General features: G+C 56.2%; 102 protein-coding genes (2 of these 102 running past the window's edge). 51 read left to right on the top strand and 51 right to left on the bottom strand.

Going from position 1 to position 115,343, the window contains the following annotated elements:
* Positions 1–791, top strand: the 3' portion of a protein-coding gene (locus HG15A2_RS18085; protein ID WP_145064141.1) for a DUF1559 domain-containing protein. The gene continues 124 nt to the left of window position 1, outside the view; only the last 791 of its 915 coding nucleotides appear in the window; its start codon lies beyond the left edge, outside the window; it ends in the stop codon at positions 789–791.
* 166 nt (positions 792–957) lie between these two features.
* Here the strand turns inward: HG15A2_RS18085 and ruvB are convergent, their stop codons facing one another.
* The gene (gene ruvB, locus HG15A2_RS18090; RefSeq protein ID WP_145062003.1) at positions 958–2,034 is read right to left on the bottom strand and encodes a Holliday junction branch migration DNA helicase RuvB; all 1,077 of its coding nucleotides are present in this window, start codon (positions 2,032–2,034) and stop codon (positions 958–960) included.
* A gap of 365 nt (positions 2,035–2,399) precedes the next feature.
* On the opposite strand from ruvB, the gene HG15A2_RS18095 reads away from it, so the two are divergent.
* Positions 2,400–3,587, top strand: coding sequence for a PrsW family glutamic-type intramembrane protease (locus HG15A2_RS18095; protein WP_145062005.1), 1,188 nt, complete (start codon positions 2,400–2,402; stop codon positions 3,585–3,587).
* Positions 3,588–3,606: 19 nt separating this feature from the next.
* On the opposite strand, the gene HG15A2_RS18100 is transcribed toward HG15A2_RS18095, so the two are convergent.
* The 9 genes from HG15A2_RS18100 to HG15A2_RS18140 form a co-directional block, all read right to left on the bottom strand.
* Positions 3,607–4,440, bottom strand: coding sequence for a PEP-CTERM sorting domain-containing protein (locus HG15A2_RS18100; protein WP_145062007.1), 834 nt, complete (start codon positions 4,438–4,440; stop codon positions 3,607–3,609).
* Between the two features lie 358 nt (positions 4,441–4,798).
* The gene (locus HG15A2_RS18105) at positions 4,799–5,278 is read right to left on the bottom strand and encodes a glycine cleavage system protein H (RefSeq protein WP_145062009.1); all 480 of its coding nucleotides are present in this window, start codon (positions 5,276–5,278) and stop codon (positions 4,799–4,801) included.
* A gap of 15 nt (positions 5,279–5,293) precedes the next feature.
* A complete protein-coding gene (locus HG15A2_RS18110; protein ID WP_145062011.1) occupies positions 5,294–5,650 on the bottom strand; it encodes a four helix bundle protein in 357 nt (118 codons plus the stop codon).
* Positions 5,651–5,695: 45 nt separating this feature from the next.
* Positions 5,696–6,997: a coproporphyrinogen-III oxidase family protein gene (locus HG15A2_RS18115; protein ID WP_145062013.1), complete on the bottom strand. Its 1,302-nt coding sequence runs from the start codon at positions 6,995–6,997 to the stop codon at positions 5,696–5,698.
* Positions 6,998–7,115: 118 nt separating this feature from the next.
* Positions 7,116–8,246, bottom strand: coding sequence for an outer membrane protein assembly factor BamB family protein (locus HG15A2_RS18120; protein WP_218932072.1), 1,131 nt, complete (start codon positions 8,244–8,246; stop codon positions 7,116–7,118).
* Between the two features lie 76 nt (positions 8,247–8,322).
* Positions 8,323–9,465, bottom strand: coding sequence for an iron-containing alcohol dehydrogenase (locus HG15A2_RS18125; protein WP_145062017.1), 1,143 nt, complete (start codon positions 9,463–9,465; stop codon positions 8,323–8,325).
* A 98-nt stretch (positions 9,466–9,563) separates the two neighbouring features.
* On the bottom strand, positions 9,564–10,985 hold the full coding sequence (locus HG15A2_RS18130; RefSeq protein ID WP_145062019.1) for an aldehyde dehydrogenase family protein: 1,422 nt from the start codon (positions 10,983–10,985) through the stop codon (positions 9,564–9,566).
* A gap of 100 nt (positions 10,986–11,085) precedes the next feature.
* Positions 11,086–12,201 (bottom strand): phenylacetate--CoA ligase family protein, encoded by a 1,116-nt coding sequence (locus HG15A2_RS18135; RefSeq protein ID WP_145062021.1) that lies wholly within the window; start codon positions 12,199–12,201, stop codon positions 11,086–11,088.
* 266 nt (positions 12,202–12,467) lie between these two features.
* On the bottom strand, positions 12,468–12,932 hold the full coding sequence (locus tag HG15A2_RS18140; protein ID WP_145062023.1) for a tyrosine-protein phosphatase: 465 nt from the start codon (positions 12,930–12,932) through the stop codon (positions 12,468–12,470).
* Positions 12,933–13,244: 312 nt separating this feature from the next.
* Between HG15A2_RS18140 and HG15A2_RS18145 the strand changes: the two genes are divergently transcribed.
* The gene (locus tag HG15A2_RS18145; RefSeq protein WP_145062025.1) at positions 13,245–14,042 is read left to right on the top strand and encodes a hypothetical protein; all 798 of its coding nucleotides are present in this window, start codon (positions 13,245–13,247) and stop codon (positions 14,040–14,042) included.
* Between the two features lie 46 nt (positions 14,043–14,088).
* Positions 14,089–15,822 carry a DEAD/DEAH box helicase gene (locus HG15A2_RS18150; protein WP_246117781.1) on the top strand — a complete coding sequence of 578 codons (1,734 nt, stop codon included), beginning with the start codon at positions 14,089–14,091 and terminating at the stop codon, positions 15,820–15,822.
* 71 nt (positions 15,823–15,893) lie between these two features.
* Here the strand turns inward: HG15A2_RS18150 and HG15A2_RS18155 are convergent, their stop codons facing one another.
* The gene (locus HG15A2_RS18155) at positions 15,894–16,853 is read right to left on the bottom strand and encodes a hypothetical protein (protein ID WP_145062027.1); all 960 of its coding nucleotides are present in this window, start codon (positions 16,851–16,853) and stop codon (positions 15,894–15,896) included.
* A gap of 256 nt (positions 16,854–17,109) precedes the next feature.
* Between HG15A2_RS18155 and HG15A2_RS18160 the strand changes: the two genes are divergently transcribed.
* Positions 17,110–17,958 (top strand): hypothetical protein, encoded by an 849-nt coding sequence (locus HG15A2_RS18160; RefSeq protein WP_145062029.1) that lies wholly within the window; start codon positions 17,110–17,112, stop codon positions 17,956–17,958.
* Between the two features lie 439 nt (positions 17,959–18,397).
* Here the strand turns inward: HG15A2_RS18160 and HG15A2_RS18165 are convergent, their stop codons facing one another.
* The gene (locus HG15A2_RS18165) at positions 18,398–19,873 is read right to left on the bottom strand and encodes a tetratricopeptide repeat protein (protein ID WP_145062031.1); all 1,476 of its coding nucleotides are present in this window, start codon (positions 19,871–19,873) and stop codon (positions 18,398–18,400) included.
* A gap of 213 nt (positions 19,874–20,086) precedes the next feature.
* On the opposite strand from HG15A2_RS18165, the gene HG15A2_RS18170 reads away from it, so the two are divergent.
* The 4 genes from HG15A2_RS18170 (at position 20,087) to HG15A2_RS18185 (ending at position 24,631) form a co-directional block, all read left to right on the top strand.
* The gene (locus HG15A2_RS18170; protein ID WP_145062033.1) at positions 20,087–21,877 is read left to right on the top strand and encodes an ABC transporter permease subunit; all 1,791 of its coding nucleotides are present in this window, start codon (positions 20,087–20,089) and stop codon (positions 21,875–21,877) included.
* Between the two features lie 134 nt (positions 21,878–22,011).
* Positions 22,012–23,271, top strand: coding sequence for a CNNM domain-containing protein (locus HG15A2_RS18175; protein WP_246117979.1), 1,260 nt, complete (start codon positions 22,012–22,014; stop codon positions 23,269–23,271).
* Complete coding sequence (locus HG15A2_RS18180; RefSeq protein WP_145062036.1) at positions 23,268–24,230, top strand: CNNM domain-containing protein; 963 nt, start codon at positions 23,268–23,270, stop codon at positions 24,228–24,230. The genes HG15A2_RS18175 and HG15A2_RS18180 overlap by 4 nt, the downstream gene beginning before the upstream one ends.
* A 98-nt stretch (positions 24,231–24,328) precedes the next feature.
* Positions 24,329–24,631 carry a hypothetical protein gene (locus HG15A2_RS18185; protein WP_145062038.1) on the top strand — a complete coding sequence of 101 codons (303 nt, stop codon included), beginning with the start codon at positions 24,329–24,331 and terminating at the stop codon, positions 24,629–24,631.
* A 270-nt stretch (positions 24,632–24,901) separates the two neighbouring features.
* Here the strand turns inward: HG15A2_RS18185 and HG15A2_RS18190 are convergent, their stop codons facing one another.
* Both HG15A2_RS18190 and HG15A2_RS18195 read right to left on the bottom strand, forming a co-directional pair.
* Complete coding sequence (locus HG15A2_RS18190) at positions 24,902–25,126, bottom strand: hypothetical protein (protein ID WP_145062040.1); 225 nt, start codon at positions 25,124–25,126, stop codon at positions 24,902–24,904.
* 203 nt (positions 25,127–25,329) lie between these two features.
* On the bottom strand, positions 25,330–26,193 hold the full coding sequence (locus HG15A2_RS18195) for a tetratricopeptide repeat protein (protein WP_145062042.1): 864 nt from the start codon (positions 26,191–26,193) through the stop codon (positions 25,330–25,332).
* A gap of 315 nt (positions 26,194–26,508) precedes the next feature.
* Between HG15A2_RS18195 and HG15A2_RS18200 the strand changes: the two genes are divergently transcribed.
* Positions 26,509–26,973: a hypothetical protein gene (locus tag HG15A2_RS18200; RefSeq protein WP_145062044.1), complete on the top strand. Its 465-nt coding sequence runs from the start codon at positions 26,509–26,511 to the stop codon at positions 26,971–26,973.
* 553 nt (positions 26,974–27,526) lie between these two features.
* Complete coding sequence (locus HG15A2_RS18205; protein WP_145062046.1) at positions 27,527–28,645, top strand: sodium:calcium antiporter; 1,119 nt, start codon at positions 27,527–27,529, stop codon at positions 28,643–28,645.
* 101 nt (positions 28,646–28,746) lie between these two features.
* Here HG15A2_RS18205 and HG15A2_RS18210 read toward each other — a convergent pair whose 3' ends face one another.
* Complete coding sequence (locus HG15A2_RS18210; protein ID WP_145062048.1) at positions 28,747–29,562, bottom strand: SDR family NAD(P)-dependent oxidoreductase; 816 nt, start codon at positions 29,560–29,562, stop codon at positions 28,747–28,749.
* 248 nt (positions 29,563–29,810) lie between these two features.
* Between HG15A2_RS18210 and pyk the strand changes: the two genes are divergently transcribed.
* On the top strand, positions 29,811–31,451 hold the full coding sequence (pyk, locus tag HG15A2_RS18215) for a pyruvate kinase (RefSeq protein WP_246117782.1): 1,641 nt from the start codon (positions 29,811–29,813) through the stop codon (positions 31,449–31,451).
* Between the two features lie 453 nt (positions 31,452–31,904).
* Here pyk and HG15A2_RS18220 read toward each other — a convergent pair whose 3' ends face one another.
* From HG15A2_RS18220 to tilS, 12 genes are all read right to left on the bottom strand, one after another.
* A complete protein-coding gene (locus HG15A2_RS18220; protein WP_145062050.1) occupies positions 31,905–32,774 on the bottom strand; it encodes an alpha/beta hydrolase in 870 nt (289 codons plus the stop codon).
* 176 nt (positions 32,775–32,950) lie between these two features.
* A complete protein-coding gene (locus HG15A2_RS18225; RefSeq protein ID WP_145062052.1) occupies positions 32,951–33,871 on the bottom strand; it encodes a hypothetical protein in 921 nt (306 codons plus the stop codon).
* Between the two features lie 78 nt (positions 33,872–33,949).
* Positions 33,950–34,825: an NAD(+)/NADH kinase gene (locus tag HG15A2_RS18230; protein WP_246117783.1), complete on the bottom strand. Its 876-nt coding sequence runs from the start codon at positions 34,823–34,825 to the stop codon at positions 33,950–33,952.
* Between the two features lie 66 nt (positions 34,826–34,891).
* A complete protein-coding gene (gene dxs / locus HG15A2_RS18235) occupies positions 34,892–36,808 on the bottom strand; it encodes a 1-deoxy-D-xylulose-5-phosphate synthase (RefSeq protein WP_145062056.1) in 1,917 nt (638 codons plus the stop codon).
* Between the two features lie 47 nt (positions 36,809–36,855).
* Positions 36,856–37,758, bottom strand: a complete 903-nt coding sequence (locus tag HG15A2_RS18240) for a polyprenyl synthetase family protein (RefSeq protein ID WP_145062058.1) — start codon at positions 37,756–37,758, stop codon at positions 36,856–36,858.
* Between the two features lie 84 nt (positions 37,759–37,842).
* Positions 37,843–38,199: an exodeoxyribonuclease VII small subunit gene (gene xseB / locus HG15A2_RS18245; RefSeq protein WP_145062060.1), complete on the bottom strand. Its 357-nt coding sequence runs from the start codon at positions 38,197–38,199 to the stop codon at positions 37,843–37,845.
* Between the two features lie 112 nt (positions 38,200–38,311).
* A complete protein-coding gene (gene xseA / locus HG15A2_RS18250) occupies positions 38,312–39,550 on the bottom strand; it encodes an exodeoxyribonuclease VII large subunit (protein WP_145062061.1) in 1,239 nt (412 codons plus the stop codon).
* Between the two features lie 399 nt (positions 39,551–39,949).
* Positions 39,950–41,134: an MJ0042-type zinc finger domain-containing protein gene (locus tag HG15A2_RS18255; RefSeq protein ID WP_145062063.1), complete on the bottom strand. Its 1,185-nt coding sequence runs from the start codon at positions 41,132–41,134 to the stop codon at positions 39,950–39,952.
* Between the two features lie 394 nt (positions 41,135–41,528).
* A complete protein-coding gene (locus tag HG15A2_RS18260) occupies positions 41,529–42,338 on the bottom strand; it encodes a lysophospholipid acyltransferase family protein (protein WP_145062064.1) in 810 nt (269 codons plus the stop codon).
* A gap of 16 nt (positions 42,339–42,354) precedes the next feature.
* Positions 42,355–42,684 carry a hypothetical protein gene (locus tag HG15A2_RS18265; RefSeq protein ID WP_145062066.1) on the bottom strand — a complete coding sequence of 110 codons (330 nt, stop codon included), beginning with the start codon at positions 42,682–42,684 and terminating at the stop codon, positions 42,355–42,357.
* A gap of 88 nt (positions 42,685–42,772) precedes the next feature.
* Positions 42,773–45,952, bottom strand: coding sequence for an AsmA-like C-terminal region-containing protein (locus tag HG15A2_RS18270; protein ID WP_145062068.1), 3,180 nt, complete (start codon positions 45,950–45,952; stop codon positions 42,773–42,775).
* A 218-nt stretch (positions 45,953–46,170) separates the two neighbouring features.
* Positions 46,171–47,241 carry a tRNA lysidine(34) synthetase TilS gene (tilS, locus tag HG15A2_RS18275; protein ID WP_145062070.1) on the bottom strand — a complete coding sequence of 357 codons (1,071 nt, stop codon included), beginning with the start codon at positions 47,239–47,241 and terminating at the stop codon, positions 46,171–46,173.
* A gap of 925 nt (positions 47,242–48,166) precedes the next feature.
* Here tilS and rny point away from each other — a divergent pair.
* The 4 genes from rny (at position 48,167) to HG15A2_RS18295 (ending at position 52,064) form a co-directional block, all read left to right on the top strand.
* On the top strand, positions 48,167–49,798 hold the full coding sequence (rny, locus tag HG15A2_RS18280; RefSeq protein WP_145062072.1) for a ribonuclease Y: 1,632 nt from the start codon (positions 48,167–48,169) through the stop codon (positions 49,796–49,798).
* 199 nt (positions 49,799–49,997) lie between these two features.
* Entirely contained in the window at positions 49,998–50,786 is a 789-nt protein-coding gene (locus tag HG15A2_RS18285) for a TIGR00282 family metallophosphoesterase (protein ID WP_145062074.1), read from the top strand.
* Between the two features lie 123 nt (positions 50,787–50,909).
* The gene (locus tag HG15A2_RS18290) at positions 50,910–51,338 is read left to right on the top strand and encodes a DUF2752 domain-containing protein (protein WP_218932074.1); all 429 of its coding nucleotides are present in this window, start codon (positions 50,910–50,912) and stop codon (positions 51,336–51,338) included.
* A gap of 66 nt (positions 51,339–51,404) precedes the next feature.
* The gene (locus tag HG15A2_RS18295; protein ID WP_145062078.1) at positions 51,405–52,064 is read left to right on the top strand and encodes a hypothetical protein; all 660 of its coding nucleotides are present in this window, start codon (positions 51,405–51,407) and stop codon (positions 52,062–52,064) included.
* A 150-nt stretch (positions 52,065–52,214) separates the two neighbouring features.
* Here the strand turns inward: HG15A2_RS18295 and HG15A2_RS18300 are convergent, their stop codons facing one another.
* Positions 52,215–54,203, bottom strand: a complete 1,989-nt coding sequence (locus tag HG15A2_RS18300; RefSeq protein ID WP_145062083.1) for a vWA domain-containing protein — start codon at positions 54,201–54,203, stop codon at positions 52,215–52,217.
* A gap of 338 nt (positions 54,204–54,541) precedes the next feature.
* Here HG15A2_RS18300 and HG15A2_RS18305 point away from each other — a divergent pair, with 338 nt between their 5' ends.
* Positions 54,542–55,498, top strand: a complete 957-nt coding sequence (locus tag HG15A2_RS18305; RefSeq protein ID WP_145062085.1) for an alpha/beta hydrolase — start codon at positions 54,542–54,544, stop codon at positions 55,496–55,498.
* A gap of 33 nt (positions 55,499–55,531) precedes the next feature.
* On the opposite strand, the gene HG15A2_RS18310 is transcribed toward HG15A2_RS18305, so the two are convergent.
* From HG15A2_RS18310 to HG15A2_RS18320, 3 genes are all read right to left on the bottom strand, one after another.
* A complete protein-coding gene (locus HG15A2_RS18310; protein WP_145062087.1) occupies positions 55,532–56,095 on the bottom strand; it encodes a hypothetical protein in 564 nt (187 codons plus the stop codon).
* Between the two features lie 37 nt (positions 56,096–56,132).
* Positions 56,133–57,968 carry a sulfurtransferase gene (locus HG15A2_RS18315; protein WP_145062089.1) on the bottom strand — a complete coding sequence of 612 codons (1,836 nt, stop codon included), beginning with the start codon at positions 57,966–57,968 and terminating at the stop codon, positions 56,133–56,135.
* A 167-nt stretch (positions 57,969–58,135) separates the two neighbouring features.
* The gene (locus HG15A2_RS18320) at positions 58,136–59,713 is read right to left on the bottom strand and encodes a Ppx/GppA phosphatase family protein (protein WP_218932075.1); all 1,578 of its coding nucleotides are present in this window, start codon (positions 59,711–59,713) and stop codon (positions 58,136–58,138) included.
* 244 nt (positions 59,714–59,957) lie between these two features.
* On the opposite strand from HG15A2_RS18320, the gene HG15A2_RS18325 reads away from it, so the two are divergent.
* From HG15A2_RS18325 to HG15A2_RS18360, 8 genes are all read left to right on the top strand, one after another.
* Positions 59,958–60,923, top strand: a complete 966-nt coding sequence (locus tag HG15A2_RS18325) for a bifunctional riboflavin kinase/FAD synthetase (protein ID WP_145062093.1) — start codon at positions 59,958–59,960, stop codon at positions 60,921–60,923.
* Positions 60,924–61,118: 195 nt separating this feature from the next.
* Entirely contained in the window at positions 61,119–62,096 is a 978-nt protein-coding gene (locus tag HG15A2_RS18330; RefSeq protein WP_145062095.1) for a DHH family phosphoesterase, read from the top strand.
* Positions 62,097–62,341: 245 nt separating this feature from the next.
* On the top strand, positions 62,342–62,905 hold the full coding sequence (locus HG15A2_RS18335) for a QcrA and Rieske domain-containing protein (protein ID WP_145062097.1): 564 nt from the start codon (positions 62,342–62,344) through the stop codon (positions 62,903–62,905).
* Positions 62,906–63,189: 284 nt separating this feature from the next.
* The gene (locus tag HG15A2_RS18340) at positions 63,190–65,181 is read left to right on the top strand and encodes a cytochrome b (protein WP_246117784.1); all 1,992 of its coding nucleotides are present in this window, start codon (positions 63,190–63,192) and stop codon (positions 65,179–65,181) included.
* A gap of 191 nt (positions 65,182–65,372) precedes the next feature.
* Positions 65,373–65,945 carry an orotate phosphoribosyltransferase gene (gene pyrE / locus HG15A2_RS18345; RefSeq protein WP_145062099.1) on the top strand — a complete coding sequence of 191 codons (573 nt, stop codon included), beginning with the start codon at positions 65,373–65,375 and terminating at the stop codon, positions 65,943–65,945.
* Positions 65,946–66,159: 214 nt separating this feature from the next.
* Positions 66,160–66,831: a hypothetical protein gene (locus HG15A2_RS18350; protein WP_145062101.1), complete on the top strand. Its 672-nt coding sequence runs from the start codon at positions 66,160–66,162 to the stop codon at positions 66,829–66,831.
* An 82-nt stretch (positions 66,832–66,913) separates the two neighbouring features.
* Positions 66,914–68,329 carry a YiiX/YebB-like N1pC/P60 family cysteine hydrolase gene (locus HG15A2_RS18355; RefSeq protein WP_145062102.1) on the top strand — a complete coding sequence of 472 codons (1,416 nt, stop codon included), beginning with the start codon at positions 66,914–66,916 and terminating at the stop codon, positions 68,327–68,329.
* A gap of 455 nt (positions 68,330–68,784) precedes the next feature.
* The gene (locus HG15A2_RS18360) at positions 68,785–70,074 is read left to right on the top strand and encodes an outer membrane beta-barrel protein (RefSeq protein ID WP_145062104.1); all 1,290 of its coding nucleotides are present in this window, start codon (positions 68,785–68,787) and stop codon (positions 70,072–70,074) included.
* 256 nt (positions 70,075–70,330) lie between these two features.
* Here HG15A2_RS18360 and HG15A2_RS18365 read toward each other — a convergent pair whose 3' ends face one another.
* Positions 70,331–70,822, bottom strand: coding sequence for a DinB family protein (locus HG15A2_RS18365; RefSeq protein WP_145062106.1), 492 nt, complete (start codon positions 70,820–70,822; stop codon positions 70,331–70,333).
* A gap of 364 nt (positions 70,823–71,186) precedes the next feature.
* Between HG15A2_RS18365 and guaB the strand changes: the two genes are divergently transcribed.
* The 5 genes from guaB to HG15A2_RS18390 all read left to right on the top strand — a co-directional run bounded on the left by guaB (position 71,187) and on the right by HG15A2_RS18390 (position 76,551).
* Positions 71,187–72,671 (top strand): IMP dehydrogenase, encoded by a 1,485-nt coding sequence (gene guaB / locus HG15A2_RS18370; RefSeq protein WP_145062109.1) that lies wholly within the window; start codon positions 71,187–71,189, stop codon positions 72,669–72,671.
* A 193-nt stretch (positions 72,672–72,864) separates the two neighbouring features.
* On the top strand, positions 72,865–74,091 hold the full coding sequence (locus tag HG15A2_RS18375; protein ID WP_145062111.1) for a hypothetical protein: 1,227 nt from the start codon (positions 72,865–72,867) through the stop codon (positions 74,089–74,091).
* 271 nt (positions 74,092–74,362) lie between these two features.
* Positions 74,363–75,076, top strand: a complete 714-nt coding sequence (locus tag HG15A2_RS18380) for a DUF480 domain-containing protein (RefSeq protein WP_145062112.1) — start codon at positions 74,363–74,365, stop codon at positions 75,074–75,076.
* A gap of 146 nt (positions 75,077–75,222) precedes the next feature.
* Positions 75,223–75,612 (top strand): VOC family protein, encoded by a 390-nt coding sequence (locus HG15A2_RS18385; RefSeq protein WP_145062114.1) that lies wholly within the window; start codon positions 75,223–75,225, stop codon positions 75,610–75,612.
* Between the two features lie 159 nt (positions 75,613–75,771).
* On the top strand, positions 75,772–76,551 hold the full coding sequence (locus tag HG15A2_RS18390) for an NIPSNAP family protein (RefSeq protein ID WP_145062116.1): 780 nt from the start codon (positions 75,772–75,774) through the stop codon (positions 76,549–76,551).
* A gap of 2 nt (positions 76,552–76,553) precedes the next feature.
* On the opposite strand, the gene lexA is transcribed toward HG15A2_RS18390, so the two are convergent.
* Positions 76,554–77,156, bottom strand: a complete 603-nt coding sequence (lexA, locus tag HG15A2_RS18395) for a transcriptional repressor LexA (protein ID WP_145062118.1) — start codon at positions 77,154–77,156, stop codon at positions 76,554–76,556.
* Between the two features lie 576 nt (positions 77,157–77,732).
* On the opposite strand from lexA, the gene HG15A2_RS18400 reads away from it, so the two are divergent.
* The 5 genes from HG15A2_RS18400 to HG15A2_RS18420 all read left to right on the top strand — a co-directional run bounded on the left by HG15A2_RS18400 (position 77,733) and on the right by HG15A2_RS18420 (position 82,377).
* Positions 77,733–78,674, top strand: coding sequence for a S1C family serine protease (locus HG15A2_RS18400; RefSeq protein ID WP_145062119.1), 942 nt, complete (start codon positions 77,733–77,735; stop codon positions 78,672–78,674).
* 91 nt (positions 78,675–78,765) lie between these two features.
* The gene (locus tag HG15A2_RS18405) at positions 78,766–79,875 is read left to right on the top strand and encodes a S1C family serine protease (protein WP_145062121.1); all 1,110 of its coding nucleotides are present in this window, start codon (positions 78,766–78,768) and stop codon (positions 79,873–79,875) included.
* 200 nt (positions 79,876–80,075) lie between these two features.
* On the top strand, positions 80,076–80,360 hold the full coding sequence (locus HG15A2_RS18410) for a hypothetical protein (protein WP_145062123.1): 285 nt from the start codon (positions 80,076–80,078) through the stop codon (positions 80,358–80,360).
* Positions 80,361–80,508: 148 nt separating this feature from the next.
* Positions 80,509–81,732, top strand: a complete 1,224-nt coding sequence (proB, locus tag HG15A2_RS18415) for a glutamate 5-kinase (RefSeq protein ID WP_145062125.1) — start codon at positions 80,509–80,511, stop codon at positions 81,730–81,732.
* A 174-nt stretch (positions 81,733–81,906) separates the two neighbouring features.
* Complete coding sequence (locus HG15A2_RS18420; protein WP_145062126.1) at positions 81,907–82,377, top strand: hypothetical protein; 471 nt, start codon at positions 81,907–81,909, stop codon at positions 82,375–82,377.
* 126 nt (positions 82,378–82,503) lie between these two features.
* Here the strand turns inward: HG15A2_RS18420 and HG15A2_RS18425 are convergent, their stop codons facing one another.
* Together HG15A2_RS18425 and HG15A2_RS18430 are read right to left on the bottom strand one after the other, a co-directional pair.
* Positions 82,504–83,286, bottom strand: coding sequence for a 3-ketoacyl-ACP reductase (locus HG15A2_RS18425; RefSeq protein ID WP_145062127.1), 783 nt, complete (start codon positions 83,284–83,286; stop codon positions 82,504–82,506).
* 35 nt (positions 83,287–83,321) lie between these two features.
* Positions 83,322–84,215 carry a metal-dependent hydrolase gene (locus HG15A2_RS18430; protein WP_145062128.1) on the bottom strand — a complete coding sequence of 298 codons (894 nt, stop codon included), beginning with the start codon at positions 84,213–84,215 and terminating at the stop codon, positions 83,322–83,324.
* Positions 84,216–84,530: 315 nt separating this feature from the next.
* On the opposite strand from HG15A2_RS18430, the gene HG15A2_RS18435 reads away from it, so the two are divergent.
* Positions 84,531–85,292, top strand: coding sequence for a CvpA family protein (locus tag HG15A2_RS18435; RefSeq protein WP_145062129.1), 762 nt, complete (start codon positions 84,531–84,533; stop codon positions 85,290–85,292).
* A 205-nt stretch (positions 85,293–85,497) separates the two neighbouring features.
* Here the strand turns inward: HG15A2_RS18435 and HG15A2_RS18440 are convergent, their stop codons facing one another.
* The 3 genes from HG15A2_RS18440 to HG15A2_RS18450 form a co-directional block, all read right to left on the bottom strand.
* Positions 85,498–86,493, bottom strand: a complete 996-nt coding sequence (locus HG15A2_RS18440) for an acetyl-CoA carboxylase carboxyltransferase subunit alpha (RefSeq protein ID WP_145062130.1) — start codon at positions 86,491–86,493, stop codon at positions 85,498–85,500.
* A gap of 187 nt (positions 86,494–86,680) precedes the next feature.
* Positions 86,681–87,574, bottom strand: a complete 894-nt coding sequence (locus HG15A2_RS18445) for a serine/threonine protein kinase (RefSeq protein WP_145062131.1) — start codon at positions 87,572–87,574, stop codon at positions 86,681–86,683.
* A gap of 231 nt (positions 87,575–87,805) precedes the next feature.
* Entirely contained in the window at positions 87,806–89,269 is a 1,464-nt protein-coding gene (locus tag HG15A2_RS18450; RefSeq protein WP_218932076.1) for a mechanosensitive ion channel domain-containing protein, read from the bottom strand.
* 424 nt (positions 89,270–89,693) lie between these two features.
* On the opposite strand from HG15A2_RS18450, the gene HG15A2_RS18455 reads away from it, so the two are divergent.
* Positions 89,694–90,137: a hypothetical protein gene (locus HG15A2_RS18455; protein ID WP_145062133.1), complete on the top strand. Its 444-nt coding sequence runs from the start codon at positions 89,694–89,696 to the stop codon at positions 90,135–90,137.
* 120 nt (positions 90,138–90,257) lie between these two features.
* On the opposite strand, the gene truA is transcribed toward HG15A2_RS18455, so the two are convergent.
* Both truA and HG15A2_RS18465 read right to left on the bottom strand, forming a co-directional pair.
* The gene (gene truA, locus HG15A2_RS18460; RefSeq protein ID WP_218932077.1) at positions 90,258–91,094 is read right to left on the bottom strand and encodes a tRNA pseudouridine(38-40) synthase TruA; all 837 of its coding nucleotides are present in this window, start codon (positions 91,092–91,094) and stop codon (positions 90,258–90,260) included.
* Between the two features lie 187 nt (positions 91,095–91,281).
* On the bottom strand, positions 91,282–92,295 hold the full coding sequence (locus HG15A2_RS18465; protein ID WP_145062134.1) for an aspartate-semialdehyde dehydrogenase: 1,014 nt from the start codon (positions 92,293–92,295) through the stop codon (positions 91,282–91,284).
* A 247-nt stretch (positions 92,296–92,542) separates the two neighbouring features.
* Between HG15A2_RS18465 and HG15A2_RS18470 the strand changes: the two genes are divergently transcribed.
* Positions 92,543–92,776, top strand: coding sequence for a hypothetical protein (locus tag HG15A2_RS18470; RefSeq protein WP_145062135.1), 234 nt, complete (start codon positions 92,543–92,545; stop codon positions 92,774–92,776).
* A gap of 273 nt (positions 92,777–93,049) precedes the next feature.
* Here the strand turns inward: HG15A2_RS18470 and dtd are convergent, their stop codons facing one another.
* Entirely contained in the window at positions 93,050–93,487 is a 438-nt protein-coding gene (gene dtd, locus HG15A2_RS18475; protein ID WP_145062136.1) for a D-aminoacyl-tRNA deacylase, read from the bottom strand.
* A gap of 237 nt (positions 93,488–93,724) precedes the next feature.
* Between dtd and HG15A2_RS18480 the strand changes: the two genes are divergently transcribed.
* Positions 93,725–94,681: a ZIP family metal transporter gene (locus HG15A2_RS18480; RefSeq protein ID WP_218932078.1), complete on the top strand. Its 957-nt coding sequence runs from the start codon at positions 93,725–93,727 to the stop codon at positions 94,679–94,681.
* Here the strand turns inward: HG15A2_RS18480 and HG15A2_RS18485 are convergent.
* The 3 genes from HG15A2_RS18485 to HG15A2_RS18495 form a co-directional block, all read right to left on the bottom strand.
* A complete protein-coding gene (locus HG15A2_RS18485) occupies positions 94,678–95,409 on the bottom strand; it encodes an ion transporter (protein WP_145062138.1) in 732 nt (243 codons plus the stop codon). The two genes, HG15A2_RS18480 and HG15A2_RS18485, sit on opposite strands and share 4 nt — an antisense overlap.
* A 113-nt stretch (positions 95,410–95,522) precedes the next feature.
* Positions 95,523–95,732, bottom strand: a complete 210-nt coding sequence (locus HG15A2_RS18490) for a lmo0937 family membrane protein (RefSeq protein ID WP_218932079.1) — start codon at positions 95,730–95,732, stop codon at positions 95,523–95,525.
* Positions 95,733–95,772: 40 nt separating this feature from the next.
* Positions 95,773–96,870 (bottom strand): YheT family hydrolase, encoded by a 1,098-nt coding sequence (locus HG15A2_RS18495; protein ID WP_145062139.1) that lies wholly within the window; start codon positions 96,868–96,870, stop codon positions 95,773–95,775.
* 390 nt (positions 96,871–97,260) lie between these two features.
* On the opposite strand from HG15A2_RS18495, the gene HG15A2_RS18500 reads away from it, so the two are divergent.
* Positions 97,261–97,977 (top strand): hypothetical protein, encoded by a 717-nt coding sequence (locus HG15A2_RS18500; protein ID WP_145062140.1) that lies wholly within the window; start codon positions 97,261–97,263, stop codon positions 97,975–97,977.
* A 101-nt stretch (positions 97,978–98,078) separates the two neighbouring features.
* Here the strand turns inward: HG15A2_RS18500 and HG15A2_RS18505 are convergent, their stop codons facing one another.
* Positions 98,079–98,261 (bottom strand): hypothetical protein, encoded by a 183-nt coding sequence (locus tag HG15A2_RS18505; protein ID WP_145062141.1) that lies wholly within the window; start codon positions 98,259–98,261, stop codon positions 98,079–98,081.
* Positions 98,262–98,491: 230 nt separating this feature from the next.
* Positions 98,492–99,055 carry a hypothetical protein gene (locus HG15A2_RS18510; RefSeq protein WP_145062142.1) on the bottom strand — a complete coding sequence of 188 codons (564 nt, stop codon included), beginning with the start codon at positions 99,053–99,055 and terminating at the stop codon, positions 98,492–98,494.
* 198 nt (positions 99,056–99,253) lie between these two features.
* On the opposite strand from HG15A2_RS18510, the gene pdxA reads away from it, so the two are divergent.
* The 3 genes from pdxA to HG15A2_RS18525 are packed head-to-tail and all read left to right on the top strand — an operon-like array spanning position 99,254 to position 102,628.
* Positions 99,254–100,369 carry a 4-hydroxythreonine-4-phosphate dehydrogenase PdxA gene (pdxA, locus tag HG15A2_RS18515; protein ID WP_218932080.1) on the top strand — a complete coding sequence of 372 codons (1,116 nt, stop codon included), beginning with the start codon at positions 99,254–99,256 and terminating at the stop codon, positions 100,367–100,369.
* Positions 100,366–101,955: a hypothetical protein gene (locus tag HG15A2_RS18520; RefSeq protein ID WP_145062143.1), complete on the top strand. Its 1,590-nt coding sequence runs from the start codon at positions 100,366–100,368 to the stop codon at positions 101,953–101,955. The genes pdxA and HG15A2_RS18520 overlap by 4 nt, the downstream gene beginning before the upstream one ends.
* A 49-nt stretch (positions 101,956–102,004) precedes the next feature.
* On the top strand, positions 102,005–102,628 hold the full coding sequence (locus tag HG15A2_RS18525) for a histidine phosphatase family protein (protein WP_145062144.1): 624 nt from the start codon (positions 102,005–102,007) through the stop codon (positions 102,626–102,628).
* A 131-nt stretch (positions 102,629–102,759) separates the two neighbouring features.
* Here the strand turns inward: HG15A2_RS18525 and HG15A2_RS18530 are convergent, their stop codons facing one another.
* Entirely contained in the window at positions 102,760–103,818 is a 1,059-nt protein-coding gene (locus HG15A2_RS18530) for a hypothetical protein (RefSeq protein ID WP_145062145.1), read from the bottom strand.
* A 343-nt stretch (positions 103,819–104,161) separates the two neighbouring features.
* On the opposite strand from HG15A2_RS18530, the gene HG15A2_RS18535 reads away from it, so the two are divergent.
* The 6 genes from HG15A2_RS18535 to HG15A2_RS18560 all read left to right on the top strand — a co-directional run bounded on the left by HG15A2_RS18535 (position 104,162) and on the right by HG15A2_RS18560 (position 110,550).
* Entirely contained in the window at positions 104,162–105,568 is a 1,407-nt protein-coding gene (locus tag HG15A2_RS18535) for a hypothetical protein (protein ID WP_145062146.1), read from the top strand.
* Positions 105,569–105,658: 90 nt separating this feature from the next.
* Positions 105,659–106,450 carry a hypothetical protein gene (locus HG15A2_RS18540; RefSeq protein WP_145062147.1) on the top strand — a complete coding sequence of 264 codons (792 nt, stop codon included), beginning with the start codon at positions 105,659–105,661 and terminating at the stop codon, positions 106,448–106,450.
* A gap of 132 nt (positions 106,451–106,582) precedes the next feature.
* Complete coding sequence (locus HG15A2_RS18545) at positions 106,583–107,818, top strand: DUF11 domain-containing protein (RefSeq protein WP_145062148.1); 1,236 nt, start codon at positions 106,583–106,585, stop codon at positions 107,816–107,818.
* A 34-nt stretch (positions 107,819–107,852) separates the two neighbouring features.
* Entirely contained in the window at positions 107,853–108,293 is a 441-nt protein-coding gene (locus HG15A2_RS18550; protein ID WP_145062149.1) for a hypothetical protein, read from the top strand.
* Between the two features lie 166 nt (positions 108,294–108,459).
* Positions 108,460–109,365, top strand: a complete 906-nt coding sequence (locus HG15A2_RS18555; RefSeq protein WP_218932081.1) for a DMT family transporter — start codon at positions 108,460–108,462, stop codon at positions 109,363–109,365.
* Positions 109,366–109,434: 69 nt separating this feature from the next.
* Positions 109,435–110,550 carry a pyridoxal phosphate-dependent aminotransferase gene (locus HG15A2_RS18560; protein WP_145062152.1) on the top strand — a complete coding sequence of 372 codons (1,116 nt, stop codon included), beginning with the start codon at positions 109,435–109,437 and terminating at the stop codon, positions 110,548–110,550.
* A gap of 8 nt (positions 110,551–110,558) precedes the next feature.
* On the opposite strand, the gene HG15A2_RS18565 is transcribed toward HG15A2_RS18560, so the two are convergent.
* The gene (locus HG15A2_RS18565; protein WP_145062154.1) at positions 110,559–111,065 is read right to left on the bottom strand and encodes a GNAT family N-acetyltransferase; all 507 of its coding nucleotides are present in this window, start codon (positions 111,063–111,065) and stop codon (positions 110,559–110,561) included.
* 101 nt (positions 111,066–111,166) lie between these two features.
* Here HG15A2_RS18565 and HG15A2_RS18570 point away from each other — a divergent pair, with 101 nt between their 5' ends.
* On the top strand, positions 111,167–111,346 hold the full coding sequence (locus tag HG15A2_RS18570) for a hypothetical protein (RefSeq protein ID WP_145062156.1): 180 nt from the start codon (positions 111,167–111,169) through the stop codon (positions 111,344–111,346).
* A gap of 172 nt (positions 111,347–111,518) precedes the next feature.
* Here the strand turns inward: HG15A2_RS18570 and HG15A2_RS18575 are convergent, their stop codons facing one another.
* From HG15A2_RS18575 to HG15A2_RS18585, 3 genes are all read right to left on the bottom strand, one after another.
* Positions 111,519–112,229, bottom strand: a complete 711-nt coding sequence (locus HG15A2_RS18575; RefSeq protein WP_145062157.1) for a hypothetical protein — start codon at positions 112,227–112,229, stop codon at positions 111,519–111,521.
* Positions 112,230–112,513: 284 nt separating this feature from the next.
* A complete protein-coding gene (gene clpX, locus HG15A2_RS18580; RefSeq protein WP_218932082.1) occupies positions 112,514–113,794 on the bottom strand; it encodes an ATP-dependent Clp protease ATP-binding subunit ClpX in 1,281 nt (426 codons plus the stop codon).
* Positions 113,795–114,309: 515 nt separating this feature from the next.
* Complete coding sequence (locus HG15A2_RS18585) at positions 114,310–114,609, bottom strand: hypothetical protein (RefSeq protein WP_145062159.1); 300 nt, start codon at positions 114,607–114,609, stop codon at positions 114,310–114,312.
* Positions 114,610–114,960: 351 nt separating this feature from the next.
* On the opposite strand from HG15A2_RS18585, the gene HG15A2_RS18590 reads away from it, so the two are divergent.
* Positions 114,961–115,343, top strand: the beginning of a protein-coding gene (locus HG15A2_RS18590) for a hypothetical protein (RefSeq protein WP_145062161.1). It continues 1,552 nt past the right edge of the window; 383 of the gene's 1,935 nt are visible here — the first part of the coding sequence; its start codon is at positions 114,961–114,963; its stop codon lies beyond the right edge, outside the window.

Consider the following 115,343-nt stretch of genomic DNA (forward strand, 5'->3'; position numbering starts at 1 on the left):
GTGAGGCAGCCCGGCGTAACTCGTGCCAGAACAACTTGAAGCAGCAAGGGCTCGCCCTGCAGATGCACCACGATACGAAGCAGCATTATCCCAAAGGTCGCAATAGCACGACACAGTACGGTACCTCCTGGGCATTTTTCCTGCTTCCATTTATCGAACAACAGGGACTTTTCGACGCGTTCCAACCCAACGAGCGTGTTGATTCAGACGAGAATGCCGTCTCGATGCGCACTCCCATCGACATGTTCTACTGCCCAAGTCGACGCACTCCGGCGGCTGATCGCGACTTCGACAACAACGACAGTCCATCGGTCGTGCGCGGTGTTGCCGCCGGTGGTGACTTCGCAGCCAACGCAGGGTGGGATGTGAGATTTGGAATGAACGGCGTACTCACGAACGTTGAGCCAAGCGTTGTCGCCGGGCCGATCTACACCGGGTCACACATCAAAAACCGCTACATCACCGACGGACTCTCCCATACCTTCGCCTTGGGAGATCGGCATGTCCCTAGGAATCTCGATTCTCAAGAGGGCCTGGAACACCACGACGCAGGCGACACCGCCTTCTTTGCGGCAGATAATCCTCATGCCGTGTTGGCAGGCGTCAAAGACGGCCTTGCAGCCAGTGCAAATGAAAACTCCAACGAGAAATTCGGCAGCGAACACCCCGGCATCGTGCAGTTCGTCTACCTCGATGGCCACGTCAACGCGATTCCTGTCGATGCCGATATCGAAACCCTCAAACGCCTAGCCGCCTTCGGCGACGGACAAGTGGTTGGAGATGCAACTTAGCTCACGTAGCGTCCGCTGTGCGAACCGCCAATACAGAATGAATCCCCAACCAGGATCCACAAGAGCTCTCCACGACCGCTGCAACCGAATTGATAGGTCTTAGCCATCAGAGCTATTTCGCGCTTGCCGCTCACTAACATCCAACTAATGGTCCGCACAGCGGTCCCTACGCAGAGGCCCCGAGCTCTTCCGGAGGGGTCTCACCCAAATGCGCGTAACCGGCCGTGGTGAGCTTCCTTCCTCGTGGACTTCGCACCACGAGCTCTGCCCTCAGGAGAAACGGCTCGACCTCGTCGGTCAGCGTATCGGGTGCCATGTTCAGCGTATGGGCGATCGCTTCCACGCCGACAGGGCCACCGTTGAATACGCGCAGAATGGTTTCCAGGTACTTGCGATCTTGTCCGTCGAGCCCCAACGGATCGACGCCCAACATGTCGAGCGCCGCTTTGGCCACGGCAAAAGTGGCTTCGCCATCGGCCTTTGTCGTGGCGTAATCGCGAACCCAACGTAGGCGGTTATTGGCAATCCGCGGCGTGCCACGACTACACACAGCGATTTTTTGTGCCGCGTCGTCATCAATCTCCACTTTCAGCTTTTGGGCATTCCGTGTGACGATCTCGCACAACTCTTCCTGGTTGTAAAATTCCAAATGCTCTCGCACCTGAAAACGATCTCTCAGCGGTGCCGACAGCAACCCGGTACGCGTCGTAGCGCCGATGATCGTAAACGGTGGCAAGGGCATGTTTAGTGTGCGAGCATTCACCCCCTCGCCAAGCGTAATATCGATCCGAAAATCTTCCATTGCCGGATACATGAACTCTTCGACCGCCTTGGGCAGTCGATGAATCTCGTCGATGAACAGCACGGAGCCTTCCGAGGCGTTTGTCAAATACGGCAGTAGGTCCTTAGGCGCGGCCAGTGCCGCACCGCTGGCGATTTGCAACGGTACGTCCAACGCCCTGGGAATGCACATGGCGAAAGTCGTTTTCCCAAGGCCGGGCGGCCCGTCGAGTAAAATGTGCCCCAGTGGTTCCTTGCGAATTTGAGCCGCCTTGACGGCAATCATAATCCGCTCGTAGACCTCCCGCTGCCCAATCATGTCCTCCAGCCGCTTTGGCCGCAGGGCGGTATCCTCTTCTTTAGTGGTTAAGTCTTCATCCCCATCGCCACCAAACCCGCTCACGCCCGGCCGGTCAGGCGGAAGCTGGTCGTCGTCCCCAGATAGTATCGTTTCGCGAGTCATGAGTTGAATTGAGCTAAGGACTAATTAAGCAAGCCGGGGCATCCCGCCTCCAATGGAATCGCGAATAGCGTCCCCGAATGTCGATCCACCGGCACTCGTGAACACCTGTACGCTACTCCCCCACTATATCAAATCGGTCGCAGGTCATGAAAGCGTGATTCGTATCCGGCGAAAAGGGTGGCATGGACAACTTGTTGCCCTGGAATCTTGAGGGAGTGAGTGCTTCTCGCTGCCAGACCCCAGATTCTTCAGAAAACTTCGTCGTTGCGGGCATGCAGCACAAGCCTGGCAGCCACTGATTCCAGGGTAGCAAGCTACCCATGCCACCCTGACTAAATTCTTATTGTTTGAGTTAGAATGCCATCATGCTCTCTCAATCGCAACGCCACTGGATCGATCTCCGCACGCACGATGCCCGGTTTCTATTGTGGACAGCGGCGTCCATCCTGGGCCTAGGCATACTTGTCAGCTTTGCCGTCAGTGGGATTGATCCCGTGAACAACTTTGTCGCCGAATCCCTAGAGCCCGATCTGAGTCAGCCCGACGCGCCCGATCCTGAGACACCATCCCCCGGCGACCCTATACCCGAGGGGCCATCCCCTTGGGAGGAGATTGAAGGGCAGGCTCGACAGGGTGAGTGGCTCGACGTTTTTCTGGCGATTCCTAAGGCCATGGTCGAAGGCTGGCGAAGCCGCGCCTCAATAGGTCTCGCATTCCTGGTGTGCGGTTGCTGGCTTGCTTTCTCCCTGCAAGCAATCCAAACACCCAACCTGCACAGTCTCAGGTCTTGGGCTTGCTTCGTCGGGATACCCCTGGGAGTGCTAAGCATCTGGGGCACACTTTTTTTGTTGGTTTGGCAGGAGCAGTTTTGGGGACTGACAGAAAGCGAAGAGCTTGTGCCCGGCCTTCGATTCTTCATACTTGGCGTCGGCTTCCGCGAAGAGTTCAGCAAGTTCGTATGCTTCTTGCCGTTGCTTCCGTTTGTCCTATTTTCGCGAGATGAGCTCGCCGCATTCATCACGGCTGGCTGCGTTGGACTAGGCTTTGCCCTAGAAGAAAACATCGGCTATTTCACACGAGAATGGGCCACCTCGACCCTGGGACGCATGATGACAGCCGCCCCGTTGCACATGTCGCTCACCGCATTGGTCGGATTGGCTGCTTACCGCGCGTGTCGCTGGCCGAAGCAGTGGGGTGCGCACTTCTTTGGCGTCCTCGGGGCGGCCATCCTCGCCCACGGCCTGTACGACGCCTTCATCGTGCTGCCCGACTTGGTTGAATACAACATCCTCGCCTCGATCATCTTCATCCTGATCGTCTGGCAATTCTTCCGCGAGCTGAAAGAACTTCGAAAAATGCGGCGCGAGAGTTTCTCGCTATCGGCCAACTTCGTCATCTGCACGAGCACGGTGGTCGCTGCCACGCTGGTTGTGCTGAGCAGTTGGTTGGGCATTCACCTTGCCGCCAAGGTCTTGATCCCCTCGTTGATCTCGCAAGCGCTGATGGCCTACTTGTTCTTGCGTGAAATGCCTGAGTCGCTGGTCACAGTGTGAGCGACGCGTTGCAAGCGGACTATCGACGCCAACGCCGACACGAACTGAGCGACGCTCCCAGCATCAAGAGCAGTGTCGTCGTCGGCTCCGGCACATCGTGCCCTGGTGAGTCGCCACTCACGACACCGATGTCGATGCTCTTCTTCTTGATGAATGCGGTTGCTGCGTCGTCCGCGGATGTCTGCAGCGTGTTGTCGAACGTTAAACGCAGCGCCGTTACGCTTCCGTTAATTTGCAAACTACTGAGGTACGCCGCCAGATCGATGTTTGCCGCACCGCTCCAAATGACAGCAGTCCCGTCGTCACCAGGGCGGGAATACTGTCCACCGTTGGGTCCCGAACCTGTCCCCAAGATGAGATTGGTGGCCTGCGTGGCCAGATTGACAGCTGCTCCATCGACTTCGAGAACCGTCCAAATGAAGGCAGCGCCAACTGAAGCGTTTGCCTCGCGACCGGTGAGCCCACCCAAAGAGTAATCTCCCAACTCGCTGATATTGATGCTCTCGAGTCCCTTTCCGACGTTGGACCTGATAACAGTCGAAAGCTGGCTGTCGAGCGAGTCGGCAGTATTGTTCGATGATTCCGAAGAGAAACCTTGCGGATCGAGGTGCAGCGAATTCCCAATACTGATCGGCCCGCCTGTGCCCGGCATCGGTGCGAACAGCGAGGTCGCCTCGTCGTTGTTTTCTTTAACGTCCAGGAACATCACATCCGTACCTGCGATGTCACCCCAGGAAAACGTCCCCGCGCTGGCGATCGAAGGCAGGGCGCAGATCGCCATGACAGCAACCATCGTCACTCTAATCGGGAATCGACTGCTTCGCTTGTTGATACTCATTGTGTTGATACTCATAGGATGACTACTTTCGTGAGATACATTGGCGTGGCCAACAAAAAAGCCGGCATAGATGGGCGCATACTTTCCCCAAGAGGGGGGAGTATTGCGTCTATCTACACCGGCTCTGCGTTAGTTCTGACTCTTGGAAGAAGGAATCGGGGATATTCGGGAGATACCCGAGAACAATTCCAGCCTAATCAGCCCCAGTAAACAAGGCAAGTTTTTTCGCCCAATTTGGCAAAATAGCAGTGACAGATCGTTGAAAGAGCAAAGCAAATACTCTGCTTCTTTCCGACGTATTATCTAGGCTTGCGTGATCGGCTCGGAAAAAACTAACCGCTCGTCCGAATCCCTAACGTCCTATTACTTTTTCTCACTCATTCATCTGCCCCTTGATCGTGCGCTGGGTGACTTCCCACACTGCTTCCAAGTGAACAATGTAATCGGCAGGGGAGAGAAGGGCACTTCCATCGCCAATCATTTCAAAGAGCCAACCGTCACCGTACTTGTCCACGTTGATGGTTGATGGGTCAGAGAGTAGCACATCGTTGATGAGCGACAACTCACCCGCGAGCGGCGCGTAGAGCGATGCCTCCGCCTTTTGGCTTTCGATTTGGCCAATCTCCTGCCGCTCAGCCAAAGTAGCCCCTGCTTCGACTTCCCAATCAAGAAAGTAAACATCCTGCAGCAAACGCACGGCATAAGCTCCGAAGCCGAAGCGATAATTCCCACTCGCAAGCTCTTGAGCCCACAAGTGGTTCTTCGCGTAGAGCCGATCGGTGGGGAAATCCGCCTGGAACTCACCCATCATGAATGACAGGCTATTGGCTTTCGGCTGTTGGCTGTTGGCCATAATTTCTCAAGCAGCTTAACTTTTACGTAGTCTTGACAACAAAGCATTGAGCATACGCCGGGTGCTGCCGAGTTTCTCAGTGATCGTTTGATATTCCTCGTCTGGCAGAAATCCGAGATCTCTCGACAACAGCAATTGGTAGTCGACTTCGCTAGCTGAACCTTGTGACATTTGCACAAAGCGAGCAAAGTCAGCGTCGCTGCCTCGACCACACCCTTCTGCAAGATTTGACCCAATTGAACAAGAGGCGCGGCGCAATTGAGAAACCAACCCGAACCGTTCGTCGCCAGGAAATACTTTGGTGACCTCGTAAACGATCAGAGTAAACTGGTGAGCAAGTTTCCACACCTCAAGATTCCGAAAGTCTTGCATTATCCGATCCCTTACTTGCCAATAGCTAACAGCCAAGAGCTGTTTCTAGGTATATCTTACGCCCTGGTGTTCCGCCTCAAAGAACGCCGGCAGCAAACCGTCGACCCTCAGCAACCCAGCGCGAGTCAATTCGATCCGTCCGTCGGCGATTGTCACATAGCCGTTTGCCACATGCTCGTCCCAGGCCGATTGCCAGTGATCGATGATGTCCACGCCAAATTTTTCTTGGTAGTACTTAGGGTCGAGATAACCCTTTTTCATTTGCAGAATCATCTCGCGGACGAGTGCCTGATGCGGAGTGATTCTGAGGGCCCGCGACAACGGCAACTTGCCCGCCTCGAGGCTACCGCAATAGTCTTCCCACTCTGGAAGATTTTGATAATGCACCCCCGAGATATGCCCGAAGCTCGCAATGCCGGTGGCCAACAAGTCGCTTCCTTGCCAGAGGTTATCGCGATAGCTGAAGTTCACTGCTTCAGGGTCGCGCACCATCGTGTACGCACTCGACACAGCATAGCCGGCCGCTGCGAATTGATCGAACGCATAATCGACCCACTCACGCTTCTGCGGCCAATCGGCCACAGGCGTTTCGATCTCGTTGCCAAGAATATCCTTGGAGTAAACTGTATTGAACGGTAACTCCATTTGGTAAATCGTGACGCTATCCGGCTGCATGTCGAGCGCCCTAGCGACCGTGTCTTTCCACTTGTCGGTCGTATCACCAGCCATGCCGGCTATCAGATCGATATTCACATTCGGAAAGTTCGCGGCTTGGATCCACGGCCAGGCTTTGTAGATTTCTGGCGACTCGTGAGCCCGCCCGTTCGCGCTGAGGATTTCATCGTCGAAATGCTCTACACCCAGGCTCAGTCGTGTAATGCCCAGTTCGCGCAACGCATGAACCTTAGGCTCGCTCAGGGTACCCGGCTCGCACTCGAAAGTCACTTCCTCAGCCTTATCCCAACTGATGTTCGCTTCTAGGCGGTCCACCAAGCGGCGAAGCTGTTTCACGCTCAAGTATGAGGGCGTGCCACCACCGAAGTACACAAATCGAAACGGTCGGTCGCCCATCGCGGGCACTTGGCTCACTAACTCGATTTCTTTCGAGAGCGTCGCCATATAGCGTTCGATATTGTCCGCGTTCTTGTCGGTAAACACTTTGAAGTAACAGAACTTGCAGCGTTTTCTGCAAAACGGAATATGCAAATACAGCCCCAAAGGTACGTCCGCAGGCGGTGCATCGAGCGCAGCCTGCACCTCGCCCACATCCTCAGCCGACCATTGGGAGAACGGCGGATAGTTGCTAATAAAGTAACTGCCAACCTCTGTCTTCGTTGATTCTGCCATAGTTTTGTAACTCGTAATGAACGCGAAGCAAATTAGGACCACTAACTATCGCTATTTAACACTAGTATCACTGGCATCAGTGTCAATTCGCGAAAATTAGTGTTCCCAAAATAGCACTTTAATTTATTTCTATGCCAGTTTCCGCTCTACCGAAACAGTAAAGCGTTCCATCCGTGTTACCGATAACAATTCGCTCGTCTGAAACTGCCGGCGAAGCGATAAAACTACCGCCCGTGTTGAGTTGCCAGACTTCTTCACTAGATTTCAGATCGACTAAGTATAATCGCCCACGCACCGTCCCAAAGAAGGCAAACTTGCCGACGATCAAGGGAGAACTCTCCACTCGACTGCGAGTGGGAAACTCCCAAAGCGGCTCGCCTTTCTCGGGATTGATCGCATAGACTTTCTTACCTTGACTGCCGAACACGACGATGTCTTTAGTGAGAGCTGCTGCAGTGCGTACGCCGGAGCTGCGTTTCGTGTCGCGATACTTCCAGGCGATTTCCAGTGGGTCAAGTTGAACCGCAAAGAAGTTGCCATCCTCGGTACCAAAGTATGCACGACCCTTCATCACAGCAGGCGTGCAGCCCGTCGGTCCTTCGATGCTAACCGTGTCGAGCTGCTTGCCTTTCTCGACATCCACGGCATGTAGCACCCCGTCGCAACCAGCCAATAGCACGCGATTCTTCACGACCGTGGGCCAGCAACGCAGGGGCGAATCGATGGTGTACTCCCAGCGATTGTCGCCAGTCGCCTTGTCCAAAGAAAGAAGCGAGCCCCCTTCGGTAGTCACCAGCACAGCTTCGCCATGCACGTTCACCGCGGCATTGACTTCGCTCTTCGTGTCGTACTGCCAGACCTCACTACCATCTTCAGTAGAAAGACAGCGCACGATGCCGTTGTAATCACCAAGGTACAAGTGCTTGCCGGCAATTGTAGTGGCGGCAAGAAAGCCGGTATCTTCGAATCTTTTGGTCCACTTCTTCTCGCCAGTTTTCAGATCGACGGCGTGGAAAGTTCCATCGAAGTCACCAACATAGACGATACCGTTAGCGATAGCCGCCGTCCCCTCGAAGCCACCTTCCGAGTCACCGTCCTTTGCGGAATAGGTCCAGAGCTCTTCTAGCTCCGCTGGCAATTTCACCGTCACTGCGCCAGAAGCATTCGCATCGCCACGAAACACGGGCCAATCCGCGTTGGAAGTACTCTGGGTGAACAAGAGCACGCCAAGCAAGCACGCGTTAGCCATCGTCGTCCCGACGACGCTCCTGGAGAACGGCATCGGGACGTTGCGGGCTAACGCTCGTGCTAGGTGACACATCGAATTAGAACGCTTGTTCATAAAGGTTTAAGTAGTCGTTTGTAGACATTTCTACTGGATTGAAAGTGCCGGTCCACTGTTTGGCGGCTTCGACGGCAAGCTGCGGCAGCGATTCTCGCTCGACGCCACAGGAGGAAAGTGTCGTCGCGAGATTTGCATATTCCACAAGCTGCGACAAATAGTCCGCCAATTGGTCGGTGGACTCGTCCGAAGTATCGCCCGTCTCGCTCAGCAACTTATTGTAGGCAATGGCGACTCGCTCGTCGCTCGAATTGTGCCGAACCACCCAGGGCAACACGATTCCAATCGCCTCGCCATGGGTCACATCGTACTTCGCAGTGACCGGGTTCGCCAAAGCGTGAGCCGCACCCAACATTGAATTCTCAATCGCCATGCCTGCAGAACACGCGCCATGCTGCATCGCAGTCCGGGCTGTCAAATCATCCGCGTCATAGAGCACCTGCTGGAAGCCGCTCGTTAGCAAACGCCACGCCTGGAGGCTGTATCGCAAGGAGCGCTCGTTCTGTTTCTTCGTAACGAAAGTCTCTACGGCATGCGAAATGGCATCGATGCCAGTGAGCGCCGTCACCCTATCTGGCTGGGTGACCGTCAGCTCAGGATCAAGAATCGCAATGCGAAACGCCGCCCGCTTGTCGCCGCAAGCCATTTTCACGTGCGTCTCGGCATCGGAAATCAGTGCGAACGACTGGGCTTCGCTCCCTGTGCCGGCGGTCGTAGGCACCGCAATCATGGGCAGTAGGTCGCCCGTCGCCTTACCGACGCCCCAGTAGTCCTGCATGCTTCCGCCGCACGAATAGAGAAAGTTAACCCCCTTAGCACAGTCCATGCTGCTGCCGCCGCCAATTGCGATGATTGCCTGCGGCTCAAATTCTTTTGCGACCAAGACGCCAGCATCGACATGCTTGGTTGTGGGATTCTCCGCAAGACCGTCAAAGATGTGCGGCTCCAGGCCTGCCTCCTTGAGTGAAGCAACGCCCCGCTGTGTGTGCCCCACCTCCTCGATGCCCGGGTCAGAAACCACCATCACACGCGTTACCCCTAGACCGGCCGCCAGTTCGCCCAAGTCATCGAGGCAACCTGGGCCGAAGACAATCTTTGTCGGGCAGTTATAGTCAAATCCACTCATGAATAATTAGCCATGGGTGACACGGACAGCACGGATTGAACTAGTGAATCACGTAAAATACTATCCGCGACATCAGCATCTTCCGTGACTGATTCCAATTAGGTAGCAACTTGGACGGCACGGTTCTTGTACAGAAACTCGATCAAGTTTCCCTCATGCGGCTGGAGCCAATCGAGTTTTGGGGTGGGAATGGGACCAAGATTTAAGCGGTCGATCTCGGTGCTTGCTATTAGTTCTCTGCGAAAATCGTCGTCCTCGGTGATCGCCGTACAAACGAGTGAGTACTCCATCGCTTGCAACATCCTTGCCTGGGGGCATTCTACTACATTTACCAGCGGGAACATGTACTCCTTATTGCGCGACACCGATTCGTGCGAACTGTGATGCAGCACCACTGGTCGCAAGTACGCGACGGGTGGCTTCTCGACCAGCCGCTCGCCGTAGTTGGCAGTCATGTCTGTTACTTGGGAATCCTTGATGTCGCTTTCCAGTGCACCCCAAATTGCCTTGGCAGAGCCTTCAATTGTGAATGCCGCTAAGCCTGACTGGGGATCGTCCGGCGGTAGGACTTCAATCGGGCCCAACTTCTCAGCTAGGGCACTGGCGATTTCTTTTGTGTGACGCGAAGCGTAGATGCTCGACGCATTGATGCAGCTCCGCCCGCCGTTCTTGTAAACGCTGTCTACCATCAAATCGACATGCTGCTCCCAATCGTCCACGCAATCGTCGCCGAAGACGATCTTGCTGAACCCAGGTCCATGAACCTGCACCTTCGGATTGCCCGAGTACTGCTGGATCGTCTGCGGCCCGCCAAAGATCATGCTGCGACGGCAACTGGCAAGAATCGCCCCGCCGATTTCCCCACCTGCCCCCGGATACAAACTAAACGCCTCCTTGGGAATGCCCGCTTCAACCATCGCGGCGAACACGCGGTAGGGCGTCCACGGTTCGCTGCTACCCGGCTTAAGCACCAGCCCCATTTGCAAAGCAATCACTGGCAACCACAGCGTGTGAACGCCGGGCGAGTTTGATGGCAGCACCGCACCGAGCGCATCGCATTGGGCTTGGTAGCTCACCGTCACCCCGCGGTCCTCCTCCCCATACCCGCGAGCAAGGATATTGAGATCGAGCCCTCGCGTCAGACAATCGAGAATCTGCTCCAAGTTCTTCAGCACAAACGCATTCTTGGTGATGTTTGCCTCGCACATGGAGATCGGCATGCCGGTGGTTGCCGATTGCTGCTGAATGAAATCTTCGGGGGATTGTGTCGAGTCTCCGACTGTTAGCGTGCCGCTCTCGAACAACTCACCGGCAGCTTTGCACTTAGCGATCAACTCCGCCGGCGACAACGCTTGCAACGCGCGGCGAGCATTCTTGGCCTTTTTGGCGTCACGCTGAATGATGCCGCTGCCCACGGTATGCACCCGCGCAACTGGCTCGCCGGTATAAAAGTGGTTCACCTCGTCCACTTCGAGAGACTCGTAGGGAACGCCCCATCGGATTGCTGGTAGTTCGATCATAGTTTTTTGTTGGTCACAAATGGCACGGATGATCACAGATCAAAGTAGACGATGACCGCGACTATCCGTGCATATCCGCGTTTATCCGTGTCATCCGTGGCTAATAAACCCCGACCGTTGTTGCCGAGGCCAACCTGTGAAATGGTCGCACGCCACTAATTCCGTCCCAGGGATATTCTTCGTAAGGTTTTTCGCGTTCGCCCTCGTCACGTTCGAGGAAACCGGGCACGAAGAACTCTTGGGTGAGCGTCGTCAGCTTCGAGCGGCCCGTTTCGCCGTAGGGCACGAGTTCATCCGTGTTATCAAAGTCCACCACTTCCAACACGGCACGCGGTTGCGGCGCGTGGTAGGTAATTTTGTATTTATTTTCTGCGGTCACCGGTTCGCTACATGCCAGGCCCATCAGCGTGTTGCCATAAGTAGGCGTCATGTAGATGCCGCTCTCCTCAGGGGGGCCACCGAAGAGTTCTTCCACACAAAATTTGGTCCATTGCGGTGTGAATTCTGTGCCACCGCTGAAGATGCCGGTGATGCCGCACTCAGCGAGACTCGTGCCGCGTTCTTCCAGTTCTAGGCAAAGCGACTCAATGAGCTTGGGCGTGCCGAACATGCACTTCACATCGTGACCGGCGGTGAGCACGGTAATCGCCTGGTCGATGCAGTGCTTCTTATATTCCTCCAGGTGATCCATCCACCCCTTCTTGATGAGCTTCACCACCCAGCGTGGATCGAGATCGATGCAGAAGCAAATCCCTTCACGCTGCTGGGCCAAATGCTCAACAGCGAGTCGGAGCCGTCTCGGCCCTGAAGGCCCCAGCATTAACCAGTTGGCACCTTTGGGGAAATACTCGTCCGGCAGCGTGTCGCTGAAATTGGAGTAATCCGTGCGGAAGTCATCCACAGCGATACGACTCTTGGGGATGCCCGTCGTGCCACCGGTCTCGAATACGTAGACCGGTTTATCCGCTAACCCCTTTGGCACCCAACGCCGCACAGGTCCGCCGCGCAGCCACTCGTCTTCAAACTCAGGAAACTTTTTCAGATCGTCGTAGCACTTCACTTCCGTGAGTGGATCGAAATTCAGCTCGTTCTTCTTCTCAAGCCAGAAAGGGCAGCCCGTCGATTCGTGAAAATGCCACGCGACCGTTTCAACGGTATGAGCGTCTAACAATTCACGCGCCGCAACAACGGTTGCATCGGATGCAGGGGAGGACATGGGTAGCACGGCAAGGTGGGAGGTAGGAAAACGCGTGACCGCAAGGCTAGCCACTTAGTTTCCTAGAATACCGCAAGAAGCGGCGAGAAACAACGCGCTGGGCAGAGCGAGTGTCGCGATACGACCATGGCATTCCGACAGGAGCCAAGCGAGTGAGGAATCCGGCCTGGAGAAGTGTATGACAGTTATCGCGTAGGAAGGTGCAACCCGGACTCCTCGGTATGCGAGCCTTCCCTTCGGAATGACACTTTGGCAATCAGCTTCGTCTAAGATTCCCCATGCAACGTCGTCGCATTATTGCCCAGATGAGACAACACTTGGATCATGCCGTTAAGGTGAGCAAGCCGCGGACCGAAGCGATCGACGAATTCATTGAGAAAGTATTCCCCGTCGACCATATGGTCGGCTGAGTCGTTGATCTCGTCAGTAAGCGTTTCTAAATACTCCTGCTGGACGCGGCCTAGCGACTCAGCCGCATCGTGGCAGGACTTCGATAACTGAGGGTTTGCGTTCTTCCATCTGTGCAATTCCTGCTTCCGCTGGCGTTGCTGGCTGGACATCACCGAGACCAACTCTTCGAGGATCTCGTTCGTGCGATCCTGAGCGGCAAGCATCTCCCGCAACAAATCGGTTTGTACGTAGTCGGAGTCGATCGACTCGGAAGGAACGCCGGCGGCGGAAACATCCACCTGAGAGAAAACTGCTGTGCGGCTCGGATGAGTCTGTGACATCGAGGCTGGTGGTCCTTCCTTAACGCGTCGCTAAGGACACGTTGCATTTAAGTGCTGGCTGCTGCGATGAATAGAAATCTGCAAATGAGAATCAGACTGAACGAATCTTCTTCGATAAAGTACTTGCGGGTTTTCAAATGTTTCGCCGCGGCGCTTGCGTCGTGATCGAGCACCCTGAGCAAAATTGATGCACGACAACTCAAGCTGCTAGCAAAGCTAGTAGCTACAACGACCTGTGAGGGGCCTGTTTTATCAACGTGTCATTCCGGCCTGATGCACTCAGTTTAGTCGAAACTGAGCATATTCCTAGAGATGAGCGACTCTTTCGACAAAAACCGACCAGTTAAAGTCGGTCGGTACCCCAGCCCGATGAACCGATTGGGCCCACCTAGCCAAATGGCAACTCCTGTGACGATTGTGCAGGCACTCGCCGGGCCCCACCTCATCGATTCGCAACTTCTGACTATGCAAACCAGTAACCCTAAACCCTTACCAGCCATTGGCTTCCTGACGGTCGTCGAAAGTCCCCAGCACGGACTATTCGGAGGCTATTTGGTGCTATCACTCCAGGGTCGCCCCTTGGAATTTCGTTGCACGACTCCTGTGCAACCGACTCGTGCCCAGGAGATTCTCTACGGGGCAACCCTTCGAGAATATTTATTGGGCGAAGTCATTGGACACCCGTTGATCCAGCAAGCCGAACTACGACCCGAAGTAGTGCTGACCAATCAACAGGAAATGCTGGGGCTAGGGTTGTTGTGCGAACTGCCCATTGGGATGGTGGAACAATCAAACGGTGAAGAAGCAAGCCCAGCGGACGACGGCAAAGAGAGCATCGACTTGTCGTTTGATGGACCTGCGATTTGCTTAGGAAACTGTCGAGTGGAGTTTGCTACAGAGAACTTCCTCGACGCAACAGCACGCGAGCACTTGAGTCGCCTGGCGAGCTACGTGGAACTCAGCGAGCCCTTCCTGCGCATCGAAGCAGCCCTAGCCGAAGCGCAAGAGGCTGCTATTGAAGAGGAGATCGACGAAGAAACCGTAGCAGAGTCGACCGAGGAGCAAGCGCCCAACCTGGAAACGGATAATCCGTACCGTTCAGCGGCCTAACAGCCCTTGCTCGCGAATTTTAATACCTATCCTCTTTGGGATCGCCGTGCTCACCATTCAACCCTTCGACGAGTCGCTGAGCATTACTCGCCCAAGCTCCTTTCAGATTGATTGCCGACTGGCTAATCCAGAAGTCATCGGGATGCGCATCGAACCGCTCGCCGCGCGACTGAAGGGGCAACTATTTGCCGAAGGTGCGGACATCGCTCGCCAGCTGGCCATGCGCGATGCAGAGGCAGCTAGGCTCGGTCCGAAGCAACCTCGCTCACTCACTCAATCGATGGGCGACGGCAGGCGTACTCCGAGCCGGCCTGGAACACAAAGCGCACGCATTCAACCACCGCGCGATGTCGTCAAGTGGTCAGACCGACTTGGCTACTTGCTCCAACCGCCGTTAGAAAACCTCCTGGCGGCCCGCTCGCTGGATTTTCCGTTTACACCATTTCCCTACCAACTGGATGGCATTGCCTATCTCTACCCGCGACACGAAGCGGTGCTCGCCGACGAGATGGGACTCGGCAAAACGATGCAAGCAGTCGTGACATTGCGTTTGCTCGCTCATCAGGGGCTCATGCGCCGCACCTTGCTCGTTTGCCCGAAGCCCTTGGTGAGTAATTGGCGACGCGAGTTCGCACAGTGGGCACCGGAGATGCCGGTCACGGTGATCGAAGGCAATTCCGAGGAACGCCGCTGGCTATGGAAGAACGCTAAATCCGGCGTGCTCATCGCCAACTACGAGCTAGTCGTTCGCGACCGCCAACTGGCTGCTGCGGTGAACCCCTCCTACGATGTAATGGTGATCGACGAGTCACAGCGCATCAAGAACCGCAATGGCGCGACCAACCACGCCATCTGCTCGATCCCGCGAGCGCGTAGTTGGGCGCTCACTGGCACGCCCATTGAAAACAGTGTTGAAGATCTTGTCGGCATTTTTGAGTTTGTCTCCCCAGGCCGCCTGCGCCCGCAGATGAAGGTCCCTTCGGTACGCGCCGCGGTGAGCGATCACGTGCTGCGACGCACTAAAGACAACGTACTGACCGAATTGCCGCCGAAACTCGTCCGCGACGCAGATGTGGCACTCTCGCCCGAGCAATACGAAGCCTACCGTGCTGCGGAAGACGACGGCGTGGTGGCGCTCAACGATCTTGGCGCTCAGTTGACGATCCAGCATGTATTCGAACTAGTCTTGCGACTCAAACAGATATGCAACTTCGATCCGGTCACCGGGGCAAGCACCAAGTTCGACCGCCTGGAGGCCGATCTGGAAGAGTGCGCCGCCAGTGGTCGCAAGGCGATTGTGTTCAGCCAATGGGTGAACACCATTGAGAAACTCACCGCCAAGCTGGGCCGTTTCAGTCCGTTGGAGTACCACGGCAAAGTTCCTAGCAAGAAGCGTGACGGCATCATCGAGCAATTCCGTGACGACCCCAACAGTAGCGTGCTGCTCATGAGCTACGGAGCTGGCAGCGTGGGGCTGAACTTGCAATTCTCGCAGTACGTGTTTCTGTTTGATCGCTGGTGGAACCCGGCAGTCGAAGATCAGGCAATCAATCGCGCCCACCGCATCGGCGCCGCTGGCCCCGTGACGGTCACACGCTTCCTGGCGACCGGTACCATCGAGGAACGCATTAACGTGGTACTCGAAGAGAAACGCGAGTTGTTCGCCCAAGTGTTCAATGACGACGCTGACCAGCCGAGCGAACCGCGCTCGGGGCGCAACGGCCTCTCTCGCGAAGAAATCTTCGGTCTGTTTCCATTGAACTTCCCGAATGCGGCTTAGCAGCTTCTTCAGTACGACGCCATCGCGTCACACTCGCGTTTGCCGTCGAGCTTGCTCGGCGGCTAACTTTGCTAGTCTATAACGTCTGAAGCTCTCGGCACTTCCTCCACACGTTCAAAACGCCAGAGCAGCGCGTCGAGCGTCTTCTTAATCGAAGCGGCCAACTCTTCGGTAACCTCTACCGGCTGTGATTCGTCCACTGCCTTGAACCCCGACGGCCACAGCCGCACGGGCCAGTTCTGTATCTCAGCAGTTTGATTCACGCGTGCCATGAGCCGCGCTGTCCAAAACGCGCCCCAGCCATCGCGGAACTTCAACCAGCGGCGTAGTTGCGCGGCAAGCATTTCCGCCTGCGGGACTTCCTCAATTTGCAGTGAGCGTTCTTTGAGGCTCTGCAACCAAACGATCACCGCTGCCGCGAGAATCAAAAGGTAACTCCACGTTGTTGGCTGCAACCCGCCTTCCAGCGGCTTGCCGCTTAGCCGCCCTGGTGCTAAGTACTCCGCCAACAACAAACATTGACCGCAGGCAAAGGGCAGGGCGGCCATCCAGTGACGTGTCGGCAAGTAATTCAACAACCCCATCACAATGAGTATCCCCAGGAAACCCTTCCATATCCCAGGCAGTTCCAGCTGAGAGCCCGCGCCAGTCAGTAGCGATTGAATCGCGGGGATTGCGAGTACCACCCACAGCGAGAGCACAATCCACTGCCAGCCGCGATCCTGTGGCCGCTTGGCTCCCAACACGGCCATGAGGGGACAGAAAGTGCCTGCTGCGGCGAGGTAGCGTAGAGCGGATTGGCCGAGTGGGCTAATGCCCTCCAGCGAATACAGCGTGAGCTCCACAAGTCCCAGCACGCTTGCCGACAACGCACCCCACAGCAAGGGGGCGGCAAGAGTTGTTCCAGCAGCACGCCGCGTTCCGTAGAGCAGCAGCAACGCAATCGCACTAGCAATAATGCAAACGCCAACGGTTTCCCGCTGCGAAGGGGGCCCAAAGAGCACGACATTCGTTGCAATCGTCACAGACATCACTCATCTCAATACGACAGTGGTGCTCAGCTCGCGCGAAGTCCGGTCGTAACGGATGGCTAGTGGAAAGCTGTTGGGAAAACCGTACGTGTTGTGTTTGCTCAACGCCCGGGAGCAACCCATTCTTAGGTGTCGGAAACACTATCCACTGGGGAAGCCTCAGAGGAAAGTCACGCCCCCCCAAACGTGCGACTCCCAACTTACCACGTACGCCGCCCACGCGACTCCCCCCTCCCCACCGCGAAAAGGCCCACCGATGAAGAAACAACTCATAAGCATTTCGGACAGGCTGCTCACCTCCCGCCTTATCGTGCTGTTTGCACTAGCAACCTTGACGGTTGCCACTCCGGAAGCTCAGGCTCGCCTGTTTCGTCAAACATTCGGAGCGACGGTTCCCACGGCCGATGGCGGTTGTGCTTGGAACTACGACCAAGACTACTTTGTCCCTCGCCATTGCGACTCAGTCCGTTACGGCCTGTTCAGCGATTGCAAACAGTCCATCACCACATCGCCTGCTTGCCGTCGCTGCCATCCGCTTTATGCCAGTGCCTGTGGCAAAGGTTACTGTTCGCCCTACGGGGCTTGCCATTATCGCTTTCGCGACCACGTTTACAAGAGAGCCTGCGGCTGCACACCGCTGGCTTGCACCTATGGCCCCTGGGCGAACGATTACTGTGGCAGTTGCAAGCCACCACTCATGCGGCTGTGCGATCGAAGGCATTGCCACAAAAGCCAATGTGGTGGCTCGTATGGAAGCTTCGAGCCTCTAGGCCCCATGAACTGCCAAACTGGGGCCTATCAAAGCGGTTTTGGCTTTGCCCCCCTGGCAATGCGACCCAAGCATCCACTGAGTGGTCACTTGCCCAATGTCGAGCCCTTTGGAATCGACGTCCTAGGTGCAGTCACCTCCGATTCGGTACTCGACGAAAGCGGCAACCTACGCCCGGGAGTCGTCGCACCACAAGCCGCTCCGGTTCCTACCCCGCCACAGCCGATTGGTCCCAACCTGATCCCCTCCTTCGGGCAATGGCGCAAAGCCCAGCAGGACAAGATCAGCGAGTATGTCGAGGCGAACCCCGGAACCGTCTCCACGATCAACAACTGATCGATCGGCACCCTAATCAATTCAAACGATAAAATTTAACAGACAACCAAGTCTTCGAAACAAAAACTAACTGGCTTCGACCGAGAACGCTTACTGGGGAGTGAGGTGTTTCTTGGCCCCGAGGCCGAATGTGGGAGCGGGTAGATGTCCTAGCGATGTCTACCCGCTTTCTTTTTTGCCGCTTGCGGTCTATCCGCTGTACCAGCCCCCTTCAGCTTCCTCCAAACATTCCGCAGAATCCACTGGAGCGTTGCACCCGTCCGGGCCGATACTCTTAGTACAAAGCTCTTGGTAGACACATGCCGGCGGCTTTGTCTAAAAGTAACGGGAGGGCGGAACACAAAAGTTGTGTTTCGCTTCAGGATAAAGGTCCTAGCAAGACGACGGATCGACTTGCTAGGACCTTTTTATGCTCGCTTCGACACTGCCTGAACTTCACTCACTCCTCGTCACCCGAGTCCGCTTCCAACTCTTCAAGCAACGCACGGGCCTTTGTCTCAAACAGAATCATCGTTTGCGACTGCTTTAACACCTGCGTGAGCATCTTGCGAGCTTGGTCGCGTTTTCCTAGGTCAGCAATCATTTGCGAGACCAAGTACCCCGAGTCGGAGCTCAGATTGCTGCCGGAGATGTTCTGAAGCGTTTGCTGGGCTTCGCGATCATTGCCCATTTTGTGCAGCACCCAGGCAAGCGTCACTCGAGCCTGCGGGCTCTTGGGGAAACGCTGGGCGTTGACCTGTGCATAGCGAAGGGCCTTTTGCTTGCTATCTTCGTCGTCGCTATCAACCAGCAATAGGGCGAGCACGTTGTTCGCATCGGCATTAGCCGGATCGATCGTTAGGATCTTGTTCAGGTCGGTTTCCGCTCGATCCATATCGCCTTGCAACTTGGCAATCACACCATCGAGCAGTAGTGCGCGAATCGACTTAGGGTTCTTCGCGAGCAGTTTTTGAGAAACCTCACTCGCTTTGGAAATGTCTTCTTCACGAAGCAAGTACTCTGCATACGAGCGAGCTGTGTCCTCGTTGTCGCCATCTTCTGAGTAGGCGGTTTGGTACGCTTGCTTCGCGAGATCGTCTTTGCCTTCACGAGCGTACAAGCGGCCCATCACGACTTCCGGGTGGTTGAATTCCTCTCGCAATTCGCGAGCTCTCTTGAACTCACTACGTGCTTCGTCAAACTGACCGAGGCGAAACTGCGTAATGCCAAGCCGTTGATGCGCCGGTGCACTCTCAGCATCCATCTCAATCCAATTCTTCAACAGGCCGGCCGCGGTTTCCCATTGCTGACGGCGTTCTGCGACGCCAGCCCGGCCCGCCAGGACACGGATCTCAAACTTCCCTTTTCGCTTAGCATTGTCGGTGAAGGCCTCAGTCAGTTCGCCCGCTTTATCAAACAGTACGGCAGCTTCGGTCGTTCGCCCGGAGGTGAACGCATCGTCGGCAAGCAGCAAGTAAGCCTCAGGGTCGTCCGGCGAATTTGTGGCAGCTTTTTCTAGCAAAATTCTTGCAGTGCTGCCGTCGCGTCCGATGATGTGCATCTTGGCGAGGGTGATGTCCGTGGGCGGCAGTTTAGGGTACTTTTCTTTCGCACGATCGAGAAACGCGCGGGCGGCGTCCACGTCCTTATTGCGGAAACGTTGGATCGCGTCCTCCACTTCCGGATAGGAGCGATTCGACAACGACACGGAGTCGCCAATGAGGTTCTCGGTGGTCAACTGAGCACAGGCGGAGTGCGGGAAGCAAGCAATCAGCCCCAGCAGCAAGAATGGAACCAGAAGCAGAAGCGGCCGTGAAAGGCGGGAAATCTCTTTAAGCATGGGTACCTCGAGGTGTTCGCGGCGATAAGAGCTATCGTAATTGCCATCGTAATTGCTACCACCGCGGGTGGTGAGTTGAACTGGCAGCATAGACATTCTAGTCGATTTCCCCCCAGAGTACACTTCTCCGGTAACTTCGTGCGAAAAGAAACACCCGGCGGGACACTTGAGAATGCGGACTATTACGGTCGCAGAAGATACACCCCCGCGCCGGTCGACGCCCCACAGTCTGCTGTTTATAGTGAGCTAGATACTCCGGAACGGGCGACATTGCAGCCCACCTTTCAAAATACAGGGAGCTGAATCGCGTTGCTCGTCGGACCCGTTTTTTCTCGTGAAGTCACGACGACCCCCCGCAACTGGCGGCTCTATGGGCTGCGAGCCCTGTACGTGGGTGCCCTGTTCAGCTTGGCCATTACCGCTTGGCTGATACTCTCCGGTTCGCAACCGGTACGCGGCATCGGCGATTTATCACGCTTTGGGGGCACCGTGTTTGCTTTGATTGCCCCCGTGCAGATGGCCCTTGGCTTGGCATTCTCCGCACTCCTGACCGCGGCTGCCGTCGCGATGGAAAAAGACCGCCGCACGCTCGACTTGCTGCTGATGACCAACATGACCAACTCAGAGCTGGTCCTCGGCCGATTGCTCGCGAGCGTGCTCAGCGTGCTGATGCTCATTCTTGCGAGCTTGCCCCTGCTGATGCTACTTACGTTGCTCGGTGGCGTGAGCGCGGCACAGGTGCTGCGTGTGACAGCCGTGACTTTGGTGGCGGCGCTGGCTGGCGGAAGCTTGGGCTCCATGCTCGCGCTGTGGCGGGAGAAGACCTTTCAAACGCTCGCGATGACCGCGCTGGTACTCGGTTTATGGTTGCTGTTAGGCGAAGCCATCGCCAGCGGCGTGTTCGGCCCCGACTGGTGGGGCGTGGCAACCGATCGCTGGGCCGCCGGACTCAGTCCGTTGCGTGCGGTATTTGCCGCCGTCGAGCCGCTACACTTAGGCAACCAAGACCGACAACTGCCTTACGTTTGCAGCGAAGTGAATCTATTCCTGATCTTCGGCGGGCTGCTCATGCTCGCTCTCAACGCCACGGCCATTGCGATGGTGCGCGTCTGGAATCCTTCCCAAGAAGCGCGACCTCGTTCGGAAACACGTGCTCAAAGCGAGAAATCGACCGACCAAGCACTTGCCGCTGGCGTGGATATTCACGCAGACTCGGCCAAAACACGCGAAGTGTGGGACAATCCAATTCTCTGGAGAGAAATCTGCACGTGGGCGTACGGCAAGAAGATTATCCTCGTGCGCGTGGCCTATCTCATAGTATTCGCTATCTGCGCCGCCGGCCTGTGGTCGGCACTGCAAGCGGAAAGTTACACGTCCTCAGGGCCGTTCCCTTCCGAAGCTCGCCCGCTGGCGCCCCTGATGGTGCTGGGCCTGTTGCTTGTCAACGCGCTGGCCGTCACCTCAATCACCAACGAACGGGACTTGCGAGCGCTCGATTTGCTGCTCGTCACCGATCTTTCGCCCAAGGAAATTATTCTCGGCAAGCTCGTTGGCGTTTTTTACAACGCGAAAGAAATGATTCTGCTACCGGCGCTGCTTTGCGGGGTACTGTGGTACACCGGGCGACTTGGCACAGAGAATCTCGTATTCCTGCTGCTAGGATTGCTCACGCTCACATCGTTCACAGCAATGCTGGGCGTGCATTTGGGCATGAGCTACCCGAACTCTCGCACCGCCGTAGCCGCCAGCCTCGGGACCGTGTTATTCCTCCTACTGGGCATTGCCGTTTGCATGCGCATGATGCTGGCATTCCAAACATCGTTCGGCTCGCAATTCCTCGCCTTTACCGCGTTTATGTTCGGGGGCGGCGTAGGTCTGTATACGACGCTCGCCTACCGCAACGAGTCCAAGGCCCTCGCAATCGCCTGCCTGACGTCACCATTTGCCACGTTTTTCATCATGACCAGCTTCCTCCAAGCCAATTTCGGCGCTGCTATGATGGTCACACTCCTAACCTACGGCTTCGCCACCGCGGCAATGCTCATCCCAGCCATCGACGAATTCGACATTGCCACAGGACGAGCAACCGCTCAAGATTAGTGAATGATGGAATTGATTGTGCGTAGATTACTTTGTCTCGGCAGTAACCTACGCTCGCAAGATGCTAAGGTTTATAAATGGATCCGTGACACCCGTGTCCTCCGTGGCTAATTTACAGGAACCCCCACTTGGCCGTGCTAGGCGAGTTCGCTCCGTTCCTTATCGCCATGCTGGTGTTGGCCGCATGCAGCGCGTTCTTTTCATGCAGTGAGGCGGCGCTCTTTTCCTTGCAGAACGACGATCGTCGTAAGCTGGCCGCCAGTGGTGGACCTGGGCGATTAGCTACCGAATTGCTCACCAAGCCCGATCGGCTGCTCACGGCCATTCTGTTTTGGAACTTGATCATCAACATCATGTACTTCGCGTTGGCGTCGGTCATCGGCATCCAGCTCGAACGGCAAAGTCGCGTGGCAGAGGCAGCCGGTGTGGCATTTGCGGCGCTCATCACGCTGATCGTCTGTAGCGAGATGCTGCCCAAGACCTTTGGCGTACAACAAGCAGTGCCACTCTCCAAGCTGCTTGGCGTTCCGTTAGCTGCAGCGGTCAGAGTACTCGACCCAGTCATGCCACTGTTCGGCGGGATCAATCGGACGCTCGTGCGACTGGCGTTCCCTACCTTCGAGCGCGAATCGTACCTGGAGATCAACGACCTCGAACGGGCGATCACGCTCAGCACCGAAGACGAGCAACTCGCGTCGCAGGAACGCTCCGCCCTTGAAAACATCGTACTACTTTCCAGCCTGACCGCCGAAGAGCTCATGCGCCCGCGACGGCTTTATCAATCCTATGCGCCGCCGGTTCATCTGGAGCAACTCGGCGGGAAGCTCACGCCTAGCGGTTATCTGATGGTTACCGAACCCGACTCTGAGGAGATCGCTGCCGCCGTTCCGCTCAAACATTTGCCGAATGTACCAAAACGCCATTTAGAAGACTTCGCCCGCGATGTGATCTATGTCCCCTGGTGTGCTGATATCGCTTCGATTCTGGAGCAATTGCAAGAAAAACATCGCGAGGTGGCTGCAGTCGTCAATGAGAACGGCGAGACGATTGGCATCGTGACGCTCGAAGACATTCTCGAAACCATATTTCTGGACGATACCAGCCGCAGCGCACGCCTCATGGCGACCTCGTCGATACATCCGCTCGGTCCCAAGGTTTGGCAAGTCACCGGCATTACGAGTCTACGTAGGTTGGGGCGCTACTTCGACATCACGCCACCTGCAAGTAAAAGCATGACTGTAGCAGGCGTGCTGCAGGAAAGCTTGCAGGGCATCCCCGAAGCAGGCGACGAAGTCCAGTGGGGTCCGTTCGCATTTCGAGTGCTCACCGCTGAGGGGAACACGCCACTCACCGCGGAACTGCGTCGTCTCGACGGCCGGGGGGCTCCGTCATGATCTTGGCGTTGGTGCTGTTTATTGTAGGTCTTCTGCTGAGCGCATTCTTCAGTGGCACCGAAACCGGTTTCTATCGCATGACTCGGTTGCGTTTGGTGATCGATGGCCTGCAAGGCGATCGGGCGTCGAAGGCCATGCTCTGGCTGGCCAATCGTCCCTCGCTGTTCATCGCGACCGCACTGGTGGGCAACAACTTGGCCAACTACGTCACATCGCTGGCAGTCGTGATGGGCACCCAGCGCCTAATTCCCAACGGCGGCACCATTACCGATTTACTCTCGCCGATTGTGATTGCCCCAGTCATTTTCATCCTCGGCGAACTGCTCCCCAAGAACTTATTCTACGATGCACCCAACCGCCTGCTTCGCCGCTTCACGCCAGGTTTGGTACTCTGCACGATTCTGTTCGCGCCGGCCACACTGCTGCTGTGGGCGTTGAGCCAATTGCTCAAAATGTTGTCCAAGACCACACCCCAAGAATTGCGGCTGCGCTTGGCCCGTCGCGAGATTAGCCAACTCGTTGAAGAAGGCCACGAAGCCGGCATCCTTCGCCCTGTGCAGCGCACGCTTGCCCAGGAGATGCTCTCAGTAGCAGCGCAGCCCATAGCGACATTCGCAATCGCCGGCTCTCGCAACATGCGGCTCACAACCGACATGAGCAAGAGCGATGCCCTGAAGCTCGCGCAACGCCACAGCCGCACGCTACTTCCGGTGGAGGATGTGAAGCAGAGTCGCAAGCTAGTCGGCTATATCCGCACTGCCGACCTCTTCATTAACAACGAGAAAGGCCTACCTGCTGCCCTGCCAATGCTCGAATTGCAAGCCGACGAAACGTACCTCTCCGCCATGCACAAATTCAGCGAAGCAGAAGACGCCCTCGGCCACGTAGTCGACGACGACGGCAACACCGTTGGGTTTGTCACGGGACGCGAACTGCGTATGGCCTTGTTTAAGAGTTAGGAGCGAGCGACTCGCCAGTTTTGCACACATTATGCAGGCAAGTTAGAATCGCGGCCAAGGCTTCTCAGTAAATTACTCTCTTCAATAGGATTCATTCAATGCTTGGATTGTTGATCTCAGCGGGAGTGCTCGGACTGATCATATCACTCATGGAGGAGGGCGACTTCCCCGGCTGGACACCCATGATCATCTGTGTGTTAGCAGCGCTGGTTCCCTCTACGCTCATCAACGCCTTCATCCCAGCCGGACTGTTCTTCATCGGACTAATCGTAGGAGCCGTCTGCTGCGGAGTCGCAATCTCCGCCACCTGTGGAATGACCGTCCAGCGAGCCTGTATCGCAGCAGGTGTTTTCTTCGTGTTCCAAATTGCCTTAGGCTTTGCGCTCGCGGCGTTCATGTAACAGCTGCCGGAGTGCCAGGACCTGTCATGCCATTCACGTGCTAGGGATGGGTCCGTAGAAAACTGGGTATCAACTTACGCTGAAGGCGTTACGCACCATTGCCTAGGGTTGGTCAACAGCCAGCCTAGGCTCGAAGGCGAAACCGCTTCGCGGTAATACAGGCTCAGCGGCGAAATGGATTGGCTCCGCCCATAAAAAAAACCCCGCAGTTTTCACTGCGAGGTCCTAGAATTCAAATCTGGGCGATTCACATCCATTCCTAATCTCTTCTCACTTGGCATAACCAATTGACTTCATCACTGAGAGCATCTCTTCAAAGTTGATGAAGCGGCGACGGTGTCGCAACTTGTAATTGTCGATCGCACTGGCCAGTTCACCAGCTTCGGGCGAAAGGTCGTCGTGGCTGTTGGCGAATTGGCGGCGTTCGCGGCCGGCAGGAGATTCTTCGGCACCCGCGTGACGACGATCGATAAATGGCGTAAGCGTAGTGGGCATGGAAACTCCTGGGCAGGTTAAAGTACGTTTGGACGGATACCAGTAAGGCAATGCAGCGCGGCAATAGCCGTGCAATCCAAACAAAGGATAGCTCACAGAACACCACTAGGCCGCCTGTAACGCCCAACGATAAGCCACAACTGGAGGGCACTTCCGATAACTGGTAACGATTGCGCCGGTTGCAGCACCATGCCGTTTGAAATCTAGCGCCGCAAAGTCACGTCGCCCATCATTTGGGCTTGCAATTGGGCCAAGAATACACGGCTCGGCTCGTGCTCTCCGTTGATCGCCAGCGCCTGTTGCACCGTCGCAGCTGCATCCGTTGGCCGTCCCGCGGCAGCTTCTGCCTTGGCGATTTGGAACATGAGATCGGCATTCGGCTCGCCACGACCGTTGGCCGCACGCAGGCTGGCAATTGCATCGACCGGGCGTTCGACAGAGCTATAAGCGAGCCCTTCCAACCATAGCGCGCGTCGCGGTTCTTCACCCACGGCATAAGAATCCAGCACATGATGTAGCGTGGTCAAAGCACGATGCGGTCGACCCATTTCGTATTGCAACTCTGAGATATCCAGCAGCACGTCCGTCGCATGCGGTCCGTAACGCAAGGCGAGTTGCATATCGGCTAACGCTTGATTGGGCTTCTCAAGCTGACGATAGACGCGACCTCTTAGCGCCCATGCTCCCGCCAAGGTGCTGTCGAGCGCAATCGCTTGGCTTGCTCGTTCGAGTGCGCGATCGGGCGAACCCGAGTCGAGTAACATTTCGCCCGAACGAACGACGGTCGGCCCATGGTGCGGATCGAGCCGCACAGCCGCTTCCATTTGCTCGGCAGCTTCCCATTTGGCGTTTTCATTCCAAAGCACTTCGGCATATTGGCGGCGCGCGTCGATGTCCGTGGGGCTGATCTCAACCGCGCGGTCAAGCAGTGTTCGCGCCTGCTGGCAATTGCCACGTTCCATCGCTGCGACCCCCTCGCGAGAGAGCTTCCGGCACTTGGCGACCGACTCAGGCACTACTCTGTACTTCCGCAGCGACGCGCAGCCCGAAGTACTCGCGACGGCCATGAGCAGGCTTGCGAGTACGATAGTTCGACATTTCTGGGAAGCGGGTCTCAGCACTGAATTACGATGAGATTAATGGAGAGAGAAGCGGCGGAGGGTATCAACTGGCGGCACCACAGCACAACACCGCCGGCGCTGCTAGCTAGGAAAACGAGAACGACACAGACCACCGCTGAGCTTGCTCCGCGATTTCCAGAAACGCTGAGCAAGCTCAGCGGCTATATGAAAATCGACAAAAGAACCTGTTCCCTCCTTCGAATTCGCCTAAAATGGTCACTTCAACAACCACTCCCTCATTCAAACACTGTGAAGTTCCCCATGCCCGCCACCTGCGAAGCCCTCGGCCTGACGTTCGACTACCCCGATAACTGGCAGCTTGAAGATTCAAGTGAAGAGGCCGAGGCCATCATGCTAGCAGGCCCTGAGACCGCCTTCTGGCAAATCTCCCGCCACCCGGCAGGCACTGAGCTCGAATCCCTCTTCGACGAAGCTCTCTCCGCCCTGCGGGCCGAATACCAGCAAATCGAGGCTCATGCCGCACCTGAGCAGTCCTTTGAGGGCACACCGCTCACCGGTTTCGACGTGAACTTCTACTGCCTGGACTTCACAAACACGGCTTGGCTGCGTGGTTTCAGCACACCTGAGGCGGTCTACTTGCTAATCTGCCAAGCGGAAGATCGCGAAATGACCAGCACGGCCCCCATCTTTCAGGCAATGCTCACGAGCCTATTTCGTCAGCTTGACTCTCAAGTCGAGCCGCGTGATATCCCGAGCAGCTTGTAACTATTGCAAACTGCCTTGCCAAAAAGTGCTAGCACCGTGGCAAACATCGATTCATTGTTTTTGCCTTTAACGCAGCAATACACGACTCATTCGAGCTGAGCGATTGAGCCTCGAGTGTTTTGGCACGCGGCGTGCATTAGTAGTTTTCAACCGAGTGGCACGTTGCTCACCCCGGCCGCACTTTTCGCTCTCCGCAGCATCGCTGGCTAGGCTGAAGACCCAGACGTGCCACATCGCTCGCACAGCACGCCGGCGTATGGCGTTCACGAATCCCACCACGGGCAGTTGCGAGTCTTTCGGAAGTCCTCCTGAATAAGGAGTCCCCCATTGAAGGGCCCGGTTGGCATCCCTCGCAGGGCCAACCGGGTCCTTTTTTCGTGCGCGAACCTTCTCATGAGCTGCTGTGGTTAGCCCGCCGCGTCACGCGGCCACTACCTGCGCTGGTAAGGTGGCATTCACCGCATCCTTGGCGGGTCACATCCCTTCAGCCACAATACTGAACACGTATTGCTATTCTGACCTACCCAAGTCACCCACCCATGCTCGCCCACCCATGTTAGAACTGCTCTCCGACGATTCACTACACAACACTTTCGAAGGAATCAATTCCCTCTGGCTAGGCTTGGCCATTTGCGGCCTGCTTGCCGCGCTCGGCAAAGCAGCGGACGAACTCGTCGGCCAAGCAGTGATTCTCTCCGAACGTTCCGGTCTGCCAAAGATTGTTATCGGCGCCACAATCGTCAGCCTGGGCACCACTTCGCCTGAAGCAGCCGTTTCGGTATTGGCCGCACTGCAGGGCGACCCAGGATTGGCCTTGGGCAATGCGGTTGGCTCGATCATTTGCGACACCGGGCTGATCCTTGGCGTTGCAATTCTCATTTCGCCACCGCTCTTGCCGCCGGGCATTGTGAATCGCCAAGGCTGGTTGCAACTGGCTGCGGGAGTGCTGCTGGTCGCTGCTTGCTGGCCGCGGGACGGCAGAAACCCATTCGCTGTGGGCGGGAATCTTTCTCAATGGCTTGGTTTCGTATTTGTCGGGCTCTTGGTCGGCTACTTGTGGCTCTCAGTGAAGTGGGCCAAACAAGACCCTTCGGGAAACATTACCGAGGAATTGGCTGATATCGAAGAGCAAGCACACGGCACTAACGCGCCGGTCCCCGTAGTGGTCGTGAAGCTCTTGCTGTTCGTTGGCCTCGTGGTTCTATCGAGTCACATACTCATTCCCGCCATCAAAGTTGCCGCAGAGCGTCTAGGCGTGCCGCCTGAAATTGTGGCCGCCACAATCGTCGCCTTCGGCACTTCGCTACCCGAGTTGGTCACAGCGATTGTCGCCTCGCGTAAAGGACATGGCGACTTAGCCGTCGGGAACGTCATCGGCGCAGACATACTCAACGTGCTGTTTGTGGCCGGCCTATCGGCTGCGGTCACGAAGACAGGTTTGGACGCACCACCCTGGTTCTTCAAGGTTCAGTTCCCTGCCATGCTACTGATTTTGCTCCTCTTCCGCGTCGGAGTCGTTACTTCGGGCACACGCATGAAGAAAGGCTTCGGGTGGCTGCTGCTAATCGCCTACTTGGTGTACACTGCGCTAAACTTCACGTTGGATACTGGCGGAGGAGCGGAACCAGTAGAGCAGCCAGCACCAGCAGTGGTCGCTCCTGCAGCACAATAGCCGCGAACCGATATTCCTTAGCAGTCAGCTTGGACTCTCACGCGCTTTCAGCCGACTGCTGACGCATGTCGACTCGAGATCTGATTCAATTTAAGAGAGAGTCACTTCGGGGTAAATTTCCCGAGTAGCCAGTCGCCTAATCGCGCAGAAATACCAGACGCGACGAGCAAGAACTTGGCCTTCCAGGGCACCACCAACTCAGGTCGTCGTTTCTCACAGGCCGAAAGAATCTTTTCCGCAAGCCAAGCCGGATCAATCGCGGAAACTTTCGCGCCACCACCAGCAGTAGCTGCTTCTGCGGGCAAGCCTTCTGCCGCCTTCTCATAGCGTGCAACATTCGAGCCAGCAATCGGCCCCGGGCAAACCAGCATCGCGTGCAAGCCAGCATCGCGATTCTCTAGTCGCAGCTGTTGTGTATACGCTGCCAGCGCGTGCTTGCTCGCCGGGTACGCTCCCAGATAGCGCGGTGCAACTTTACTCGCCAGCGAGCCAACATTCACCACGTGCCCCTTGGATTCCAACAACATCGGTGCCAGCGCATGGGTTACGCGCACTGTGGCCAAAAAGTTCACGTCCAACAGTTGCTGGAAATCTTCCGCGGCGGAATCGAGTACCTTGCCGCGCAAACTCCTACCGGCACAGTTGCAGAGAAAGTCGAGCGTACCGAACTCTTCAGAAATACTATCGCGTAGTCGGTCAACATCCTCTTGCCAGGCAACGTCGGTCGGCAGTGCGATCACTTCACTCGCTCCCAGTAGACGCAGTTTTTCAGCTGCTTCTTCAAGGTGCTGCTCGTTGCGTGCGGCAATCGCCAAGCGAGCCCCACGCCGCGCTAGCGACTGCGCTAGAGCAAATCCCAACCCGGCAGATCCGCCAGTAATCAGGCATGCCTTGCCTTGCCAGTAGTCCTCAGACATCAATATTCCTTAGCCATGAAGGGAGCCCAGATATTACTTGCGGTCCTGTGTCGGTGCGTTTCAGGTACGGTTGTGGCGATTCTAGCAGCTTTAAGTCGCTGGAATCGACGTTCTTCGCAGGTAATCCGCTATGCCGTTGAAGCGGGAAGTATGCTTTAACCGCCCTCGCAACACAACCGCGATGGGTCCCGCTGCCACCCGAGTCACGTGAAAAGCGTGTATTCCCAGATCGCTCACCAAGGACCACAATGACGATCACCTCCACCCAAACACATCCACTCACGCCATCGTCGCCGATTCAGGATTGCTGCCATGCGACTGATGCCACTTTAAACCATCTTGATCAGCTCACGACTCCGGCCAATCAGGATGAAACGCCACGTTCAGCACTTCACGATCTCAAGATGCCGATGATGAACAGCTATTCCCAATGGGCCCGCACAAAAATTATCGCCACGGTCGGCCCCGCGTGTTGCGAAAAAGCACAGCTCGCAGAGCTCATTGAGTCCGGTGCAGATGTGTTCCGTCTGAACATGGCGCATGCAGGTCCCGATCAGCAACAGGTCTACGTAGACCGCATTCGCGAGGTAAGTCAGGAACTCAACCAGCCGATCGGCATCCTCGTCGATTTGGCTGGCCCTAAGTTTCGTCTGGGCGACATTGAAGGGGAGAGTATCTATTGCGATCGCGATGCCGAATTCGCGCTCGTCGCATCCGACCCGCAAGGCCCCTACGAATTAACCACCAGCTACGATCCGCTCATTGGCGAACTTTCCAAGGGTGATTTCGTCATGCTCGCCGATGGCACCGTTGGCATGAGCGTCGTGGATCTTGCCCCAGGCCGCGCCACGCTACGCGTCGTGCAACCCGGCTTAATCCGCAGCCGCCAAGGCATCAACTTGCCGGGCGTAAAGCTCAGTGCACCAGCCATTAGTGTCGACGATCACACCAACGCCATCTGGGCTGGCAAAGCGGGCGTCGATTTTGTGAGCCTTAGCTTTGTACGCTCGCCGGACGAAGTGCGTAACTTGCGCGACATCCTGCGCTCTGCCGGTTCCAAGGCCATGGTCATAGCGAAAATCGAAAAGCGTGAAGCGCTCGACCGACTCGACGACATCGTCAAGGAATCCGACGGCATCATGGTCGCCCGTGGCGATCTGGGTGTGGAGATCGACGTGGCGCAAATGCCGCTTGAGCAAAAGCGTATTATCCGCAGTTGTCAAGACTTCCACCGCCCGGTAATCATCGCCACCCAGATGCTCGACAGCATGCACGACTCCGCTCGTCCCACGCGTGCCGAAGCAACTGATGTGGCCAACGCCATTCTCGACGGTGCCGACGCCTGCATGCTTTCCGGAGAAACGGCTATCGGCAATTTCCCCAACGAAGCCGTCTCCATGATGAATCGCATTGCGATGGCAACGGAGGCGAGTATGGAAGGCAAAACCCTCCGCGACGCCGGCGGCAAACGCGATGATGGCTTGCACAAGATCACCCAAGGCGTGGTTCGTGGCGCTGGCACGATGGCTCAAGTGTTGGGCGCAAAATTAGTCGTCGTTTCCAGCCACTCCGGCCGCACGGCGATGGCCCTCTCTCAGCAACGCAGCTTTGTACCTACAATCGGCGTAAGCACCAACGAATCGACCCTCTGCAAGATGTGTCTCTACTGGGGTGTTACCCCATTGCGAGGCGCCCCGGCCTGCGTCATTGAAGACCTTATCCGCTACACCGACCATTGGGCCTGCGAGACCGGCCTAGCAAAGCCGGGCGATGCGATCGTCATCGTCGGTGGCACCCACCTGACCGCCGGCCCCGACGCCAGCGACGCGATGGCCAGTGGAGCACACGACATTGTGATCGTGCACGAGGTAGAGGGGCCTGGGGAGTGAGCCACGCGATTACCAACTGGGTTAGCCCGCATCGTCCCGATGCCGCTTAAAGAAGCGCTGTTGCACAAAAACTCGTGACGCCAGCACGGCGTGCTCAATAGTTATGCAGTCCGGGTTTCCGTACTTGCCCACGTCCAGCTAGATACGCTTGGTGAGCTCATCAGTTACTTCAACCACGTTGAAATTGAAGTCCAGAAGAGCCGTATCAGTAACTTTGACCTCTTTTAAGTTCGTGGTTGGAAACCTCGGTCGAAGCAGGCGAGATATTCCTCGTCCAGTGAATAGCCTTCTTTACATTTAGTGCCACACTCGACGACGGGCAAGTTGAGCGGGCATAGTTCGTCCAGGAAGACCTTGGATGGCACATGATCTCTGGTCTCAAGTAGTCCCTCGCAGTTTATGCAGAAGCCGAACATCCGTTCATCTGCGAAGACTTTGTTTGGATCCATTGATTCAATCTCGCCACAACCACCGCAGCGCCTCCGGAAAAATCGCCCCGCCGTGCTTGCCGCTGTGGCCTCCTTCGCCATACTCGAAGTGATAATCGTAACCAGCAAACTTCAGTGAGGCAGCCATCTGCTGGTTGGCAAGCGGCCAATTTCCGTGCTCATTATCGAGATCACCGGAGCCGCCTTGCAGGAACACGCGAATTGGTTTGGGCGCCGTCTTGCGAATCAGCGCAGGGTACACGTTACCGCCGCGAATGTTCGTGAAGCTACCGACGTGGCTTAGCACTTTGCGGAACGCGTCGGGGCGCTCCCAGGCAACTGTGAATGCGCAGATGCCACCGGAGCTAATGCCACAAATGGCTCGCTGGTTGGGATTGTCCGTGAGATTGTGCTCTTTTCCCACTTCAGGAAGAATCTCTTCCAGCAGAAAGCCGGCGTACTGTTCGGAGAGCGTGTCGTACTCAAAACTGCGATTCTCGGGCTGAGGCTTCCAACCGGGCTTCTCGGGTAGCTCCTCTTTCTTATGGCCCGGATCGATGAAGATGCCCACCATCACAGGCACATCGCCCGCAGCGATGAGATTGTCGAGTACAACAGGTGCACGGAACTGCCCCTCTTCAGCTACGTAAGTGTGACCGTCTTGGAATACCATGACTGCGGCAGGCTTGGCCATCTCATATTGGGCGGGCACGTAGGTCCAGTAGCGGCGTACTGTTTCTGGAAAGATCTTACTCCGCCAAACGTGTTCGGTTACTTCGCCACGCGGCACGCCTGACTTGCGTTGGGAGTCTTCGCCAAGCTGGTAGGCGTCGTCACCGGCATAGGTTAGCGAAGCTGAGGCAGCGATAAGCAGCAGCGTGCGTAGCCATTTCATAGACTCTGCTTTCTCTTGAGGGAAATCAATGGAGAAAGCAGCTTAGCATCAGACTGAACAATTGGCTAACAGTTCCGTTAGCCTGCATCGTCCCAATGCTGATCAGAGAAATCCAACGCACAGAGCGACAAGCGACGCGGGGACTGCGTGGGCTTACGACTTCTTGTTGGCCTGGCTCAGCGGCGAGCAACTTTTGCCTTACTCGCACCTTCTTTAATCAGCTTCTCTTCCAACCGCGATACAAAGTGCATGCTGCTGGTCTTACCGGCAAAGCCCAACACGCGACGATCAACTTCGTGGCGCTGGGAAAGAACGCGGCCTTCGGCAATATCGAATCGCACAGTGCCCTTGGTCATGCGCTCAAGCAATTGCGACTTTACAAACGGGTCGATGGGCGTCAGCACCTGATAGGTGACTTCGATAGTCGCGACGCCCGATTTCACGCTAGTAAGTTTGCACAGGCGGCGCGTGCGCACCTGTTGCTTGCCCCCGTTTTTGCGATCCACGGGAACTTCGTAATCGTGATCCCACTGCTCGCCCACAGCAATGGGCTTGCCCGACATCTCCAGCGTGATCGGCATGTCTTTGGTGACTTCCGGCTGCGGGTGTTTTTCTTCCCGGTGGACGATCTTGCCGGTAGGGGTCATGCGGATGAGCGTCATCGGCACGCCCACGGCACTGGCCGCTTGTTGAAAAATGGCGGGCGGCTGCTCGCCGGTCGTGCTGTCGTACTTCGCCACGCCTTGTTGCGGCTGGCGGTTGGTCATCTTGATCGACTCGACCACGTGCATGAACTCGATCTCGCCGTTAGGCAGCACGTCGGTCACTTTCCACGCTTTGACGGAATCGCTCACCGACTCGACGTCTTGCGTAGTCTCTTCAAGCGTCGTCGTGACGTTCGCTTCGTGCTTCACCTGATAACGCAGCACCTGGCCCATCTTGAATTTGTATTGCAGTTGGACCTTTTCGGCACTGCTCTTATCCGCATCTTCGGCAGGGGCAGCCAACGCAGAAGAAGCGACCGCGAGGGTCAACAAGCCCAGGTTCCAGAAACGAAGGTGCCAGAAGCAAAGCAGGGCAGGGCGGGGGAGTCTCATGGCGGGTGCATCCTTGCAAATCATAATCGGGTAGGGAACGTGCCTCAGTGCCGCTCCATTAGAATCTAAATGGGCTAACTATTTCAACTTCAGTCGCCCGCCCCAACCTAACTTCTCGCGAAGTGTACGGTAATAGCCGCGTCCGCTGATCTCAATGAGCTGGAACTCTGCTTTCGATCGTTCAACACGAATTCGATCGTCGGCAGTAATCTGACAAACGACTTTTCCATCGACGACCAGCGTGGTTCCTTCATTGGGATTGGGCACGGCCAGTTCGTAAACGCGGTCGGCGGAGTCGACCACCGGGCGATTCGTCAGGGTGTGCGGACTGATCGGCGACACCACCACAGCTTGCAACGCTTTTCGCAAGATCGGTCCGCCGGCCGATAGGTTGTGGGCGGTCGAACCGACGGGGGTGCTGACAATCAGGCCGTCGCAACTATAAGTGGTGGCCAATTCTCCGTCAACGTAAAGCTGCACTGCTAGCATCGCAAATGGCGGCCCCGCCATCACGGCCGCTTCGTTGAGCGCCAACGTGCGGCAAAGTTCCTTACCACCGCGGAGCACGACACATTCCAATATCAGATGACTAACGATTTCATACTCGCCACAGGCGAGGCACGGCAACACTTCCGCCAAATCCTCAGGCTGAATACCTGCCAGAAAACCTAAGTGGCCAAGATTCACCCCAATCACCGGCAGCTGCCGATAGCCCATCATGTGTGCCGTCCGTAACATCGAACCGTCGCCACCGAGCACGATGCCGAACTCCGCCTCGACCTCGGGAAATTCTTCCCCAGAGATATCATCGATTTCCGCAACCACATCCAGATGAGCGTCAATCGTAGGACGCAAATCGTCTGCCCGTTCGCGAATCTCCGGCCGATCTCGATCTGCCAGTAAGATGGCTCGAGGGCGGGCGTTCGAGGATTTGAATGAGGAGGTTTTGCTCATGGCACTTAGCATAACACGCAGGATGGGCATCGCCCACCAACACACCGGACTGCTAGACGAATGTTGCTAACTTCCAACAGCAGGTCTCTCTGCAGCGGCCGCCTCGCGACACGTCTTCACAATTCCCTCGACGCTCATCCCCAAGTCGGCAAGCAATTCATCGCGCTCGCCATGCTCAATAAAGGCATCAGGGATGCCTAGCCGAATCACACGGCTTGTGTCGAGCTTCTCATCAGCAGCCGCTTCGAGCACCGCGCTGCCGAAACCACCGGCCAACGCCGCTTCTTCAACCGTGACGACGAACGGACACTCGCGCACCGCTCGCAGGATAGTTTCCGCATCCAGTGGCTTTAAGAACCGCGCGTTGATGACGCCCACATGCAAGCCTTCGTGTTTCAACTGCTGGGCCGCTTCCACGCAGCGGTGTAGTAGTGCGCCACAGGCAATCAGGCAGCCATCTTCGCCCCAATCGAGCACTTCGCTGCGGCCATGCTCCACGGGAGCAACGTCGCGTGCGATTTCCACCGCGGTCGCTTTTGGGTAGCGAATCGCACACGGACCGTCGTGCTGCAACGCGAAGTCGAGCATCGCCGGCAGGTCGAGCGCATCGCCGGGGGCCATGATCGTCATGTTCGGAAACACACGCAGATAGCCAAAATCAAACACGCCATGATGCGTTGGTCCGTCTGGCCCGGCCAGTCCGCCACGATCGAGCATGAACGTCACCGGCAAATTCTGCAGCGCAACTTCTTGAAAGATGTGATCGTACGCGCGTTGTAAAAACGTGCTGTAGATATCGACAATCGGCCGCACCCCAGCTTTCGCTTGCCCCGCAGCAAACGCCACCGCGTGTGATTCGCAGATGCCCGTATCGAAGAATCGCTCGGGAATTTGCTCTCGAACGGCGTCTAGCTTGTTGCCCTGGCACATCGCTGCGGTCAGCACGGTCACACGCTCATCCGCCTTCATTCGCTCCAGAATGGCCTCCGAGGCCACGTGCGTGTAAGCACGGCTGGAGCTCTTCTTCATCGCCACGACCTCTTCCTCGCGGCGCTCAAACTGCGGCGGTGCATGGAAAGTAACCGGGTCTTCTGCGGCCGGTTGAAAGCCATGCCCTTTTTCGGTCACAACATGCAGGAGTACCGGTTGGTCGATATTCTGCGAGAGCTTCAGGTACTTCCGTAGCAAGCCAATATTGTGGCCGTCGATCGGGCCCACGTAGCGGAAGCCCAGATCCTCGAACATCATGCCGCCACTTATGCCCGCCTTGGCCGCTTCCTTGATTTGCACCAGGAACCGCTCTGCTGGGTCGCCCAGCAGAGGTACGCGATTGAGTAGCTTCGCAACGACATCCTTAGAACCATCGTAAACGGGGTTCATACGCAGTCGGTCGAGATAGTCGGCCACGCCACCCACACGTGGGCAGATCGACATGCGATTGTCGTTGAGCACCACGAGCAACTTCTCGCCTTGCCGCCGCGCATTGTTGAGTGCTTCAAACACGACTCCCGAGGGAAACGCCCCGTCGCCAATCACTGCCACGCTATGCCGGCCTTCCTCTTTGCGAAGCAGATCATCGCCACTGGCCAGCCCCAATGCCGTTGAAACGCTCGCTCCCGCGTGCCCCGTCATGAATAAGTCGTACTCGCTCTCGACCGGATTCGGGTAGCCCATCAGGCCCCCCTTAGTGCGAATGCTTTGGAATTCGTCGTACCGCCCGGTAATGAGCTTGTGCGGGTAGATCTGGTGACCCGTGTCCCAGATGAGCCGATCTTTTCGGAAGTCAAACGTCTGGTGCAGCGCTAGGCAAAGCTCGACCACGCCCAGGTTGGATGCAAAGTGCGCGCTGCGACAAGCAATGAGATTGCAGAGCACGTCGCGGATTTCGACTGCCAATTGCTCCAACTGAGGAAGCGACATACCTCGCAAGTCGTCCGGACTGGCGATGCCTGGCAGAAATGGTCCCTTATTTGATTTCGTCATTTCATTCTTCGATACTTGTTCGTGCTGCACCTCAGCAGGAGAGCACTCTAGTGAGTACGTTGCCCCACGTAATTCGCTAACTCAATGAGCGGCTCGGCAGCTGTGCCTAATAGCTTAACCGCATCCCGCGCCTGTTGGATTAACTCGTTAACCCGCTGTCGGCTTTCTTCGACGCCCAGCAGCTCAGGAAAGGTCGATTTCCCTTGTCTCGCGTCTTTGCCCGGGGTTTTCCCCAGCTGAGCCTCGGTGCCGTTCACATCTAGCAGATCGTCCACAATCTGAAACGCCAAGCCCAACTTGGTGCCGTACTCGTCCAGAGCCTGCACCCTCTCTGCAGCAGCCCCAGCGACCAAGGCACCCAGTTTCAAGGAAACGCGAAACAACGCCCCCGTCTTGCGGGCATGTATTAATTGTAATTGCTCAAGCGTGAGATCCTGAAATTCTGCCGCTAAATCATCCGCTTGACCACCTACGAGAGCCCTCGCACCGGCTGCAGTGGCCAATTCGCGACAAGCCGCAACCGCCGTCTCAGCGGGAGTCAGTTGCGTAGCGAGCACCTCAAACGCTTGTGCCTGCAAGGCGTCGCCCACGAGAATCGCCAGCGCTTCGTCAAATTGCTTGTGACACGTCGGGCGACCGCGGCGGAGATCGTCGTCATCCATCGCAGGCAGGTCGTCGTGAACGAGTGAGTAAGCGTGAATCATCTCCACCGCCACCGCTGCTGGAAGTGCCGCATCCACGCTGCCGCCGCATGCCTGCGCGGCAAGCATCACCAACTGGGGACGCAACCGTTTGCCTGGGGCAAGTAGCGCGTAGCGCATCCCATCGGCCAAGCGATCGGGACAGCCGTCCACATCATCGAACTGTACGGCAGCAGCTAGCGCCGCTTCAAACTTCTGCAAATCAACTTGCGGGGAGAACTTCACAGTGGGCGGTGCTATTTGAGTCATGTGTTGTATGTTTGACGTTTCGAAAAACCTGAGACTAGATTTGCTTTTACCTACAGAGCCGACGCCCCGTTACCTCCAGAGCAATCAAAATAGCGAGTCGCCACTTTCATCGCGTGGGGCACGCTTCGTCGTGCTCCGCCGAGTACGCTGCTGCGACTTACCGGTCAGGTCAGCCGCTTCGCCTTCGTCGAAGTCTTCGGTCGTCGCATTACCTTGATTATCCACAGCAGTCACTAACTCGATGCGACGCTCCGCATCTTCGAGCTGCGCGTAGCAACCCTGAACACGCTTTACGCCTAGCTCGTAAGCGGCCAGCGAATCGGACAGCGGCAACTGGCCTCCTTCGAGCTTACCCACAATCGTTTCCAGCTCGGCAAGCGACTCTTCAAAGCTTGGTGCATCAACCTTGATCTTCTTCTTAGCTACCTTTTTCTTCGCCATGACTGCTCTCTCGTTCTCAGCATGTGTATCAATTGAGTGATTCTAGAACGCTTCTGTAGCACCAGTACCAAACACTTCGTCGCGGTGCTTGCACCGCGATTGAATTGATCCTCTACGTGGTTTCGACACCTTCAACTCGACTAGTAATCGTCCCTTTAGCAAGACGCGTCTTCAACAGCTCGCCCACCTTCACGGTCGCAGAACTGGACAGCAACTCGCCATTCGACTCTCTCTGCGTGAGACTATACCCCCGCGACAACACGCCCAGTGGGCTCAGCACTTCTAGTTTACCCGCGAATGTGGCAAGTTGCGATTGGCGATTCTGTGTAGATTGCTGCATGGCCTGCTTCAAACGGCTTGCGATCTCATCGACTTGCCTGGAAAGATTGCGGACCCCTTCCCGAGGACGCTCGAACACCGGCCGCCTGGCAAGGGCGTCCGTGCGATCGCGCAACATCTCGATGCGCCGCTCAATCAATCCGTGCAGACGTTCTTCAAACATCCGCACGCCGCCAATCACTTCGTCAGCTGAGGGCACCGCTCGCTCCGCAGCTTCGCTGGGAGTGAGTGCTCGCACGTCGGCAGCTAGATCGGCAAGCGTCACGTCAATCTCGTGCCCCACAGCCGAAATGGTGGGCACGTTGGACTCAGCCAGTGCTCGAACCACCGGCTCTTCATTGAAGCACCACAAGTCCTCCATGCTGCCGCCACCTCGACCTACGACCAACACATCCAACGGGTCGGCAAGCCGGTTTGCCTGGGCAATCGCCGCAGCAATTTCCGCGGCAGCGCCGTCGCCTTGTACGCGTGTCGGGAACACCAGCACTTCAATGCCGCTCCAACGTCGGCGCAACACCTCCAAGAAGTCGCGAATCGCGGCGCCCGTAGGACTAGTGACAAAACCAATCCGACGGGGAAATCTTGGTAGGACTCGCTTACGATCAGCACGAAACAGCCCTTCCTTTTCCAATCGCTCGCGCAGCTTACGCAGGGCCAGCTCCAGGGCACCGACGCCCAGCGGTTCAATCTTCTCGATAACCAACTGATAGCTACCCCGCGGCGGGTAGACATCCAAGTGGCCGCGGCAGACCACTTCCAAACCGTCGTGCAGATCGAATTTTACTTTCGAGGCGGTCCCGCGCCACAGAACAGCGCGTAGCTGTGCCGCATCGTCCTTGAGCGTGAGGTAGCAGTGCCCCGACTGCGGACGCGAAAAGTTAGAGATCTCTCCCGACACCCAGACAGAGCCAAACTCCTGCTCGACCATCCCTTTAAGCTGGGCGGTGATTTGCGAAATCGACAGCACCCCACGAGCTGCATCAGTAGGCTCGGCAGGAAAGGCAGTGCTCATCGTAATGCCGCGGCAGGAGCGGCGAATCGTAGGCAAAAGTGGCGGGGAGAATTGGTTCCCCACCAATATACGCGAAACGCCGGGTGGCTTTGTAGGCCGCCCCGGCGTTTGCACGAATCTTTTCTACCGGTATCTGGGGTGGTAACCGAGAAGGTCCGCCTGGATTAACAGGGCGACAATGAGATTCGTTAGCCGACGAGCTTGCTCACCGCGGGATTTGAGTATCGACAAGGATCGATCCCAGCTGTCGCTTTGGATACCGGCATCGGAGTTCGCGCTTCACGTCGAGCAAGCAGAAGATGCAGGACATTTGGTAAAGTACCCAAGAGGCATCACATCGACTGCATGTAGTGACTTGCTATTTGGGATTACGGAACGGGATGCAGCCAAAACGTTTGGTCAGTGACTTGCAAAGGTTGTCATCGTTATATAGGCCATAAAACCAAGGCCCACAATCGCACAGATTGTCGTAAGCCGCAGCTTTACTTGGGTTTCCTCACCAGTTCCTGTACCAGCAAATCGCATGATGCGTCTGCCGGCACCAAAGTCCTCGAAGAATGAGGCTGGCATGAAGCAGGCCCCGATGGCGTAGGTCACCAGATAGGCCACAGCCAATACAATCAAACCCGAAACGAAGCGTGTATTCCAAGGCTCTTCTCTTGGCAGTAGAGCCGCAGCAGCACTACACGCAATTGAGGTGAGCACACCAATGACTCTTGCTATGCGCCAAAATTTTGCAACTGGAACTTGGTCACGGCCAAGTAGCTCGTCAAATTTTTCAAGCAACGCAAGCGAGACTTCGATGAAGAATGGGTCTCGCGAAATAGTACCGTGAGTTAGGGCCTTTTTGTCGAGTTTTCCTTTTACAACGTCGCGGATTCTCTGCATGTCTTCGTCGCGACTCTCTCCCGTCCTTCTCTGGTGCTTGTTCAAAGGACTGATGTTGTTGGCACATTTTAATTTCACCTTATTTTCCTGTCCTGCTATTCTGCCGGAAATCGAAATCTCAAACTCTCTGCTGAACGTTTCCGACAAGAGGCCACTCATGGCACAGCAAAAATGGTCGATGGAAATGACCAGACCTGAGATGTCGATGTTACTAGCATAATCATTTAGATAGGCTTCAACCTCTGGGCAAAGTGAGTAGGCCCAGGCTGTTAGGACTTGATCTTCTTTCTCACTAAGCGGGTGTCTTGTATTTTGTACTATCGATAGCCTAGCCGTCTTCACTGGCATCGTATCGCCGAGTTTAGTCGCGTGTTTTGCACCAGAGCGAAAATCGTAGCCGCAGGCGACGCAGATCACTGCGTCCTCAGCAAGCGAGCCGCCACAACCGTAGCATTTTCTTCTACCTGATTCAGGAGGTGAAGAGTCCTCCGAGGCGGGAGCAGTAGCAGCCGATTGAGAATCCCTGTCACCTAACCAATCACCGATGTCATTCTCAATGTCGTGTTCTTCAACGAGAACTGACTCAGGCACGAGTATACGGTGATTGCATTTCGCGCACTTCACGAATTTGCCAGCCAGATCGTCCTTCACGCGATACGTTTCTTGGCATTTGGGACAGGGAAACTCAATACTCATATCGCATCATTCCAGCTGAGTGAGAAAATGCCTAGTCTGCCTGCAGCTCTGCCCACCGCCCATAGTATCTCAACACGTGGCACTTCGCAATTTCCATTGAAAGCCATTGGTAGGTAGTAGATCACTCCTTTTCGATAGGCCGAGATAGCAGCTCGCGGGCTGATGGCTGCGCCTAGAGGGCTTCCAAAAAGCGAAGTCCAGGCACAGGCAAGGCTCCTCACTCTTAGGACCATGAAAGACGAGAATGCTGAACGCTACCAGAGAGAGTCGTTAGCCGACGAGCTTGCTCGCCGAGCGGATCGATTACCAAGAAGTGCTCGAAACCAGGAAACGCTTTGAATTGCGGCTTGAGAGTTTATCCTTCACGTCGAGCAAGCTCGGCGGCTAGTGGGAATCATCCAGCTTTGCGGAATTTCTCTGAGGGCTCAGAATATTCCGCGGGGAACTTCTGGAAATGTCCGTCGATTGAATGCGAGTTCGTCTGTTTAATCAACCCCTGACGCTTTGCCACCGTCTCACCAGCGCGGCGCTCGCCACTAGCTGCCCAGTTTTCAGCCTCGGTGGTTAGCTCCTGCAGTCTCCGCTCGACTCCCAAGCGTTGTTGCTCCAGCGCCGGGCGATCGAGCCCTGCTGGGATGTGAATCTCTGGACTAATAATGGCTCGCACGCGTGAGAAGGGCCGCGGCACGGCAAACTTGTCCCAACTGCCGGCCCGCCAGGGTCGATCGCTACCGAAGCCCAGCGCGACAATCGGCATTTGCATGCGCGAGGCAAGGAACACAGCACCTTGCGCCAATTCGCGCCGTGGACCGCGCGGGCCATCGGGCGTGATCGTAAGGTGCATGCTCTGGCCGCGTCGTGAGAGTTCCAAGAGCGCTGCGGTAGCGCCGTTATAGGTCGAGCCTCGCACGCAATGAAATCCCATGTGTCCGGCGACCCGATCAAGGATATCCGCGTCGCGATGCTTGCTGAGCAACATCGAAAGATTGCAATTCCCGCGCAGGTAAAGCGGGATCAAAATGTACTCGTGCCAAAACACATAGATGCGAGGCTTCTCTGCCGGATGAATGGCATCGACCCTCGGGTCTTGGAAGATGGCCCGGTAGTCCATCGTGCTCATCCAGCCGCGAATGCCCAGCGAAGCGAGCATTCCGCCCCAACGCACGGGCAATGACGGGCCGGCGGTTTTGTTTTTCTTACTCATGCTTCTTCGATTCTATTCAACCGGTCAGATCGAGCACATTGCCCATCTCACCGCTGGTGTCTTTGGCTTGTTTATCAGGTTTCTCTTCCGCCGTGTGCTCAACCTCTTTACTCTGCTCGTCAGCGCCGCCCTCCCACAGGCGGCGGCCGTCGGCATCGCGTTCGCTCGACGGTTGATCTTCCTCGGTATGGCCAATGCCGGCGGCGTCATCGGCTTTCAAGTCGGTCTCAATAGTGCGCTGCTGGGCAGCTGTATCCTGTTTAGCTCGCTCAGTCGAGCCTGCTTTCGCAGACAACGGTGCACCAGCGGCGCTCGCATTTACTGAAATATTAGGAATGCTACTCATGGGTATCTACTCCTGTTAGCAATTCACTCCAGTTAACATGTTTATGGAAGCTCAGTGGCGAAATGAGGATAGTAGATGAAAGAATTTCTTATCGGGTACTCGGTAGCCTCGGGCTCTGCGGTCGCTGCGCCTGTTGAGTTCGTTGCGGTGGTGGCGCTTCGAAATCGCTTTGTATTTGGTCAAGTAACTGGTTAATTCCCGGGAACGCTTGCTTCTGCACGATCGGATTGCTCATCGTTCCATCAACATAAAGTTGCAGGATTTGTTGGTTGGTGGTCTTCACTAGATTCTTCACGAAGGGCAACTGATAGTCTGTGCGACCTACCTCTGCGTGGAAGACAAGCTTCAAGTCTTGGTCGAAGTTGGTATAACCCTTGCCTTTGAGATTCACGACATCGCCATAGAAATCGAGCTGCTGGAGTGTCACGTGTCGGCCATCTAGCCGGAAACGAATGTGGCCTTCGTTGAATGCTGACTTATCAGTTTTGCCACTTCTCAACGTCTTTAGCACACGTAACAGCACGGGCGATTCGTAAATCTCTGCATCGCGAATGCGCACGTCGCCACTTCCGGTGAGCTGGTGTTGCGAACGGCCCTGTCCACCGATCTTTACGTTCGCATCGACTTTGCCCTTCATTTCCTCGGTACTGCCGAATCGTTCGACGGTCAGTCGCTTCAGGTCCACACCCACGAGGTTTGCCTCTGCTTCGTAGCGTGGCAGTCCGTAGAAAGTAACCATCGCATCCGCGGCAATGCGCCCATCGTAAGCTGAGGCGGTCACGGGACGCGGTGGTTGGCCATTCTGGGAGGCGGCGCGACGGCCGAAGAGGCATTGGCTATCGTCTACCCAAATGGGGCCCTTTACGTTGGTGAACTGCACGCCCTCAAACATGACCGAATCGAGATCCAACTCGCCCGCTGAGTAATTCCGCTGTTCGTCGGAAGCGCCCATCAAACGCACCGTGCCGTGCAAGTTGTGGAGGTCGATGCCGCACTGCAAATCGGTCTGCTGGCAAGTCAATTGAAAATCCCAATCCGTTTTGATTGGCGCCATAGCGGAAGCACTCTTCTCGAACGAAAGCACGCCGTTGTCTATTCGAAAGCTGCCAGTTGGATGCAAGGAGTCAATGAGCTTACTCAACTTTGCCGGCAGTGCGGTCAGTAGAGTACGCCCGACCGCTACTTTGTCTACCGTCAGCCCAACCAGTTGCATCTGCCACTGGCCATTCGGTGAAAAGAAGCCATTGCCGTTCGTCAGCACTTTCGTGCGCGCATGCCGGGCGCGTACATCGTTGAGTGTGATCGCGCCCTCGTCGTAGGTGATCACTCCGGAGACGTCCTCCATCAGGTAGTCGAAAAACCTCGGTCGTAGCGAAGCTGTCTCAGCCCTCGGTCGAATCTCCGCACGGATGCGCGGCTTGCCCTGCCCAGTGCGATAGTCCACATCAGCCATGAAATCGACATGCCCGCGCGGACGCAATTCAGTCCAAGCGTTCTGCACGTCTTCGTCGAACGCTTCGTACAGATTGTCGTCCAGCGGCACTTGCTCACCCGTGAAACGCAGCGAAAGCGCCGAGCCGACGGCAACCGGTTGCAAATAGCCTTGGCAGCGAATCTGTCTGCGCCCGTTAGATACGATATCGCGGAAAGTCCAGCGATCGTCCTCTGCCTGAACCGTGCCGCTGATTCCGCTCAGCGGATAGGGGAACTTGTCGTACTTCACACTCAGGTCGACGAGGTTTAACTGTAGGGAAGTCCTCGGGAGCTGGCCATCTTGCTGGCGATCAATCCGCCACAGAAAGTTCATCTTGCCTGCCGGGTGCAGCGAAGTGATCACCTCACGCGACTTGGGGGGGAGCGCGGCGATCATCCGTTTTTCAATTTCCACGTTCTCACCCGTGATTTTCACCCAGCCACGCGCAGCCGGCTTGGGATCGAAGATTTGCCCCACAATATGTATAGGCTGCCCGCCACCTTGGCCGGTCATATCGATGTCCAGACGCATCGGTCGATCCCCTTGCCGGGGCGTTACAAGAATCGTGCCAGAGCCGTCGGTCAACCGGTAGGGAAACTTATCCGACTCGAAAGCCAGCTCGCTACCGGTGAGCGTAGCGGTGGGGCTCCAATGCTGCCCGTCGAACGTTGCTTGTAGCGTGGCATCTACCAGCCCAGTTGGCTGGTGCTTCTCCCACTGCTCTTGCAGCAGCAGCGGCAGCACGTTGCGAAGCGATTTGTCCAGCGGCAATTGCACCACGCGAGCAGCGATGCTCGTTGGTGCGCTGGGAGCAAAACCGTTCCGCCGCGCGGAAGCAGCAATCGCTGCTGGTCCGCATTGGGCGTGAAAGTCGCTCACTTCTATTTGCCCCTCAGCGAGCTTCACTCGACACTGCAAGTTCGTCAGTGGTCGTGGCAATCGCGGGTGCTCCGCATGCCCGCTAACTACCTGTAAATCAGCAGCCACGCGAACTTGCCCAACGGCCTGGGCATTTCCAGATACCTCAATAACTCCGCTTGCCTGACAACCCAGATTCATGTCTCGGGCGTTCTGTGGTGCATGTGCCACAAGCCAAGCCAGCAGATCCTCATCGAATTGAAATTCGTCCACTCCTAATTCGGCTCGATAGTTCCCGTCAACCGGATTGATCCACGCTCGTAGGCGTGCTTGGCGAAGCTGTGTTCCCGAGAGTGTTCCATTGACCTTCACCACCGCCTGCGGCGTGGAAGCACCGGCGTTAGCACCCGCAATTGTGAGATTGATGTCGCGAACGGTGAGCGGCTTTAGGTTCGGCTTCGCCAGATCGCTAAACGCAATGGACGCGCCTTCGATGACAATCGGTGGCCGCTTTACTGTTGTTGCGGTCAATGGAAAGAAAGCTTCGACATTGAGCCGCCCGCTTGGGTCGCGCCGCAACCAGCAGCGCGGACGTCGGACCACTACACGTCGCACATCGGGAATGCCCTGCAACAATTGAGGCAGGCTCGCATTGCATTCCAGCAACAGTTCATCGACCGACAGCAAGTGGTTTTCGCGTTTCCCGCTGGCCGCCTCTTCCAAGTGCAGGTCGTAAATCGCGATGCCTTGCCCCTCGATCAGCCTCGCTCCGCCCACATTCACTTGTAGTTGAGGGAACTTCTCAGCGAGTACCACCTCCACCTTGCGGCGGATTTCGTCGTCCATGTGCGTATAGAAATACACACCCACAACCACCGCCAGCAGAATCGCCGCTACAACGACGAACCGGAAAACATACCAACAGGAGCTGACCAAACGAGCTACGATAACGCGAACCTTGCACTTAATTTAAGAGAGCGCTGCGGAGTCCAATCCATGTCATTCCTCGGTCGCTGCCGCTTGGCGGAATGACATGATTGCCACAGACTCTGCGCAGATTTTCCGCGAATAGTAGGAACCGTGGCAAGAACCGGCAAGACAGCCTCCGGCGAGCAACTTCAGCCGCGCTGCTTGCACCGCGATGCGTGCAACAGCTAGCACACACTCCACACGCTTAGCCGACCACCTTCGTACCGTGCTAGCAAATTCCCTGGCAGATTAACCTGGGCAGGTAGCTTAGGTTGGCCAGAATGCTCACCACGAACCGCCAATTGAACCAGCTTTCGCCACCAAGCGTCGCTCATTCCTTGTTCTGGCAAGCCGGCATTTCGCCAAGCAATACGCAGCGTTTCAATCGCCACGGCAGTTTCAACCGTAGATAGTAGACCAGTCAGCAGAGCGAATCCGCCTGACTCGCATGCCCCGTCGGTCTGATACTGGCCAGTCTGACTTTGGGTCAACACCTGCTCTGCCTGAGAATGAATTGCCGTGTACGCTTCCCCCGCCTGTTGCGCCGTGCGAAGCAGGGCCTGGTCGACTTTTGCATTAAAATCTTCACGCAGGAGCGGCAGCAATTCGTTTCGCAACCGATTCCGAGCAAAATGACTGTTCGTATTGCTTGCATCTTCACGGTGGTCTTGCCCTAGCTTGCCCAGATAGCCGTGCAACTCTTCGCGCGAAAACTCCAACTGCGGCCGCACGAGTGTCACGCTCGTGGACAAAGCCCTTTGCTGCTGCATGCCAGCAAGCCCCAGCAAGCCTGTGCCGCGCAGCAACCGGAAGAGCACCGTTTCCACCTGATCGTCCCGATGATGGCCTACCGCCACATAGCGTGCACCTATTCTCTCGGCAGCTTCGGTGAGCAAACGATAACGCTCGTCACGAGCGGCCCGCTCCAGGCCATCGCCTTGCAGCTTTGCCAAACCAGTAACATCGGCTCGAAGAACCTCCAACGGAATCTCCAACTCCTGGCATTGCTGAGCCAGCCATCGGGCGTCTGCCTCAGATTGCTCACCTCGCAACTGGTGATTCACATGCGCGGCAGTGAGCTGGCCACGGCCGCCTGCTTGGTGCTTTAAGCCCAGCAGCAAACGCAGCAGCGCCATGCTGTCGACCCCGCCTGAGACCGCCACAAGCACGTGCACATCCCGCCAAATTTTCGTTGGCCAGGAGGCGGCCAGACGCTCAGGCAGCGTCTCGGCAGGCTCACGGGGCGGATTGGGCATGATCGGTAAAGTCTACGGGGTCCTAGTCGAGGGTAGGCAGGCTACGCGCAACCTGTTGCTACGGTTGCAGTTTACACACTTTTTGGTAGCATGCTCAGAGGGTGCGGACGGCGGCAAATTGCCGTAGCCGCCACCCTACCATTTGCGAAGCATCTGCTTGCCACAACGAAAGATTGCGGCAAGCTGCATGTGGCTGCAAGACAATGAAAACTACGCAACTTGTGGCAAGCGCTTACGTGCAGGTCAGCAGTGCGTTGTGGTCAATTGAATAGATTGTTGATTAGTTGACGGTTGGACCCTCATAACTTCTTATTCGTAGCGATCTCAGGCGGCTTGCATGTTTCCGATTAGCCTCATGATGATCCGCTGGCTTGCTAGCGGCTGCACCCGATGGGCCACTATTTCTTCTTTTGGAAATGGTAGTGCCTCGCAGGTTGAAGTCGTTCGCATCGCAGTCAACGCTACCGCTTTGTGCAGACTGAGTGCTCGCCGCTGCCGAACTGCTTGTGTCAGTTTCTGCCGCGTGGGAATTCGGTGGTTTGTAACGAAGCTGTTGCCTGACGCTCACCTCGCCTACCGGCTTGCCCCAGTGGCAAGCGATTCGAGCGTGTGGAATCCGGCTCTGTGCTCGACAGGAAGTTTTATCGATCCTGACAACGTAGAACCGCTCTGCGTCGTGCGCCCATCGGCGCGCCAGGAAAGATAGTATTTGAGCGTCGTGTACCTACCGTGCAAGTTGTAGCCCCTGGGCTACAAGCACTGGTTGGCTGAAACGTCAAACGCTTCTCGACGTCATTTCTTTGCCCCCCGCGCCTGCACGCCCTCTGCGTGAGCGCCACCAACTCGCTCTGGACAACCGCTCCAGCGAGTCCCTGCCACGCGTTTGCGATAGCCCCTAATAAACCGACTCGGAAAGGCCCCTAACATGGCTTCGTTAACACTCACCCCTTGGTTACTGGCTGTTGGCATCTTGCCAACGGCAGCTCAATACACCCCTCCCTTGGCATTGGAGGGCATACCGCTCGCGCTCACACTGCTCGTTGTTGGGGCGCTGAGTATGGGGTTCCTTAAGGGCCTCGATTGGCTTCGCAAGCGCGATGCCGACAAGGAAGCCCAACAAATCATTGGCCGCGCCGAGGTCGAGGCAGCTTCTCGACGTAAAGAGGCTGCCATCGAAGCTCGCGAGATGGCTCTCCAGGAAAAAGCAAACGTAGAGAAAGAGAACGAGGAGACTCGCCGCGTGCTTCACGAGCGAGAGCGCAAGCTCGACAAGCAAGAGGACGGCATCGGGCATCGTCAGGAGCAGTTGCAGAAGCAAGAGAAGATGGTCGAGACCAATCAACGCCGTCTGAGCGAAAAAATCGAAGACGCTGAGCAACGCCAAAAGGAATTGGACGACCTGCTCGATCTCGAACGTCAGACCATGTACCAGCTCAGCGGCTTAAACCCGGAGGATGCGGAGAAAAGGCTGCTCGATCGACTGGAAAAGGAGCTGGTCCGCGAGCAAGGCGCGCTGATCATGAAATACGAGAAGGAAGCCGCCGAGAAATGCCAGGCGAAGGGCAAGGAACTGCTCATCACATCGATTCAACGCTTCGCGGCCTCTCACACAGCAGAATCGACTACCAGCACGGTCGATATTCCCAATGACGAAATGAAGGGCCGCATCATCGGCCGCGAAGGTCGTAACATTCGCGCTCTCGAAAAAGCCACTGGCGTGGATGTCATCATCGACGACACCCCGGGCGTGGTGATCGTCAGCGCATTTGATCCCGTGCGTCGTGAAATTGCACGCATCTCGCTGAACAAATTGATCGCCGATGGCCGAATCCACCCCACACGCATTGAAGAGTGCGTGGCGGAGACAGAAAAGGAGATCGATGGCGAAATTCGCAAGCATGGCGAAGAAGCCATGCAGGAAGCCCAAGTCTTCGGCCTGCACACCCGCGTGGTGGAATTACTCGGCCGCTTAAAGTATCGCACTAGCTATAGCCAAAACGTGTTGCGGCACTCGATCGAAGTTGCCTTCATCACTGGCATGCTCGCCGAAGAGATGGGCATGGACGGCGAACTGGCTCGCCGGGCCGGGTTGTTGCACGATATCGGCAAAGCGGCCGACCACGATCTCGAAGGGGGGCATCCCAAGATCGGTGCGGACCTGCTGAAGCGATTTGGCGAAGGCCCCGAAGTGGTGCATGCCGCCCTAGGACATCACGACGACTTACGCCCCGACATGCCGTACACGGTGATTTGCGCCGCGGCCGATGCTTGTAGCGCCTCGCGGCCCGGAGCACGTCGCGAAACACTCGACCGCTACATCAAACGTATGCAAGAGCTGGAAACCATCGCCAGCAACTTCGACGGTGTGCGCCAAGCATTTGCCATCCAGGCAGGCCGCGAGGTGCGTGTCATTGCCAGTGCTCGTGACACCACCGACGAGTCAGCCGCTAAAATCTGCCGCGACATTGCCCAAGCGTTTGAAGCACAACTCACGTACCCCGGCGAGATCAAAGTCACGCTCATCCGCGAAACCCGCGTCACCGAAACGGCTCATTAAAAATTGTTACCGTAAATCATCTAGCCACAAAGGTCACGAAGGACACGAAGAGCCAAATCGCCACCCATGACGCACTGGTTTGGATTTCGTATCTAGAATTAATTGTTGTCTCTTCCTCGCTGACTCCAATGCCTACACATTGTGCTCTTTGTGACCTTCGTGGTTTAGATCAATCAGGTCTCCACCCGAATTGATACCTATGCGACTGCTTTTCATCGGCGACATCGTTGGCAAGCCTGGGCGAGAAATCGTCAAACATTCCGTAGGCAAACTGCGCGAGGAGCATAGCCTGGATCTAATAATCGCCAACGCAGAAAACTCTGCCGGCGGTTCGGGACTAACCCCGGCGATCTACAAGGAACTCGTTAAGGCGGGCGTCGATGCAATTACCCTGGGCGATCATGTTTATCGCCGCAAGGAGATTTACACCGTCCTAGAGCGGGAAGAGAACATTGTGCGCCCCGCGAATCTGCCCGAGGAAGCAGCTGGTAGGACATGGACAACCGTCACCGCGGCCGATGGCACCATCGTGGGTATCTGTTGCCTGCTGGGGCAACTCTTCATGAAGCCGATCGATACGCCCTGGCGCACGGCCGACCGTGTGCTAGCAGCCATGCCGAGCGACGTGAAAGTGCGCTTCGTCGACTTCCATGTCGAGGCGACCAGCGAAGCCCAGATCATGGGCCGCTACCTCGACGGCCGCGTGTCCGCCGTACTCGGCACACACACCCACGTGCCCACCGCGGATGAGTGCATCTTGCCCGGTGGTACCGCCTTCCAGTGCGACGTGGGCATGACCGGCCCGCACGAAAGTATCATCGGCCGGAGAATCGATCGCGTTGTCGAAACCACGCTCACCTCGAACCCCACCCCCTTCGACGTAGCCACCGACGACGTGCGCCTCAACGGCACCATTGTCGATATCGACGTTGAAACGGGCCTTGCCATCGCGATCGAGCGCTTGTGCTATCGTGAAGAGAAGCCTTAAAGAAAGTCCGATAGCTCGCGGGCTAGCACCATTTTGAACTTCGCCAATCTGACCTTGCACGCGCATGCGACGTTTCTTACTGTCCGCTGCCATTGAGTGAAAATGGGCGAAGAATATTCCAAATTGAAGCGTCGTGAACTGCTTTCGAAAGATGCACGGTTCGCAACGCTTGCACTTGGCGTGTTGCTTACCGTGTTGCTTGTGGTCGCTAGCCGTCTCACGCCAGATGATCGCGGGTTTGGAACTCACGAACAGCTTGGCTTGGCGGGGTGTTGGGTACAAGCAACCGTTGGATGGCTTTGTCCAGCCTGCGGCATGACCACAGCTTGGGCCCAGACGCTTGATGGAAACTTAGTCGCTGCACTTGGAACCAACTTAGGAGGAACGCTGCTCTGCCTGATGGCCTGCTTGATTGCACCCTGGCTGATGATTTCAGCCGTGCGTGGAGCGTGGTTGTTTGGCCGACCCACGTTGCGAGCCATCGTCGTCACGGCAACCATCGTGATGTCGATCACCATGCTCGACTGGGCCCGACGCGCGTTTCTCACTTGAGATAGAAGCTCCCCGAAATAAAAAAATCAACTGAAGCACTGCTAGAAAGCCACGAGGAATAAGGACATGACTCGTTCCAACCAACTGCCCGCCACACTGCTCACTGCGATGGCCGTACTTTGCGTGGCCTCAACCGGCTGCTTGCACCAACTGGTCGCTACCGGCATGTACGTGTTCCAGGGTGGCAACGTCGTGGATGCTGCTTGCACCGAACTTGAAGGCGAGCGCGTTGTCGTGCTTGTGCGGCCGCCTGCTTCCAACGAGTACCGCCACGCTGGCGCTGCCCGAGCCATCGGAGCCCGCGTGAGCAGTCTGTTGCAAATGAAAGTCGATGGGATCGACGTGGTGAGCCAGCAGGAAGTCGACAATTGGGTTGACGAACAAGACTGGGAAAACTTCCAAGACCTAGGCCGTGCCGTCAAAGCTAGCCGCGTAGTGTACGTAGAAATCGATAGCTACGACCTCTACAAGGGCAAGACCCTCTACCAGGGCGACGCCGAGATCAAAGTTTCAGTCTACGACATGAAAAACCGCGGCAAGCTACTCTACGAGAACCCGCTCGGGCAGGTGCTGTTCCCCAAGAACAGCGGCATCCCGGCTGCTGACAAGCCAGTACAACACTTCCAGGCACAGTTTACGGAAGTGGTCTCGAACCTGATCGCTGAACATTTCTACAATCACAACCCCAACTCGACCTTCGCGATGGATGCTGTGGCGAATAAGTAGATAATGCCACTGTCATTCCGACAGCCGCCCTCCCACCAAGAAATACCGGACGGCGGAAGAATCCGGTTTGCGCACAGGTTAGACTTCTTGAGAACAGAAACTCGATTCCTCAGTCGTTCGGCTCCATCGGAATGACCTAGGCGCTGCGTCTTACAGCGGTGGTGGATCGCGTCGCGGCTTACGCTTCGGCATCATCTCTCGTCGAGGGCGTGGATTCGCGTTGCCGTTTTGCATCCGCTCTTGCATCGGCGTATAAGACTCAGCCCAGTCCCAGCCCAGCGGCGTCTTGAGTTCTTCCTTGGCGAGCATCGCCCAGGGTGTGCCCGGGTGTTCTTCTTGCACACGATCCAGATACTCATAGGCCTGCTCAGCCGTCTTTTCCAGCCGGCTGCTCGCAAAGTCGTCTCCCGGTCGCAAGGTCCACACGTTGTTCTTCTCCGTTTCGAACTTCATTCCTTGCTTCGCCTCGGCAAGCTTCATGTTGTAGCCCGCAGTGCGAACCTGCACGGCCAGTGCTCGGCCCACGGCTAAGTCGTAACCGGCTTGCCAGCGTGGCTCACGGATAGTCTTGCGATCCGACTCGCCCAGCAATAGGGTTTGGCACAGACGATCGATCTTCGGCTGCAGCAGCGCCGAGGAACGCTGGGCAGTGGTTAATAATTGCGCCAGCGAGGCTTCATCCCGTTTAGGGAAACGCAGTTGCACGGATTCCATGGGCGAGGTCCAAGACATCTGTGCCGCTTCGATTAACGCCCGCTTCGCGCGGTTACTCATGACAAGTTGTTGGTATTCTTGCACGGGAACGTAGTCCGGCTGGTAGCGTCGCATGAGATCGGGATCGAAAAAAGCAGTGATACTCGCTGCCAAGTTGTCGATCTCGCCGGCGCGAATCTTGCTGCCCACGCGACGATTCGGATGAGCCGCAAAATACAACCCGCCTGTGTCGTAGCAAAGTCTCGTGAGCGCATAGGGGCCGAAGCCGGAATCGACCAGGTCGTCGTCATTGCCGCGACCCACGAAGTTGAGTTTCAGCCGCTCTGGCATCAGCGATTCAGGCCCCAGAGAAACGGGTACCCATTGCGGACGTTGGTCGTAGTTGGGATCCGGGTCGATGTACTTCACGTACGCCGTCTGCCGACCGAACGGGGCAGGGCGGCCGACCACATACACAGGGATTGAAGAGCGTTGGCAAACCCGGATCGTCGCGTCCAAGGAATTCACATCGTCACCCGCTTCGTCGGTGAAAACCACAAACAGCACGTTGCGGCTACCACGACTGGCAGTACGATAGGCACGGAACTTCTCAGCAGCCGTTGCGACTGCGCGAAAGACATTCTCTTGCCCTTTGTTCGTTTCGTTCTCATCTTCCTTGACGGCTTTCACCGCTGCTTGGATTTCTGCCAAGTCGTCGGTCGGTTTCTCAGTGAGCAACTTCGGTTGCGAACCAAAACCGACGATCGCCGTGAGCAGCGGTTTGTCTTCATGTTTCTTGAATGCTGGATTCTTCGACGCTTCGATAACGCCTAGCTCTTCGTAGATGCGACCGAATCGCTTGGAGATCCTCTCGCGTTCCTTCTTCAAGCTGCCCGACTCGTCGAACAGCCAAACCACGAGGGTCGGCGATTGCTCTAAAGAGGTGAGGATCTCATGCGTGATGCGATCGATCGCACCCTCCGCACCCGTAGCCCCCACGCTCCCCACCCCCTGGGTAGGCAGGTCGAGTGACACTTCAGGACCTTGGAAAATTTGCGTTTCCAGTTCCACCGCGGGCAATTCGCCCACGTCTTCCATGGTTTCTGTTTCGATCAGCACGAGCGATTCTTCCGCGAACATCGCCGCCGCCGCCATTGCCGAGGCTTCGCCCCCTTGGCTCAATGCACCCATCTCCTCGGTCGACTCATCGGCAGAGAGAAACTCTTCAGTGAGAATTTCCTCCTCCAACTCCAGAGGCTCGTAAGTGAGATCGAGCTCCTTTCGCGTGCTGGGTAGCGCCAAGGTTGCGAGCGCCAACAGTCCAAGCAGCAACAAATGCATCCCAAAACTGGCAACCCAGGCCACCGCATCCCGATCGAACAACGGCAGCGATTGCTCGCCCGGGGGAAGTTGGTCAGCGGGTGATTGACTGGCGGTCGTTGCCATCTCGATACCTGAAAACGCTGCAGTAAGGTGTTTCCTAAGCCGGGCAGCAGACTTTGGATGCCCGACAACTGTTCCACTCCTATTCTGTGCGAACTGAGCCAATAGGGCAAGGAAACCCTCTCCAGACGCAGGAGTGCTCAAAGACCCGTATGAATACCGTTCAAATTGGACTCCCTAGCCCTCCTCCCACAATTCGTATATTCGGCTTTCCCAGCCAGGCCACTCACATCCCCTGACGGTGGAGTATAATTGAGGCAGTATGATTGAGTACGGGCGTCAAAAGCTCAGGGACGACGCTCGAAGACCATCACTTAAAGCCCAAGTTTTGAGGATTTGCTATGCCGCTGGTCCGTGCCCGGTTCACATCATCACTTGCAGTACTGTTCGCTTTCGCCGCCATGCTGCTCTCGGGAACCTCCCTGTGGGCTCAGTCAGCCGCAGAGCCAGAGAACCTTTCGTTCACTACCAAGGACGGGGTGCAGATCAAAGGCACCTACTATCCCAGCGATGTCGGTGAGCAAGCCGTGCCCGTGATTATGCTTCACGATGCGAACGAATCCCGAGCCGTCTTTGCGGACTTCGCTCGCCTGCTGCAAAGTCCCGTTTTACCGAATGGCCAGAAACGCGACTCACGTGCCGTCGTCACAATCGATCTGCGCGGCCATGGCGATAGCCGTACCGCGATCGGCCGCAATGGCGCAACGGTGGAATTGGACGGAAGCAACTTCCGCACGAGCGACTACGCCGCCATGGTGCTGCAAGACATGGAGGCGGTGCGCAAGTTTCTCGTGGAGAAGAACAACGCTCACGACTTAAATCTCAACAAGCTGTGCCTCATCGGTTCCGGCATGGGCGCCAACGTGGCGACGATTTGGGCGGCCCGCGACTGGAGTATGCCGCCGCTGGCACGCGTCAAGCAAGGGCAAGACGTAAAAGCTCTCGTGCTGATCTCCCCCCGCTGGAGCTTCCGAGGCTTGCCCCTGAAAGACGCCATCCGCCAGCCCGGCTTGCGCGAGGGAGCTTCCTTCTTTGTCGCTTACGGCAACGAAGACGGGAAGTTCAAAAGCGATGCACGCAACATTCACAAGAACCTCGAACGTTACCACCCCGAGCCGCCGCGCGATCAAATACGCGAAAAGAAAACACTGTACTTCAACGACAAACTCGACACGTCGTTGCAAGGGTCTGAGCTGCTCACGAAGCCACAGTTCAAACTGTTCGTAGACATCGATGTCTTCATCGAACGCCGCTTAGTGAACCAAGATTTCCCCTGGATTGATCGTAAGTTACAGTAGCGGTCGATGTTGCCTGTGAACTACAGGGATTCATTACTCCACGAATTCAGCACGGCGGTCGTTGATGACCACTCCCTGCCGTTCTGCTTGTTTCATAAAATGGCCAAGTAATGGTTCACGCAGTGTGCCGCTCATGAGTAGTGAATCGGTTTCTCCATCTTTCATCAAGAGTTTAACTAGCGTTACTATACTCGTCCCTCGGCGGCGACCGCCTCTCCTGCCGCCACTACGCGTGGACACTCTCGCTTTATACACTTCTATTTCTTGCAAGTCGGCTAGAAGCACCTCCGCATGGACGCCACGTCCTAGCAGTCCCTCTGCAATTATTAGTTGAGTGCTATCCACCGAATTTTCCTCAAAAGGCACAGACAATCCAGTTAGGGCCAACCAAATCAATCCTACGATACTGATAAACACGGCACCGCGGCGTGCCTTTTTTCCGCCCTTCAAACCTAGCAACAGCCCTGCCGTAATAATTGCCGCTCCAATTAAGAAGAACACTAACGTGGTAGTCCAAGGGTTCGTTGCAATCAGACGATCACCCTCAAGACGCACGTTGGCACTGTTCGGGGAGCAGCCGCTCAGAAAGAGCCACATTGGGAACAACCCCGAAATAGTTGGCCACTTACGTGTGTCAGGGCACATGCTGTGAATTACTCCACCCAGGCATACTCGCTTCCGCCAAAAACGGCTCGCCCGTCTCTGGATGCACAAACGACAACCTTACCGCGTGCAAACACAACGGTGGTTCGCCCACACCCAAAGTCTGTGTCCTGCCTAACTTCTTGTCAGGAAGATACCCCGGGTCGCCGCACACCGGATGGCCCAGTTCCCAAAGGTGAATGCGAATTTGGTTTGTGCGACCAGTGATCGGCTTGGCCTCCAGTAGCGTGGTTAGATTTCCGGTACCGTCGTCGCAGCGTTCAAGCACCTTGAACTCCGTCCGTGCGTGTTGCCCGTCTGGATCAGGCAAACGCAAGCCGGCCTGTACCGTATCGCGGCCTATCGATGTGGTCGACGTGAACTGGTCTTCTGCAATGTGTCCTTGCGCTCGTACAAGGTAGCTCTTCTCAACCGTGCCCGCTTCAAACTGCACTTGCAAGTTCCGTGCAATCGCCTTCGTACGAGCGCAAACCACCACGCCGGTGGTATTCGCATCCAACCGATGCACGAACCGTAATTTTTGCGGTGCGTAGACTTCGTCGAGAAAAAAATTAACCGTGTTTCGATGGAAGCGCCCGCCGGAATGCATCGGTAGCGGCGCTGGCTTGCTGAGCACAACGATAGCGTCGTCCTCGTGCAGAATACGAATGTCCGCGTTCACTGCCGGCTCGACCATCGCCGGCACATGGCGATTGTATCGCTGTCCCGCACGGACAATCCGCTGGGGGTCAACCGGGTGCTCGCGTTTCTCGTGATCCTCAAAAGTAATGAACCCTCGCTCACAGAAATCTTTCCACTGATCGCGTCCCATATGCGGGTGCAACCCATCGAGAGTATCCAGCAGGGTAGCTTGGTCGAAACGCTTTGGGATATTCAGCGGCCGGATGTGATCGTACGGTACGCTACCGGGTAGCACCTTGGCGAATTCGGCCAACTGCATTTGGCGTTGCTCAATCGTGGCCCGATGTTTGGCCAGGAACTCCTCGTAGCAATGCGGGCAATGCTCTCCGAGTACATAAGTTTCCGCTTGTTGGTCGGCTGCGTTCAGAGGTGCCTGGCAGGCGAAGCACTGGGTCGTGGCGGTTTCTTCGAGGTTTGGGTCGAGCGCCACACGTTGGTCGAACACGAAACACTCACCGTCGTAGTGATCGCCGCCGCACTCCTCAAAGTACTTGAGGATTCCACCATCGAGCTGGAAAACTTCTTTGAACCCTTCGCGTTCCATCAGCGGTCCCGCCTTTTCGCAGCGAATGCCGCCCGTGCAAAACATGACCACCGGCCGCTCTCGCGTCTCCGGGGGCAGTTGCTTGATTGCTTCGGGGAAATGGCGGAAGTGATCGATGTCTAGGTCTACGGCGTTCTCGAACGTACCCAGTTGGACTTCATAGTCATTTCGCGTGTCGAGCAACGTCAGCGGGCGACCCTCATCGAGCCACTTCTTGAGTTCCTTCGCAGAAAGCTTGGGCGAAGGGTTCTTCGCAGGTTCGATCCCCTCCACACCGAACGCGATGATCTCCCTTTTCAGCCGCACAAGCAACCGATTGAATGGCTGACGATCGCTATAACTGTCTTTGGTTTTCAAATCAGCGAACGCCGGATCGCTTCGCACTTCGACGAGAAACTCATCTATCGACCCCCGTGACCCAGCAAGAAATAGGTTTAGCCCTTCCGTGCTGAGCAAGATCGTGCCCTTGAGACTCAACCGCGAGCATAGCGACTTCAGCTCTCGTCGACGGCGCGGCAATTCGTCCAGCGCAATGAACTTGTACGCGGCGATGTTCACGATGGTGGAAAGTGTGTTAGTCATTAGCTTTACCGGTCATTTCGACAGGTGTCTCGGCACCGGGGAAATCTAGTTCTAAATCTCGTTGAGCTGGCAAACCAAACACGCAATTCATGCCCAGTCCCTCAGCCGTTCAACGCCTATCGGAATAACACGGCACAGGCCAGATCCCGAGTCATCCGTGGCCAAGTTCATGCCTCCGCTGTTTTGGTTAGCCCGGCCCATTGGACATTTAACTCGGTATCAAAAACTTTCTCAAACGGCCCCGCACGGCGGCGAGCGGCCCACAAGTTGACCTCGGGGTATTCGGTCGCGGACACCAGCAAGTCAACTTGCCCTTTGGTGCCCTGAATTCCCACCGACTCGACCGTTTGATTGTGACTACGATCCAACCCGCTAGCCAGTCGCAATACGGCCGACATCTGCCGTACGCGCAGGCGCTGGGCTTCGTCGAGCATGCGGAAATTGCGGTGCTTGGTTTTCGGTTGCGCACCGCGATGATATCGCGCCACGTTTGCCACGATCTGCAAATTCTGCGGATTGAACACTTCCATCCGGCTGTGCAAGATCAAATGGTACGAATGCTTGTGATGTTTTTCATAGCTGATCAAGTAGCCCACATCCTGCAGGCGGCTGGCGGCTTCCAGTAGCGGGAAGTCCTTCTCGTCGATGTCGAATAACTTCGCCAAGCCTTGGTAAATCTGCACCGCAAGTTTTGCCACATGCTTCGAGTGCGGCATGTTCACGCCGCAAGCTTCCGCAAAGCGGTCGAGTTGTGCATCGCAGTTAGGCGGAGCTGTGCTGGCAGGGCCTTGCATCGATTCAATCATCGTCAGCAACAGTCCGTCGCGTACGCCGTATTCATGGACTTGGAGCAAGTTCACCTTGAAGCGGCGCATGATCCGATCCACCACGGCGATGCCCGGCACGATGATATCCACGCGATCGGGATTGAGTCCGGGTACCTCGCGGCGCTCCTTGGGCGTCATCTTGCGAAGACGTTCCACGAGATGCCGCACGTCGGCTCGTGCCAATTGATATCCGGACGCAGGCAACTCTCCGAGTCCTTTACTCGCCATGACCATGCCGGCGAGATTCGTGAAGGTCCCCCCCGAGCCGATCAGCATATGCAGCGGCACGTTTGGCTTCTCGGTAGATTCCTTCAACTCGCGATCGATCCAACTGAGCATCTTCTTGAAATCGTCACCCGCCAAGGCCTGGCCGCCACCGAATTTCTCGGCCAGTCGCACCGCGCCTAAGCGGGTGCCATAAATCGCCTCAATCAGATCGCCCGAGGCGAGCACCAGTTCCGTGCTGCCACCCCCGATGTCTGCCAGTAGTGTATTCCTGCCAGTAAGGTCGAACCGCCGCCGCACGCTTTGAAATGCGAAGTGGGCTTCCTTTTCGGAGCTGATGACTTCGATATTAAGGCCCAGTTCCGTGCGCACCCGCTCTACAAATTCCGCACCGTTCTTCGCTTCGCGCACTGCACACGTGGCGATCGCCCGCTGGCAATCGACGCCCAACCCTTCGGCAATGGACTGGAAACGGCGCAGCGCGGTCAGCGAGGCAGTGATTGATTCCTCGTCGATCTTCCCCGAAGAGGCCAGCGCACTGCCCAGTCGGGTGGATTCGCGTTCTTCATCCAAAATGCGGTATCGCCCATCCGGCAGAGCCTCTGCCACAACGAGGCGAAGGCTATTACTGCCGATATCAAAGGCCGCCAGTCGAGACGCCGGCTCATTCAAGTTTTGGGTTTTCTCAGTCATCCTGTATCTAGCGTAAGCTAGTTCAATGGGTTCGGGGCTTCCATGCGTGCAAATCAATTCGCCTCTTCTAGAATAACAGAGCGAAGATGCAGCCGTTAGTGCCGCTGGCCCCTTAGCTGCCCGACCATTACGATCCGACGCAAGGGAGACACCGCTAAGCCGCAAGCGGCGGTTGTTGACCTCTTGCCGCCACCGCAGGATAATCGATTCTTCGCATCGTTCTCGAAACCTAGAAAAAACGCCAGTGCCAATCATTCGCCAACTCGAACAGCTTCCTGCCGCTGCCCGTGGCGGAGCCGTGGCGATTGGCAACTTCGATGGCGTACATCTGGGACATCGCCACATTGTAGATCAGCTACTTCGCCGAGCTGAGGAAGTCGGCGGACCTCCAATCGTGTTTACGTTCGATCCGCATCCTGTTCGGATCCTCCGACCCGAACATTGCCCGCCCCCGCTGACTTGGACGACACGAAAGGCGGAATTGCTGGCAGGTCTAGGTGTGTTCAAGATCGTCGCCTACCCGACCGACGAAGCACTCCTCTCGCTATCGGCTGCCGAATTCTTCCAGAAAATCGTGATTGACGCGCTCGACGCCAAGGCCATGGTCGAGGGCCCGAATTTCTATTTCGGTAAGAATCGCGAAGGTACCACGGACAAACTACGAGAGCTCACCACCGCGGCTGGCATGTCACTCGATGTGGTTGAGCCGGTCGAAGACGAGGGCGAGTTGGTCTCCAGTTCACGAATTCGCGCCCTTATCACTGAAGGCCAAGTTGCCGCTGCTACCCGTTTACTCGACGCGCCCTACCGTATCCGCGGCATGGTCACCCACGGGGCAGGGCGGGGCGCGAAGCTCGGCTTCCCGACGGCTAACCTCGAAGCAATCGACACGCTCGTCCCTGCCCAAGGCGTATACGCCGGCCGGGCACGTGTGGAGAATGGTAGTGGCCAGAACGCCAATCGTCCTTCGTGGCACGCCGCCGCGGTGAACCTCGGCCCGAACCCCACCTTCGGCGAATCACAAACTAAAACAGAAGTTCATTTGCTCGACCACAACGACGCCCTTTATGGAAAACCAATGGAAGTGGAATTCCTGAAGCGTTTGCGACCCATCGAAAGATTTGACTCGCAAGAGGCGCTGGTCGAGCAATTGAAAAAAGACATTGAACAAACCAGAGAGGTCGTCATCGCGGCGAAACCGCAAGCGTAACGTCAAACTCGTTCCCACGCTCCCGCGTGGTAACGGACTATCCAGCCGCTCCGGCGACGCTGAACCCTGGAGACACGCAACCAATTTTCGAGTTCATGACGCAGGAGCGTTAATCAATACCGTCCCCACGCAGGAGCGTGGGGACGAGAACTACGCTTGCGGATTCGCCGCATCCCAACAACAGAACATCCACCCATGATCAACTGGCAACCACTCGTTGAGCTCATCAACGCCAACGAATCTTTCCTCATCACTAGCCACTGCCGCGCGGATTGCGATGCGATTGGTAGCGAATTGGGCCTGGCGCTTGCGCTAGAAGCCCTCGGCAAGCGCGCGCAGATCGTCAATGGAGATGAAGTCCCAGAGCACATCACCTTCATGGACCCCGAGGGCCGCGTGCAGGAGCTTGATCACGTACCGCTGGAAACGCTCCGCCAACATCAAGTGTTCATCGTGGTCGATACCAGCGCGTGGGGTCAGCTAGGCCCGATGGCTGACGTATTGCGCGGCTTCGCTGGAGAGCGAGCGGTGATCGACCATCACGTTAGCGAGGACGACTTCAACGCGCAGGTGTTCAAAGATTCCAATGCAGAAGCGACAGGCCGTCTGATTCTTGAATTGATCGAAGAACTGGGCGTCGAGCTTACCCCCGAAATGGCCGCGCCACTGTTCGCAGCAATTGCCACAGATACAGGTTGGTTCAGGTTTTCTTCCGTCAAAGAGCCCGCCTTTAAGGCGCTGGCGAAATTAGTTGCGGCTGGTGCGAGCCCGCCGGATACTTTCTCTAAACTCTACGAGCAGCACAGCCTAGCCCGCCTGCACTTGCGTGGGAGAATCCTCGATCACGTAAAGAGTGAATGCGACGGGCGGTTAATGTGGACGTATGTCTCTCGGCAGGACTTTCAGGAGACCGGCGCACAAATTACCGACACCGAGGATGCCATCAACATGCAGCTCACCGTCGCCGGCACGGAAGCGGCTGCCTTGTTCGTGGAACTGGAACCCGAGGTGACGAAGATCAGTCTGCGAGCACGCGGCGATTTCGATGTGCGCGCCATTGCTGCACAATTTGGCGGCGGCGGCCACCGCGCCGCGGCCGGAATTACTTACCAAGGACCAAGAGAAGAAGCCCAAACCGCCGTTCTTGACGCCCTGCGTGCCGGGATGGAATAATCGTCAACGCGAAACCTTTGGCCACAATAATATTAACCACAGAGGACACGGAGTTTCACAGAGAATAATGAGCACGCGTATTCTACGAATGGGCTCAGGTAGCTATAGAACAATGCCTACCTGGAAGCCCGATTTCGTCCTCTGAAACTTAGCCAGTATACATTCGCGCTATCGGCGTTTTCCACATCCATTTCATTACTCTGTGAACCTCCGTGTCCTCTGTGGTTCCAAAGAGAAGTACCAATATGACCGACCCTACAAAGCCGAAAAACAACCGGCGGAGCGCTATCGCTGCCATCGTTGCCGGTGCGCTGGCTGTGCTTACGCCGTTGGGCGTTGGCATTGCCTCTTTCTTGACGCCGCTATTCAAGACGAAGAAGTCTCCTAAAGTGCGCGTCGCGCTGCTCAGCCAAGTACCCGACGATGGCATGCCCCGTTCGTTCCCTGTCGTTGCCGATAGGCAAGACGCCTGGACGGGCTACGAGGCACAGCGCATCGGCGCCGTTTACTTAGTACGCAACCCAGGAGAAGCAGAGCCTATCGCATTCACCGCCAAGTGCCCCCACGCAGGCTGTCTCGTCGGCTACACCCCCGGCGACACCGTATTCAAGTGCCCGTGCCATACGAGTTCGTTCAATCTCGATGGCACGCGAGTACGCGGCGACGAAGAGGTGTCCCCCCGCGGCATGGACACGCTGCCGGTCGAATTGAAGAAGCTTTCAGGCGACGGCGACATTGAGATCACCGAAATTCACGTCGAATACATCGACTACCAAACCGGCCATGCGGAGAAGCATTCAACGGCTTAGCTGCAACGAATAGGATCAACCACGGAGGCACGTAGGGCACGGACTTTCGACACCAATTTCCTCTCACAAAGGCGCTACGTGGATAAGTTTGAGAAAAATCAGTAATGCCATAGTGCCACTTAACAAGAGCTTTCATTGCCTTTGTGATTGGTGCCTCGACTACAGTTCTTTGTGACTTAGCGCCTTTGCGAGAAACAAATCAACTCAGATTATTCTCTGTGTCCTCCGTGCCTCCGTGGTTAATAAGATGACAGCCCCTTTTTCATTAATCGAACTAGCTTCCTGTGCCTGACACATCATCGAGAAATGGCTTGATCCCCCGCCTCACTGACTGGCTTGATGACCGCGCCGGCGTGCGTGATTTAGTCAATGATGCGCTGTACGAAAGCGTACCCGGCGGCGCACGCTGGCGCTATGTGTGGGGAAGCACGCTGGTGATGGCGTTCATGACGCAAGTCGTCACAGGCATATTCCTATGGATGGCTTATAGCCCCAGTACGCAAACTGCGTGGGAAAGCGTCTACTATATCCAGCACGAGATGACCGGCGGCTGGCTCCTGCGAGGCATTCATCACTTCATGGCGCAGGCGATGATCATTCTCCTAGCGATTCACTTCCTGCAAGTCGTTTGGGACGGGGCCTACCGCGCACCGCGCGAGCTGAATTTCGTGCTCGGGCTCATCCTAATGCTCATTGTGCTGGGATTAGCGCTCACCGGTTATTTGTTGCCCTGGGATCAAAAGGGCTATTGGGCCACCAATGTCGGCACGGAACTGTCGAGCCTCGCGCCCGGCGTGGGTAGCGAAGTGAAACAGCTGGCCGTAGGCGGCAGTTCGTATGGGCATCACACACTCACTCGCTTCTTCGCGCTGCACGCGGGCGTGTTGCCTGGCGCGATGGTTGCATTCTTGGCGCTGCACATCGCCCTTTTTCGCCGCCACGGGTTGCACGCGAAAGACAAGAACTACGCCCCGGACTCCACCTTTTGGCCAGATCAGGTACTCAAAGATAGCGTCGCCGCGCTCGGCGTACTGGCTGCCGTACTGGGGCTCACTGTCTACTACGGCGGCGCAGAGCTCACCGCCCCCGCCGACCCAGCAAGCCCCTACAATGCCGCTCGACCGGAGTGGTACTTCCTATTCCTATTCCAGTTCCTGAAATGGTTCCCCGGGCAGCTAGAAATCTGGGGTGCCATCGTCATTCCCACCGTCGTGCTGATCGTACTCTTCCTCATGCCGTGGATTGGCAAGTCCAAGGCTGGCCATTTTTTCAATGTGGGCTTGCTCGTGGTGATCATCGGTGGCGCGGTCGCGCTCACCGTGCAAGCGATCAACGACGATTACTACGCCAGCGGATTCACCGAGGAAGAAGCCACGGCATTGCTGGACTCAGCCGACGACGCAGACAATTTGGCCAAGACCCGCTACGAAGCGTCTCGCAACTTCCTTGACGCGAAGGATCAAGCCCACAACGAGGCACATCGCGTCATCGAACTGGCTAGTTCGCCAAGCAAGACCCCACCGACTGGTGCATTGCCCCTCGTGCAGAACGATCCGTACTTGCAAGGGCCGAAGCTCTACAAGCAAAACTGCGCAAGCTGCCATAACTACCAAGACCTCAGAAAGGAGCTCACCGAACTACCCTCCTACGAACGGGCCCTCGTGAATGAAGAACCGACCGCACCGAATCTCTACGGCGTCGGCTCGCGCGATTGGATCGCCAAAATGCTCGATCCCAAGTTCGTCAACAGCAAGCACTATTTCGGCTACAAGGATTCGCCGTTCGGCACCGACGGTGATTACCCCGAGATGGTCGATTACATCACGGCTTGTTTTGCTGACCTTGAAGGTGAAGAACGCAAAGCGGTTGAAGAAGCGTTTGACAAGGTTGCCATCGCTCTCTCCGCTGAGGCAAAACTCCCCTCGCAAGTCGAAGCAGACAAGCAAGACGCCAAGTTGATTCAACAAGGTCGTGCTCTCATTGAGGGCAAGCTTGCCGACATCGTCTCTGAAGGCATGAGTTGTACTGATTGCCACACCTTTGGCGAGCAACAGGACATCGGCTCGCCGGTGCTCGACGGCTACATGTCGAAAAAGTGGCTTTCCGACCTCATCCGCAATCCCGCCGACGAACGCTTTTACGGCGACATGAACGACCGCATGCCGAAGTTCGCCCCGCACGACAACGCGATGCTCAATCAGTTGGACGATAAGTCTTTGGAGTTGATCGTCGATTGGCTGCGCCAAGATTGGTATCGTCCCGAAAAAACCGAATGATAATCGACCAGTGACTCAGCTTCCTTTTTGAACCACAGAGGACACGGAGTTTCACAGAGGGCGGTAGAGCGGGGTTTCGCTCTTATTGCATTTTGTCTTGTTTCTTAGATTTCTCTCTGTGATGTCCTCCGTGCTCTCCGTGTCCTCTGTGGTTCAAAAACTAACGTATCCATCCCGTAGAAGAAAAACGCATGAGCAATCCTCTCGAATACAACAAACAACAACTCGTCGACCTCGTGCGCGAGCGTGCCCTGCAATTCGGCGAGTTCACACTCGCCTCCGGCAAGCAAGCCAGCTATTACCTTGACTGCCGCCAAGCAGTACTCACCGCCGAGGGGGCACGACTCGTTGGCGCGGGCATGTTGGAACTGATGGCCGATGACATGCCACCACTGGTCGGTGGCATGGCCATCGGGGCTGATCCGATTACCGCGGCCATTCTGACGCTATCTGGTATTCAAGGACAGAGCCTACGAGGCATCATGGTTCGTAAGGAATCGAAACAACACGGCACCGGCAAGTTTGTCGAAGGCCCCTACGAGCCCGGCGAGGAAGTCGTCATTGTCGAGGATGTCGTCACTACCGGCGGGTCCTCGTTGCTAGCAATCGAACGCTGCGAAGCGGTCGGGCTGAAGGTAAAACGCGTACTGGCCATCGTCGATCGCCTAGAAGGTGGCCGTGAAGCCTTTGCCAACGCGGGCTATGAGCTATCTACCCTGCTTACCATCAAAGATTTCGGCATCGATCCACCAGCGACGACCTGATAGCATGCTCGCTAGTAATTCATAGAGTGAATCGCCAAGGACGCAAAGAGCGCCAAGAAGAAACAAAAGAGAATCAAACAAGACGGGATTAAAAGGATGTCCAGGAAAGATAATTCATACTCAATCCTGTTCATCCTGTAGATCCCGTCAATTGATTCTTGGCGCTCTTTGCGTCCATGGCGGTTCAGTCACGAACTAGGGAACGGAATCTCCCATGGAATCTTCTCTTCACCGCCAACTCAAACTCACGTACGTCGAAGACGAATCGCAGCACGAGGTGGCTTGCGATGGGTATCGCATCGATGCGGTGCGCGGCAAGGAACTTATTGAGATTCAGCACGGTTCACTCTCAGCCATTCGCGACAAAATCGCTAAGCTGCTGAAGAAGAAGCACACGGTGCGCGTCGTGAAGCCAATCGTCGCGGAGAAACTGCTCGTCAAGCTCGACAAGCAAGATGGCAAAGTAGTGAGTCGTCGCCGCAGCCCCAAGCGGGGCGCACTGCTCGACGTGTTCGATCACCTCATCTATTTTACGCGCGTGTTTCCTCACGCACGGCTGACGCTTGATGTGCCGCTCGTCACCGTGGAAGAACATCGCTACCCGGGCCACGGCAGGCGGCGACGACGGCGCGAACGCGACTTCGTGGTACAAGACCAGTTCCTTACCGACGTGCTAGAAGTACATTCGTTACGCACTCATGCCGACCTGCGTGGCTTTCTGCCGAAACGTTTGCCACGGAAGTTCCACACCGGCCACCTTGCTGAGAAAATGAACGTACCCCGCAATACCGCCCAGCGCATGGCGTACTGCCTACGAGAAACCGGCTCGCTGTACGTGGTCGGCAAAGAGGGCAATGCAGTGTTGTATAGTCGGAAGGCTGCGTGAAGCGAAGTAGCTCGGCCATCCTGGCTGCGTAGGGTATGTCGAGTGGCTACGTCCTGATGGTCTCCTGAGGTATACTTTCCTCATGAGCGTTCCGCCCACGAGTACTGCCACATCGCACCACGCGGAAACCGTCCTTGAGATCGCTGAGTATCTCGAAGAACTCAAGGCCCGCGCACTTTCTGCGCCCGATACCCAAGCCGCTGTCCAGCGGGGCTATCTCACGCCCACTGAAGAACTAGCCGCGCGGCAGCTGCAGGCATCGTACTGGCAGTGCCGGAGTGCGTTGCTGGAGATCGTGCTTTCGCTCGATCCGGGCCCCGCTCACAGCGAGTCGATCGACTTAGCCGAACAAACAGCGACCAAGCAAGCAGCGAACTTCCTCACGGCGTTCACCGCGGCCGGCGTGCTCGTGGACGCGGCGATTTTTCTACGGAGCCGGTTTCACTCGGCCGCTTCGATTCGCAAAAAGCTCGACGAGCCCGATCCAGTCCTCGGTGTGCCCGGCGATATGTACGCCACGGTGCAGCACTCGCTCACCCGTCCGGGCAACGCGTGGCGGCTGTTGCAGGCGCGACGCAACTACCAGACGACTCGCTCCAAGTTAGTCGAACGGCTTCCCGGTGAGCCCTACGATCAACTCTTCTTGCTGGCTGATCAACTCGCTGAGCGCCTGCGCCCCAGCTTTACCACATTCCTGCGTACACGTCTGCACGTATGGGGCCGCTTTCTGAAGACTCTCTTCCGGCGCGACCTTGTAGGGCAGGGGTTATTCCTGGTGCAGCGTTACGTGTCCGGTTTGGTCTCGGAAGTCTCTGTGAAGCCGGGTCACCAACCGGGTGTGCCGGAGCAGATTCGCGCTCAGTTGCTCGAACACCTCCGACCGGGCGATGTCTTTGTCGTGCGTAAAGAGTTCGCCGCGACGAATTACTTCCTGCCGGGCTATTGGCCACACGCAGCGTTGTACTTGGGCTGCCGTGGCGATCTTTGCAACTTGTCAGTCGATGGGCATCCAGGCTTCGCCGACCGCACGGCGCTGTTCGATGACTGTCAGGAAATTGCTCCTGAGAATCCCCACGGCCTGCGCGTGTTGGAAGCCATGAAGGATGGCGTACTTATCCGCTCGGTCGATTCGCCGCTGGCGAGCGACTCAGTCGTGATTTTGCGGCCCCAGCTTTCCACTGAGAGTATTGCCGACGGATTCTGCAGGGCGATCTTGCACGAGGGTAAACCCTACGACTTCGATTTCGACTTCACCTGCTCGCATCGTATGGTTTGCACTGAAGTGGTGTACCGCGCCTATGACGGCCTAGGGGACATGCAGTTCCAGTTGGAGCGTCACGCCGGACGAATGGCGTTGGGGGCCCAGGGACTGATTCAAATGGCCTTGGCCGGCAGAGGCTTCACGCCAACGGCAGTTTACTCGCCCGCCGACGCTGAGGGCGTTCTCACTGGAGACCAGGCGATTGAAGTGCTAAGAAATAGAACACCGTCACAGTAGACTGCAGCGTCAGCCCGGAACTTGCGAACAAGCTACGATAGGTCAGCCGTCGAGAAGCCCTTTCCCCTGTGGATGCCCGCACAGCACTAGTGGTCGTACTATTTCGGTAAACTTTGCGGCTTGTACAGCGCAAATTCCTTGCTGCCAGGCTATCACTATGGCCACAGTAATCTTCGGGTTTTAGCACTCTCGCGCTGAACGACCGATACCATCGTCATGCTTTACCAGCTGCGCGGCAATTCGCTCATAATTTCGCCGCAAACCGTCTAGGCGATCTCTCGCTTTCAAGAACAGCCCGTCGATAGTTGATCATGAGGCGGAGGTTTCACCCCCGCGAAGGCGTTCCCTGTGCCTGATCGTTCTTGGGGAATGGCTTTGCAAGACAACAGCGTGCGGCCCGAAGGGTTAGTCGTTCTAACTCTCTACGGCCCAAGACGCAATGAAGGAGCGTAACTGTGAAGATTCGGACATGGATTGTCGGAATTGCGGCCCTCGCAATGAGCGGGAATGGTGCTGCAGCTCAGACACAGGCGACCGACTGGTCGTATGACAACAACGTGAAAGCCGTCGGCTGCTGTGAAGACAGCTGCTGCGGTGATGATTCCTGCTGCGATTTCGACCCCTGCTGTGGCGATGCTTGCTGCGGCGACGGAGTTGGTTGTGGCAGTGGCTGCGGAGTTGGCGGTGCATTGGCTGGCATGTCGCTGGCCGGAGCACTAGGCCTGGAGGACTCAGGTCTGGTAGTCGGTGGTTGGACGCAAGTCGGTTACCACGACGAGCAAACCGAGCTCTCGAATACCTTCGACGACGGACTAGCGTTCAATGATCTGCAAGATCGGATCAATCTCCACCAGCAGTACTTCTTCCTCGGGAAAGATGCTGACGGTAGCGACGGATGGGACTGGGGTTTCCGCACCGACGTCATGTACGGTACAGATGCCCAGAAAACCCAAGCCTTCGGCAACCCAGGAGCTGGTACCCGCGGCTTCGGTTCTTACGATGCTTCGCTGGATCACGGCTACTACGGCTGGGCGATTCCTCAAGCCTACGCTGAGCTTGAGAATGGCGACTTCAACGTGAAGATTGGTAAGTTCTACACGCTCGTAGGATACGAAGTCGTTACCGCTCCGGATAACTTCTTCTACAGTCACTCGTTGACCATGTTCAACAGCGAGCCGTTCACCCACACTGGTGTCCTTACTTCTTACACAGGTTTCGGCGGACTCACCCTGTACAACGGCTGGACCGCTGGCTGGGATACTGGTTTCGACAACACCCTCGGTGGTAGCAACTACCTCGGTGGTTTTGGTCTCGACATCAGCGACAACCTGAGCTTCACCTACATCACCACCTACGGTAACTTCGGTGCCCGTGATGGCGGTCAAGATGACAGCTACTCGCACAGCATCGTAATCGCTGCCAGCCTGACCGATCGCCTTGAATACGTATTCCAGAGTGACTTGGTCGGTATCGACGCCACGGCTGACAATGGCACACAGATCGGTAGCAACGACCAGACTGGAATCAACCAGTACTTGTTCTACCAGTGGAACGATCGCGTCAAGCTCGGTTCGCGTATGGAATGGTGGAAGAGCGACGGAACTTCGCACTACGAGCTAACTAGTGGTGTGAACTTCAGCGTGCTTGATAACTTGGTCGTGCGTCCTGAGTACCGCATGGACTGGGCTCCTGGCCTCGATGTTGATCGCGACACCATCGGTATCGACGCCATCCTGACTTACTAAGGTTGGTTTGGCAGGAGTATGCTCGGCTGAAGGCAATATGCCTCCTGCCGCCAGCCAAGCTTAACTAACGATCCCCTTCACCGGGGGTCGGCTTCATCCCCCGAAGCCGGCCCTCGGTTTTTTGTTTCCCAGTATTCGGCAATCTCAGGTATCAACCCCCACAGCTTGCGCTGGGGGCTAGATTTTCATATTCAAATGATCCTAGCCCCCGGCGCAAGCCGTGGGGTTATTGAATTTGTACAATATCTCAGCACTTCTAAATCAAAATCGCCTTTCCCAACTTGCGACGCACAGGCACAAACTGCCCTGCGTGCATCATGTCGTGCGTCGCGAGCAAAATGTACATGTGACCCACGGTCGGGAACATCTCACGGAACTTCTCTGGCGAAGGTGCATCTAGATCTGTCTCGCTAGTGCGCTCCAACGAAGCCATCGTAGCTTCACGAACCTCATCGAGCAGACGCAGGTACTCTTCCTTCGTGTGAAGCTTCGTTTTGTCCACACTCTTGGAATTCTCAGTGCTGTAGGTTTCCGCGAAGCCATCCGGCAGTTCGATTGCTGCCCCGGGCTCGACCATTTCTAACAGATGACACTCCGATGAAATTAAATGCCCAAGCTGCCATGCGAGACAATTGCAGCCCTCACCTGGGCTCTCCAGCAGCTCAGCATCTTCGAGGTCGCTGAAATAGGTCTTCAAAATAAAGGCACTAGTTTCAGCCGTGGTGCGAATGGCATCTTGAGCGTTCATGATTCTTCTCCGAGAGCAGTGAATACTTGACTTTGCACAACATACCATAGCGGTGTGGGCTTAGTAGCGTGTATTCACCCAACTGATCGCTGCTTCCCATCCTTCTACCATGCTCGAGCCTTCTCGCGTACAGGTCCCTGTGAGGGAACGATTTGCTGATTTTCGACTCAAGCCTTGGGCCTCGAGCTACAGGCCCACCCCGTTGCCACCCGCTCGAATCGCGCGATAATGGCTAATTCCACAAATCTCGCCAGGCGAGGCGTAGCTCGCCGGCTACTTGCTGTTTTCACTAGGCACTTGCCTCCGCTGCCGTGCCCAGAGTTTCCTAACACCTAATTCCCTATTCCCCCCAAACCCCTCCGCTATGAACGACAAACTCATCGGCACTGGCCTCACCTTCGACGACGTTCTCATCGAGCCTAGCATGAGCAGTGTCATCCCCTCCGAGGTGGATGTAGCGACCCGACTCACCAAGCGCATTTCCATGCGGGCGCCGCTGTTAAGCTCGCCCATGGATACGGTGACTGAGCACCGCATGGCGATCGCCCTCGCCCAAGAAGGGGGACTGAGCGTCATCCACAAGAATATGTCCGTGGAGCGCCAGACTAAAGAGGTCGACAAGGTGAAGCGCTCCGCGAACGGCATCATCGTCGATCCGGTGACGCTCCCGTCGGATGCTAGCGTCGCCGTCGCTCGGCAGACCATGCAGTCGTCCAACGTCTCCGGCATTCCGATCACCGCACCCGACGGCAAGCTGGCGGGTATTCTCACGCGGCGCGATCTCCGCTTCCTGGAAGACTCCGACCAGCCGGTGGCTCAAGTGATGACCCAAGGTGCCCAGCTTGTTACGGCTACGGGGACTGTGACGCTTGAGGAAGCAGAGAAGATATTGATGGCAAAAAAGGTCGAGAAGCTTCTCCTGGTTGACGAAGAATACAAACTGACGGGTCTCATCACGATCAAAGACATCGACATGATGCGGCGGTTCCCTCAGGCGAGTAAAGACGCCCAGGGTCGCCTCCGCGTTGGGGCTGCTATCGGAGTCCACGACTTCGAGCGGGCAGCGAGCCTCATCGAGAAAGATGTCGACTTTTTGGTAGTCGATAGTGCTCACGGGCATTCGACTAATGTGATCGAGACCGTCAAAGAGTTGAAGAAGCGTTGGGACATCGACCTGGTTGCAGGTAATGTCGCAACGGCTGAAGGAACGAAGGATTTGATTGCCGCTGGGGCCGATGCTGTGAAAGTTGGCATTGGCCCGGGATCGATCTGCACTACGCGGGTGATCTCCGGGATTGGCGTTCCCCAGGTCACGGCAGTCTACAACGCATCTCAAGCAGCCGCCGGCAGCGATACCACCATCATCGCGGACGGCGGAATTAGATACTCAGGAGACATTACCAAAGCACTTGTAGCTGGGGCCCACGTGGTGATGCTTGGCGGCTTGCTCGCCGGGCTGGACGAAAGCCCAGGCGAGCGAGTGTTGTACCAAGGACGCACCTTCAAGACCTATCGCGGGATGGGTTCGATGGGGGCAATGGTACACGGCAGTAGCGAACGATACCGACAATCCAAGGACGACGCCGGCAACGGCAAGCTGGTTCCCGAAGGCGTGGAAGGACGCGTGCCCTACAAAGGGCCGTTGAGCCCCTTCCTCTACCAAATGATCGGGGGCCTGCGTGCCGGAATGGGATACGCCGGTGCCAGAACCATCGAGGAGTTGCGCACTGAGGCGCGGTTCATTCAAGTGACCCCGGCCAGCGTGCGAGAAAGCCATCCGCATGACATCGCCATTACGCAAGAAGCTCCGAACTATACCGCAGAGTATAGCGCTAGCGAAACCATTTAATCGCACAGCTCGGGGGAACTGCACTAGCTCTCCATACTGGTGGGGAACTCTCGCTTACTCCCAGCTTGGATTAGCGCTGGTCGTACTGCACTTCTCAACAAGCTTAGCGCAAGCGGAAACATGGCATTCCACACAGCAGGATGCGGCTAGTGCTTCAGAGAATCCAACGCAAGCGGCGCGGCAAACAGTCCAGATGAGTAAGCGACAAGTCGCTCGTTGGAATCCCTACACAGAGAACGCTCAATCGATCAAGGCTGATAGCAACTTCCAGCGTGCCAGTTGGGAAGAAGTCGCAGCGTCCCAAGACCACCACGCGGTTGTCCAATCTGCGGAAACCCTGGAAGTCGATCCCTTCGAGCGCACCGATTTCGATGGCAACGTTGAACCGGCGCAACTGCTCGCCCAGAACGACGATCCGTTCGACCTCGACATCCCCGAATACGACCCGCCAGCCGAGAACGATCCGTTCAACGTAGGCGATTCGGAACCAGAAAACGAAGAGGACATTCCAGAGACGGATGACGACGCCGAAGCTGATTTTGAGGATGCTTTTGAAGACGCATTCGACGATCCAGATGCAGCGGAGTCGGAAGAGGAAGAGACCGAATTCGAACCAATTACGCCCGAACCAATTACGCCCGAACCCATCACGCCTGAACCGCTTCCAACTGGAGATGGCGAATCCGAGGTTGATAGCATCCTTCGCGATTCCAAGGAGTCGCTCGACAAAGAGACCATGCGAGAGGAAACCAGCCCCGAGGCGAGCAAGCTGTTAGAGAAATACCTTCGCGAGCAGGACGAAGACAAGGCCACCGGCGACGAGCAGAACCTATTTCAGGACCCTGACCTCGATAGGGATAAACAACAGGACACTCTGAATGAAGAGGAGCTCGAGAAGCTGAGAAGTCAGGAAGCCAGGGGTCACAACGAGCTTGCCAAGGCACGTATTGAGAGCGAGAAGAACTGCTCAGAAGAATTCGAAAAGCTGAAATCCGCACGTATCGAGAATATCGACCTTAGTATTCGCGTCCAAGGCGAGGCGGGTGCGGACTATCCGATCGCCTGCGGCTTAGGCAGCGAAGTATTCGCCCCACGTTCGTGGCCCCAGATCACCTACATGTGGAAAGCCTCCGGCACATGCCACAAGCCGTTGTACTTCGAGCAAGTTCAACTCGAACGCTATGGTCACTCGTGGGGACCATACTTGCAACCGATCATGTCCGGTGCCCATTTCTTCGGTTCCGTTGCTGTGCTCCCGTACAAGATGGGCATTCGCACACCCAACGAATGCGTATACACCCTGGGCTACTACCGCCCGGGCAGTTGTGCACCGTACATGATCGACCCCGTGCCGTTCACTTGGCGAGCCGTATTCTTCCAAGGCATGGTCGCCGGCGGCGCTGCGGTTGCCTTGCCGTAAGCGACTCTTAAGTAGCTCGGCCATCCTGGCTGAGTCGGGTAGAGCTGGCACTCCAAACTGAGATCGCCAAAACGGACCCGGCTGGCATTCTAAACCTCCCACTGCTCAGACCGGTGGCACCGAGCTACTCTCGGGGTGGCATGGGCAACTTGTTGCCCTTGAGCACGAGTGTTGGGGTAGCGTCGGGATTTCTCCTGAGAGACTACAAGGGTAGCAAGCTATCCATGCCACCCCGTATCGCGTTTAACCCACCTTCTACTACAATCGGTTCATGACCGATCAAGCAGAAACCAGCGAAGCCCCTGCCCGCAAATGGCAACCGCTCGACCGCACGCAGCGCCGCATCGCAGGCGTGCTCGTAGAAAAGGCCAAGACCACGCCCGGTAGCTACCCGCTCACGATGAACTCGATGGTTAATGCATCGAATCAAAAAAGCAATCGCTTCCCTCAGATGCAGCTCGACGAGGGAGATGCCTACGAGGCGTGCGAGCAGCTGATGAAGCTCGGCGCAATTGCCCAAATCCAAGGCGACAGCCGCACCGAGAAGTACCGCCACCTGCTGTACGACTGGCTTGGCGTCGATAAAACGGGAATTGCCGTCATGGGCGAGCTGCTGCTGCGCGGCGCGCAAACCCTCGGCGAGCTCCGCGCTAGAGCCGCTCGCATGGAACCGATCGCGGGTATGACAGAACTGCGACCGATCATTGATTCACTGGTCGCCAAAGAGCTCATGATCTACGTCACGCCGCCGGGCCGCGGCTGCATCGTGACGCACAATCTTTACCAGCCGCAGGAGTTGGAGAAGGTGCTCAAAGATGCCGGCGCAACTGCCCCCGCCGCTGCCGCGGCACCACCGAGCCCGTCATCCGCGCCACTAGTGGTTTCGGCGACTGGCAATGAATTGGCAGAGCTCAGGGAGGAGGTCGCCGAGCTCCGACAAGAACTCGCCGACCTGCGCGAACTGGTGGAGAGCTTGACCCAGTAGCTGGCCCCCCAAGGTTGTCAGTTACACACCAGATCAGTGGTATCTCGAACGACCTCCTGTCGCAAGTGACACCGAGACGTGTGCGTATCGGCAATCCGGTTTGCAAACGAAGTGTCGTCGCCAACCATTTTTTCATAAGCCAACCCATGGCCACTCCCAACCCATTCGGCCTGCACACAATTACGCCCTATCTGATCGTGCAGCGCGTGCCCGAACTGATCGAGTTTCTCACCGAGCTCTTCGGCGCAAACCAACGGGGCGAACTGCACATGCGTGACGATGGCAGCGTGAAGCATGCCGAGGTGCAGATCGGCGATTCGGTCGTCATGATGGGCGAACCGATGACCGAGTTCAAAGCCCAACCGGCGACGCTTTACACCTATGTCGATGATTGCGACGCGACCTACGCGAAGGCTTTGGAGATAGGCGCAGAGTCCGTTCTAGAGCCTGAAGACTATCCCCACGGCGACCGCTACGGTGGGATCAAGGACCTAGCGGGGAATACGTGGTGGGTGGTGACACACGTGGGCGGGTGAGAAGCTGAGACAACGTAGGCCGTAACAAGCTTGGCGCCGTTACGGCACACTACATCAACAGGATCGCCGCCGCTTCAAATAGATTGCCTTCCTTGGCTATCGAGTGGCCCGATGGTAGGCTCATGCCATTACAACATTGTTCATTCTTGAAAGTCCATCATGCTCCGCCCTCTATTATTTCTGTTCGCCCTCGTGACATTGACCAGCGCTACCTTTGCTCAAGAGAAAGAGGATGCCGCAAAGAAGCAGTTCCTTGAGCTTCGAACCTACACGTTGGTTGATGCAGCAGCGGAAGAGAAGCTCGACGCCTATCTGGAAAAAGCACTTCTACCAGCGCTGGAGCGTCAGGGCCTCGGTCCGAATGTAGCCTTTGATCAAGCAGGCGAAAGCGAAAGCATTGAAGTGATGCTGCTGATTGCCGGCCAGTCTGCCGAGGCTGTCACCACAGCAACCGCTAAGTTGGCAAAAGATGACACGTACCAACTGGCCGCCAAAGCGTACCACAGCACGCCCTCGGACAAGCCGCTGGTGAAACGGATTCGCAGTGAGTTGCTACAATCGTTCGACGTTTGGCCGCAGGCAATCGTTTCGCAGTATGTCAAAAAGGGCAGGGCACAACTGTTTGAGCTGCGCACCTATGAGAGCGCCACCGAAAGGCTTGGGCAACTCAAAGTCGAGATGTTCAACTCGGGTGAAGTGCCCATCTTTCTCGAATGCAATGTGATGCCTGTGTTCATGGGGCAAGCATTGATCGGCGATAAGCTGCCAAATCTCACCTACATGACCGTTCACGACGATGCGAAAACGCGGGACGCAAATTGGGCGAAGTTCGTGCAGCACCCTGACTGGAAGGCCTACAGTAAGGTCAAGAAGTACGCAGGAACCGTGAGCAAGATCCACAAAAGCGATTGGGTGGCGAAACCGTATTCGCAGCTGTAGTGCTAACCAACCTTGCGCACCACGCCTGTTACAATACCCAACACTTGCACGTTACGCACGTAGATTGGTTCCATCGAACTGTTGGCCGGTTGCAAACGGATGCGGTTGCCTTCAGGGATCCAGTATTTGAGAGTCGCTTCGCCCTCGTCGGTCATCGCAACCACGATGTCGTTCTTGCTGGCGTTCTTCGCCTTCTTGCAGATCACGATGTCGCCATCGGCGATGGCGGCTTCGATCATCGAATCGCCCTTCACACGTAAGGCGAAGTGGTTCTTCTTCGCAGGGAACATTGCGTCGAAGTCCAATAGCTCGGCGTCTTCAATCGCTTCAGTCAGACTACCCGCAGCAATCGACCCTACCAGCGGGATACCCTGATCCACGAGTCCAGCGTCGGTGAGCTGGATTGCCCTGGACATGTTGGGCTCACGAGTGATGAGGCCTTTTTTTTCCAATGCCTTTAAGTGGCACATCACGCCATTGGGAGAATTGATGCCAAACTGCTCGCCAATCTCTCGCACGGTCGGCCCGTAGCCGCGGCCCTGGATCTTGTCGCGAACGAACTCGTACACTTCGCGTTGGCGTTTGGTCAGTTGATCGAGGCTCATCGCGGTCCTTGCTTGCGGGAGGAATTCATAGGGCTAAGAATGGTCAAAATAGCCCGCCAATAGCATAAATTGTGGTGCAATCGACGCTATCATCCTAATATACGGGCGTACATCGTCAATAGCGTTTGTACAGTTATCGGCTGAAACTTAGTGGAATCCGCAATCTAGATGTCCATCGTCTCGTCGCATTGAGTCCCAGGTCATGCCCCAATGAACCACAAATTGCACGAATCACACGAATATTGCAGTGTGGAATTCTCGGGGAAAGCTTCTGTTTACGCAAGAAATTAGTGTTATTCGATTTATTCGGGGCTTGAAAATGGCCCAGTGAGCAGCTCCGGCCGAGGGTAGCAAAACTCTCTTGTTGCCGATTTGGTAGCGCGATGCGAAAATGTAAGCATCTCGAACAACTAGCTGCAACAGGAGTCAGCCATTCGCTCGTCGCCCCGGTATTTCACGTTTCAAGTCATCGTTGTCACCGGCGTCTTCTTACTGGCGATCCTGCTGGCCGGCAGTTCCCAAGTAAAGGCTCAACTCACGACTACCGATCTGCAAAGCGGGCCATCGTCGTTGGAAGTGTCTGCAGCCACAGAACTCACCCTCCAGGCTCGCTACCCTCGGAATGTCGAAGACCTGCAACGCATCGAAGCGCAGCTCCAGCGGGTTATCAAACGCTGCTTGCCATCGACGGTAGCACTGCAGCTGGGGCGTTCCGCCGGTAGCGGAGTGATCGTCAACCCTGAAGGGTTGATCCTCACCGCCGGCCACGTGATTGGTGATTCCAGCCGTAGCGTGATGATCGTACTGCCCGATGGCCGGAAGTTTACCGGCAAGAGCCTAGGTGCCAATCACGACATCGACGCCGGGATGGTTCAAATCGATAACCCGCCCGACGACCTGCCATACACACCGATTGCCAAGGGCACCGAGCTTGTTGCCGGACAATGGGTCGTCACTACAGGGCAACCGGGAGGCCTGATCGAAGGTCGCGCGCCGCCAGTTCGATTGGGCCGTGTGTTGTTTCGCGAAGATGAAGTAGTGTGTACTGATTGCACACTGGTCGGTGGCGACTCCGGCGGGCCGCTATTCAATATGCGTGGTGAGCTCGTGGGCATTCACAGCAGCATCGGACCGCGCGTTACGCACAATTTTCATGTTGCCACGACCGGCTTCGAAAACTCGTGGGATCGTCTACTGGCCGGCGAAGTTTGGGGCGGACACCTTAGCGACGAAATGCTAGCCAATCGCCCGGTGATTGGCGTCTCTGGTCGCACCATCCAAGGCCGCTGCGTGGTCGTGAAGTCCATCGCCGGTTTGCCTGCTGCCAAGGCAGGCATCGAAGATGGCGATGTGATTACGGCCATCGATGGAAAACCAATTGATACTTTTGAAGAACTCTCGCGGATTGTCTTTTTCCAAGATCCAGGGGCAACCGTGAAGATCACCTACGAACGCAACGGCGTCAATCGCACGGTTAGTGTCAAGATTATTACCGCGGATGAGATCGAACGAGAATAGTTGATATTGTGAGCTGACTGAAATAGAGAATAGCCACAGATGATATGATGCAGCATTGAATCATGCCACAGATCGAAGCAAGAGGACCGTCTTGAAATCCCACTCAACAACAATGCTCGCCGTACTGGCCCTATGCATTCTGGGCACATGTCGCCCAAGTGCATTGGCACAAGAAGCTGCTCCCGGGTTTACCCCCATTGAGCAGGAGCGCGATGTCCCCTTTGGGCTCGACCAGTTGCTTGTGCCACGCTGGCGCTTGGCGGATGGACCGCATGTGCGCGCGGCGTTTCGCGATGTGGTCCGCAATGCGTCGCACTCCACGGCGCGAGTTCGATCCGATGGGAAGCAAGTCGCCTTGGGCTCGATCGTGGGCGCCGATGGATGGATCCTCACCAAGGCAAGCCCCCTGAGTGGCGATGTCACGTGCCGGCTCAAAGATGGACGCACCTACAAGGCGGACATTGTGGGCATAAGTGGCGAGCACGACCTGGCCCTCTTGAAGATTGAAGCGACCAACCTACGCGAGCTGCGATTCTCCAGCAAAACGGCCACGGTTGGCTCGTTCGTAGCGACTGTGGGAACGCAGCGTGATCCCGAAGCAGTAGGGGTGGTAAGCGTGCCTGGCCGCGAAGTGCCCCCACAGCCCGGCGTGCTGGGGATTCAGCTCGATCAGGCCAACAAACCACTGGTAGTGCATGTGTTTCCCGAAAGCGGTGCCGAGCGTGCCGGCGTGAAAGAGAACGACCTGATCATACGCATCAACGAGACTCCAATTCCAACGCGCGTGGAGCTCATTGAAACGGTGCGCAAGTTCAATCCGGGTGATCGTGTGAAGCTCACTCTGGAGCGAGACTCAAAGACACTTACCGTCGAAGCAACTCTTTCAGGACGCTTTCCCGGCTGGCGGCAAAGTCGCAGCCAGTTTCAGAACTCCCTGGGCGGTAAGCTGAGCGTGCGCCGCTTTGGTTTCCCCGATGTGTTTCAGCACGACACAGTGCTCGCGCCCAATCAATGCGGCGGACCGTTGGTGAACCTGGATGGGGAGTCCGTCGGCGTGAACATCGCCCGCTCCGGCCGAACAGAGACTTATGCGCTGGATGTGCAAACCGTCACGGACCTGCTGTTCGATCTCCGCAGCGGCAAACTGGCCCCCCGCCGGCCGGAGTTGGAAGCGGCAAAGATTACTTCGCCGGCGCAGTAGGTATAGAGTTCTGCCATGTTCACGCAAAGCAGCCTCGAAGTTACACGCCAATCGCACCTTAGTGGCGGCTGTTCAAAGCGGCTATAATACGACTAACAGGACACAGGATTAACAGTGCACAAGTGTCTGCAATTGAGGTGTGAATGAAAGTCTATGGTTTCGAATCTGTTCAATCGCTCGTAGAATCAGAGGGATACGTTTTGAAACTTTTGGCAAATGACATAGGCGCTATTCTGTTTCCACGCACGACGGAGCATCGTGATGTGCGACAGCCGGGAATACGGTATGCGGACGACAGTAAGGGCAATGCCTTGGCCGCGATGGTCGTTCCTGGCCGAATCGAATTTCGCTTTCATGGAGACTTCTCTGATGAGCGAGTTCGCAAGTTGACCGAAGCTCTGCTCAAACATCCGGATTTCGATTTTGCGTCTTCGTTTGAAGTTACCTACCAGGGTCGAGTCTTGATTACCGCCGGAGACTCTTAGGTACCACAGCCTGATCGTCCTAGGCGGTTTTTGGTGGGTGATTTCCCTCCCGCTCCTCACGACTCCTGACGGGATAACAAGCTCCCAATACCGGTTACCACCGCCCTTTGCCGTTGCTTCCAACAGCAACGCCCATCATGCTATTCCTATGAGCCACCAATTCCCCACGTTCCCCGTCGAATCTGAATCCGGGGATATCGTTCGCCAAGAGATCATGACCGCCGCCCACACGATTGTCGTGAAGGTAGGTACGCGCGTGTTGACGCGTCCTGCCGGCGCGGTTGGTGCGGGCACACTGGATGACGAGCGGGTCGCAGCGATCGCCAACCAGCTCGCTGAGTTGCATCACGCCGGCCGGCAAGTCGTACTCGTAAGCAGCGGTGCTGTGGCCGCCGGCATGGGGCGACTGGGCTGGAAGGAAAGGCCCAGCGATCTCGCAAGACTTCAAGCCGCCGCCGCCGTGGGCCAGAGCGGGCTCATCGAGGCATACAACCACGCGCTGATTCCCCAAGGATTAAACGCCGCCCAGGTGTTGCTGACTGCCGAAGACTTGCAAGATCGGGCCCGCTACCTGAGCGTTCGCAACACGCTACTCGCACTGTTTAAGGTCGGCGCCATCCCCATCATTAACGAGAACGATACGGTAAGCGTCGAAGAACTAAAGATCAGCTTTGGCGACAACGACCGCCTCGCCGCGCTGGTCACCAACCTATTACAAGCACCGTTGATGATACTGCTCTCGGACATCGATGGCCTGTACGACGGCAACCCGGCCGCTGAGCACACCGAGGTGATGCCCGTGGTCACTGATCTAGAGACGGCCCAGACTGAGCTGGTTCACGATAGTGCAGATGTCGGACGGCAGGGCGGGGGGCTGAGTACCGGCGGCATGTATAGCAAGTTGCAAGCAACCCAGATTGCAACCTCGGCGGGAGAGAACGTAGTGATTGCCAATGGCCGTCGCGAAAATGTTATCACCCGTATTCTTGCCGGTGAAGAAGTGGGCACTCTCTTTCTTCCCGAAGGGCGACTCGTCGATGCGCGCAAACGGTGGATCGGCTGGTCCGCCGCACCCCAAGGAAAGGCACTGCTTGATGCGGGGGCATGTCGAGCCGTTGCCGAGCAAGGACGCAGTTTGCTCCCGGTGGGCATCACGGGTGTCAGCGGTATTTTCGACAGCGGGGATGTGATCTCCTTGTGCAATGAAAGCGGCCAAGAATTCGCGCGCGGGCTGACCAACTACACGTCCGTGGAACTAACGAAGATCCTCGGGCAACCAAGTGACAAGATCGCCGAGGTGCTTGGCCACTGTCCCTATCGCACAGTCGTGCATCGCGACAATCTGCTCGTTATTTCAGAAACGCAGACGTAGGCACTCACTTACTAGCGTTCCGCCTGTTCCGGTTGGCGCGATCGTGCTGACGAATTCGCAATGTGGCGAGGCTCTGATTAGTCTGGAAGGGTAGGGCGGGCAGCACTGTTTCTCTGGCGCTCTCATCCCAACTCAGAGCACTCTTTCTACCCACTGGCTCTCTGGAGTCTCGTCATGCGTCGATTTATTCCTTTTCTGCTTTCCGTTTTCTGCGTCGCCACAATCGCGGCCGCTCGCCCGCCGTTCGCACCCGCAGCGAAGAACCAGGCGCAGCCTACGCGAGCTCAGGCGGTTGCTGCCATACGCTCTACCGAGCGGCAGATGCACAACTTTCGCTTCGTAGAGTACCCGCGATTAGTTCGCGAGCTTGATCGGCAAATCAGGCTGGCCGAGGCAGAGACTCTCGTGGCAGCTGACCGCGTGGAAAATTACCGCGGGTTCCGCAGCTTCAATTTCTACACACCCGCCTATAACGCAGAGCAAAGCTGGCGCCTGCAAACTTTGGCTTCGCACCAGCATGTTCAACGTCTCCGTGAACAGCGTGCCGAGCTTACCCGCTATCGCCGAGATGTAATTCGGCAGCTGCGGGGCGACATCAACCGCGGAGTGGCCGTGCTGGCAGCGATGGATGCTGCGGTGGAGTAATTTTCTTCGTCAAGAGAACTTGCTTCCTAAGTCGACGTGCGGACGCCATGCAATCCGAGCGTCGACCAAGGTCGGCGGCTAACGTTTCTCTCTTGCCTTTGGTTAACCACTCCGCAATCTCTTTTCTCACAACGTCCGCAGACGCTCCAACCCGCCATCGATGTGAATGGTGTTTCCTGTGGCGTAGCTCAGCTTGCCACTGGCCAGCAGGGCGACGGCTTGGCCGACATCTTCGGTAGTGCCCCAGCGTGGCTGGGCGAGCAGGCCTTCTTCGATCAGCCGGTCGTACTTCTCCGTGACCACGGCAGTCATGTCGGTGCGGATCACTCCAGGGCGGATTTCATACACATTAATTCCGTGCGGGCCGAGGCGGCGTGCCCACAATTTTGTGGCCATCGATGTGCCCGCACGTGAGATGCAGTAGTCCCCCCGATCGGGCGAAGGGATCGCTGCCGATACAGACGAGATATTTACAATCGTCCCGGCGAAGCTCTCATCCGCTTCACCTTGAGTGAGCATCCAGCGTGCAGTCAGCTGTGTGAGAAAGTAGGGCCCCTTCAAGTTTACTGCCATCACTTGATCGAAACCTTCCTCGGTAGCTTCAGTAATATCTTTGCGACCAGGCGAGGTGATGCCAGCGTTGTTGACGAGCAAGTTCAATCGCCCGAAGTGCTGTTCCACTTGGTCGAGCATCGCGGCGCGTGCGTCGGCATCAGCCACATTGCCTTGGCAGTAGATAACCTCAGCGCCGTCAGTTCGTAAGGACGCCATCGCCTCACTCACCGCTTGTTCGTCGCGCATGCCATTAACGGCAAGGTTCCAACCGTCGGCGACCAGTGCCTTGCAGATTCCAAGCCCAATCCCACGGCTACCGCCCGTGACGAGCGCGACATTGTTTTCGTTGCTCACGTTTTTCTCTTTTCACTTAGTTTTCTTACCCAGTATCAATCAATCCAGCTCTTCCAGACACGCTTGGCGGTGTCGTAAATAGTACGATCGCGACGAATCTCTGGCGGTCGTTCGGAGAGCGGAATGGGATTGCCGTCCGCATCGAGTACTGGCGCGTACGGCTCGTCCGTAGTTCGCGGATAACCATCTCTTGGTGAGCCTTCGACGATCAATGCCTGGCCCGCATCGGGGTCGCCGCGTAGTCGGTCGCGGAAGGCCCCTCGATCAACCACCACGGGCGAAAGCTGCCCGTACTCTTCCATGATAGCCGGCTCGCTGAGAATTAGCACGCCCACGAGCGCCAACTTGCCGTAGGTGGAAAAATTCGCCCACCAACTCTTGCCGTACATCTTCAGAGCAGTGCCGAAAGATCTTTTGAATCGCCAGCGACCACCTTTCCATTCGATGGAGTTCAATTCGTCCATCATCAAATGCGATAGCGATCCCAACAGCACACCACCTGCTTTGAAATAGCGCAGCTGGAGATTCTCTGTCCCTGAAACCAAGAAGGCAATGCCGGTAAAAATCAGCACCGCCGGAATGCTATGCCACATGCCACGATGGACCGTGTAGCGTGCAATGAGTCGCGTGATGGCAAAGCGGACAAACAGGTACGACAATCCACCGGCAAGGACCAACTGCTCGTAGTTCATGCCCATATCTTGAAACCGGTCCATAAGCATCACCGGTGCCACGGCGGCGGCAAAGCCCATCGTCTCGCGCAGTGGTATGCCCGAGTCGCTATCGATATCCGGCAGCATGCCGGCCACTCCGCACAACCCACCAGCAACGACCGCGGACTCGATCGGCAGTCCCTTCAGCGCACCCACGCCCGTGTAGCCGATGCCAAGCACGGTACTAACGGTCACATGAGTGCGGAAGTTTGACATGGGTTGAGTACGCTCAAACCGATTCAATGTGTTAGCCGCCGACCTTAGTCGACGCGCGGCTCACAAGGAAAGCACACGTCGACCAAGGTCGGCGGCTAACGTGTCTCTCTCACTCGCAAGCTTGAGAGGCGAAAACTAACAAACCGCCCTACCTTCCGCCAATGCAAACCGCAGCTAGCAGCGCTAGCATGAGCACGGCACAAGTCCTGTGAGAGCTTGCTAGCACGACTGCTATTCGCATGCTCCGTTGTCACCGATATACTTCTGCCACCCATTAACCGCCCACTCCCTCCTGCTTACCGCGCCCTCACCAATATGCAAACCTACGACATCCTCATGCTGGTGGTTCTTGGAGCCGCCACGCTATTTGGCTTCTGGAAAGGCCTCGCTTGGCAAATCGCTTCGATCGCTTCGATCGTGGTGAGCTACTTTGCCGCTCATCAGTTTTCCGACCAGTTGGCACCACGAATCAGCCAGCATGCGCCGTGGAACAAGTTCCTGGCCATGCTCATTATTTACGCGGCTACGTCGTTTGTGATTTGGATGATTTTCCGCATGGTTTCAGGAGCGATCGATCGTGTCAGACTAAAGGAATTCGACCGCCAGATGGGGGCTCTCGTCGGATTCGGCAAGGGCATCCTGTTTTGCATCGCAATTACGTTCTTCGCAGTAACCTTGCTCGGGGAAGAGCAGAAACAGCGAATCGTCGCCAGCGGTTCTGGGCAAACCATCGTGAAATTTCTTGACAAAGCCGATTCCATCGTCCCGCCAGAGATTCACGACATCGTGGGACCAACAATCCAGAAAGTCGAAGAGCGTCTGGATCCCAATTATCAGTCGCCGCATGCCGGTAGTTTAGAGACCGTTGGCAGGCTCTGGGAAAGCACCCGCCAAAACACTCAAGGGGCCGGGCAGGGTGGCAGTATTTGGCCCAGCAGCGCTAATTCAACCAGCCAAAACAGCGGGCCTGCAGTCGGCCAGCAGACACCTACCAACCCGTGGCAAAACGAGCCACAGCCACTGCCTCCGCGCGACACACGCACACCGGCTTGGCCCGCCTCAACGAGCACGCGTTGAGACTAGGGAATAGCGTCACACCAACAGTGATCAACCGTCATCTCTAGAATGGGCATAAGACGGCAGGGGCCCCAAGTAGCGGGGAAAATAGCCCAAAAACGAACATAACAACGATTATCGGACGTTAGTAGTATCGCCCGCTTGCGGCTTAGCGGCTGCTTCGGACCGGGTTGCCGTTACAACTAAGACGCAAGCGACGATCTCTTTAGGAGTTCTCTGAAGTCGAATTCGACGCTTCAGATTCCTCAAGATACCGTCCCATCTGGCGGTACTTTTCGTAGCGTTGCGAGAGCAGTTCGTCGGTGGGGATTTGCTCCAGCTCGCGGAGCGTTTTCAACAGATACATCTTCAGCCGACCAGCCATTTGGTAGGGATCGCGATGAGCCGCGCCCAGCGGCTCTTCGACCACATCATCGACGATTCCCATGTCGTGCAGATGCTTCGAGGTGATCTTCAAGGCTCCGGCGGCCTGAGGGGCGAAATCGTGGCTTTTCCACAGAATCCCGGCACAGCCCTCGGGGCTGATCACCGAATAGTACGCATACTCCAGAACGGCCACACGATCGCCCACGCCGATGCCCAAAGCACCGCCAGAGCCGCCTTCGCCAATTACCACGCAGATAATTGGCACCGGCAGCCGCGACATGGCCATCATACTTTCGGCAATCACCTGAGCCTGGCCGCGTTCCTCGGCACCAATCCCTGGATAAGCCCCCGGCGTGTCAATCATCGTGACGATCGGTAGCCCGTACTTCGCCGCCAACTTCATTTTCTCCATCGCTTTACGATAGCCCTCGGGATGCGCGCAGCCAAAGAAGCACTCAGTACGCTCCTTGGTGGTTTTGCCTTTCTGATGGCCCACAAGCATGAGCTTCATGCCATCGAGCTTTGCAAAGCCGGTTCGCATGGCACGATCGTCGCCAAAGAACTTGTCGCCGTGTAGCTCTACGAACTCATCGAACACGAGATCGATGTAGTCAGTCAGCTGCGGGCGATCAGGATGCCGTGCAACACGAACCGTCTCCCAAGGATCGAGCCCGCTGTAGATGCTCTTCACAGTCTCATTGAGCACCTTGCGTTGCGCACGAATCTGATCGCGCACATCCCCAGTACGCGGCTCGAGAACCTCGAGCTTGCGAATCGTGTCCTCAATTTCGGTAATCCGTTTCTCGAACGGTAAACTCAATGCAGTTGTTGACATAGCGCAGCTTCTATTGTTTTTGAACCACAGAGGACACGGAGGTATACAGAGAGAATGATGGGACGCTGATGAACGCGGATCAAAGCGGATAAATACAATCTGCAAAAATCCGCCAGATCTGCGTTCATCCGCGTCCTATTCTCTCCCGCCGTGAACCTCCGTGCCTGTGTGGGAAAACGCTTATTGATTATTCTTGATTCAAATTGTCCTTGTCAGCCGCCTCAGGATCAGGCTTCTTTGGCTTAATGTGAAAACACCGGCCTGCCTTTAACTCGCGGCGGAATTGCTTCAAATTTTCCGGTCGATCTCCAGGATCCTTCGCCAGCATGCGATGCACCAACTGGGCGAACTCCGGCTGGATATTCTTTTGCAGCATCGTCAAGTCGGGCGGCTTAGTGCCGAGATGCTTTTGCAACAGTTCCGCAGGACTCGTCGCGGTGAACGGCATTTTGCCGCTCATCATTTCGTACACCATCACGCCGAAACTGTACACATCGGTCCGCTCGTCGCACAGCTTGCCGCGAATTTGCTCGGGCGCCATGTAGCTGTAAGTGCCCTGCACTGGCGTTTTACTACTGAAGAGCTTGCCTAAACCCTTAGGGATCTTCATCGCCAAGTTGAAGTCGATCAAGCGCACGTCGTTGTCGTCGCTCACCAGATAGTTGTCTGGCTTGATATCGCGATGCACCCAGCCCGAGTCGTGCATAGAGTCCAGCGCGTCGGCCGCTAGGTCTAGCACCTCTTCGAGTCGCCAGTGCAAGTTTTCAATGCCCGCCTGAATTTGCTGCTTCAAGTTTGGTGTCTTGAAAAGCTCCATGATCAGCCAGGTACCATCCTTGCGAGACGTACCGAAGTCGTGCGTCTCGATGATCGCCTTGTGCTCAAGCTGTTTACCCACGTGGAACTCGTGTTTCAGCTCCGCGGCGGCCGATTTGGCATGCCGATCACCCGGCGGCAGCCATTTCATGGCGAATTGCGTATTGTCCGCCACGGGGCGCACTGCCCAAATCTCAAACAAGGCTCCCGCCCTAATGAGATGGTACATGCGGTAAGGACCGACAAATTCGCGTCCGGTAGACATAGAGGGTGTGTATTGGTTGTGAAGCGAGAATCTGGCGAAAGTTGCTCTACCAGTTTAATCGCCATAACCAGAACGGGGAACACCATACAAGGGTGGCATGGGCAACTTGTTGCCCTTGGAACTTGAAGGGGCATATTGACGAGCAGAGTCAAAATAAACAGCAGGGCACACTTCCCTGAGCTTCCGTCAAGGGTAGCAAGCTACTCATGCCACCCTTGATTGCCATAGGAGCTACTCTCCACTCCCCTGCCCTTGTTCTTCGCTAGAATTCTCATCTAGCAACTCCGTTCCGGCGTCCATTTTTCTCGAGTGCCTCGCCTGTTCCTTGAGTGCCTCCTCGTCGCTGTGCAGGCCTCCTTCGGCCGAGGTCACGTTGTCGTCCTCGGCTTCTGCCCTGCGAGCGACTTCTGCTTGCTTCTCGCTTGCAGCTGATTGCTCAGCCGCTTGCGATTGCTCAGACAGCATCCGCACAGGCACCGATTTCGGGAAGATAATCTCACGCGCTTCATCAGGCATCGTGAGGCCGCTTTTCTCATAAGCAGCTTTCACCTTGCGTATCACGGCGGAGAGTACTTTGGGACCTTCATACTCATTCGTATCCACCCAGAATTGCATTCGCAAATTGACCGTCGATGCTCCCAATTCTTCCACGAGCACGGTGGGTCCGGGTTCATCAAGAACTGCCGGATGCTCGCGTATCGCATTGACGGCTACTTCCTGTGCTTCTGCCACGCTATCTTCAAAATCAATTCCGACGACGAACTCAAGTCGTGAGTTGGGATTCGCGGTGAAGTTCCGCACCACATTCTTATAAATAGTCGAGTTAGGAATATGTACATGATTGCCGTCGAGTGTCATGATCATCGTGCCACGCGTGGTCACACTCTGTACAACTCCCATATTCCCGTCGACTTCAATCCGATCTCCCGGCAGAAAGGGTCGCTGCAAACTGATCAGTAAACTGGCAAGAAAGTTCTCGGCAATGTCGCGGAATGCAATACCAATAATCAAACCCAATAGTCCCGTACCGCCGAGCACCGTTGTTGCTAGTCGCGTGAGCCCGGCAATCCTCAGTACGAGATAGATGCCCACGATGCAAACCAGTGCGACGAGGATTTGTACAAGCAGTCGTCGTAGAATGGCATTCTCAACACGCCGCCCGAAGAACCACGAGGCCAAGCTCCCCATCAGCTTCGCGGCAAACCAAGTGAGCACCAAGAGCGCGAGCGTAATCAATAGCGTTGGCACTGACTGCACGACATCGCGCACGAGCTGTTTCATTTGCATCTCTGCCGCAGAAAAGTCCCAAATGCTCGGCTTCACGATCTCGATATTATTGACCGTCATCACCACGTCTTGCGTGTTGTTCGCTAGGTCAGAAGCCTTTTGTCGAGCTTCTTCGCTCTTGGTCGAACCCGTTAGGAAAACAATCCCCTCGTCGACCCGTACCTCGACATCGCTGAATAACCCGGACGCACCCAAGATGCGTTCCAGACGCGTGGAGATGTCCTCATCCTCAGCCTCCGGCTTCACATTCACCTGGTCAGCAATTTTGGGCTCGACCTCGGTTTTTTCGATCGCTTCTTCCGCCGTAGCGGGAGCGTCCTTCTGAGCATTCACCCAAGCTGGCGTGGCAGCCACAAGAAATACCGCCAGTAGAAACCCCAATAAGCTTCGCCCGTGCTGAAACTGCATGCTTTCACTCCCCTGCCATGCTTGTTGACTTCTACCAATCAGCCGCCACGCGTTAGCGTCCGGTTGATATTTCGCATGTCGATTGCGAGACGAAGCAACAGTATGGTGGGAATTTGGCAGTTCGTGAACCATGCTACAACACCCAAGTTTTGGGTGGCACCGACACTCCGGCCTCAAGGAGTTGTTTTGGCGTGTTCGCATGGGAGGCCGAGTGTCGGTGTCAGAGACAAGAGGTCCTCGGGTTTCAAAATCGCCAACCTCTCGTGCTGTGCACGCCGGCAATCGTCCGATCAATGCTTGTGAGGTGGTCAAATCTAATGCGTACGACTGTCGGTGCCACCCGCGTGAAGCAGCCTAGTATGGAATTGAGAGGCGAATTTCCGTAGGATTGGTGCTCGCACACATCAAGACTAAGAAGGCGAAAATGCGAAGCGAAGCCCAGCCGAAATACACGAGCGAAGTAGTGGATGGTCGACTACACATCGCGATTCCAATGCAAAGACCTTACTTGCCCATACCGCAGTGGGTTGTCAGCTTCGATGTACTATCAGTAGTTCTCATTCCCCTCTGGCTTATAGGTTCAGTCATAGTGCGCACAATCCGCAGCAAAAAAGTTCCTCCACGTGCGGACTTCATGATTGGGCAAGAAGAGTTTTCGATGCGACTTTGCGATCGAGAAACCGGTGTACAGACCTCAATCGAGTGTCCACTCACGTCGATTGTGGAGTTCAGGAAGAATGAATTCGAGAAAGGCCTCTGGGTGCATATAAATAATAAGAGAAAGGAGACAATCCTCAAAGAAATGGACGATGAAACGATCAAAAGCTTATGCTCGACGATTCAGAGCTACATCGAATCGAACGACTAGTGCCTGCTATACGAAACGCGTTTGTTCCAGCCGACGCAGTCCCAAGCGGCCTGTGAGCCCGCAGCTAAAGAGGTATCACTCACCACGCAACCTTACCACTATTCCTCTCATCCTCCATCCCTAATACCCAACCTCAACCAACGTCAACCCATGCGCCGGCGCTGTCTGCCCTGCCCTTTTTCGATCTTTGGCCAGCAGCATTTCACCCATCCACTCCACCGGCTTGCGTCCTGCCCCGACATGCACCAGCGAACCGGCAATCGTGCGCACCATATTATAGAGAAACCCATCGCCAACCACATCGATTAGGATGAGCGAGTTAAGTTCGTAGGGTGGGAGGGGTAGCGGGATAGTTTCAGGCGTGGCGGCACTGTTTCTATCACCTTCATCGCGAGCGGCAATGACTTCGACAGAGAAGATCGTGCGCACGGTCGACTCCCTGGGCGAGCCCACTGACTCCAAACTCGCGAAGTCCTGCTTTCCTAGGAGCGCCTGCCCTGCCCTCTTCATCGCCTCTATATCCAACTGCTGCGGCACGTGCCAAGCGTTGCGCCGCAGCGCTACCGACGGCCTTCGGTCGTTGTGGATCGCGTAACGGTACCGCTTGCTCTTCGCTTGATGCTGCGCATGAAACCCCTCCGGCGCTGCTTCCACGGAAACCACCGTCGCATCGTCCGGCAGCTTGGCGTTCAACCCGCCGAGTAAGCGCTCGGCGGGCAGTTCGCTCTCTGTTTGCACTCCCACGACTTGCCCCATGGCGTGTACGCCGGAGTCAGTTCGCCCGCTGGCGTTAACTCTCACGCTCTCGCCAGTGATGTCCAGCCAAGCCTGCTCAAACGCCCCCTGCACGGTGCGACGCTCGGGTTGGGATTGCCAACCGCAAAAGTCGGCTCCGTCGTAAGCGAGCGTGATTTTCCAGGTGCTTCCGGCCACGATGTTTTGAACCACAGAGGACACGGAGGTTTATTGGACGCTCTTATCAGTCACTAGCTGATTTACGTTTACCTTAGACCATCATGACTTGATGGACTGTTTTTTTTTAAATTCTTGGACGGCATGACACGGTTCTTGAAGGCATAAGATCGCGAGTTGCTCTCTGTGTCCTCCGTGTCCTCTGTGGTTCAAAAAAGAAACCCTGAGCAAACTACACCGTCGCCGCTTCTCGCACCAACAATTCCGCAATTTGAACTGCGTTGGTGGCAGCACCCTTACGCAAGTTGTCGCTCACACACCAAAACGCGATGCCGTTATCGCAGGACAGGTCTTCACGAATGCGGCCGATGAAAGTGTCGTCGCTGCCTTCGCAATCCTTCGGCATGGGGTAGCTGCTGGTGTCGAGATCGTCGATCACCTTGATGCCAGGAGTTGCGGCAAACAGTTCGCGGGCCTGCTCAGCCGTGATCTTTTTCTCGGTTTCAACCAAGATGCTCTCACTGTGGCAATTGCTCACGGGAGCACGAACGCAAGTGGGGCACACTTTGATGGAGTCATCGCCGAAAATTTTCTGCGTCTCGTAAACCATCTTCATTTCTTCGGACGTATAACCTTGTTCTTTGTGCGAGCCAATCTGCGGAATCAGATTGAATGCAATTGGGTGGGCAAACGCCTCGTACTTGTAATCGTCGCCCGCGAGGAATGACTTCGAGCCTTCGATGAGATCGCTCTGCCCTTTCACGCCAGCACCACTAGTGGCTTGGTACGTGCTGACGATCACGCGCGTGATCTTGCCCGCCTCGTGTAGTGGCTTCATCGCGAGCACCATCTGCGTGGTGGAACAGTTAGGGCTGGAAATAATGCCCTGATGATCGCGCACTGCCTCGGGATTTACCTCGGGCACCACCAGCGGCACCTTAGGATCCATGCGCCAGAAACCACTTTCGTCGATCACCACGCAGTTACGCTCGACCGCCCAAGGGACGAACTGCTCCGCCGTATCGTCAGGCGTGCTGCCAATGGCTAGATCGATATCGTCGAACACCTCCGGCTTGAGCTCCACAACCGTGTGCTCTTCGCCCTTGAAGGTGATCGTGCTGCCGGCACTACGTGCAGAGGCCAGGAACGTGATCTTCTTGTAAGGAAAGTCTCGCTCTTCAAGCAACTGGCGAATAAGACGGCCTACGGCACCGGTGGCACCCACGATCGCAATCGAATCAAACACAACACGGTTCTCCTGGTAAATAGCTCCAAGGTAGGGACGGCGAAGAATCGCCAAGCTGGTTAGTTTACTTGGACCCAGCCCAGGTGGCAATGTTCACGGAATACTGGCCACGTAATGTAGGGTATTGTCGAGTGGAGCGAGGCGTACCTTGCCCCATCGTTCATGGTTCGCCTCGCTCCACTCGACGATACCCTACGTCTGCCCCCCACTAATTATCCACGCGATTTTGGCCACCCACTTCGTTAGAATGGCCCCTGTTCGACGACGGCTTTTTGCCAGCGACAGCGGCGGACCGCAAACGGGAGAATCCCTTGGCTTGAACATGATCACTACCGATCGGTCGGTAGTGATTCCCGGGAGCCAGGGGACTTGCCCTACTAGCGGTGATCGCGAACGCGGCTGGCAGAGCCGACGACGGAGCGGAACCAACGGACTGGCCGCTCCTTCGAGCGATGGGATCCCATCTTTTTTATTTTCCTAGTCAGCACTTCTTTTTTGAACCACAGAGGGCACGAAGAACACGGAGGCTCAGGTAGACGCACTGTTGACGTCCAGCCAGAGCCTTGGCGATTTGCACATTGTAAAAGGAGTGTTTTTGATTCAAGAAGCTTGAACATTTTCATGCAAAACAACAATAATTCAAAGTGCTACATTGCTCTTGGCGCGTTGCGTCATGGCTCGTGCTACCCACGAGAGTTTCTCTGTGACCCTCTGTGCCCTCTGTGGTTCATCAAGAAGAACCCTGTTTACGCCCTTAAGTTTCAATAATAAGCGTCACAGGCCCGTCGTTGACAAGCTCGACTTGCATGTCGGCCCGAAAGCGACCCGTTTCGGTTGGCGTGCCCTGCTCTCTTGCGATTGAGACGAAGCGTTCATAAAGCTGCTCAGCCAGCTCAGGAGGTGCTGCGCCGATGAAACTGGGCCGCCGACCTTTTTGACAGTTACCAAGCAAAGTGAACTGGCTCACCACCAGCAGCGCACCGCCGATATCGCCCAGCGAGAGATTCATCTTCCCCTCCTCGTCGGGAAAGACTCGCAGTCCGGTGATTTTGTCGACCAACCAGCGCACTTCCTTCTCGCCATCCTCGGGTGCCACGCCTAAGAGGACAAGCAGGCCACGTTGGATTTGGCCCGTCACCTCGCCGGCAACAGTAACACTCGCACGGGAAACACGTTGGATGCAGGTTCGCATGCTGAATCAGCTTTGGGATTGTGGGAGAGGGTCAAGCTTACAATCAGTTTAACCACGGATAACACGGATCGACACTGATGGAACTTAGCATTCGAATTGAATTCGTCACAAATCCGTGCCATCCGCACTATCCGTGGCGAGTAGTCATTGAGCCACTGAGCTATGGAGGCCATACTCGAATGCTGTCGCCGCTTGCTTTATCCTTCCGCCCTGCCCTTCGACCTTCGCCCTCAACCAATGTCTGACCCACTAGTACCCCTCACCTACTACTGCACAGCGATCATCGCCGTGTCGATCGCTGGCGGGATGATTCCCCAGTGGGTGCGGCTCACCCATGCCGGGATGCAGATCGTCGTCAGCGGCGTGGCCGGCGTGATGCTGGGCGTGGGCCTGTTGCACATGCTGCCTCATGCGTTGGCCGAAGTGAAAGACATCGAAGGTGCTGCGCACACGATATGCCTGTGGGCACTCGGCGGTTGGCTGGCGATGTTCTTCATCGAGCGGTTCTTCTGCTTCCACCATCACGATGTCGAGAGCGAACCGGACGGCACACTGCATGAGCATGATGATCACCCGCACTGTACCCACCACGATCATCATGGTCACGATCTCACCTGGAGCGGCGCGGCATTGGGCCTCACGCTCCATAGCGTGATCGCTGGCGTAGCACTCGCGGCGAGCGTTTGTCACGGGCACCAACAATTCCAACTGGCCGGGCTGGGCACGTTTATGGTAATCGTGCTGCACAAGCCGTTCGACTCGATGACGATCGCCATGCTCATGGGCAAGGGAGGCTGGTCGCGGCGCTGGCAATCCGTCGTGAACGGCCTATTCGCGCTGGCAATTCCCGTGGGCGTAGCACTGTTCTATTTCGGATTTGCGGGAGCAGAGGTATCCATCGAAACCGCTCGCCGCTTAGCCGACGCCGGAGCAAACGCTCCACTCACCCCCTCCCCTGCTCTGGCGTACGCACTGGCGTTCTCCGCAGGCACGTTCCTATGCATCTCCATGAGCGACTTGCTACCGGAGCTACAATTCCACGATCACGACCGCGGGAAGCTTTCCACGGCGCTCCTCGTGGGCCTCGTGCTAGCGCTGGGCATTGGAAAGCTTGAGGAGTTGGTGCACCGGCACGATGCACCGGCGGCGGAGACAACACCCGTTGAGTCTGGCGAGCGAGTTGAGAATCGTTAGCCGACAAGCTTGCTCGCCGTGATTTCGTCGTCTTCCATTTCACGTGCTCTAGATAGTGCCGAGGCTACCAAGCCCGCTGGTACCGAGACGACTCCCAAGCCAATCAATAACACAAAGAAGGTGAAGATTCGACCGCCCGTTGTGATAGGGTAAATATCGCCGTAACCAACGGTTGTCAGTGATGCCACGGCCCACCAAAGGCTGTGAAAAACCGAGGTAAATATTTTCGGTTGCGCTTCGTGCTCAAAATGATAGATGCCTACCGCAGATAGGTAAAGCACGATTGCAGCCAAGCAGATAAAGAGGATGATCTCTTCTTTGGCTATCAAGAGTGCGCGATGAAATCTCTGGATCGCCCGACTGTAGCGGGCCAACTTGAAAATGCGGAATAGTCGTAAGAGACGAAACGCGCGAACTGATCGAAGATCTATACCAAGCGACAAGTAAAATGGCAGTATTGCCAGTAAATCGATAATACCGAAGAAGCTAGTTGCAAACCTTAACTTCCTATCGGCCACCGCTAACCGAAGAACGTACTCAATAGTGAACACAGCAACCGAGAAGATCTCGAAGGCTTTCAAGAGCCGTTTCCAACCAGGAGATAGACCGGGTAACGTTTCCACAGCAAAAGCTATGAGATTGAGAACGATCAAGAACTGTATCGAGAGGTCAAATAACCGTCCGCGCTTCGTGTCGGCATGCTCGATGATCTGCTTGATTCTGTTCACTGATGATGTATTTTGAGGTGCTCTTTGACCTAAGTGACTTTACAAACCACGCGACGACCTAAGTCAACAGCTACCGGAACTGTGAGATATCTCTTGGGACTGTCACAACCAATTTACAAATCCGACCCCGAATCGCCTGGGTTCTTACGACCGGTCAAGAAGTTGTAGATAAACGCAATCACCGCGACGACTAGCAGTAGATGGATCAATCCGCCAACGAAGAACTTCAGCACGACGGATACGACCCAAACGACGCAGAGTAGTACAATGATGGCCCAAAGCATTTGGTACCTCTGAAAGTAAGCGGAGAGTGTTTTCTTCATGATGCGTTGAAGGATCAGACAGTGCTTGCGCTCACGTCGGCTAAATAGTCGCGGTCACAGTGCGCGGCTTAGCATGGGGCGGCGCGACGACATTGCCTTTTTTAGAATTCGCACCCGCCTCAACCCAATCAACCACGCGCCAGTCGAGCCATCTCCGATCAGGATCGCGGCCTGTCTTGGCGACGAACCCTAGGTGTCCGCCCTTGGGGATTACGATGGTTTCAATGCTCTCGCTCTTTTCGTAAGCAAGCAGCGGTCCTGTAGGCACAACCGGGTCGTCGGAGGCTGCGAGTATAGTGACTGGCTCAGTGATGCCCGCGAGCTTGGGACCGGGCTGGGTGGCAGAATAGTATTCTTCGGCAGACGCAAAACCGCCGCCGGGGGCGACAACCATTTCATCGATTTGTTTTAGACGTTTGGGACGAGGCGGCGTAGGCGATGGCGCTTCCTCGGGGAACAAATGCCAACGTTGCATGACTTGCTTCCACAACAGTTTTACAAAGAAGCGGTCGTAGGCCCTGCCACCCATGCCGTCGAAGCGTTGCTCGACGTCGAATAAATCAATCGGCGGGCAAATCGCTAAGGCACGTTGGTAGTTAGCGAGTTTTTCGCCTGTGTGATCGCCCAGCATGTTGAGGGTGATCGTACCGCCGAGCGAGAAGCCTACGATCTGCACTGGCGACTCAGGGTAGAGATCGGCAAGGTATTCCAGCGCCGAGCGCACGTCTTCGCCACGGCCGCAGTGGGCCGGCAAGCGAGCAAGCCCTTCCCCTGCTCCGCAGCCACGCATGTCCATACGAAACACGTTGTAGCCGCGATCGGTCAACCGCTCCATGCAGCGCTGCATGTAACTGCTGGTGTGACAGCCCGCCAACCCGTGGATGAGTAAGACTATTGCGTCACCCGGTTTCCAGCCACCGTTCTGATGACTCTGGGGCTTGTCTTCGTGCAGCGCTATTTGCTCATCGTCGTAACGTCCGACTGGATCGATTGTAGAAACCGTGTGCAGTTTGGCCGTGTAAGGCCGATACTTGTGCGGCCAATGAATGCCGACAATGGTTTGCAAATGCCCGCTAGGCAAGAGCCTGTAGGGGCGGAAGCTCCAATCGACGGTGCTATGAGTGTTGGCTTCGGACATGTGGAAGGTGGGGAGAAACGTGCTGTGAGGCAAGGTTGGACGCTACATGATTCTAGCAAGAAACGAGCCACATCGGCAGAGTGCGAAACGAATGCCTTGCAGCGGGGCGCTCGCGAAAGCACTTTTTAGTCTACAGATAGCACAGATTTCTCAAAACAAGAGCAGTTTGCTCGCGCGAACGTGAGATACCTTGACAAATAAGACGCTGCCAGCCGGAGGTAGATTCGGCAGACTCGACCCTACCCGCAGAGTTTACCGCCTTTGGCCGAGCGCTCTCCCGGGGAAATGATTCGAGACGGTTTGGGCGAGAATCCGATGACGGAACATAGTCGAGACGGTGCGCGCTGCCAACGCCCCACTGCCAGGACCTCCCCGAAAGGACTTACTGCCATGAGTGAATCCCGTGCTGTGCCTAATTCAACCGAATCTGTTGCGACAGGGCCCGCTGTCGCCCTTGTGATGAAACTCGGCGGAACCGTGGACGCGGGGGTAGTTTCGAGGTTGGCTTCGCGATTGGCCAGCGACCAAATGGTCGCTACTTGGGCAGTAAGCGATTCGAAACAGCTTAACGTTCTTCGCAATGTAAAGCCCGCAGGACGTGAGTTAGCGCTGGATGTTTCTGAAATATCGGAGCTGCGCATCGCCACAGAGAAGCTCGCGCAGCTTCAGGAAACCTCTAAAGTGGAAAGCCTGCTCGCAAGCGAGACTCAACTGCGCCGCTACGTGGCTCTGGCCAGTGGTGCGAACATTACGGCTGCCTTGGTGGAAGATGCCGCCAGCAAAGGCCCGCGGCAAGCTGGTCCGGGACTATGGCGATTTGCTACCGGTATAGAATTCCCTATCGAGGCAAGCTGGCCACGCCTATTCTCCAGCCGCAGCGCCAAGTCTGTCAGTGACGTAGCAACCGGTGGCGTAGCCGCCGTGAAGATCGACATGCAGAAGCTCGCTGGCTCATCGGCCGGGCAAAAGCAAGTCGATCGCCTGCTTACGAAACTCGCTTGGGCTCAGAACAACGGCACGGTAGTCACGACGCTCAGTGATTTAGCTGCAATCTACGCGGCGCGAACTGAAGTTCGTCCGCAGCGTTCCATCTTACGCGCTGCTTAATTTCCGGAGAATGACTCCTGAAATGCGCCCCGAGCCGTCATCACGCTATCCGAGCCAACATGCATTAGCAGTCGGCTCAGAAACCCCCGATCCTGCCCTGCTTAGCGAACTTCGCGAAACGCTTCCCAACTGGCGAAACCTAGCATCAAGCTGCCGAGGATGACGCCGAGATTCATCTTCCAGTTAGCCGTTTCGAAGGGCACACCGATGGCCCAATCTAGTGTGAAGACCACAGCGAGAAGTCCCGCGACGACCATCCCCAAGATCGTCATTGCTTTGGACATGGGCGGAAAACCTGGGTGTGCGTCTGAAAAAAAGAGCGGGGATTATGCGATTCTTGACTAGTAGCTGGGCTGGCTAGAGGATCTAGGTCTACCTGCCTCCGAATTTCTAGTATAGTTACTCGCAAGCGATTGTCAGGGCGCTGATCGCCAAGCTGGGTGAAGAATTTGACGGAATTTGACGATTCTGCGGGCTTAGGCTATCGAATTGCTTGCCCCGCGAGTGGCAAAGTCTAGGCGTCATCGTCGGCTGTTTCCAGGCCTCGCTCTTTGCGAATCTTCTGCACTTGATCGACGAGGCTCTCGATGACCGTCTGGTTGGCACTGATATTTAGCCACGCCCGGTAATAGGTCCAGCCAATTAGACAGATGCCGGCGAGTGCAGCCACCAAGTGTACATTCGCCCAGTCAGCCGTGTTTTCCATGGCATTGCCCGGGTCGCTGCGAGCACCCAATGCGGCAACGCCCACCACGGTAAACATGCCGACGAGGCACAGCGGAAAGGTTTTTCGCTTGAGCTGGATGCTCTTTCGTAGTGATTGGGTGTCCAGTGCGTAGGTCTCGGTGACCTCCTTGCACCAGCGGCTAGTACCTATGAAATACGTCACGACGATGCTCTCAACCAGCACCACCGCCAGGGCTGCGGCCACGCCAGTAAGCAAGTGAATGCTCCTAAGTCGTAGGTCACTCGACTCCGGTGGACTCGTGTAGAGGTCGCCTATGCCAAGCCCGAGGACAAGTGCCGCGGCGACCAATCCGAGCGAGAGTGTCGAGAGCGTAGTGAAAATTCGGGCCATTTGTGTCTTTAAGGTAGTTAGTCTGCAAGAGCGAGTTAGTCATTGTAACTCGCCCCGCCCATCGACGGCAGGGCGTTGCTTGAGAGTCGCCAGGGTTTAGAATCGTGGAAGGTTCGCAGCTCTACTGCCGCTTCCGGCTTACCCACCAAATCACTTGCATTTCCAAGTTCTAAACCTACTCCAACCCGCTTTCCAACTGTGCCCTCCACCGATCATAAACCACTGCTAGCCGTAACGATGGGCGACCCCGGAGGCATCGGCCCAGAGGTCATCGTGCGGGCGTGGGCTGACCCTGCGGTACACGAATCGGCACGGCTAGTCGTGCTAGGGCATCCAGAAATCATGCGACGGGCAGCCGCCCACGTGAGATCAGAAGTTGAAATTAAGCCTGTCGACTCCACCGCGGCACTGGCGGCTGCGGTAGCCGATGTGACTGATGCTCACCACATGGCCTGCTTAACGATGGGCGACGATGCGGTGCTCGACGCGCCGACAGGCGTGATCGATGCGCGGGCTGGCGAGGCGGCTTATCAAGCTGTCGTGCGAGCAACACGCGGCGCACTGGCCGGAGAGTTCGACGGGCTGGTGACCGCCCCTTTGAACAAAGCTGGGTTACATGCCGCCGGGCATTGGTACCCGGGACATACGGAATTACTGGCCGAGTTATGCGGAGTCGATGACTTCGCCATGATGCTTTACTTGCCAGCTGAGGAATTGGCTCGCCAAGGGAAAAAATCACAAGCCGGGTTGGGTGTCATTCATTCGACGCTGCACTGCGCGATGCGAGATGTTTTCGATCAGCTTACTCCCGAGAGAATCGCCGCGAAGTGCGGCCTCGCGAATGCGGTGTTTGCTGAGGGCTTTGGCGTAGAGCAGCCGCGCATCGGTGTGCTGGCCTTGAACCCGCACGCCGGCGAGAGCGGTCTGTTTGGCGACGAGGAATCTCGCATCATTGAGCCGGGAGTGAAGCTCGCACAACAATCCGGCATCAACGCGGCAGGCCCTTACCCTGCTGACACGCTGTTGATTCGCGCCGTGGATGGCGAATTCGATGGCGTCGTGGCGATGTATCACGATCAAGGTCACATTGCTTTGAAACTGTTGGGCATGCACCGCGCAGTGAATATCACCCTAGGGCTACCTATCGTGCGAACGAGCGTGGCCCACGGCACGGCATTCGACAAAGCTTGGAGCAAGGATGCTGACACGAGCCCAGCGGAATCCACAGGCATGGTGGCAGCGATCAAAGCAGCGAGCGAGTTGGCGCGGCGCGGGTTTCATTTCAAAACGACCAATGCAGGGGTGATTGCATGACGAGATTGAGGAAGCGATGGCATTTGATTCTATTCGTATCGCATCTCGTCTTCAGTGTGCAATTCCTGACGGATGCGCAAGCTCAACGGAACGATCAAGCGAAGGGGGAAAATAGCCTCAAGGACTTTCGGGGTGTTGTCCCAGAGCAATTGCTGGTGCCAGTTGTTATCGAGAAGAACGTGGAGAGTAATGGAATCAGTGAATTGGCGCGTCTAGACGGATTGATAAGAAGAGTAGAGCCAGGGGACACTGAAGAAAGAATTTGGGACATAGCGGACGGAGTGACTCCCGTCCCATCTCGCGATGCTTTCCCGCTCTTGCATGAGATAGCAGACAAGAACCGACAGTACATTGAGCAACTAGAAAGCATTTCTCATCTGACGTACATCCCTCAGCTGGAGATGGGGGCTGGACCCAAGGGTTTTTTCTCGGCACTTCATCTTAGAGATGCAGCTCGGTTAGAGATCACACTTCTGTTGGAAGAAGGAGAAACGGCTGAGGCAACTACACTCTGCTTAGCTTGCTTCCGTATCGGTGACAAACTCATGCAATCGAACGGAAACCTCAATTGCGTTAAGGAAGGATATGAGTTTCAGAGGACTTCCCTCATCGCAGCGGCACAGCTTTTCATCAATGAACGAGTGTCCGCAAAAGCAGCAGAACAATTATTTCAAGTTGTGAATGAGGGCATCGCTAGACCTTTCTCACTCGAGGCTAGACTATGTCACGACTTTCAATTCTACCATCAACCCTGGTTGGCGAGTCTTCCGCGCGGCGATGACTTGAAACAGGCTATTGATGCTCAATTGGAATACATGGTTCCAGAGGATGCCTCCCCTGAGCATCGCAAAAGGGTGACCACGGAACTCGAAAAAAGGCGCAAGCCAATTCTTGAAATGCTCGACAGCCATAAAGAAGCTTATAACTGGGAAGCGACCGTGCGGCTGCTTGCCAAATCGTACGAGAGTGAACTAACTCAAGGATATCCCGCACCAGAAGAAACAGAGAAAACGGAGGACGGAGAGGTTTCGGTATGGCCTCGTGAAATCTCCCTCAACCCTTTGAGCACTTTTGGGGGCTACTTTGGTAAGTCTTTCGAAATGCCAGACGAAGCTAAATTGGCCCAGGCCAAGAGACAACTCGCTGGCGTTACCAATCCGTTTGGAAAGCATCTAATTCGAGGCCTAGGGCCTGATCCCTCGGCAAGAATCTATAGAGCATACATCCTGGACTTGTCACTCCGATCAACCCAATTGGGCACTCAGCTATTTCGGCTGCGCCGCGGTCAATTACCCGAGTCACTTGCACAAGTCGTTGATGATGGGATCATTGAAAGCGTTCCGATCGACCCCTACGGAGGTCATCTAAAGTATGATGCCACAAAGAAGATAATTTGGAGCATCGGCCCGAACCGGATCAATGAGTTAGGAAAATTTGAGCCGGACGACGCTCGCTTCCTCAACTGGATGAGGTCTTCATTTAACTTGGAGCATTTAGGTCCTAAACTCCCAGAGTCAGCAGGACCGAAGCCTGACGACAAAGCCATACGTGTGCTTGTCCCTGGGGATCGACCCTCAAGGGAATAAAAAGGACCGCCACTCCAATCATTATCGCATCATTCCAAACTATACTCATATGCCCAACGACACGCTCCTCTACCTCATCCGCCACGGCGTAACCGCAGCCAACGAAGGGGGCGTGCTGCAGGGGCGAGGAGTGGACAACCCGCTGTCGGATTTTGGCAAAGCGCAAGCGAATCGCACGGCTTATGCGCTGGCTGAGTTTCCGCTGCAAGCCGTGTACGCGAGCCCGCTGCTTCGAGCGCAAGAAACCGCCGCTGCGATTGCCGAGCCGCACGATGGCGAGGTCACAACGGTCAATGAACTTGCCGAGGTGCACGTCGGCCGCTGGGAAGGTCGCACGTGGGCGCAGATCGAAGCGGACGAGCCTGATGCGTACCGGCAGTTTGTGGATACCGAGGGGGATGTGGGCTATCCCGAGGGCGAGACCTTCACGCAGGTTTTCGAACGAGTAAGCGGAGCGTTGAATCCGCTCTACGAGCGGCATGAAGGCGAGTCATTCGCCGTGGTGGCTCACAGCGTCGTGAACCGTTGCTACTTGGCTACGCTACTAGGAAGGGAACCGCATCGAGGACGCGACGTGCTGCAAGGCAACTGTGGCGTGAATGTGATCCGCCGGCGCGAAGGGAAATTGCGCATCGTGACGTTGAACTCGGCGTTGCATCTGCACGGTGTTTAGCACAAGTCGAGGATCAAATAGCCGCGAAATAACTTCTCGCCGGTGCCGCTGGGTGGAGCGACCATCTTGTCATTCCGACTGCCGTCTCAGCCAACTCCGTCATTCCGTGAGGTTGATAAGTGTTCTCCGCCTCACCGGCGAAACGTGTTCTTGCGGCTGCTTACACTCTGGATTGGTGCCTCGACCTCGGGTTCTTCCTTGTTCGGTGACAATCGGTGGAACACTTCCCCAGTGATGTCGACCGCAATGTGCTCGGCGTCGGCGTACTTGAAGAGGTCGAGCTTGTGGTCGATCGCTTGTGCGAACTGCACGTCGAAGAGCTCATAGCGTGTGAGCGGCTCATCAGCGGGTTCAAACACGACCTCGCCTTGTGACAGAGCAGCGTCCGCTCCACGACGGTACTCGATTAGGTAAGGGAAGAGATTGGTTTGCCCGACCATGAGCAGCACGTGATGCGGCAAGGCTTCGGGCCATTCGTCGCCCGGCTTGTAGTTGGGCCAGAGCTTTTCGACTTGGTCTGGCTTCCAGTGGCCGATTAGCGCGAAGACCGAGCGGTCTTCCCACCACATGGGACGTGGCTCGTCGAAATCAAACCGCTGGACGAGTTCATCAAGCAGTTGAGTGAGTCCGCCTCGATGGGCAAGTAGCAACTGTTGCGTAGGGCGGGCAACGCGCGCGTCGCTCGGGCCTCTGCCTTGTGTGTTCGGGGCTTGCCTATTGTTTGCTGCCTTGGCGGCCAGCAGTCGACGGAGTTCATGCAGGTCGATCTTCGTCACTTCGTGTTTGCTAGGCAGATGCAGGTCGGTCCACAGGTGTTGTGAATCAAAAACTTGCAGCAAACTGCCCTGCTCTCCCGACACAAGTGTCTGCAACGACCATCGCGTGCGGCGCTGGTTGCCAGCTCCTTGCTGCCAGTACTGGCCGGTGCCGGTGAGTTCGCTGCTGCCGAGATGAACGCGCTGCCGCACTTTGGCAACGATGTTGATGCTGCGCTCGATCGTTTCGAGCGTCTCGGCCACAAAGCGATTTCCATCGCCCGAGGAAACAATCTGCTGTACCACAGCTTGCGGCTTAGCGGCAGAAGGGGAAACTTCCGCACCTTTCTCGCGCAATTGCTTTCCATAAATCGCCGCTAGCACGCCAACAGCAACGAATGCGAGACCAGTGATAGCGGATGTTAAACGACGCAAGATGGCCTTCCTCTGCCGGTTTTGTCGGTTTTGTCAAAGATTCCGGTCGCGTTCTACCGACCAAATACTTTCGGAAGAGCAGCGCGATCACATTGTTATTCGACAAGTGTTGTGCGGGCGGATTCTAGGTTGAATCTGCCGGGCGAGTCCACGCCAGAGTTGGTTGCTGCTAGCAGTTGACTCGGGTGAGGGGTCGATGCGTTCTCCCAGTTGATTGAACCACCATAAACGCAATTTTGGGAAGCTGAAGCGCACTGCGAACCGCAGGGCACAGTCTCCACCGTTGACGCGGTACCGCTGCGGCAACGTCTTTCAGTTCAGGGGGAACGATATGAGAGTCAACTTGGCTAAAAAATTACTTTGCCTGGTCGCGATCGCGTCGACCGTCGGCTGCATGGGCGGTGGCGGGCGTGTTGCCCACAACTTGCCGCCTTCGCAGCGCTTGATGGAACCTGGCCCCGGTGTCGGTGGTCCTGGTCCTGGCGTGATTGGTCCTGGTGGCGGCATGCCCGCTAGCAGCTCCATGATGCGTGCTGCTGCTATGGGCGGACCTGGCGGCCCAGGCGGCCCTGCGATGTGCGGCCCAGGCGGTTGTCCACCGGCGATGGCTGGACGTACCGGAATGCCCGGCCCTGGCCCCATGCAAATGGGAATGCCACCGGTTGGTCCCATCCAACGGGCATCGTTCAAGCAAGACGCAGGCGTGCAGCAAGCTCAGTGCATGAGCGGGCCGCAATGCGGCATGAGTGGCCCCGGTGCCACTTCGCAACTTGCATTCCTCGGTGTCGAGGGTGGCGAAGTTGCTTGGGACGTAAGCGGTGCGGGAATGTTTGATTCCTCGCCACTGGTGATGCCTGGGCGTCAGAACTTCAACCAAGGCGGACTCTATCGCTTGAAGCTTTCCAACTTGCCGGAGCGTCCGGGTGTCGAGTTGTATCCAACCGTAGAAGTCGCTCCGGTGACTCCTCGTACGGATGCTTATCTGGCCCATGCACCAATCCCTATTCAGTTTACCGACGAAGATCTCGACCAAGTGCTTAGCGGCAACTTCGTGACGAAGGTTATTTACCTACCAGATCCCGAGTTCCAAGAGCTGGCGCTGGCTGGTGTTGAGACCTTGGTGAGCACACGACTCGATCCGGGCGTTGATCCCATCGATGAAGCGGACCGTCGCGGTTCGATCTTAGCGATCGTACGCATCGGTAACCTCGACTTGCAAGCCGCTCGCGGCTTAGCCGGTGGGATGGTCCAGCGTGCTGGCTATATGCAAGGCTGCCCAGACGGCAGCTGCATGCCTGGTGGCGGTAGTCCGATGGACGGCGCACCCATGGGCCCGGTCGGGATGAATCCTGCGGGTGTTGGCCCGATGGCTGTGCCTCCGCATATGATTGCCGGCGTGAACGTGCCTCAATACGGAATGCCTCATGTGGGCACACCAATTGGTCTGCCTGGTCCGCCGCACATCCCGCTGGGTCATCAAGCCGGTTTAACTTCACACACGATGAAGAACCGCACAAGAGTTCGTATGCCACCGCCAGTTCACAAGATGAAGATTAATGTGAAGCAGCGTCCGGGCATGAGCTACCCACGTCCAGTGAATAATATTTCCATTGACGAGAACCAGCGTGCTGGAACACGGATCTGCGGTGGCACGGTTGCTCCTGCTGTGCCGACGATGTTTCAGAATCTGAAGGCAAAGATGGCTAGCTGCCGTGCTTGCAATGACGATGGCTGCCAGGAATGTCAGTAGAAAGCTGTTAGCTGTGAGCTATTAGCTGTTAGCTTTTTAAAATTGAATTTGAACACTATGAACTTGCTCCACGCCTGCAGTTGCTTTGCCATGATTCGATCGAACAAGTTTCGATTGAATAGGGTGAAGCGTATTGATGGCAAATTACTAAGGGCAGTACTGCTGGGGTGTTTGTTTGTGTCGCCAAGTGCGGCAGATCAACCCACAGCGGGGCACTGGTTGCACTCCAGTGCTATGCCTCCGGGAGCGATTGGACGCCAGCGGTTAGCACGCGGCGGAGCGGTTCATGGATACTGCCAGCCGGTGGAGATTCGCGCACCCCAGGGTGTGCGAATCGCCCCGGCTGTTGGCAGTTCGTTCGCCGGTTCAGCAGACATGGCTTACGCAGAACGCTTGAAAGTGGGCCTGCGGATTGGGCCCGTCTATCGCTTTCAAGTTTCTGGCTTGAAGGATCAACCCGAAGTGGAACTCTTTCCCACAATCGAACTAGTTGATCGATTGCATCCGCCACAAGGCAAGGCCTTGAAGTTTCCGGTGCCTGTGGATCTCACTGCCGAGGAGTTGCAGTTGGCCTCTGAGGGGAAGTTTATCACCCGCGTAATCTATGTGGAAGACCCGCACACTGCGGTTCCAATTCTCCAAAGAGCAGAACGCGGAACCAACTGGGCAGAAGCTCGCCCGGGTGAAGATTTACTCCTCGCGGCGAAGGCGGTCGGTCGACCCATCGCGATATTGCGAATGGGTGGGCGGACACCAGAAACGTCGGGCTACGATCCGGCATTTACGTACAACGCGCCACGGCCATTGGTATACAACGCTTGGTCCACAGGGTTGGAGAGTGGTGGGATGGAGAGTAACCCAAGCGGGAACCTTGCCCGTTAGCCGTCGCCGTCCCGGCGCCGAGCCTATCAGGCCAACGATGCCTATCAGCCAAGGACACCCAGCGCCGAACGAGTTCGGCGGCTAACGAATCCGATTGGGCGAAACACGTTTTCTCACCTTCGACGAATCACTATGACGAATCACTCCAACGCAAACACTTCATTCATGCCCAGTTGGCTTCGCTACACGGTTATCGCCGTAGCGACGCTGATGATGTGTTCGTGCCAAGCTGCTTTGGATAGTGCAGCACTGGGTGGTTCGGTGATCGGAGGTAATTCGATCGACAAGGCGCTGCTTCGCGGTCAAAGCCCTGAAACGAGCGATCGCCGTATTCCCAAGCAATTGCCTTCGTCGCTTACGTCTGCACAGCTGGCGAGTGCGTCGGAACCGATTGCCGATTGCCCTGTAGACACCGGCTGCGCTTGTTGCAGCAGTTGCCGCACTGGCGATGGCGCAGCGGGGCCAGGCGATGAATACTTGTGTGATGGTGGCGACAAAGGCAATCCGGCTAGCGTGCGCGCCGACTGGACAGTCGATGGGTTAGGCCAGGAAGATACCGTCGCTCACTACGACACGGTTGATGGCCGCACAGTCGTGACGCCGAGCAATCAAGTCTGTATTTACGCACCACGCTTTGGTGCGATTCGCCGTGTGATTGACCTGCGTGCTTACGCTCGCATTGATGCGCCGCACGGTGCGATTCAAGATCAATCATTGGTGCGAATCGACGAGAACCAAGGCGCACTGATTTCGCTCAACCAAACCGAGCCCACCATCGATCGCTTGAACCTGCCGCCGAGCTTGCTGAAAGAACGCGACCGGGCCAGGGCGACCGAGCGTGTCCGCCGCGTTGGGCAAGTGCTAGGTCGTTTGCAGCCGTATGCGGACATCCAAGTCGTTTCCACAGGCGAAATGAGCCAATCGCAAGGACCGCTCGTGGGCCGTGCTTCCTTAGCTGCGATTGCCTGGACAGGCAATCAAGCCGCTCAAGTAACCATTGGGCGAGTGATAGCTCACGCCGAGGTTGGCCTGCGCCAGCCGGGTGTAGTTTACCAGATGCGCGAGCCAAATTCTCCGAAGCTACGACTGCTGAAACTTGCCTCGACCGACCACGCCAGGCCAGGCGAAGAAGTAGAATTCACCCTGCGTTTCGACAACATTGGCGACCGCGTCATGGGTAACGTGACAATCGTGGACAATCTCACCACTCGGCTGGAATACATCGAAGGCAGCCAAAAGTCCACGGTCGAAGCCGACTTTAAGACCCAGCCCAACGTGCAAGGCTCGTTGGTCGTACGCTGGGAAATCGTCGAGCCTCTCGAGCCAGGCGACGGCGGCGTGATTCAATTCAAGTGCCGCGTTCGGTAAGCTATGGTTGTCATCTCGCTTGAGAGAAAAAACCATGATTGCTGTGCTGCTCGCCACCTTAAGTGCCTTACTTGTCGCTTGGGGGAGTTGTATTTACTGCGACGAAGTAGATAACACCCATAGCAACTCCAAGCTTCGGGCAGCAACTCTTCTACTATCGACTAGCGTTTGGATAATTGTACTAGTCGAGACAGCCCAACAATTGCAACTCCCGGGCTCCTCTGGACCGGTGCAGTACTCCCTAGACGAGCAGGGGCAGATTAGTGCTTTATTCTTCGTTCGTGTTTTCGCAATGCTCGTCATTCTTGCCAACATGGTGTTGGCGGTGCTTGTCGTCTGTCGGCTGATTGCCGCAGCGATTCAACCCAATACACGTGACAAATGGCGGCTGTGCTTGCTTCCCATTATGTCACTAGCGGCTTTTGCTTTCGCCTATTACCTGTTTTTCACCCGAGAATTCTCTCCTGCGGTTTGAAGCCAATCACATTACTGGAGGCCAACTGGTAACCCACGAGCTGGCGTCAAGCGGATTAAGCAGGATTAGTGATTCCGTGAAGAGGGTATAGGGTTTCAAGTTTGTGCTGTACGATGGTGCAAACGCTCTCTCGCACTCCCTACCCCTCACCTTACTGCTGCCCTCTGTGTCTTACTTCTTCTTCCTATTTATCTGCGTGATCTGGGGCGCGAGCTTCATACTTATGGATCGTGCGCTGCAGGCGATGGGGCCGATCGCCGTGGGGTTGGGGCGGCTGATAGGCGGTTCGATCGTTGTTGGCTTGTATTGCTTGGTGACGCGCAAATGGGCTCGGCTCTCGCGAAGCGATTGGATGCATATCGGTGTTGTCGCCGTGCTAGCAAATTCTTTGCCGTTTGCGATGCAGCCCTACGTCATGGCACAGGCGGATGAGCATGCGTACTTCGGGCTGATGGTTGCGCTTGTGCCGATCGCGACCATCCTGATTTCCATTCCCATGCTGAGCGTGCATCCTACGTCGCGACAATTGGTAGGCGTACTAGGCGGTCTGGCTTGTATGGGGCTAATTGTGAGCGACGGCCAACAACGTGGTATTTCTACGCTGCATTTGCTCATGGCGCTATCCGTGCCGGTGGCCTACGCCATTGGAAACACCTATATCAAGTGGAAGCTCGATCATGTGCCGACTGCGACACTCACGCTCATGACGCTACTCACCGGGGCAGCGGTGCTCGCCCCCCTACAATGGGCACCCGGGGCGCTCGAAGCTCTTGGGTTGTCTGGGCCCGCGGAGCCGCAGAATGTAGCGCTCGCCTGGAGTTCGCTGGCGGTATTGAGCGTCTTAGGCACTGGCGTGGCGATTCTCATGTTTATCCATCTCATTAAGACCGAGGGGCCGCTGTTTGCAGGCATGGTCACCTACGTGGTACCCATGATGGCGCTGGTGTGGGGGGGCTACGATAAGGAGAAACTCACGACCACAGAAATCGTTGGTGTGGCCGGCACGCTGGCGATGGTGGCGTTGGTACAATGGCGCTCGGCAACGACGGTAGTGGACGAAGTGAAGGTCTAGATCGATTTGGGTTGAAGCGACGTCGGAACGACGACGGCAAACGGTAAACTGATATCTTAGGAAATGACGATGAGCGAATCTTGGCTAGCAAAACGGACCTCACACTTCGATAGCTCGGGCATTCGCAAGGTGTTCGACTTGGCGGCGAAGATGGAGAATCCGATCAATCTGTCGATCGGGCAGCCCGACTTTCCTGTGCCAGATGCAATCAAAGCTGCTGCTTGTGAGGCGATTAACTCGGATAAAAATGGGTATAGTCTGACCCAAGGCGTTTCACCCTTGCGGGAGGCGCTGCAAGCGAAGGTCGATGCGCAGTACGGTCACGACGATCGCCGGGTGCTGGTGACTTCCGGCACGAGCGGTGCGCTGGTGCTCACGATGATGGCGCTCGTGGATCCTGGCGACGAAGTGATATGCTTCGACCCCTACTTTGTCATGTACCCGGCGCTCGTGGGCATGGCGGGTGGCAAGGCCGTGGTGCTGGATACCTACCCCAACTTTCGAATTGATGTCGATAAAGTCGCCGCGGCGATCACCCCGCGCACAAAGCTTATCCTGCTCAACAGCCCGGCCAACCCTACGGGAGTCGTAGCCACTGAACAAGAAGTAAAAGCATTGGCGGAGCTGGCTGCGAAGCACAACATTGCGCTGCTGAGCGACGAGATCTATCGTCAGTTCTGCTACGACGGTGCCCTGCCCTCCCCCGCGGTGCACAATGAGAACACGATTGTTGTTGATGGTTTCAGCAAAGCCTATGGCGTGACCGGCTGGCGACTCGGCTGGGTGCACGGGCCGGCGGCGGTCATTGATAAGCTGACGATGTTGCAGCAGTACACCTTTGTGTGCGCGCCGCACCCGTTGCAACATGCGGCGCTGGCGGCGCTCGACGTAGACATGAGCGAGCAGGCGGCGGAGTACGCCCGACGGCGTGACATGATTGTCGACGGCTTGCGAGATGTCGGCTACGAGGTGAACCCTACTGGCGGAGCGTTCTATGTTTTTCCGAAAGTTCCTACCGACGAAACGGGGCAGCAATTCGTACGACGGGCCATTGAAAACGAACTGCTGATCATTCCCGGCGAGATCTTTAGTAGCCGCGATACCCACTTTCGGATTTCTTACGCTGCAAGCCTAGATACATTGGAACGCGGGCTGGAAGTACTGCAGAAGTTAGCAAAAGGTTAACTACAGCGTCAATTTAGCGGTTTGCTCATATACCACATCGCATCTTCAGGCTCTTGCATTGAGCAATCGGCCGGCGACGGTGCGGGTTGGAATCCGAACTCTGCATAGATGTTACTGGCCCTTGTGTTCTGCAATTTCACTTCGAGCGTGAGCTTGCAGCAGCCGGTTTCTCGTGCCGCAGCTTCAACAGCCTCCAGCAATCGGCGAGCAACGCCCTGCCCCCGCACCTCGGGTGCCACGTATACATCGTGAAGATTGATCAGCGGCTTCGCGGCAAACGTGGAGAAACCGCCGAAGGCGATAATCATGCCGACCGGTTGCTCGCCTTGCATCGCGAGAAAAGCGACAGTCGTGGGATGCTTGCGAAGCCCATCAATTAAATTCGCGCGTGCGTAGTCGCTAATCGGGTGGCCGTCACCCATGGGATCCGCGGAGTAGGCGTCCAGCATCGCGATGATGGCAGCTTGGTGCGCTGGGTTGGCGAGATCTGCAGTGAGGATATTGATGGGTGTCATGCGTGTTGTAGCGTACTCGTTCCGGTTGCGATCAGCAATCAATGCTGTTTGCTTGAAAGCGTTTTTGCCGGAAATTGAGCTCAGCTGCTATTATAGGATTCATGAGCACAGCCGTGCATTGCCAGCCCATCGCAGATGAAGCGGTACCGATGGGGCATCGCTACGAGTCGGTCGAGATCGTGCCGCACGACGGGGAACCCTCGCCACTGGAGAAGCCGGAAGCGAAGCTTGCTGTGGCGGCGTTATTCCCGCCGAGCCCCGCGGGCGTATGGAACGTGTAGCGAAGTTGGCTGGGAGCACCTCGTCGCAAGCTGGGGCCGCCAGTGCTGATAGAGAGAAGGTAGAAACTGGAGCGGAGGTCGTAGGGACCTTGGATTGGGATGCGGTAGGATGGCGAGAAGTACACTTGCAAGATCAGTTGAAGTTTGGCGGACAATGAACTCCACATGTTTCTCAGTTCGCTGTCCCCAAGTAAGCAGCTTCAACAATAGTGTCATCATCTCCGTTCACTAACCGATAGGGATGTATAACATCTGGATTACTTAAGACTATGATCGAGTCGAGGGGCAACCAAAGCCCTGAATCTAACCTCCCGAGCGGATTAATCTTCCAAGTCGAACCGTCTTCTAGAACAACTACTGTACCGTCGTTTGTCTTTGACTTTACCCAATGACCTTCGCCAACATTGCCATATAGTTGTTGGTTTGCACCCCTGATCGGAACCTGTTGCCAATTCCGATTAAGATTATCTGGTTGCCGCTTTTGTTGTAAAAGACGTTGATTGGGAGGAGTCACTTGCAGTGCCGCCAGCCTTTGCTTTTCCTCTTTGAATTCCTGAAGTTGCTTCTCCAAGGCTCTGGACGATTTCGTCAACTCAGCCAGCTCGTGTCGTGAGTCTTTCAGCTGCTGCTCAAGTTCCTTAACTCTGAAAGCCAGGAATTGCTTGGAACTCCTCACGTAAGACTTGTCATCACCAGAAAGAGTACCCCAAGCGAGTGAAATAATCTTTCCTTCTTGACTGCGAATCTTGACTACCTTCCTTGTTGTGGATATGAGTTCAGCATCTCGACGATGCTTCCCAGATGCGCTTACCCATTCTCTTCCGAAGCATGAAGCTGGGGCTACGCACATAGAGAAAATGAGTAGATAGATTGCATTTTTCATGGCTGATCTCCAAGACAGTGTCAGATCGCACAGTAGATATCCTAAACCAAAAAAGTTTTGCAGTACATTGCTGACGATTATGGACGGCTCACTTGATAATATAGCTTGCAAGCTATTCACGATCAAAAACAAGGCCTTAACTCCTAGCGCAAGAAAAAAACGGGCCTCCAGGATTGCTCCTGGGGGCCCGTTCTTGTTGGCGATTGTGACTTGAGAGTCCAACGGGGCGGTCTGCCGATCCCCACTGGCTTGAACGTCACTCGCTCCTTCGATGTAACACTCGTTTAGGCACTCTTGTTGGCCGGGGCCTCTTCGTCGCTGAATAACTTGGCTCGGCCATCGACAATGTCGTCGGTGATGGTGTACCGGCTGCCGCGGGGCTGGTCGGGTAGCTCGAACATGATGTCCAGCATCACGTTCTCGATGATCGACCGCAGGCCGCGGGCACCTGTCTCGCGTTCGGCCGCTTTGTGGGCGATTGCGTTGAGGGCCTTGTCGGTAAACTTAAGATCGGCATCCTCCATCGAAAACAAGTGCTCATATTGTTTGGTAAGAGCATTTTTCGGTTCTGTGAGGACGCGGACCAACGAATCTTCCTTCAGCGGCTCAAGATGAGTCACTACAGGTAGGCGTCCAACGAGCTCGGGAATGAGTCCGTACTCGATGATGTCGTCCGTGGTGACGTGCGAGAGAATCTCGCCCAGGCTCATGTCACTCGCGGTATCTTCACTCTGGCTAAAGCCAATCGAGCGTTTGCCTAATCGCTTACTGATGACATCCTGCACGCCATCGAACGTACCGCCACAGATGAACAGAATGTTCGACGTATCGAGCTGGATATACTGCTGCTCGGGGTGTTTGCGTCCCCCTTGCGGCGGCACATTGGCCGTGGTGCCTTCGAGCATCTTCAGCAGTGCCTGCTGAACACCTTCGCCCGAAACATCGCGGGTGATCGAAACATTTTGGCTCGTCTTGCCAATCTTGTCGATCTCGTCGATGTACAGCACGCCACGTTGGGCAGCTTCCACATCGAAGTCTGCTGCGTGGAGCAACTTCAAGAGCAAGTTCTCCACATCTTCGCCCACGTAGCCCGCTTCGGTGAGCGTCGTGGCATCGCCGATGGCGAAAGGCACGTTGAGGCTCTTGGCCAAGGTGCGAGCGAGCAAAGTCTTGCCGCAGCCGGTGGGGCCCACGAGCAGGATGTTTGACTTGTCGATATCGATATCTGTTTCATCCTCAGCCACCATGAGCCGCTTGTAGTGGCTATGGACTGCGACGGCGAGCACCCGTTTGGCGGACTCTTGGCCGATGACGTACTCTTCAAGCTCCGCCACGATTTCTCGTGGGCTGGGGATCTTGGTGAAGAGCGTTTTGCTCGTGCCGCGGCGTTTGCGTTCCTGATCCAAAATGGATTGGCACAACTCTATACATTCGCCACAGATGTAAACGTCGCCCGGGCCTTCGACCAACGGACCGACGTCGCGATAGCTCTTGCGGCAGAACGAACAGAAGGCGTTTTTCTTGGAAGCGCCGCTACGTTTGGTGATGTCCCTGCTGGAGGGCATGGTGGCTCCTTCGTCATGTGCTTGGCAGTGCCGGGTCATCGCCGTCCCGGCAGCCATCGCGGATCGATTTATGCTTAAGTTGCTCGAAGGAGTTGCCTGATCAAACTCGCCGGCGAGGGAGGTTCGCACTCGCAAGACTTGATGTCTGGTAAACTTTATGGGCTGGGCGGGTCATCCGTGTCGCACTCAGCTCGAGCTGCCCAAATGGTTGGGCAATTTATCACTGGTTATGGTTACGTACGGCAAGCGATCTTCGTTCGCCGATGAGTCTCTTGTACTGGGATTAACTTCGTCTGGGTGTGCTGGCATTCATCACCTCTGTGGCTGAGTGCCGAACAACCGTGTCAGGCGCATCTGCTGGCGCACTTGGTCCTAGGTGGCGGTATCCCCTCAAGTGTTAGGGGTGTTAGGGTTTCACATTGTCGCGATTCGCTGCGAGAATCATGTTCTAGTCGCTAGCACGATTCGCAAAGCGGATAATGACGAGCACTACGAGGAGCCAATCTCGACTATTGCTACTTCTCTCCAAGCTCGCTCTTCACAGTGCTAGCAAGCTTTTTCTTGATAGTTTTGTATTCCTCGTCGCTGAGCCCCCCTTGGGAGTGCAAGTCTCGGAAGTTGGTCATCGCCTCGCTGGCGTCGAAATTGACACCCGCATTGCGCGTGCGAAATTTTTTAGCGACCTGAATCGCTATGGCGATTAGCGCAAAGATCACGGCAAACCAAAGCATGGCCGTGGTGAGGCCCCAGGCAGCGTTCTCCAATGTCGGTGGTTTGGCTGGCAGTTTCGTTGGATCAATTTCGGATATCAGCACTTCTTTCCTCGCCGCCCCTGTTGCCTCGCCCCATAATGTCTAGCAGTGGCGGCTCTCCCCGTGACTGCCCATGATTCCTCCATTATTGACCGCCCCTGAAAATGAGTCCAGACGAATGCCCTAACCGGCAGAAATTCCTGGAAAGCCATAAGTGCCGCAACCCGCAAGGTTTAGCTTCTGCGGCAGACTCTGCTGGATGAGGCCAAGCGAGTGAAGCGGCCCCTGGGGAAGCTCCGATACCACCGTTAGGGGCCGCTGCGCGCGTGGTCGGACTCGTTCGCAGAGGAGACCGGGCGAGGCGTAGCTTGCCGGCTATTTTGGTTTGCTTACTTGAATCATGAGTTGTACCTAGTGAAATCACCACTTCCACCACTGCGAGTCGCACTGATAGTGCGACAAGTGTGCGCAGTCGTCCTGGGAGTCGTGCTGTTAGGATCGGCAGTCGGGGCTGCGCGCTTTCCGATTGAACCGCCACAGATGCAGACTACCTACTTGGGTGAACGCATCTTCATGCTGCCCTATCAAGTGAACGCCAGCGATCCCCTGGCAAGCGAAGTGAACAAAGTAAGATTGCTCATGTCACGCGGAGCAGCTGCCGATTGGCAATCACTTCAGGAAGCCGAGTCCAATGTGCGTGGCTTCAGTTACCACTGTCCTGCTGATGGCGAGTATTGGTTTGCGGTACAAATGGTCGATCGCCGCGGCAACGCTTGGCCCTCCGGCGAGATCAAACC

Source organism: Adhaeretor mobilis, assembly GCF_007741515.1.
GTDB classification, from domain to species: Bacteria; Planctomycetota; Planctomycetia; order Pirellulales; family Lacipirellulaceae; genus Adhaeretor; species Adhaeretor mobilis.

What these genes read in the sequence shown, in the direction of transcription:
- ruvB (WP_145062003.1), bottom strand. Translation starts at nt 2,034, where the DNA reads ATGACTCGCGAAACGATACTATCTGGGGACGACGACCAGCTTCCGCCT.
- HG15A2_RS18095 (WP_145062005.1), top strand. Translation starts at nt 2,400, where the DNA reads ATGCTCTCTCAATCGCAACGCCACTGGATCGATCTCCGCACGCACGAT.
- HG15A2_RS18100 (WP_145062007.1), bottom strand. Translation starts at nt 4,440, where the DNA reads ATGAGTATCAACACAATGAGTATCAACAAGCGAAGCAGTCGATTCCCG.
- HG15A2_RS18105 (WP_145062009.1), bottom strand. Translation starts at nt 5,278, where the DNA reads ATGGCCAACAGCCAACAGCCGAAAGCCAATAGCCTGTCATTCATGATG.
- HG15A2_RS18110 (WP_145062011.1), bottom strand. Translation starts at nt 5,650, where the DNA reads ATGCAAGACTTTCGGAATCTTGAGGTGTGGAAACTTGCTCACCAGTTT.
- HG15A2_RS18115 (WP_145062013.1), bottom strand. Translation starts at nt 6,997, where the DNA reads ATGGCAGAATCAACGAAGACAGAGGTTGGCAGTTACTTTATTAGCAAC.
- HG15A2_RS18120 (WP_218932072.1), bottom strand. Translation starts at nt 8,246, where the DNA reads ATGGCTAACGCGTGCTTGCTTGGCGTGCTCTTGTTCACCCAGAGTACT.
- HG15A2_RS18125 (WP_145062017.1), bottom strand. Translation starts at nt 9,465, where the DNA reads ATGAGTGGATTTGACTATAACTGCCCGACAAAGATTGTCTTCGGCCCA.
- HG15A2_RS18130 (WP_145062019.1), bottom strand. Translation starts at nt 10,985, where the DNA reads ATGATCGAACTACCAGCAATCCGATGGGGCGTTCCCTACGAGTCTCTC.
- HG15A2_RS18135 (WP_145062021.1), bottom strand. Translation starts at nt 12,201, where the DNA reads ATGTCCTCCCCTGCATCCGATGCAACCGTTGTTGCGGCGCGTGAATTG.
- HG15A2_RS18140 (WP_145062023.1), bottom strand. Translation starts at nt 12,932, where the DNA reads ATGTCACAGACTCATCCGAGCCGCACAGCAGTTTTCTCTCAGGTGGAT.
- HG15A2_RS18145 (WP_145062025.1), top strand. Translation starts at nt 13,245, where the DNA reads ATGAGCGACTCTTTCGACAAAAACCGACCAGTTAAAGTCGGTCGGTAC.
- HG15A2_RS18155 (WP_145062027.1), bottom strand. Translation starts at nt 16,853, where the DNA reads ATGTCTGTGACGATTGCAACGAATGTCGTGCTCTTTGGGCCCCCTTCG.
- HG15A2_RS18160 (WP_145062029.1), top strand. Translation starts at nt 17,110, where the DNA reads ATGAAGAAACAACTCATAAGCATTTCGGACAGGCTGCTCACCTCCCGC.
- HG15A2_RS18165 (WP_145062031.1), bottom strand. Translation starts at nt 19,873, where the DNA reads ATGTCTATGCTGCCAGTTCAACTCACCACCCGCGGTGGTAGCAATTAC.
- HG15A2_RS18180 (WP_145062036.1), top strand. Translation starts at nt 23,268, where the DNA reads ATGATCTTGGCGTTGGTGCTGTTTATTGTAGGTCTTCTGCTGAGCGCA.
- HG15A2_RS18185 (WP_145062038.1), top strand. Translation starts at nt 24,329, where the DNA reads ATGCTTGGATTGTTGATCTCAGCGGGAGTGCTCGGACTGATCATATCA.
- HG15A2_RS18190 (WP_145062040.1), bottom strand. Translation starts at nt 25,126, where the DNA reads ATGCCCACTACGCTTACGCCATTTATCGATCGTCGTCACGCGGGTGCC.
- HG15A2_RS18195 (WP_145062042.1), bottom strand. Translation starts at nt 26,193, where the DNA reads ATGGCCGTCGCGAGTACTTCGGGCTGCGCGTCGCTGCGGAAGTACAGA.
- HG15A2_RS18200 (WP_145062044.1), top strand. Translation starts at nt 26,509, where the DNA reads ATGCCCGCCACCTGCGAAGCCCTCGGCCTGACGTTCGACTACCCCGAT.
- HG15A2_RS18205 (WP_145062046.1), top strand. Translation starts at nt 27,527, where the DNA reads ATGTTAGAACTGCTCTCCGACGATTCACTACACAACACTTTCGAAGGA.
- HG15A2_RS18210 (WP_145062048.1), bottom strand. Translation starts at nt 29,562, where the DNA reads ATGTCTGAGGACTACTGGCAAGGCAAGGCATGCCTGATTACTGGCGGA.
- pyk (WP_246117782.1), top strand. Translation starts at nt 29,811, where the DNA reads ATGACGATCACCTCCACCCAAACACATCCACTCACGCCATCGTCGCCG.
- HG15A2_RS18220 (WP_145062050.1), bottom strand. Translation starts at nt 32,774, where the DNA reads ATGAAATGGCTACGCACGCTGCTGCTTATCGCTGCCTCAGCTTCGCTA.
- HG15A2_RS18225 (WP_145062052.1), bottom strand. Translation starts at nt 33,871, where the DNA reads ATGAGACTCCCCCGCCCTGCCCTGCTTTGCTTCTGGCACCTTCGTTTC.
- HG15A2_RS18230 (WP_246117783.1), bottom strand. Translation starts at nt 34,825, where the DNA reads ATGAGCAAAACCTCCTCATTCAAATCCTCGAACGCCCGCCCTCGAGCC.
- dxs (WP_145062056.1), bottom strand. Translation starts at nt 36,808, where the DNA reads ATGACGAAATCAAATAAGGGACCATTTCTGCCAGGCATCGCCAGTCCG.
- HG15A2_RS18240 (WP_145062058.1), bottom strand. Translation starts at nt 37,758, where the DNA reads ATGACTCAAATAGCACCGCCCACTGTGAAGTTCTCCCCGCAAGTTGAT.
- xseB (WP_145062060.1), bottom strand. Translation starts at nt 38,199, where the DNA reads ATGGCGAAGAAAAAGGTAGCTAAGAAGAAGATCAAGGTTGATGCACCA.
- xseA (WP_145062061.1), bottom strand. Translation starts at nt 39,550, where the DNA reads ATGAGCACTGCCTTTCCTGCCGAGCCTACTGATGCAGCTCGTGGGGTG.
- HG15A2_RS18255 (WP_145062063.1), bottom strand. Translation starts at nt 41,134, where the DNA reads ATGAGTATTGAGTTTCCCTGTCCCAAATGCCAAGAAACGTATCGCGTG.
- HG15A2_RS18260 (WP_145062064.1), bottom strand. Translation starts at nt 42,338, where the DNA reads ATGAGTAAGAAAAACAAAACCGCCGGCCCGTCATTGCCCGTGCGTTGG.
- HG15A2_RS18265 (WP_145062066.1), bottom strand. Translation starts at nt 42,684, where the DNA reads ATGAGTAGCATTCCTAATATTTCAGTAAATGCGAGCGCCGCTGGTGCA.
- tilS (WP_145062070.1), bottom strand. Translation starts at nt 47,241, where the DNA reads ATGCCCAATCCGCCCCGTGAGCCTGCCGAGACGCTGCCTGAGCGTCTG.
- rny (WP_145062072.1), top strand. Translation starts at nt 48,167, where the DNA reads ATGGCTTCGTTAACACTCACCCCTTGGTTACTGGCTGTTGGCATCTTG.
- HG15A2_RS18285 (WP_145062074.1), top strand. Translation starts at nt 49,998, where the DNA reads ATGCGACTGCTTTTCATCGGCGACATCGTTGGCAAGCCTGGGCGAGAA.
- HG15A2_RS18295 (WP_145062078.1), top strand. Translation starts at nt 51,405, where the DNA reads ATGACTCGTTCCAACCAACTGCCCGCCACACTGCTCACTGCGATGGCC.
- HG15A2_RS18300 (WP_145062083.1), bottom strand. Translation starts at nt 54,203, where the DNA reads ATGGCAACGACCGCCAGTCAATCACCCGCTGACCAACTTCCCCCGGGC.
- HG15A2_RS18305 (WP_145062085.1), top strand. Translation starts at nt 54,542, where the DNA reads ATGCCGCTGGTCCGTGCCCGGTTCACATCATCACTTGCAGTACTGTTC.
- HG15A2_RS18310 (WP_145062087.1), bottom strand. Translation starts at nt 56,095, where the DNA reads ATGTGGCTCTTTCTGAGCGGCTGCTCCCCGAACAGTGCCAACGTGCGT.
- HG15A2_RS18315 (WP_145062089.1), bottom strand. Translation starts at nt 57,968, where the DNA reads ATGACTAACACACTTTCCACCATCGTGAACATCGCCGCGTACAAGTTC.
- HG15A2_RS18320 (WP_218932075.1), bottom strand. Translation starts at nt 59,713, where the DNA reads ATGACTGAGAAAACCCAAAACTTGAATGAGCCGGCGTCTCGACTGGCG.
- HG15A2_RS18330 (WP_145062095.1), top strand. Translation starts at nt 61,119, where the DNA reads ATGATCAACTGGCAACCACTCGTTGAGCTCATCAACGCCAACGAATCT.
- HG15A2_RS18335 (WP_145062097.1), top strand. Translation starts at nt 62,342, where the DNA reads ATGACCGACCCTACAAAGCCGAAAAACAACCGGCGGAGCGCTATCGCT.
- pyrE (WP_145062099.1), top strand. Translation starts at nt 65,373, where the DNA reads ATGAGCAATCCTCTCGAATACAACAAACAACAACTCGTCGACCTCGTG.
- HG15A2_RS18350 (WP_145062101.1), top strand. Translation starts at nt 66,160, where the DNA reads ATGGAATCTTCTCTTCACCGCCAACTCAAACTCACGTACGTCGAAGAC.
- HG15A2_RS18355 (WP_145062102.1), top strand. Translation starts at nt 66,914, where the DNA reads ATGAGCGTTCCGCCCACGAGTACTGCCACATCGCACCACGCGGAAACC.
- HG15A2_RS18365 (WP_145062106.1), bottom strand. Translation starts at nt 70,822, where the DNA reads ATGAACGCTCAAGATGCCATTCGCACCACGGCTGAAACTAGTGCCTTT.
- guaB (WP_145062109.1), top strand. Translation starts at nt 71,187, where the DNA reads ATGAACGACAAACTCATCGGCACTGGCCTCACCTTCGACGACGTTCTC.
- HG15A2_RS18375 (WP_145062111.1), top strand. Translation starts at nt 72,865, where the DNA reads ATGAGTAAGCGACAAGTCGCTCGTTGGAATCCCTACACAGAGAACGCT.
- HG15A2_RS18380 (WP_145062112.1), top strand. Translation starts at nt 74,363, where the DNA reads ATGACCGATCAAGCAGAAACCAGCGAAGCCCCTGCCCGCAAATGGCAA.
- HG15A2_RS18385 (WP_145062114.1), top strand. Translation starts at nt 75,223, where the DNA reads ATGGCCACTCCCAACCCATTCGGCCTGCACACAATTACGCCCTATCTG.
- HG15A2_RS18390 (WP_145062116.1), top strand. Translation starts at nt 75,772, where the DNA reads ATGCTCCGCCCTCTATTATTTCTGTTCGCCCTCGTGACATTGACCAGC.
- lexA (WP_145062118.1), bottom strand. Translation starts at nt 77,156, where the DNA reads ATGAGCCTCGATCAACTGACCAAACGCCAACGCGAAGTGTACGAGTTC.
- proB (WP_145062125.1), top strand. Translation starts at nt 80,509, where the DNA reads ATGAGCCACCAATTCCCCACGTTCCCCGTCGAATCTGAATCCGGGGAT.
- HG15A2_RS18420 (WP_145062126.1), top strand. Translation starts at nt 81,907, where the DNA reads ATGCGTCGATTTATTCCTTTTCTGCTTTCCGTTTTCTGCGTCGCCACA.
- HG15A2_RS18430 (WP_145062128.1), bottom strand. Translation starts at nt 84,215, where the DNA reads ATGTCAAACTTCCGCACTCATGTGACCGTTAGTACCGTGCTTGGCATC.
- HG15A2_RS18435 (WP_145062129.1), top strand. Translation starts at nt 84,531, where the DNA reads ATGCAAACCTACGACATCCTCATGCTGGTGGTTCTTGGAGCCGCCACG.
- HG15A2_RS18440 (WP_145062130.1), bottom strand. Translation starts at nt 86,493, where the DNA reads ATGTCAACAACTGCATTGAGTTTACCGTTCGAGAAACGGATTACCGAA.
- HG15A2_RS18445 (WP_145062131.1), bottom strand. Translation starts at nt 87,574, where the DNA reads ATGTCTACCGGACGCGAATTTGTCGGTCCTTACCGCATGTACCATCTC.
- HG15A2_RS18450 (WP_218932076.1), bottom strand. Translation starts at nt 89,269, where the DNA reads ATGCAGTTTCAGCACGGGCGAAGCTTATTGGGGTTTCTACTGGCGGTA.
- HG15A2_RS18455 (WP_145062133.1), top strand. Translation starts at nt 89,694, where the DNA reads ATGCGAAGCGAAGCCCAGCCGAAATACACGAGCGAAGTAGTGGATGGT.
- HG15A2_RS18470 (WP_145062135.1), top strand. Translation starts at nt 92,543, where the DNA reads ATGGCCCCTGTTCGACGACGGCTTTTTGCCAGCGACAGCGGCGGACCG.
- dtd (WP_145062136.1), bottom strand. Translation starts at nt 93,487, where the DNA reads ATGCGAACCTGCATCCAACGTGTTTCCCGTGCGAGTGTTACTGTTGCC.
- HG15A2_RS18480 (WP_218932078.1), top strand. Translation starts at nt 93,725, where the DNA reads ATGTCTGACCCACTAGTACCCCTCACCTACTACTGCACAGCGATCATC.
- HG15A2_RS18490 (WP_218932079.1), bottom strand. Translation starts at nt 95,732, where the DNA reads ATGAAGAAAACACTCTCCGCTTACTTTCAGAGGTACCAAATGCTTTGG.
- HG15A2_RS18495 (WP_145062139.1), bottom strand. Translation starts at nt 96,870, where the DNA reads ATGTCCGAAGCCAACACTCATAGCACCGTCGATTGGAGCTTCCGCCCC.
- HG15A2_RS18500 (WP_145062140.1), top strand. Translation starts at nt 97,261, where the DNA reads ATGAGTGAATCCCGTGCTGTGCCTAATTCAACCGAATCTGTTGCGACA.
- HG15A2_RS18505 (WP_145062141.1), bottom strand. Translation starts at nt 98,261, where the DNA reads ATGTCCAAAGCAATGACGATCTTGGGGATGGTCGTCGCGGGACTTCTC.
- HG15A2_RS18510 (WP_145062142.1), bottom strand. Translation starts at nt 99,055, where the DNA reads ATGGCCCGAATTTTCACTACGCTCTCGACACTCTCGCTCGGATTGGTC.
- HG15A2_RS18520 (WP_145062143.1), top strand. Translation starts at nt 100,366, where the DNA reads ATGACGAGATTGAGGAAGCGATGGCATTTGATTCTATTCGTATCGCAT.
- HG15A2_RS18525 (WP_145062144.1), top strand. Translation starts at nt 102,005, where the DNA reads ATGCCCAACGACACGCTCCTCTACCTCATCCGCCACGGCGTAACCGCA.
- HG15A2_RS18540 (WP_145062147.1), top strand. Translation starts at nt 105,659, where the DNA reads ATGATTCGATCGAACAAGTTTCGATTGAATAGGGTGAAGCGTATTGAT.
- HG15A2_RS18545 (WP_145062148.1), top strand. Translation starts at nt 106,583, where the DNA reads ATGACGAATCACTCCAACGCAAACACTTCATTCATGCCCAGTTGGCTT.
- HG15A2_RS18550 (WP_145062149.1), top strand. Translation starts at nt 107,853, where the DNA reads ATGATTGCTGTGCTGCTCGCCACCTTAAGTGCCTTACTTGTCGCTTGG.
- HG15A2_RS18560 (WP_145062152.1), top strand. Translation starts at nt 109,435, where the DNA reads ATGAGCGAATCTTGGCTAGCAAAACGGACCTCACACTTCGATAGCTCG.
- HG15A2_RS18565 (WP_145062154.1), bottom strand. Translation starts at nt 111,065, where the DNA reads ATGACACCCATCAATATCCTCACTGCAGATCTCGCCAACCCAGCGCAC.
- HG15A2_RS18570 (WP_145062156.1), top strand. Translation starts at nt 111,167, where the DNA reads ATGAGCACAGCCGTGCATTGCCAGCCCATCGCAGATGAAGCGGTACCG.
- HG15A2_RS18575 (WP_145062157.1), bottom strand. Translation starts at nt 112,229, where the DNA reads ATGAAAAATGCAATCTATCTACTCATTTTCTCTATGTGCGTAGCCCCA.
- clpX (WP_218932082.1), bottom strand. Translation starts at nt 113,794, where the DNA reads ATGCCCTCCAGCAGGGACATCACCAAACGTAGCGGCGCTTCCAAGAAA.